This is a genomic window from Delftia sp. WSY_7 (assembly GCF_043104845.1).
GTDB classification, from domain to species: domain Bacteria; phylum Pseudomonadota; class Gammaproteobacteria; order Burkholderiales; family Burkholderiaceae_C; genus Comamonas; species Comamonas tsuruhatensis.
Map to the genome: position 1 here is coordinate 1 of NZ_JBICLB010000056.1, position 115,343 is coordinate 115,343.

Sequence of the window (115,343 nt, forward strand, 5' to 3'; positions counted from 1 at the left end):
TTGGTTCTGGTGACTGGGCGCACAGGCGCAGGGAAGAGCACAAGCATTGCAGCAATGCTCAATCAGATCAATAAGCAACGATCATCCAATATCGTCATCATCGAAGAGCCCATTGAGTTCATATACAAGGCGCGGATGTCGCGGTTTACCTACCGCGAGGTGGGGAACGATGTCGATAGTTACGCAAATGCGGTAGAACAAGCGCTCAGATATGTTCCGGACGTTCTGAGTATCGGTGAGATCCGCGACGCAGAGACTATGAAGGCTGCCGTGCGTGCAGGCGAATCAGGCCACCTGGTCTTTGGCACCATACACGCAGCCAATGCCATGGGCGCAATCAGAAAAGCCTTGGGATTTCTGGATACGCAAGGGGAAAAACTGGCTTTTGCGACAAACGTAGTAGGCGTACTGGCTCAGGCCTTGTTGCCAACTACTAACTCGCACGCTAAATCGTTAGCTTTTGAAATCATGGATTTCACAGCAAAACAAAATGGTGTCACCTTGCTGGCAGAAACAGTTGAGAAAATGCTGTCGCCTCAAAGTGATGGAACAGAGCTTCAAAGCTTTGAGAAAGACTTTCTTAGTCAGCAAAGACGCATAGGCGTCGGTAGCTCCCCATTTATTCAAAGCTTGAAATATCTTCTGAAACACAAGAAGATTGATCTAGCAAGTGCTCTTTCGCTTATTCACGATGCTTCAAGCATTAAGGAGCTGAGAGATATTGCAGCACACGCAGAATAATATCGTGAGGAAGCCTCGGCAGGATCAACCTGCCGGGCCTTATTGCGTAGTGAAATGCTAAAGCTCCGGTGGATCAACCTCTGGAAATACATAATGAAAAGTATCATCTCTGCATGTATTCAACAAAACAATTGGCTTATAGTTATAAAACCTAATAACAATAAATTTTATATTAGAATTTATCAGATTTGATCTGCGCAGATGATCCGCAATTCTATTTGTTGCGCTGTCCTTGCCAATACAAAATATGATTATTTCCGAGTATGCGCTTGAATAACCACTGATGAACGAAAAATGCATGCGCAAATCATCCAACGGATTTGGGTGTTCAATATTGAATATTGATGCCAAGATTAATTCATCTTTGCTCTTTAATTCATAACCCAGAAAACCCTTTTCAGCTGCAATTGCATTATAGTTATTTAAACTAGCTAAACTTAGAAGTTTATTAATTACAACATTATTGAGCCAAGGCAAACTATTAGTGACGTTGATTTCTTCAATCTCATTAGTAGCCATTTCTTGCACCAATAGCTTATCCGCACCCATCATTTTAAGCATAGAGGAAAGGGATTGAATTCCAAAATTGTGCCCCTCAGATGCTCGAAAATACTCTTCAACTAACTCGTATCTTGGAAAGAGCTTATGCTCTCCAGCCTTGTGAAACCAATCCGATTTATTCTCTTCAGTTACAAAAATCAAGTCCTGACGATGTTTTTTTCCAATCTTTAGAATAGTAGCCCAAATTAAAACATCGCCAACGCCACCATCATCCTTAGCAGCGTCCTTATTCCCAGGAGGGATGTTGGCTTCAAATCTCGATTTTCTTATACTCTGCATTTCTGGAATTTCAATATCGCAGTCAATGATAATATCATCCACGAATAATGGCCTATACGCTGACAATACAGGATCATCGTTCTGCCAAGAAGAAATTTCTGCTTCTAATTCTTCAATTTTCTGTCTAAATTTCTTCAATGCCGCCCTAGCCTCATTAAATATTTCTGAAGCTTCTTTAGATTTTGCAGTGGATGATAATATAGATAAGACCTCCCATTTTCCATTTATCGAAATAGTTTTTGCTTCACCAATTTGCTTATGTAGATTTGTTAAAACAGTCGATCTATTTTTTGCAAACTCTCGTGCAACTTGAGCTGGTATATAGAGTCTTGCTTGTTCTTTTAGTTCTTTATATGCACCGATAATAGCTTCCAATGCCTCTGTACTGGTGCGATATGGGGCCAAAAGCACGTTAGTGTCTAGTACAATAATTGCTGTTTTAAAATTTGGCTTGTCCTTAACCAGTCGAAAAACGTTGCCAGGATTAGCATCGTATGGTTTAAAATTTTTCATTGTATTAACTTAAGTTGTTAAATCAGAAAATAATAATTATTCTGATTAAAAATCTGGCATCACAATTTCATGAAAATTGTTGTTGAAAAAAGGCCCCGGCAGGATGCACCTGACGGGGCTTTTGTATTGTGCTCAGTGCACTGCTAGGCTGCAAGTAACTCTCTGGCTAAGGCCACTTCGATGCTCTCGCCCTCATTGTCGTTGAGCAAGTCCAGTCCACATTCCGACATGTCGCCGGAGGTGGACTGAGACACCGTGATCTTCTTGGCCATGAGCCGCAGGCAATCCATCTGGCTGGTGCCGGCGTAGCCCAGGAAGATCACGCGCACGTCAAGCTTTTGGCCGATACGCCATGAGCGCCTGGCCGCCTGCATCATCGTGTAGACATTGAAGCCTGACTGCATGAAGACGATTGTCGGGAACTCGAGGAGGTCCAGGCCTGTCTTTACGAGCTAGTAAGAATTAATACAAATCGCAAATTTTATGCAAAATGGAATGTTGGGAGTTATTTGCCACAACTCTAACTTCCGATTCAGATAGGACCATAAGAATAAAGCTAAAGCTATTGTGCATTTGACTTCTTGATATTATTTTAGTTAATGATGCAATTTCTTCATCTCGTCCTGCAAATATAAAAACCACTTCGTCATACTGCACTATATTATCAATTGCATTGCTTAAGTACGACCCCAAAATAGTTGCAGATGGCAGCACGCTTGCATCTATAATTACCAAAGCGATTCTGGAACCATCTACATATAAAATATAATCCACATTTTTATCATTCGAGGAACCTAGATCATAGTTTAAATTACCCATTTGACTAATCAATTTGCGATAAACAGGGAAGCGCAGTGGGTCTGCAAAATTTATTGTCAATCCGTCACCTGAGGGAATCAAAAACTCATCAGCAACCGCCTCATCAATTCCCATGTTTTTCAATAAAGATGAAAGATTGAATATATCAAAGCTGCAGCCACCAGAGGCCTCGCTATATTCCTCGATTAGCTCATATCTTGGAAATAATCGATGCTCTCCGAATCTGTGGAACCAATCTCCTTTGGTTTCTTCTGTGACAAATATCAAATCCTTTTTTTTACTTCTTCCCAAATCGAGAATTGTAGCCCAAATAATTAAATCCCCTATTCCTCCATCCTCTTTATTAGCATCTTTATTTCCCGGTGGTATTCCAGCATCAAAGCGAAGTTTTTTTGCATTCTGTATATTATTTCTTTCCTCCGCTTGCTCAATAACTACAGACGAATCAAACCAAGGCCTATAGGCCTGAAGCACTGGATCGTCATTTTTCCAAGAAGCAATTTTATCGGCTAAATCTTGTACTTTATTTTTGAAGTTCTTCAGAATCTTCTTAATTTCTTCTAAATTATTTGACGCCTCCTTATATTCATCTGTTGCTTCAAGAATAGGGAGATATTCAAATTTTCCATTTATTGAAATTGCACGTGCATCTTCGATTGATTTGTGAATTTGAGTCAGAACAGATGGTCTATTCTTAGCAAACTCTCTTGCGGCTTGTGCAGGAACGAATAACCGCTTTTGATCTCTTAGTTTTGCGTATGTTTTTATAATCGCCTCGAATCCCTCTGTACTTGAGCGGTATGGTGCAAGCAATACATTTGTATCAAGAACAATAATTGCATCTTTTACGTTGACTGCATCTTTGACTACTTGAAAAACGGCTTCAGCATTAGTGGCGTGTGGTTTGAAATCTTTCATGTTCTCTACGCTAAAAAGCAGACAGCTACAACAAGACGCAACAATAACAAAAAAGCCCCGGCAGGAAGGTCCTGTCGGTTTTTTTGTTTGTACTCAGTGCACTGCTAGGCTGCCGGCTACTCCCTGGCCAGAGCCACTTTGATGTTCTGGCCTTCATTGTCATCGAGCATTTCTAGGCCGCACTCGGGCATCTCGCCCTAGGCACCGTAATCTTCTTGCCCATGAGCCGCAGGCAATCCGTCTGGCTCATGCCGGCGTAGCCCATAAAGATCACGCCCACGTCGAGCTTTTGGTCAATGCGCTATAAGATGTACGGTCCCAGGAAGTCATGGTGCATTCTTCAGCCTGGAACAGGAGAAAGCACTATGGCAATCCGCCTGCATGGCAGCGCCCGCACGAAGCCGCGTATCCGCGCAGAGCTAGAGCTAGCGACCGGTTCCCATCGGTCCTTGGCCCAGCTCTACGGCATCAACCCCAAGACCGTGGCCAAGTGGCGTGTGCGCACCTCGGTGCTCGATGAGCCCATGGGTCCTCGGGGCAGAGCAAGTCAGCATCTTTCCCAAGAGCAAGAACACTTGGCGATTGCGTTGCGCAAGCAAGGGCATCTATCGCTGGACGATCTCATGGGGCAACTCCTGGAGACAGCACCCAAGCTCAGCCGCAGCGCCTTGCATCGATGCCTGCAGCGTCACGGAATCAGCCGACAAGCCGCAACGCACCTGCCACGAAGGCACGGAAAGTTTGAAGAAACGACGCTCGGCTTCGTGCACATCGACAGCGCCGAAATGAAGATCTCCAGCGGCAAACAACATATGTCACAAAATTCACGCATGTCGCGTTCTTTGACAGGGCCACGAAAGCCAATGCAACACAGTTCCTTCGGCAGGTGCTTGTGGCCTTCCCATACCGCATACATACCGTTCTGACGGACAACGGCACGACCTTTACGGGACAAGAACGCTTCAGAGGCGGCGTCACCGACACATGCATCGATCACATCTTCGAGCGCATCTGTAAGTTCAATAGCGTCGAGAAAAGGCATACCAAGCCGTACCACCCCTGGACGAACGGAATGGTCGAGCGCATGAACCGGACCATCAAGGAATCCACGATCAAGGCCTACGAGTACGAGGGGCTGGAGCAGCTACGGGAGCATGTCCAGGCCTTCGTTCAAAACTACAACTTCGGCAAGCACTTGAAGGCGCTCAGGTGGAAGACATCATTCCGGGCGATTTGCGAGGCATGTGAAAAAGATCCAAGCCGCTATAGAATTCGTCCGGATCATCTCACAGCGGGACTGGACACTCCAGCATCGTAAACTGGGTTTCGCTATGAAATTCCCGAGATGGTGATCTTTGACTAGATCTACTTGTGATCGAAAATCGTTGCACCTTAGCAATCGGGAAATGTAGACGATTTATTGTACTACTACGTTTATATTTTGGAAGGATTATTATTGCAATATAGGGGCGGACCTGACATCAAGGCATCTAACAGCCAATGTTAATTATTTAAATTATTAAAAATTTTAGAAAGAAATAATATTCACCATGGATAAAAAAAAATTGATACAGATAAAACATAAAATTGAAGAACACGATTACTACAATTTATTCAGCCAAATCGATACAAGAGCTCATTTCGACTATCAAACTTACACCTTGCATTTAGATAAAGTGAGCAAAAAGGATGGCGAAGCGGCAGCTAATTACTTATTGACAGAACCAGCATCAGAAATCAGTAACAAAGATTATTTTGATATTGAAGACGCTCTAAGCTTGTTTGTCCATGAATATACGCACTTCATCGATTTTAGCTCTACTATTTTCGGACTCGAGCACCTAAGCAAACTCGCTGCCGCTGCTGCTTGCCAAAAATCTGAGTTTATTGATGAGACGGATTTCTACCCCGCCAAAAAATATTCAGACTACCTGCGAACACTTCGTCCGTCGAAGTATTATGACCAAAAAGGGGATTTAGGGATACCTCGTGAAAAATGGGGGGCGTTTGCAAGTTCAGGGGTTGTCTTTAATTCTTCTGGAAAACCGTCAACCAAGCCCATTATTTTTATTAGATTTATGACTCCCGAACGGCGGCATATAGCACGTGCTCCTGTTAGTGCAATAGCTATACTCGAGGCTTCAGCCACCGCTCAAGAACTTTTAGCAGGAATAGAGCTTATTCAAAGATCAGAAGATCCAGAGATAAAATTAATAGATCTTACTAATAAAAATCTTTCTTTTCTTTACAACGCGGAACTCACAGATTATTCCGTCTGCTCACATCTTGTTGCAAATCAACTACGATGCAAAGATATACATCTGGTTGCTAGGATCGTCGCGACGCTCACTCGAATTGTTCTTAATACACCCCCTTCAGTATTTGATGATATTAACAGGAGCATTGAGAGAACTCCTTATTTCTTTACTATGGGGGATGGAGCTGAGGAAAAGCAGCTAAAGAAAAGGATGCGTAATGCTATGAAATTTCGCGATATCGGAGCATTATTTTTGCTTTTAACTCGCTGCATGCCGAAAGCACCCGAATCAGGTGAGCAGTTTAAAATCTTTATCTCTACAACCCTGGCTACTGCGGGGTATAAAAAGGACTGGGGCAAAAAATCACAAGAACATGCCAATCAACTTATGAGGATAATAGAAAGCCTCGATGTCCCTCATCTTACAAAAATTGCATTTTGCGGATATAATAATTTCACCACGCTAATGAATTCTGGGTACAAAATAAAATTTGCAAGCTTACACATCCCATCGTGCTATATCGAAAATAACACAGATATACTTACACCCTTCAAAAATAAAACAAATGAGCTCTCAGAAATAAATATCAAGGAATTGTATGAAATTGGCGTGTACACAGAGTCATGGATAAACAAGGTTGCATCTGCTTGCATTAACCTCTAAAGTCTATAGGTCAACAATAAAATCCTCGGCAGGAACTTCCTGCCGAGGATTTTATTGTTAGTGCACAGTGCACTAGGCTGCAAGCAACTCCCTGGCCAGGGCCACTTCGATACTCTCGCCCTCATTGTCGTTGAGCACGTCCAGGCCACACTCCGGCATGTCGCCCGAGGTGGACTGAGACACCGTGATCTTCTTGGCCATGAGCCGCAGGCAATCCATCTGGCTGGTGCCCGCGTAGCCCAGGAAGATCACGCGCACGTCAAGCTTTTGGCCGATGCGCCATGAGCGCCTGGCCGCCTGCATCATCGTGTAGACATTGAACCCGGACTGCATGAAGACGATGGTCGGGAACTCCAGGAGATCCAGGCCTGTCTTTACGAGCTCGGGATTGGTGATGACCACGTCGACGCCGCGATCAACCTGGTCAGCCACCCAGTCCTCTCGCTTTGATGCGTCCACGCTGGCGCGCAGCACAGCGACCTTGAAGCCCCGTGCTTCCAGGTGCATGCGCAGCCTGGCGGTGGTGTCGCGTGTGCCCGTGTAGATGGAATAGACCAGGACCTTGCGGCCCTGTGCTTTCTCCTCCAAACACAGCTCGATCAGCTTTTGCTCTTTGGGCGTGCACTCGGTTTCCGAGAAGACAGGTGCCTGCAGATGAAGTAGCGCCTTCGTCCTGGGATGCCTGACGGTCTCGGTCCTGAAGCAGCACTCTGGCCAGGCCAGCAGCACGTTCATGACCACGCCCAGCAGCGTGCTGTCTTTCATGGCCAGTGCTTGTTTGAGCATCTGCACGAGCTTGAGCGCCATGACCTGATAGGCCTCGGCCTGGTCCTCCTGCATCTGCACGTCGATGAAAGACTCGGCATAGGCCGGAAGCACCTTCTGCCCGATGTCGCGCAGCTTCAGGAAGACCGTGATGGGCAGCACATACCGCATGATGCCCACAGGGCCAAACCCCGGGGCCTTGGATGTGCGCACCGAGAGTTGCTTGCCCTTGGCCGTGCGGTGGGAGGTCGAGGCCGACTCCTTGTACACGTCCTTGAGCACGCCGTGCGTTCGCATGAAACCCATCGTCGCCGCAGCCATGGAGCCATTCTTGGACGGCTTGAATCCGTCCTCGATCAGCGCGGCCGGGTTGATCCGCCAAAGCAGATGGAAGAGGTCGTCTGCATAGCCGCCCATGAGCGTTCCCGTCAGCAGCAGCACCTTGGAGCACTGGCTGGCCAGCACACCCATGGCCTGACCCTGAGCAGAGCCCTCGTTCTTGTACTCATGGCCCTCATCGACCACCAGCAGCCCAAAGTAGTCCTTGGGCAGATAGCGCTTGATGAACTCGGTGGGCTGATAGCCCCCCTGCCCTATCGAGAACTCGAAGTTGGCCAGGCGCCGCTCCATGCGCTTTGCCTGTCGGTCGGAAAACACCAGCTCGCCGTTCTCGTCCATCAAGTTCACGAACTCGTAAACGTTGTCCTCCAGCATGGCCGCCAAGGTCTTCTCGCCGAAGGTTTTGAGCAGGCGCTTGGCTGCCACCGGCCCGATGGTCGGCAGCTGCTGCAGCGCGTCGAGCACCAGGTCGTACATGGACTGGATGGGCTTGCCGCTACGGATGAGCGTCCACAGCGTGGAGCTGCAGCTGTCGCACTTGCGCCGGCGTTCGCTCAGCAGCTGCTTGGCCAGAGGCGAAGACAGCGGCAGCGTCTCGCCCTCTTCCCCCTTGGATTCGAGCGGCCGCATGCAGTTGGGACAGCACGCGGCAGAGAACACCTGGCCCTCGATCAGCAGCTTGCGTTCGATGAATGCCGGCCGCCAATGGAATCCCATGCGCATGCGCACGCGACCCAGGACGAAGAACTCTGGCTGCGTGGTATCCAGGCCCAGGCGCGAACGCAGGGCCAGCAGCTTGCGCAGGGTGTCAGGGCCGTTGAGCACCCACACGCGCGCACCAGGCACGGTCTCCAGGATCTCGCGCCGCCACTTGTAGACCAGGTGGGGCGGCGAGATGATCAACGTGCGTGGATTGCGCTGCTGCAGGCGCTGCAGCAGCACGGCAGTGCAGATAGCCATCATGGTCTTGCCCGTGCCCATTTCGGCGTTCAGCACGGCCGCAGGCTCGCCCTGGTCGGCCAGCAGCTTGACGATGGCCTGGACAGCCTCCGACTGCGCGTCGAACGGCTTGCGTTTGAGCCCCTGCAGGATCTCCTGGCGATCCTTCCAAACGCTTGTTTGGCGTTCTCGCTCAGGCATGTACACGGGCGGATGCTGGGCACGCACCTGGTCCAGCAGGCCCTGGCCGAACTCGCGGATGAAATCTCCCAGAGGGATGGTTTCGCTGATCACATCGGCCAGGAAGTCCTCGCCCTCGATCTGGCCGAATTCGCCCGTGGCATCCGATGCTGCAACAGGTGCAACGGTAGTTGTGTCCTGCTCCAGGACGGCTGTGGTGGGTGTGGAAACTTCCATGATTTGCTCCAAAAAATAAGGGCGCACCGCTGAAGAACAGCGGCGCGCCCTGGTGGGTGGTTGAGAAGGTGAGCCCGAGGCCTGGCGCGCTGCCAGGCAGGACTCACGAGGATGGTTCAGGCGACGAGCAGACGCTCGCGGACGCCGGCACTGACGTGCCGGATGAAGTGGTCGGTGATGCTCACGCGCAGCGCTCGCAGTTCACCAATGCGGGGATAGAGACCTTGGCCGAGCTCGTGCACAGCGCCCTTGTCTTGACACCAGGCCAGCAGAGGCTGCTGCCAGGCGTCGAGCAAGGCGATGGGCGCCAGTTCCTTGACAAGGCTCCACACACGCGCCTCGATGTCACCAGTGGTGGCCAGCACCCAGCCGATGCGATTTGCCTTGTCCAGGGCACGCAGGCGTTTGTCGTAGAGCCACAGGTGGCTCAGCGGCCCGAACAGGTTTTGGCGTGGCAGCCGGCCGCTGAACTTGGCCAGGCGGTCGGTAGGCCCGAGGTCCACCAGCTGACGCTGGCCGCCGGCGCCGACCAGGCTGAAGCGGCTGATGCCGGCTTCAGCCTGGCTGCCGAGCTCGGCGGCCGCGATGAACTGCATGGCAGAAGCATCGCGGCCGTAGAACGACAGGAACATGAGCTCGCCTTCGTCGTTGCGCAGGCAGGCATCGACCCAGAGGTCGGCGTAGCCCTCGATGCGGTAAAGGCTGCGGTGTGGTTTCAAGAGATGCTCCAGAGAAGACGGAGCAGCCCCATGCGGGGCTGCGCCACATGGGTTGAAAGTTGGATCAGCGAGGGTTTGGCACCCACAGCCACGCCGCTACAAAGGTGCCCTCTTGCGAGGGCGCCACCAGTGGAAGCGTGTCAATCAGGCAGGTCTCGGAACAGTAGATCTCGCGCGCCCGGGCGATGGCCACTGCATAGTCCAAGCGCCATTGGTTCTGGTCCTGCAGCGAACAGTCCAGAGCACTGACGGCCTGGGCCAGGTTGCCCTGTTCCCAGGTGTTCACCACGCCGCGAGCAGCAACTTCAAGGTCATGCATGTGCAGGCTCCTTGCGTTCCTGAGCCGCATAGTGCATTTCCACGGCCAGCTTGATGGATTCGAGTTGGGCCACGATCAGCGTGTGCTGTTCCCGGGCCACCTTCTCGGTGACACGCTTGGGGCTGGTCGAAAGGAAGAGGCGATTGAAGTCGCCATCGCCGTTGAAACCAATCACGTGGCGGCGAGAGTTTCCGGAGCAAAGGTGGACCGAGGCACGGGACTCCAGTGCGCCTCCGAGTCCCTTGCGGGTGCTGATGTCGAGCTCGCGGGCGCCGCCCAGGTCGATGATGGTGACGAGTCTGTGGCCATCGCGTGTGGAGTGGCTGTAGTGAGTACGCATGAAATGCTCCTTCAAGGTGGATTGAGAGAGCGAGCGCCGCCCTTGCGGGACGATGCCCGCACGGGTGGTTGGAGAAATGCCTGGTCTTGCAACCGGCGCGCTCTCAAGGCTCAGCGCGCCTAAAACCGTTTTTGAGTGGTTCAAACGGTTTTCCGCAGCTCACTCCTTGGCAAGCTCCGGAAAACCGGCTGTGGCCGCTTTCAGGGGATAGATCGTCAATGCAGATCGTGTCAGCGTGGTGCGGCGTTGATGGGTCTGATGCAGTCAGCGCGCGTGAATCGGTATGATTAGCATGCCAAATTCAAAGGTGTGCTGACGCGGCGCATGACGCAGCGGGCAAGTGAAATCGAGTATCTGTGGCCATATCAGATGAAGCCGGCCTGAGTTATGCAAGGTGTGTTGGACGGACGTTTACGCGTCAACCCCAATGCATGCGGGAGATGACATGGAGCACCTTTACAACGCCTTGGACCCACTCCAGAACAACATCTATGCCGACCAGCTTCGCCGAGGCTTTCGTACTCTTCGCTTCGATGAATCCTTGGAGCAGGAGTACCTCAATTACCTTCACAAGGTACAAGCTCGCTACCAGCGGATGGCCAGCCTTTTAGCACTTGCGATATGGCTGACTTTCACTTTAATTGACGAACTACGACTCTCAATATGGGAACGTTTTCCCGCCTACGAACTTGAATTGTGGGCACTATTAGCCATACGTGTATCAATAGCTTTGATACTTGCGCTGCTGGTCGCTGAGCTTTTCCGGCCTCGGCGCGAACGCTACAGCGCAGTTGTCGTGGCAACAATGCTGTTAAGCATGGTTTTGAGCACTAACCTGGCGGTTCTACTCTACGACCGGATGGGCACTGCGATATCCAACAGTGTCCTACTGATCATGGCCATAGCACTATTCTTCCCACTCGGTCTTTCCTTGCGCACTAGCCTGCTGATCGCGGTGTTGAGCGTGCCATTGGTGTTGTGTCCAGGCATCTGGTTGTTGGAGGACATCGATGCTCATTTGCGATTGAGCCTCATGTACGTTTTGGCACTCATCGTCTGTGCACTGGGGGGCTGTATTCGCGATCATGCTCAGCGAGAACAGTTCCTCTTGCTACGACTGCTTCAATGGCAATCAGGCCATGACGCTCTCACCGGCCTGAACAATCGCCGAAGTTTCACCAAGCACCTGGAGCTCACTAGACTCCAGAGCAGACGCGAGCAGCGCAGTCTCGGTCTACTAATGCTGGATATCGACCACTTCAAAGCCTACAACGATCATTACGGACATCAATCAGGAGATGAAACGCTGCGTCAGGTGGGAGGCTTGCTGCAACGCTTCGTCAGACGCCCCATGGATATGGCGGTACGCCTGGGCGGTGAAGAGTTCGCAATATTGTTGTACGACTTGGAGAAGGATCAGCTAGCGAAGATCGGAGAACAGGTTCGGCGCGAAGTTTGCAAGTTACGCATTCCACATCTAGCTTCGACGACCGCTGAGCATTTAACTATAAGTATCGGCGGGCGCCTGGCCTATCCAAATGAAAGCAGCGAGGCCCTTTATCGAAGTGTCGATAGCCTGCTATATGAAGCCAAGAGATCCGGCCGCAACCGTTTGGTCACTAACTGACCTTATGTTGGGCCGTGATTCTGCACGTGGGATGCTTTTAAACTGCGGAGCGCGTGTCCCCAAAAGGACGTGTCGTCCGGCGATACAGATGGTGGAGAGAGTGGCTGACCTCCCCTCGTGAGGACAGTCCGACCGCTGTAGGTGCCTAGTCTTGCGACCTGCGCGCTTGCAAGGCTCAGCGCGCCTTAAACTTCTTTTTGAGTAGTTCAAACGGTTTTCCGCAGCTCACCCCTTGGCAAGCTCTGGAAAACCGGCTGTAGCCGGTTTTGGGTGAATTCAGCGATGCTGAAAGGTGGTTAAGACGACCGTGTGCGCTCGAAGGCGATCACGTCCGCAGTAGAGAAGACCTGCACGAGCTCAGCGCGCGCCAGGGCTTCGAGATCCGGTGCTGGATCTGTGTCGCCCCAGGCCTCGGGATCGCAGTCGGTTGCATCATCGAGTTCCTTGCCCTCCGCGACGTGCATCAGCTCGCCATCGATAATGAAGATCGCTCCACGCGCATCCTTGAGGCCCGTGCCTTTGGGATGTCCGACCAGCAACTCCATCACCGCGCATTCGTACTCCAGTGCACTCATGCGAGAGGTATCCACTGGCGCCGACAGTGCGAACCTGCTGCACGTCGATGGCTCTTCCTGCAGGTACGCCTCCAACTCTTCGGCGGTGAACCGCTGAATGAACTTTGGCGCAATCAGTGCCTTCAGATCAGCCTCCATCGAGGACCAGTCGCTGGCATCTCGCAAGCAAATGCCGTCGATGCTGGACTGGCTCTCGATACAGCTGAGCAGACCACCGACCAGGATGTAGTCGAGGTGTCCAGGCACTTGCAAGGCAGTGCCGGCAGGATGCCGAATGAGCACCGCACGAACGAGACGGGCGAAGTCTGTATAGGTTGGATCTCGATGTGGCTGCCGCTGCAGGAAGAAGTTGAGGATCTCCAGCTCATGCGACTCCACCTGTTCGGGAGTGCACCGCTGAAAGAGCTCTCGGGCATACAGAGCCCGCTTGCAAGACGCAGCGTTTTCTTCGTCCCAGGCCGATGAATCGCAGCTGCCGCCATCCCTTACATCGTCTCCTGTCTCAAGGTAAATAAGCTCCCCCATTACCAGCAGAATCGCACCGTGCTGACCCAGCTTCAGGGCACAGCCTTTGGGCTGCTTCACAAGAAGCTCGATCACGGCTGATTCCCATTGCTGGAACGACAAAACCGCTTCGGGAGCAGGCAGGTGTGTAGTTTGGTTCATGGCTATCTCCATAAGAAATGGGACAGCCTCCCCCGAGGGCTGCTGCCCCGGGTGGGTGATGAAAGGTGTCAGTGCAGCCTGCTGCCAGGCTGCCCCGAGAGGACCTGCAGGGACTGCAGGAGCTCGGTGGCCACAAGGTCGCGCGCACGAAGATCGGCGGCGGTCATGCGGTTGCCAAGATGGCAGAGGACGTTCTCCAACGATGCTTGCGCATCGCTGGCCAGGTCCAAGGTTTTCAGAATGTCCGGCACCAGGGCCGGGAGCGTTGCCAGCAGATCCAGCATCGATTCATCCAGGGCGGTAAGGCCATGGCGATCCAACGCTGCAATCTGCTTGAGAGTCTCGATCGCGGACAACATCAATACTCGTAGGGCAGCAACAAAGTGGTTGTCTGCCACCCTGCATCGGTGATGACCCAGATCGTGTGATCGCCCACCTTGTAGACGGACATCACCATGGCGCGATCGACCAGCGCGTGCTGGTTGAGCGCACGATCGAGCGTGTGGATCTCCCCCCAATCCCCGCTTTGGTGCCGGCGCAGCAGCTCGTGCGGATCGACTTCACCTTTGCAGATGAGATCGTCCACGTCGATCGTTGTGACACAGCGACTCGCGTGAAAAAAGGGTGTGGTCTGTGGGATGGTGGCGGCGGGCCGCACCAAGTCTTCAATTTCCATGGGTCATCTCCTGTGGTTCAGGGACGGCCCCACGATGGGGACTGTCCCCATCGGGTGAAAAATTTATCTACTTGCTTGCGCTTGCCGGGCACGTGGCCATGGAGCACCTGCTGCTCAGTCGGTAAGGGTCGTGGTCCGGTCCAATGCGCCGTACTTTTCGTCCATTTGTCTCACGACATCCTTCGCAATGTCCTGCCAAAACTGGCCAGACATGAAGTCGGAGTCGAACAATTCAGGATTCGGAAATTCGGCGATCTCGCGTGCTTTTGTTTCGATGCAATGAATCACGAAGGCCTGAACCATCGGACCGAAACGCGAGTACTCCATGAGCTCGGTGAGGAACTCCACATTGGTTTGATGTTGACGTGGCATGGCCACCTCCTTGGTTGTCGAGGCGGCCGGCCCGTGGGGCTCGGTGCCCCAGGGGGTTAAAAAATCAGGCGATCTTGACGATCTGCCCAAGGCGCGCATCGGGAGTGAGCTCGATGGCGTTGATGACAGGGACGAAACGGTCCAGCAGCACGGTGGACTGCGAGGCATTGCCCTTCTCGTCCACGTCGATGCTGACCTTGCGCTCCTTGCGCTTGTAGGTGTCGCCCTTGATCAGAAAGGTGCGGCCGTTGCCGGCTGTGATCTTTCCCGTGACCTGTCCAGCGGCCAAGGCCAAGGCCAGGTGCCAGGGTGTCAAGTCACGAAGCGGCGGCCGGCATGCGCCGGTCGCCTGAGCGAAGTGAGCCTGCAGGACCTCCCACAGCAGGCTGTGAGAGTACTTGGCCAGTTCATCGACCAGCTGCTCTTCATCGATCTGCACGGCATGAAAGTCGAGCTCCAGATCCCCCTGCAGCGCAGGTATCACATAGGGCTCCTGTTCCCACGAGTCCGGCATCAAGGGTGCGCCCTCCTCCGAGGCCTGCGCGTCCACCAGAGGCTGCAATGCGGCCTTGGTGGCATGCGTGGGCCGGCAGCGGGTGCCGATCACGATGCACTGCTTGAAGCGACGCTCCGGTGCCATGAACACGCGCAGGTCCTGGAAGTTGCGTACCAAGTAGCCGCGGATCTCGTCATCCAGCGCGTAGTGCGGAATGATGTAGACCAGCACCCCTCCGTAGGCCAGATAGGGCACCGTCTTGCGCAGGAACGTTCGTTCCAGTCGCTCAGCCTTTTCCGCGTCGTCAATCAGGGAACGCTGCGCGGCCTGGTCTGAGACACCGTAGCCGTATGGCGGGTTGAGAAACAGAAGACCCATGCTGCGCGGCCGCACGATGACATCGTTGACATCGGCTTGCAACACGCGATCGAGGATCTGCTTGGCGTGCCGCGCACGTTCGCGGTCCAGCTCGATGCCGAAGGCCTCGGCGCCGGCGGCCGCACCGCGTGCTACGGTCAGCAGTTGGCGCACATCGGCCAGGGCCGTTCCCTCGCCGCAGCAGGGGTCCAGCATTCGCACGTTCCCCTGATCGGGCATGCGCAGCAGATGGGCAATGCGGGCAATCGATTCTTCATCGGTCGGGAAGTACCCGGCCTTGATGTAGTTGCGCGCCAGGCGCGCGAAGATCAGGGCCATGGCCTGCTCTCCTCAAAGAAGAAAGCCAGCCCAGGGAGATCCCTGGTGCTGGCTGGTTGGAAGATGGCAAAGCAAGCTTTGCCTGGTAGATCACAGCTGGGTCCACATTCCGGAGTTCCAGGCCGAGATGGCCTGACGCTCGCTGGCCCACGACTCATCAGACTCCCGCGTGAATGGACCATGCTCAGACCTCGTACCGAGGTAGAAGTCTCCATTGCTGGACAGCACCTGCAGCTGCAGGAACTCTCCGCGTTGGGCTGCGAGCAGGCCGAAGGGCGCGATTGCAGACTGTGTGGACGTTGCGAATTGAACTTGCGACATGTCATTTCTCCTTGGGGGAAATGGACGAGCGCCCCCGGACGGGACGGCCCATCCGGGTTGAAGTTGAGTTGAGGTATTGAAAGTCCCAGCCACAGGAGGACCTGTGAACTGGGTGGGTGGTCAGAGATAGGTGCGCTGTGTCCAGCGCCCTTCATCCCATGCCTTCTTGGCCTTCTCACGGGTCGGCCAGTACTGGGTTGATTCGCGCGTGTACGGACCATCTTCGGAATAGGTCCCGAGGTAGAAGCCCGCAGCACTCCGCAGAATTTCCATCGGATACTCCTTTCCGCTAGCGCGGGCAAGAGCACCAACTTGAACGGTTTCATCTGCCTTGGCTGCGCTTGGGATTTCGGTTTGCGTCATGACATTTCTCCTTGAGAGGGGGGAAATGGACGAGCGCGCCCGGACGGGACACGGCCCATCCGGGTTGGGGGGGAAGGTTGAAATCGTGAGACACTTTTCGGATGACCGAAACGCGCCCCAGCTTGAGAGTGATTGAAGGAAGCCCCGTCGAAGAACTGGACCTGGTCCACCTCTTCGAGGAGCTCGATGCGCGTGATGCGCTTCCTATCCTGCGGCAGCGGATGCGACAGCAAAAGGCTGCGGCAAATTCCGTTCTCGCATCAGTTGAACCAGGCCGGACGGCAGACCCGCAAGCAGCTCCGGACGTGCGTAGCACGACTGGACCAGCTTGACGATCGAACAGACTTCGCCTGGCGCGACCTGCTCGCGCAGATCCATCAGCTTCTGATACTCCTGCTCCGTACAGGCCAGCAGCCAGCGATTGAACACTTGATGCGTGCGCGCGCGCTGCTCGGCCGTCCAGATTGGGAGAACTTGGGGGTTCGACATGGCTGTCTCCAAAGAAATGGGGACAACCGGCCCAAGGGGACGATGGTCCCCGAGGGTGGAAGAGAAGGTGAACTACAGAAGTTTGACCGCCGCGATGGCGAGCCCGACAACCGTAATTTGCGTAGTGATGATCCAGCGGAGCTGGTCATTGAGACGGGCATTGAGACGAGTCTCAGATGCCGAGATTTCAGTTCGCACATTGGCAATCTGAGATTTCAGCTCGGCGCCATCCGATTTGGTCATGAGCTGGTCGCGCATCTCTGCACGCACAGCATCCTGGCCGGTCTGGATGGCGTTTTCAAGCTCACGCTCCACGGCACGGGCCTTGTCTGGCGTGACGCCAGCTTCGGTCAGTGCTTCAAAGACGCTCAGTTTGATGGGCATGCCCATGAGTCTACTCCTCCCGAAAAAAGAGCGGGCACGCCTTCCCTGACGGGCTCTTGTGCCCGCGCAAGGGTGGTGATGATGGCAATGCCCAAGCAGCGAACTGCTTTGCACATTTGCAGGGCTCAATGTGCTCGAAACCATCTTAAAAATGGTTGGATGGTTTCCCTCAGCAGCCGCACCTGCAGCTGCTGAGGGAAACCATCGGGTTCCACAGATTTCACAATGCTCCTGGCCGCCAGCGGCAGGCCGGTCACCAGGTGGAGCTCAGATGACCAAGGAAAGGCGCGGTCACAGGCACGGCTTGGCTTTCACCGTGGCTGCACTATCGCAAAGCCGCTGCGCATCAGGTCGCAGCCACCCCAATTTGAAAGCCCCCTACCCTATTGGGTCCAGCAGGCTGTCTATTGAGCACCGCTCGATGCGCAAGAGACAACCCGCTACGCGGGCTGAAGTGTCAGATGGGATGCCAGGTCTGGCTCTGGATGTCTGCCATGCTGTAGCCTAGGTCTTTCAGTGCCGCCACTTGCTGACGCAAGCGAAGACGATCGACGGTCGGGTCGAGCTTCACAGCATCACGGCTATGCACTCGCGGCCAGAGCTCCCCGAAAAGCTCCTGCAGCTGCGCCTCTTGTGCGGACTGCGGATCTTCAGCAGGTACGCGGTCAGAAACCGTCATAGCTGTCTGCGCCTGGTCCCCTCTCGCCAGCCGCTTTTGGATGCGCTTTTTGAGCTCTTCCACATTCGCTCTGGACTGGGCCGGGCTCGAACCTGGTGGAGGCGTCGACGTGGTGCTGACGGGTGCCGCACGAGGTGGCAGTGGCGGTGGCGGAACGGCTCGCGGCTCTTCATCCGCTGGGTCAGCCTCGACGAGATGGGGTTCTGCAGGTCTCTCTTCCATGTCATCGATCTGAAGATCGTGCAGCACGGCGCGGATCTCAGTGATGGACTTGTTGAAGTGGATGTACTGCTTCAAGAAGATGCGCTCAACCCAAGCCGTGCCTCTGTAGACGCCGTCATCGAACTGGTCGAGCAGCTGGTCGAAGACTCGGAATTCACCGATGTCGGTGAACAACTCTCCGACGCAAAAGTCGCCGTTGCGGCCTCCGCGGATTTTCTTGACTCTCAGCGTGATGCCGGAGAGCTTGATCATGTGCTCATGCTCCAAAGGACGGAGCCTGAGCCCATGGGCAAGGCCCCATGGGTGAAAAAAAACACTCCACACGTCAAACGCATGGAGTGCTGGTTGGATGTTCCGGATGATTTCCAGTCAGCCGGCTGTGTGACCTCGCACACGTGCCGAAGGGTGTGCGTCAACGAGGTAGTGTGCCAGATCAAAGTGCTTCAACCCGAGGGCGCGCATGTCTCAGAAGCTCACATGCCTTGCCACAAAGTGGCCACAGGTTTGAGCGACACCTGCAAACGCTTGGAAGTCTTGAGCATAGCGTAAAAGCAGCGGTTGACGGTGAAATTTCGGGTACAAGAGAGCTACTAAGATGTACGGTCCCAGCAAGTCGTCGTGCATTCTTCAGCCTGGAAAAAGAGAAAGCTCAATGGCCATCTGCCTGCATGGTAGCGCCCACACGATGCCGCGTGTCCGCGCACAACTCCAGCTAGCGATCGGCTCCCATCGGTCCTTGGCCAAGCTCTACGGTATCAACCCCAAGACCGTGGCCAAGTGGCGGGCGCGGACCTCGGTGCTCGATGAGCCCATGGGTCCTCGGGGCAGAGCAAGCCAATATCTTTCTCAAGAGCAAGAACACTTGGCAATTTTGTTGCGCAAGCAAGGGCATCTGTCGCTGGACGATCTCATGGGGCAGCTCCTGGAGTTGGCACCCAAGCTCAGTTTGGACGCGATCATCCAGGGCGGCGGCCAGCATGAGCGCGGCGGCAAACTGTTCGATAAAGCTCACTCTTTATCGGACACAGCGGTCCCATTTAGTAAAGGACCAGGATCACCTGGGAGTGCCCGAAGATCTAAGACGCGAAGGGGCTCTGGGAATAATGCAGTCCTCGCTTAAAGTTCGACGACAAGCTTTGCGCCTCTCGGTCCACTTTTTGACACTGCACTTGCGTTCGCGCGATCTGCCATGAAAGATTGAGCCTGAATGGAAGAGAATACAACACTGAACGCCGATGCTCAGTTACCCCCGCTTGCTGGTGAAGCTGCTCGGCAGGCTATGGACTCCATGGCGGGCTATGACTACCAGATCCTCAGAACGGTTGAGGCATGGCTCCAGCTCGGCGGCGACGGGAAGATCTACATCGAGTGCGCGGAGGACTACGACGTGATGCGCCCCGACGGGGCCGTTACCACCCAGGTGAAGAACTCGCCTACCAACATTACTCTCAACTCGGCGGATGTGCGCGAGGCGATTCGGAATTTCTGGGAGCTTACCGAGCGCAACGCCGGGCGCGAGCGGATCGATATGCGCTTTTTGACCCGTGGAGCAGTCGGGAAGGAGCAGATGTCCGCGCTTGGAGAGTCAGGTATTTTGGTTTGGCGCAAGGCGGCGGCTGGAGACGACGTTGCGGCGATGCTTGTGCGGAATCATATTCTTGGCCAAGGTGGATCCGACACCTTCTTGAACTTTCTTCAGACTGCGGATGCAAAGCGGCTTCGCGAGGAACTTCTCAGCCGAATCGAGTGGGTGACAGGCGAGCCGTCTGCCGAGGCCGTACGCCTTGCCGTCAACAGGTTGGCGATTAACATGGGCCGGAGCGCGATGATTCCTCCAGGGATCTGCGTGAGCGCCGTGCCAGGCTTGCTCGATCACTGCCGGCAAGCGGCGATCAAGAAGGAGCCGGAACTCCGCAGTCTCACATTCGCCGATGCCCAGATTGTCTTCGAGCAATACACCAGCGTGCCGGTGTCGATTACCCAGACCCTTGCCAACTCCATGGGGATGGTTATGGCCGTCTCCACCGGAGGATCACAGACGCCCATCGCGTTCACCGCTGTTTTCGATTTAGAACTGCCGGAACTGCCTGTTGAATGCATGCCCCGTGCCCAATTCATCTCGAACTTGAGGTCGGAACTGCTCGCCAAAGGCGCCCTGCTCGTGGTCGGCACCGAAGGCGAGGGCAAGAGCACCGCAGCGAACCTGGTTGCACGGATGTTCTCCAGCCCGTTTTGGCTGGACCTCCGCGGTGGGGACGAGGTTATTGCCGCTGCGGCTATCGAAAATGCGATTGTGCACGCGCGAAGTGGAAAGTCGGTGCATTGCTTGGTTCTTGACGACGTACCGGCTGACCAAGGAGTTCCCGATGTTCTATGGGGGCGCCTGAAGATTCTCATCGATAGCTGCCGGCGCGCAGCCATTCCTTTGGTCATGACGTCGAAGGGCGTACCTGCTGATGCTGTCGATCCGCGCTTCCAGACCGCTGGCGCTCCGACGGTCCGCGTGCCGCGGATCTCGGAGCCTGAGCTTATCTCTTACTTGGAGCAGATCGGGTGTAGCGACCAGCGGTCTGAGGGGTGGGCTCGAATAACTCTGGCGCATACGGGCGGGCATCCGAAGCTCGTTCACTTGGCGGCACTGGAGTTGCGCGACCACGCGTGGACCGCCGCCAGCACGCCAGAGTTCTTCGCCGTGCCCTCGACGGTACAGGGAGCTCGCGTGGCGGCGCGCCAGCGCGCTTCGAAGAATGTGCCGCTCCCAGATCGTGAATTGCTGTTCGCCCTGGCCCTGACAACATCGCCGTTCAAGCGGGATGTTGCGTTGCAGCTCGCGACCAGATTACATATCGATGAGCCCGGCGCTGTCTTCGACCGTCTCGACGGTCGTTGGGTTGAGCGCATTGGCAAGACGCTCTACCGGGCGACGCCCCTTCTTGACGGCCAAACGCGGGAGGTCTGGGCGGTCGAGAAGGTGCGACAGACCCATGGCTTGTTCTACGACGCTTATATGGCGACGAAGACTATTTCGGTTCAGGACGCCATGACGCTCACCATGCACGCGTGGCAGTCGCATGACGGCAAGCGCCTCTCGGGATTCCTCGCGAGTCTCTCAATGAGCATTGAGAGCACCGAGGGCTTACCGGAAGCCCTCGAGCTGCTGGTTCACTTTGGTGCTGAGGACGGCGTGCGTGCAATCGATTTCGATCCACTGGCTTCATTGTTGGTGCGATCTCTTCAATTCCGTATTGCGCGCGCTCGCCGGCCGGAAATGCTACCCGATATGGCACGCCGCTGGCTCTGGGAGATCAACCAGGAAAGTAATCCGTTGGCTCAGAACCTCTTTCTTGGCATGCGCGGCATGTGCATTGCCTTGGCCATTGAGGGCGCGTTTTCCGCGAGCGTGGTGGTTGAGGGTTTGCAGCACGTCGCGCTTCTCGAACAATTACTCGAAGCCGGCGGCATGGGCGATCTTCGCAACGACGCGCTGGATGGCCAGGATCTGCTCGGCAGTTTGTTCCTGGTCGCGCAGTCAAACTTCCGCTCGCGCGAACAGGTCTCGGACATGTTGTCCACCTTGGAGAACGCTCCGCCTGGAATCAGGGCGCGGCTCTTAAAGGCATTTGAGATGTCGCTCCTTCGCGACGGAATGGGCATGTTCGACCGGGCGCTCGTGACCGAGTACCAGTCCCAGACGCCCGATTGGGCCGAATTCTCGAACGTGCTCATACGCGGGGTCGCTCTCGCGCAGCAATGGAAGGCTGATGCATGCGAGGAGTGCGCAGCCAGGGTGCTATCGATCGTCTATTCCGAGCATCTTGACGACGAAGAGTCCGCCCGGCGTGTACTCAAAGATACCGGTGGCGTGGAGCGGCTCATGCTCAAAGAGCAGGAGGCGAATCTGGCATATGGGCGCAAGGACTACGTAGAAGCGATCAGGATTTGGGATGGGTGCCTGTGGGGCTCGTCCCTTGGCGAGAAAGGCATTCGTAACCCGTTCGCGTTGAGAAAGGCTGGAATAGCCTGCGCGAAGCTCGGACGATACGCAGACGCGGCGCGCTGGTTCGAGCGTGCGGCCTTGCTCGTGGATGCCGGAGAAGCTGATGTGATGCCCTCAGCCTTGTTCCGAATAGATGCGAGCCAGTGCTGGTTCAGGGCCGGCGTACATGCCGACGCACTTAGAGAACTGGGCCTTGCATGGTGCAGCGTGAATCATCTCATTGACGCCCAGAAGGAGCCACAGCTCTATGCTGCCCAGAGATTTCTAGGCAACTTGGCGAGCTGGATGGCTAACACATTTGATCCGCGTGACCAAGCGCAAGCGGTCATGTGGATTGGTGGGGCCAGTCGTCCCGATTTGGACATCAACGCGGTGCAGGCCGAGCCTCCCACACAGCTCGACGTGCTCGCCTTCGCCTTGGTTCGAGTCTGCTCGCTGGCCGGCGTTGGCATGCCCGGATTGGCCGAAGCGATCGAGCTGGCCGAGATGTCCAAGGAGCCCATGCTCTCCGCTATGTGCCGAATGGCGCAGATTGGGATGCTGGTTCGCGAAGGCAAATTCGCTGAGGTGGGATCCCAAGTTCGCAGGCTGTTGGACGACGTTGCCCATCATCAAGTGCTAAGGGCAGACGGTGACGCAAGGTTGAGCGACCAGATGAAGCAGGTGGCGAGCTACGCCTTTGCCTGCTCGTTGTCGCTGGCGACGTTGGACGGCGGGGAGCCGTCAGCGCTCATGAACGCCTGGGAGGCGTCTTTATCCAGACCCAGCGGCAACCAACTTGCCCTGTCTCTGGCCAAAGAAGCGGCAGACAAATTTGACGTCTCCCCCGTGTCCGCGATGGATTTGGTTCGCACTGCGCCAGGTTGGCTCGACAGGATTGGTGCGGCGTCCGTCGCGATAGCCAGCGATGGTTTGTCGCCGCTTGAGGCCGCACAAGCTCAGTGGGTGTTGGCTTACCACCTGACCGACCTGGGGGGGCGTGCAATGCTGCATGTTGATCTTGGCAGGCTCGCCGATGAGTTTTCCCGGGACTGGCAGCGAAGACTCGCTTCGCCGGCGTTGTTGACTTCGCCACGCGTGTCTGTCCCATTGCTGAAGGCAGCGATCATGGAAAGCGGCGCTCCAGCCAAGCGTATCTTGGCGCTGGCTATGGCCTCTGCGCAAGCGTGTGGAAGCTCCGTGCCGGCACCCATGCTCACAGCGCTTCGCGCAGCAGCAGCAGCAGCTGACGAAGCCCAAATGCAGCTTCGCAGCGTAGGAGAAGTCTTGCCGACCTAGGTGTGATCTCTTAACAGAATGTTCATCCGTCTCAGATTTGGAAAGGTGTGGTTACAGACCAAGCAAGATAAGATGTTCGGCCCCCAAAACAGGTTGACGATGGCACCTTCAACCGCCCCTTTGATCGAGCCCATTGAAGACGACGACCTGTCAGGCTTGAGGCTGCGCTGCATAGCTAACAAGTTCAAGGCAGCGAACCAGGTTTGAGTTTGTTCACTGATTTTCTGAAGAGTTCGGGATAGCGTTCCTTGATGGTAGCGCTCGTCCTATTCGGCAGCTTGGCGGCCAACAGCGAGTTAATTTCTTCGTTCAGGAGACGTGCCTCCGTGAAATCATTCGCGACCGGCGTAGGTGCGAGTAGAGTCAGCATAGCGACAACAGAGGGTTTGCTGCCCCAACTGAGCATGGCAGCCAAAGTTGGCATATATTTTTGGAGTACCGCATCCAAAAGCAGACCCTCCGTGTCCAGGTACTTTCCGACGGTTTCGCCCCAAAGCTTTCCCATGAGTATTTCAAGGTTGTCTTGGTCGCTAGGAGTCCAAGTTTTCTGAGCATTGACTCTATACAAGGCGCCATACCTCGCAGCCCACTCGTTAGCGATCTCGATAGCAACTATTGGATCGCTTGTGCGCCTCATCGCATCCATAGCTCTACTGCCACACGATCGCCAAAGGTCGTTTTTGCTGCATACAGTATTCTCTGCCAAAGATAGAGGAGAAACACTTAGAACGACGCTTGCCGTCAGAATGAAACGACGCTGCATTTGGGGCCTTCCAAAATCTGTAAAAACGTATACTATGCGAATAATTTCTTGAAAGCAACGGAGCGTTTCCACATGACAGCTCGTCGAGACTTAATTGCAATTTCCTGTATAGCATTATTTTTTGCTTCAAGCCCAGCATATGCCATCTTAGGCATCAGTATTAAGATTGGCCCAGTTGTTGTAAACCCGTTACCAATGCCCTGGGAGCCGCCGATCGAGCCGGAAAACCAGCCCCTTAATATCACATCCCATTTAATCAAAGCTGGCGAAAAGGAAATTGGCCAGATTAGTGGGAACATCATTCGGGAAGCTGGAATTGGATACTCCAACATCGAGCGAGAAACAAGGGTGGGCGTGTCCAGTGTTGGCACGAACTTGCGCAAGGCAGCTGGCGATTTCGAGCGTAACCTCCGTGAAGCTGGTGGTGATGTTGGACGTGAACTGAAAGCAACTCAGCGCGAAGTCGAATCGGCCACGATCGCAGCATACAGGTTCACTGTGCGTCAGGCAGAGTCGACCTTCGCGTTGGTGCGTCAAGCAGAACAGCGTTTCCGAGAAGGCAAAGTGATTGATGCGATATGGCATCTGAGTACTCAGCAAATGCAAAGCACGAGTGACAACGCCGCAAGGGCCGCAGCCGAAAGCGCAATCGTTGCAACTGCGATGTCCGCAGCTGCTTCAGCATATGGCGGACCCGGAGGGGCATCTGCCTATTCTGCATGGTTGGCCTACTACCAGACAGGTGGTGATGTGAACGCAGCGCTACGCATAGGTTTGATCGCTGCGGTTAAAGCGTATGCGCCCGAAATCCCAGGCGCAGACTTGGCCAGCACGGGAATAAAGGAATCTCTGAAGAAGGCAGCCGTTTCGGGCGCAATGAATGGCCTTGCTGTGGCTGCTGCTGGCGGAAGTGCTCAGGATGTTCAAAAAGCTATGATGGCGACTGCTGGCACGATTCTTGTGCAAGATGGGTATCGCTCATTGTCCCAAAACGCTGCTGTCGCGGAGTTTTCGAAGGTAGCTAGGCAGGTGTACTGTATAAAGGGCCTTTCAGAGGGTTCGCAGGATGAATCATGCCCTTCAGTCAACGACTACCTAAGAGACACACAAGGTCGGTTCGCTATGTTGGACACCTCAAGCATTGTTCGGTACGTGGACATGGCAAAGGAAATCCCCGGCGCGGACTGGATTCTGCTAACTAAAGAGGAGGCTCTCGCAAAGTCCGCGGCCATTGCAGGAGTTGATTACGAAACCCTCAACGCCAAAATGAATGAAGCTCGACTGACGGCCAACAGAGTTGAAGAAGCCGCTAACCGAGTCAAAGGTGCCAACATCCTAGGCATGCTAGATGATCGTTGGGCACTCTCCTACCAAGCTGGGAAAACAGTGGATGGGATTAGGGCGGCGGTGGCGCCTTCGGTATTGCTCACTTACACGGGCATATCACCTGCGATCGTAGATAAAGCTGCCGCTGACCCAGCAAAGCTTTCAAGCATTCTGGACGCACCATTACCCAATCAGCCTCAGGAAATAGTCTCGTGTGTGCGTCCTGCCGAACCCAAAGCCAACATAAATATTCTCTGGGGAGCCGTCATCGAAATCCCAAGTAGACCCGAGCTAGCTGTTCGCCTCTGGGTCTCGAAGAAAAAACAACCAGGTGACTTGGAATGTGTTGTCGCCCAAGAGCGCGACGGCAAGATCCGAGCTGCTTGGTATGCAAAAATCGAAGGCGACTTCTGTCAACCCAAGATGCTCGAAATGACAAAGCAGTTGATAGCCGAAAATTTCAATTGTTCGGGTCGGTAAAATAGAAAATAGTAATATATGAGATTTGAAGTCTGGAGAAATTGCCATTTATCCACACCTCAATCAACTCCCGGCAAAATGTTAGTCAAAAAGTAAAAAGCCCCCGTACTGCATTGCAGTGCGGGGGCTTTTGGCTGAATCAGCTTATCGCTCACCAGCAGGCTCTCTATAACCAGCTCCGCTATGCGGTGCAGGTCGACGAGCATATGCCGACGGGCCATGGCCACGAGCAGCAGGTGCGGCTGCTTGGCGCGGCTGAGCGTAGCCTTGTGAGGCGGCGCCCGCCCGCTGGGCATCGGTGAGCAATCGGTGTCAACGAGGACCCAGAATTCACCTTGACGCCTTTCGAGGTTTCGCAGCAGTCCTTTCTGCTTTGGCGTTCGCCATCGCTTTTGCCGCTACGCTCCACTCCTGCGGGTCGAGTAGCTTATCACCTGGCACTAAAAACCACCCTCTAATGCAACTCAAATCGTGGACGGCAATTTGAATATGAGTGTCACTGCGCACTGAACTACCATCAGCAATTTGCACACCTTGTTCATAGGCCCCCCGAGAAGCTTGATATGGAGCAGAGGCTACAATGGCAGCGCTGTCACGCTCTTCAAGGGCCTTTTGGTGAGTCAATTCACGGTATTTGTGAACCATCTCACAGGCAGCCCTGTCAAATGCACGATGTATAAAGTCTTCGTCATCCGGAAATGCTTGCTTATTACGAGGCATCTCTCCACCCGCACTTCCAGCAACCAGAGCGCTTGCTGCCCGAGTGAAATCGAAAATACCGGTTTGCGTTGTTAAATCAAACCATCGGTCAATATCTAGAATCGCACCTACAACTGCGGGCGTTCCAATAGGCTGGCGAGTCAGTAACTGGAGATTCCGTTCATGAGAGTTCTGCGCAAGCTTCTTAGCTCGAAGAAAATCACCTTCAAAAAAGTAAAGCCCCTTCCCCAACCAATCGTACGGATTATTCGAAATTTTCGGTTCGATAACGCGGCGAACCAAGCCGTCACGGATAGTAATATCACAGCCGTGATAAGCTAAAACAATCTGGCCCATCAACCGTAGATTTTTTTAAGTTTTCCCGATGGGGTCAAAATTCCCGCTTCTTTCATGAGTGCGGCAGCCTGCTCATGAGTCAAGACTGGAAAGATGACATCGCCGCCAGCTTGGCCAACCTGTTTTATCGATGTACCGATGACAGGTTTTAGGGCCGCGTTGACGGAAGCAACATGCTTGCGCACGCCGGTCTTCGTAGATACGCGTGAGGGTCGAGTCATGAGACTAGTTTGCCACAAGCCAACCAGACCTGCACCTCAAAGTACGCCGAAGAGCTATGACCACGCGCTGCCGTTGCGGATACTTGACGCCGCTGAGCGTAGCCTGGGCAGGCTGCAGCCGACCGTTGGGCATCCGCAGGACAATTCTGCTGGTTGCTTTAACGCACCTCTTCCAGCGAGGACGGTCACGGCTCCGACGATGGGAAGCTTGGCGAGCAATCCATGATTGGAAAGAACGCCGGGATGGACACGGGACGCATCAACTCCGGTTGCTGGTCCTTCTCGTTGAAGATCCACGTATCGTTGGGGATCTTCTCTGCGAGAAGGACTCGGCGTTGTTCTGGGCCGATGAACAAGGCGGCAAACCTTTTGGAGTCGATGCCCCGGCAATTGAAGTTGCCCACGAAGTCGGATTTGTGCGCCACGCGATAGAGCTTCGCCTTAATCCCAACATCGCTGAGCTGTCCACAGATGAGAAGGCAAGCCAATCCGCTCGACACAAATGCCGCACACGCCCACACTCCAAGCACCACCTTTACAACATCTTCTTTGTCGTCTAGGACGGAGCCGAAAAACATGAACCCGATCACCAGTGCGGAGGTTACTACCACGACAACCATCGGCCAGAACATGTAGGTGGCGAACCGCATCACAGTGACTGCGATGGTCGTCAGCGGTAATGCACCCGCATCGATGTGGAACACCCCGTTGATGTCGTTGACGGCGTCCACTCTGGATATGTAGGCCACTAATGCTAAAGCCGACACGAACACCCACCGAAAGCTCACGAAGCCCAACAGTGGTTTTATCTTCGTTTCGAGAAGCCCCGCGATGGAGAATAGTCCAAAAGTGACTGACAGGCAGATCATCGAGATAAACAGCCCTTGGTACTTGTTATTCTCGCGGTTCACAGCTGCTATGACCAAGATCACGACTGAAACGACAGCCGCGGTGGGCAGCACAAAGTTGATCTTATTGGATTCTTCGGACATGTTCATTCTTTGGAGGCTTACGATAATTTTCTCAACGGTTCTTACACCCTTGTAGCCATCGAATTATTGCCGCGCATGTCAGGTCGTGGACCAATAACCTTGCGGATCGCTCACAATAGACAAAGAAAAAGCCCCCGCACTGCAATGCAGTACGGGGGCTTTTGACTGAATCAGCTTATCGCTTACCAGCAGGCTCTCTATAACCAGCTCCGCTGTGCGGTGCTGGTCGACGAGCATATGCCGAAGGGCCATGGCCACGAGCGGCCGGTGCGGCTGCTTGACGCGGCTGAGCGTAGCCTTGCGAGGCGGCGCCCGCCCGTTGGGCATCCGCAGGACGTTGCTGCTGAGCGCCCTGACGGACCTCTTGCTGCGACACATGCTGCGGAGCTTGACGCGGCTGCTCCTGCTGTTGCTGCTCTTCAGGCCAGGACTCGTCCTGGTAGAAGCCTTCGCCCTGTGGTGCATGCTCACGAGGAGAATTCTCACCTGCAGGTGCAGCAGCATCAGAATCAACGTTGCGCTTGTACACCGACTCCCCATCGACCGAAATCGAATAGACGAGAATCAGGCGTCCTTTGATGAGCGCGGCCATTTCCTTGTGCCCTGTGGGGCGTCCGGATTGCTGGTCGCGCACATCGCGCTCGTAGACATGAGGATAGGTGTCGGCGATGCGGAAGGTCACAGTGACCTTGCGACGTTCGTCAACACTTTGCTTCATGCTCTCGATCAAGCCGATCGCTTCTTCCCCGCTTACACGGAGGTCGAAGTATGTCGTGTCGGAAGAATCAGAGCTCCCACGCAACGCACTGATGGCGCATGCGAGGAAAGGCTCAGACTTGCGGCCACGGCCTTGCGGTGTAACCCAGCGGACACGGCTCAGATAGCCGACACCGCTGGTGTGCAGGTTGAAATACTCGCGTTGTGCGTTCGTTGCTTGCATGGTGATCTCCAAAGTTTCCAGAATGTGGAAAGGGAGCGCAGATGCACGCACCGGACCGCGAGGTCGGGATGGGGCAGCTGGCCCCCATCCGGGTTGCAAAAAATGCTCTACATGGTCCTTGGGGGACCCTGCTGTGACTACAAAGAGCTCAGTCACTGTGTGCCTTGCGGCGATTCACGGGAGGAAGACTAACAGACTGATTTCAGCAGGTCAAACGCGGTTGACTGTTTTCAGCCGCCGAGCTTCGTCCTGTTCCAGCTATTCGGTGACCCGCAAGATCAAGGATGCATGTTTCTGCTTAGACCCGCGCGAATTGCCGAAGCACGCGGAACAAGCAGCCCACCCAACCCGCGCGCAAGCCGACTGAGCCCCATGGGGCTGGCACGCCCCGCTCCTGCGCCAACACGCCCGCTGAACCCGGTGAAGTCGCCGCGCCAGCGTCCCGCCAGGCGCCGGCCGGGGTCACGCTGCGAGCGGTGCTTGAGGACATGATTGTCACGCTGTCTGGCCCGCGCGCGGCCTGGGCCGCTTGGCCCTGCGACGAGTGCCTGTTTATGCCGCTGAAATCCTTTGCCGCACGCCCGCTGCCATAGCTCCAGGCTGTGCGCGCGTTCGCCGACGCAGGCATGCACGCGGCCGGCGCGCTGCTGCAGCGGCGCCCTGGCGTCGCCGTGGAGACGGGCTTGCTGATCGCGCCAGCGCATGTGCCTGGGCTGGCCGCCTATGGCCTTTCTGCCCTGCTGCAATGGCTGCCCATACAGAGTTTCGCAATGGCTGTGCTGCTCATGGTCGGCTGCGTACTGTGCATCGTTCGATCCAAAACATTCACGCGCCACGATCCAGAGCGATTCGCGCGGCATGCCTCCTTGCTGGTCTTGCTGCTGTGTGCGAGCCTGCTTGCCCTCGTCCTGCCTGTGCCCTTGCCCAGCGGGATCGCAGCCCTGCCGCTCGCCGCGGCCGTGTTCACGAGCCGCAGGTAGGCCACTACCATCGCTCGGAGTAGAAATGGGGCGGAGGCGCACAGCCCGACGGGTCACTGCAGATGCCGCTCGATTTCCGTCACGAACCTGGAGGCCTCCCCGGCGGAGTGCATCAGATGCACCTCCCGCTTGGCGCGCGTCAGGCCAACATAGAACAAGCGGCGCGCCTCCTTGAGCCCGCGCTCACTCACATTACCACGCGGAAGCACCCCCTCGTTGAGGCCAAACAGAAACACCACCGAAAACTCCCTGCCCTTGGCACTATGCAGGGTGGACAGGGTCATGCGGTTCAAAAACCCCCCATCGCCCGCCATGTCCCGCAATGTCATCTGCTGACAGTCGCCATCCGGCGCGGTGCGCGCCTGGAAGGTAGCCAGGGTCTCGAAATCCTCACGCAGACCGGTGCATGCTTCTTTGCAAGCGCCCATCACCTGGTCCTCCATCCGCCGCAACCAGTCATGCAGCGGCATGCCGCCCTCGCGCAACGCCGAAAGACAGGTGATGAGGTCGCGATTGAAGCGCGTCGCCGCGTCGTCGCCAGGCAGCGCTTGGGCGAACAAGCCTCGGCCTTCCGCAGCCAGGCGCGAGAACCGGATGCGGCTGGAGCGCCAGCCGCCACTGCCCCATTGCGCGCACAGTTCCAGCCATTGCATCAGCCGGCTTGCGCGGGGGTACAAGGCCTTGGCATCGGTACGCACCAGCGGGATGCCTGCCTGCTGCGCCGCCCGCGCAACCGCATCGCCTATCCAGGCCGCTGGATAGATCACAGCGATGTCCCCGTGGCGCAGCTCGGCTTGTCGGGCCATGACCTCGGGCAGTAGCTTGCCAAAAAGATGTTGAGCCTGGGCGTCAAAGTTCCCCTTCAAGGGTTGAATGAACACCAGTCCTTGCGACGAGGATGGGATGGCCCGATAACCACGATCCTCCCCCAGCGCAACAGCCGCTGCGGCCACGATGTTCTTGCCACTACGGTAGTTCAGTGTCAGTCGCACCGTTTCAACATTCTGAACGTTAGACAATTCGATCAGCCGCTCAGGCCTGGCGCCGTTGAAACCGTAAATGGACTGATCCGGATCCCCCACGGCAAACAGTCGCATGCCGGTCTGAAAACAAAGCCCTTTCACCATGCGATGGAGCGCCACACCCAGGTCTTGATACTCGTCGACCACAAGAATCGGAAATTTCGCCAACAAGGACCGACGCAGCCAAACATGCGCTCTCAGGGCGCGGTAAGCCAGCAAAGGCATGTCATCGAAATCGATCAGGCCGCGACGCCGCAATTCGGCTTCATAGGCTTCAGCCAGCGCAGCCAACTCCGGATCCTTGGTCTGCCAATCTACGCCGTCTCGGATCAGGTACGAGCGTCGATAACTTCCCACCTCCGAGGCCAAATCCTGCGTGTCGCCGGCATAGTCCGTATCGCTCACCGCGACAGCCAAAGCCTCGGTTCTTTCGTTGCCCAAGGCGATTCCGAAGCCTGCCGGCAGACCCATCTTTGCCACCTGGGCATACGGCAGGATGATCTGCGTGAGCGAAAACGAATGGACGGTACCGATGAAGACCCGCTTGCCGGGCAGCACGCCCAGGTCCGCCAAACGGCTTTCAAGCTCCCGCGCGCACTCGTTGTTGTAGGTAATGCAGGCGATCCCTCGCGGCTCCGCCACATCCTCGGCCAGCATCCTGGCCATCTTGGTCACCAGGGTCTTGGTCTTGCCGCTCCCCGGACCGGCCAGCACCACGCAATTGCCGGTCGACTCATAGGCTGCCCATTGCCCAGTGTTGTCGCGTAGCGCTTCGGCTGCGCGCAGATAGGCCTTGCGGTCAGACACGCGACACCACGAATTCGATGGCGTCCGAAATATATCTCGGAGGTATCACGCCTTGTGCCCGCGCGACCAGGCGCTGTGCAAAGCGTCCCTTGCTGCATGCATCAATCAGCTTGAGATAATTCTCTGGATCCAATTTTTTTGGATCTTTCTCCCAATCATCAATCCAGCCATTTCTCTCCTCTGACCAGTCCTTCTCGCGCAACGTCTCAATGATCAAACTTGTGAAGTCATCATCGGTAAACAAATCGACTTCCAAAGTGTGATGGTTGGAAAAGATCCCATATTTTTCGCACGCACTGGCTAATTCGTCACCACTCATGACCTTGATGGCGTCTATCAACGCCTTCCTGCCCTTGGTTTCCTGCGCGGTAAGAATCGCCTCCACCAACTGCCACGAGCGATTGAATCCAAGAGGTTCCTTACCCTCACTACCAGGATCCCAATCCGTCACCACCGAAAAAGGGATACCGAGCATCGCCAGGAACTTTGCATAGGGCTTGAAATTCGTCCCGGCCACGGAACAAATCGTGATTCCCAAATGATCGAGATCATGACCCAGCGACGCGGCAAAAACCGGAAACAGGAATTTCTCGGCATCGCCTTCCACCAAGATGATTCCACGCGCAAACAGCATTTCGGCGCGCGTGACATCAAGGTAGCGCTGCAGGTCATCGATCTCACTGGGCGACAGCTTGATCTGGGCGGAGGATGCCGCCACGGTACGGCCCTCACGCGATTGCCGCAGCAGTACCAGGGAGCGCAACGGCGCCACGCTGGCGACATGCGGCGAGTGGGTCGTCAACCAGAGCGACAGCGCCTGATCCCCGCCAGCGAGATCCTGGAAAAGATGGCGGTAGACCGAGCGTTGCAAGTGGGGATGCAAATGCGACTCTGGCTCCTCAATGGCCAGCATGGAGTGGTCGCGTCGCTGTTCCTTCATCAGCTGACGCAGTTCCAGCGTTTTCAACGTCAAATACAGTACGTTGGCCGAGCCCAGGCTGGCCTCCGAGACCGAGCGGCGGCCCTCGTCGATCAGCATCTTCAGCGTCCGATAGAGTCGGGTCACCTGCGTGGCCCCGAAACCCAGACTGGGACTGAGATCCTGTTGCGGTCCGCTCATGTCCCGGTACAGATTGCGAATCGCGGTTTCCAGTTGCTTAACCGCCACGAAGTCCGTCAACCGCGTGGTGGCGGTTTGGATCGCGTCGCTGACCTTCGCCATGTCGGCATCCGACACCTTCGTCAACGCCCTTTCCAGCAAGGGACGCAGCGGGGAACGCCGCCAGATGGCCAGATCGCTCTCCGCGTCGCGCAGTGCGGGCAGCACATCCATGGCAAGGCGTCGCCGCAATTGATGACCAAACTCGTTGGTTCCAGACTCCCCGCCGTAGCAGATGAATTCGTAGTCCGCATCGGTCTCGGGATCTCGCTTGAGATCCGGGAGAGGACGGAATTCATAGCTGAGCCGCACCGTTTTTTCATCATCGTCCAAACGGTACTCGCCCAGTATCGCCAACTGGTTGGGACTCGTCTCGAAATCGGTCAGTTCAACGAACACCTTGATCGATGCGTTGCCCAGCGGGCGGGCCAGAGCATCGCAGAAATCCTCCCGACTCAACTGGCGGGCACTGTCCGGTAGAGAAGGATCGAACAGCAAGCGCAGTGCGTAAAGCAGGTTGCTCTTGCCAACGCCATTTTCCCCTACGATGACGCTGTTTCCATCCAGGGCGATATCCAGGCATTCTAAGTTACGGAAATTCTGAATGAAAAGGCGCGTCAGTTTCATAGACATCCTGTTTGCGGGTATGGGCAGTGCGATCCACCGCTACTGCGGCTTCAGCCGGACATCAACCCAAAGAAACATCATGATACAAGCAATGGAAGAGATTGAGTTCCGCAATGACCACATGAATTCTTCAGCGCTAAGCCTGGCACCCTTAGAGTGGCTAACACCACTTCGTCGCAGGCCCCCGCAGAGCAGTTATGCTCGCTGCCCTCATGGCAAGACGACCCGCTAGCAAAGAACTGTGGCGACAGCTACAACCCCTGATCCCAGCCTTCGTGCCTTCTGCCAAAGGCGGTGCGCGCAAGCTCGCAGTCAGCGATGAGGCCGCCCTCAACGGCATCTTGTTCGTGCTGCAAACAGGCATTCCATGGGAAGACCTTCCCCAATCCCTGGGCTACGGCAGCGGCATGACTTGCTGGCGGCGCCTGCGCGACTGGAACGCCGCCGGTGTCTGGGAGCAGTTGCACCAAGCCATGCTGACTCGCTTGCGTGAACATGACCAAATAGATTGGAGCCGGGCCAGCATTGATGGCTCCTCGGTACCAAGCCCCCGGGGGGCCAGGAAACGGGCCCAAACCCCACGGACAGAGGCAAGCTCGGATCCAAGCGGCACATCGTTGTAGATGCCAGAGGCATCCCGCTGGTGATCTTGGTCAGCGGTGCGAATCGGCACGACTCCAAGATGTTCGAGAGGCGTGCGGACGTGAATCCTGCGGTTGCAGGCTTGAGAGGACGCCCCCGCAAAAGACTATCGAAGTTGCAAACCGACAGGGCTATGACTACAAACGTTGCCGTGCGCATTTGAGACAACGGGCATCGCCAGCCGCACTGCCAGGCGAGGCGAGGCGTGGAGAGTAGCGAGCTACTGGGCAAGCATCGCTGGGTGGTGGAGCGGGCCCATGGACGGTTTGCAGGCTTTGACAAGTTACGAATCCGCTTTGGCTGGATATCCATGAAGCGCTGCTGAAACTGGCAGCGCGATCATCTGTGAACGCTTCGTGGATCGGTGGTATTAGCGACTCTTAAGGTGAGTGAGATTTACCTGAAATGTGCTCCAGGCTCTATCCCATTGCTCGGCAACTGTCTCAGAACTGTACGCAATTCTATCAACCATAGATTTCAGACTTTCTATGTGGCAATCAGGGTAAAAATACAAAATGCATATCCTGTCATCATTGAACCAGGCAATTTTATGGAAGTTTATAAGACTTAAAAATGCATCATGCTCGGCAACAGCATTCAACTTGGCGTAAACACTAGCGTTCACAGCTATCTCTACTCCTGCACGTCGCTTAGTTCTACGCTGTTCATCTTCAAGCCTGAGATTTACTCTATTTTTTCATGATTTAAGCGCCCTTTCCCAGTATAGAGATAGCCTCTACAATAGCAAGGAATTCTTTAGCATCCAATTCAAGCTAGCCATTCTTAAAATTTCGCAGCCTACCAATCAAATTCATGATGGAAGTTGTTTCCGCCTTCCGTGCGCTACCATTCTTTTATATCAGTCCTATGGCCAATTCCACAGCTTTGATCATTTTTTCTCCAAAGTTAAACAGAATCACACAAGCAAAAATCCCATCACCAAGCAAATGCTCGATGATGGGATTCGTTTGAAGCCAAAAGGCCTAGCGTTCAGTTCCAGTAGGATGTTGGATCATTGGTAGACAGATCACGTTATCGCCTTTCGGCTTGGCAGATGCAGGTTTAAATGCTTGCTTCGCATTTTGCTCAGCACGAGATTTTTGGATCTCTTCTCGCACCAGGCGAAAGAAATCGCGCAAAACTCTCACTGACCAGGTCACGCACATGGACAACTTGCGGCGCCGATCTGCGTACTTATGGCCGGCTTCATAAGCTCTTTCCCGGATCTGCTCTGCTCGACGCAGAGTTTCCCAGGCCTTGGTGTAGACACCCAGGTACTGCATCTTCAGATCGGGATGCTCTTCGAGCAACCCAATCAAAATATCAGCGACCAGGGGATCTTGAACCCGTGAAACCACATCTGCCAGATGCTTGGCATCCCACTGGGAGGCGCGGACAAAGGCGGATGCGGCTTGTTGGGGTTTGCGCGTGGAGGAGGACATGTCGTTGCTTTCAATTGAAGGACAACGACCCCCAGCTGGGACTCGTTGATCCCGGTGGGAAGATGAAGAGGTGTGCCCTGCCTGCAGCTGCAGGCGCGCGTCTCACAAGGGCTCAGACGCTTCGTGGTGCTCTAAGAGCGGTCACATAAGCATTCTAGCGGCGCTGAGGCTTCTTCGCTAGCTTGTAGTGGGGGATCAATCTAACACGTATTAACCACAATACACATTAATATCCACAGTACATCTGAAATGTTGTTATCATTAAGGCTTGTTTAATTTTGAAGGTGATCAACCGTGAGCAATTCATACAAAGAACTTCTCGCCCAGCGCGAGGCACTAGAAGCCCAAATTGAAGCCGCTCGCAAACAGGAAGTCAGCGATGTGATTGCGAAAATTCGGAGCCTTGCGTCTGACTACGGCCTCACTGCAGAAGATATTTTCACTGGAAAGCGCACATACAAGGTAACAACTGGCGAGCCAAAATTTCGTGATCCCGCCACTGGTAAGACTTGGACCGGACGAGGCAAGCCGCCAGATTGGATCAAGGACAAGGATCGCACACAGTTTGCTATCGCATAAAGAAAGGCTACTTCGGTAGCTTTTTTTAAAAGTTCTAAAGGTTTAGACAAAGGCTGCAGCAACTTTAATTCATCATCTTTCCTCTGAAATGTTGTTCACTGCCTGACGGATGCGTTGAGCCGCAGCCTTTGCGGAATCGCCAACAGCTGACCAGTCGTGATGCCACCATTCAATCATCGCTGCTGCCGCTTCTACAGGTGTGGCAGCGCAAACCCGGCGCACCTCACTGGCGACGTTTATCCACCACTCGTCACCCTCTGCATCACTTGCAGAGGCGTCGATAGCCGCTCGGTACACCCGCTTGGCCTCGTCCAGGATCAGTTCAGCCACCACTCTGTTTTCCTTCAAAAAATAATCGCTCTACCGCTAGCAGACCAGCATGGTGAACCTCCAGCCGAGACCGCAATGAGGCCCCGGCACAAGCTCTACCAAACCTCTCTCGTGCAGTCGAACACAGCGTTCTCATGCAAACTAAATGAGGCTTGTGCTGAGCCAGACCTTCTCAAACTGCCCTTCTGAATGCAACCCAGAGTGATGCAAAGGATCACGATGATCCCGCGTCCTAGATTCACCCGTGATGTCTCTTGAATATTACCTCAAGTTTTTCAGAGACAATTGAGTACGTCCTATTAGCAGTGCAAACCTCCTTAATAAGGAGTTCTGAAATCTCAGTAAGAGCTTGCATATTTTCATTAAGCAATCTGGCGGACAATTCCCCAGCTTCATTCACCAGTTCACGCCGATGATCTATCTCAGAATCCCTTGAAATCTTGCCTGCAAATCTAATACCACGAAGTATAAAAGACAACTCATTTAACTTCCCTTGATCATCGGCGGCGTGTGTCGCCCAAATCTTTTCTGAATCCCTCTTATCAACCAACATTTGAGCAGATACGCCCGCTATCAATACCGCCATACGCTTCAAAAGATAGTCATTGACATCTTCGATGGAAACAAGTGATGGCTCTGGATCAATGTGAGCACTTCCAACCCCGTTGAAATCGTAGATTTTCTTCTTTTTGTCAACCAAATTCCCATGGACGGTCAAAACAATCTCGCCAACTTTGAAACCCGCAGCTTTAGCAACTATCCAGTGCCCGGCTTCATGGTAGGCCAAATGACGCCTACAAACATCCATACTCCGTTGCCCGCTATCAACTGTGTTCATCAGAATCTATCTTTCAACTGCATTGTTGCACGCGAAAAATGGCTGCACCATTACTCCAGAAATGGAGAGCTTCATATTCTACTTTAAGATCAAACTTTTGAGCCACCCTGGCGCGTGACGCCGGGTGTCCATAGTGCATTCTTGACGGCAATCCCTCGGTTTGTCCGAGCTAACGCTTTGCCGGCCGCCTAGCAGACAGCGCCGAGGGCTCCAGGTTTCGCGTAGCGTATAGGCAGTGCGCGTGCCTGCCTCTTGGCAACGCGAGCACCAGCGCCACATCGGAGAAAATGGCGGAATGGATAAAAACCGGAGCTATACCAATGGCAAACGCTTTTGTCTGCGCACGCATCTCGACCCACTGCCTCTCCCTGCAGTTCTCCGCAGCTGCAGGAGTTGCAGCTGTCATCGCCGCGGCTGCGTTAATTTCCCTCACCCTGGTCTAGCCATCTTTACTGCTGGAAGTCGCCGCCCTCAAGGTGGTGGTGAAGAACGCGTCCACGCTGGCCGATCCCCGCAGCCAGCTGGACCTCGCCTCACGCCGCCAGCGCAGCCTCCTCATCGACCACTTCGGGTGGTACCTCTATCAGCATCGAGCGCTGAGCAGTTGGAAGCGCTGTCTTGGCAGCCTCGATGACCTCCTCTTCGGTCGTGCGCTTGTTCTCCTGCAGAGCGAGAACTCCTTCGTCGATGGTTCCGGGAATCACTGGCACCAGAACCAGGACATCCCTCTTCTGCCCCAGGCGGTACGCCCGATCTTCCGCTTGACGCATCAACGCTGGTGTCCAAGGCATAGAGGCAAAGGCCACGATGTTCGCGGCCGTCAGCGTGATGCCCACGCCGGCCGCCATGGTGGTGCCAATGAACAACTTGATCCCCGCATCGGTCTGGAAGGCATCCACAGCAGCCTGACGACGCTTCGCGCTGTCTGCGCCCACCAGGCTGACGCTGCGCATCCCCATCGCTTCCAGGGCCTGTTTCAGAGCTTCCACGGTGCTCATGTACTCGCAGAAGATGATGAGCTTGTCGTCCTCACCTAGCGCCTCTGCGGTTTCGATCAGGAACGGGATCTTGAGCGTCTCCAGCGCCTTGCGCAGCCGCACGATCTTGGGCATCGCCTGCAGGCTCATGTCCCCATAGATCTCTTTGTAGGTATCCAAGCCCTCGGCCGGCGACAGGTAGCGCATCTGCCGCTCCTTGCTGCCCAAGTCTTTAAGTACTGACTTGCTGCGGCGGATCATCCAGCCCTTGATGGCCTCGGCCAGGGCCGCACGCTTCTCAGGCGCACCGGCGAAGCGCTTTCGGAAGTCCGCCAACGTCAAGTGTCCCAGTTCGTGGCCAGTAATGCGCAGCAGCGTGTGCATCTCGACTTCCCGATTTAGAAGCGGCGTACCCGTAACCACATAGCAGCGCTCGATGCGAGCGCCGAGCAGGAAGACGTTGCGCGTGCGCCCGCTTTGGTACTCCTTGAGGTAGTGGGCCTCGTCAACAGCCATCACAGCGAAATCCAGCCCTGCTTCGCGCACCAGGCCGCCCATGCGCTCATAGTTGCCGATCACCCAGTCGCAGCCCTGCAGCGTGGCCAACCGATCCTCGCCCACCATGCCGATGCGAGCGTCCGGGTAGATCATGCGAATCTCGCGCTCCCAGTTCAATCGCAGCGATGCAGGGCACACGATCAGCACCCGGCCGTTGCCGGCGGCCATGCGCGAGGCAACCACGGTCTGGCGGCTCTTGCCCAGGCCCATGTCGTCGCACATGCACGCGCCCGACTGGCGCAACATGTGGACCACTCCCTCGGCCTGATAGTCGCGCAGCGTGCCGCACGCGACCATGCTGGCCAGGGCCACAGCGTCATAGGGCAGATCCGCCACATGGCCGCGCTCCGTCGAAAGAAAGCCACTCCCCTCCTCCTCCCCTGAACCAGGTCCACCACCAGAGGGTGGTGGCGCAGACGGCACGCTGATGGGAGAGCCTTGATTGCCAGTGCTTGCCAGCTCCTCTATGACAACAGGCTGCTCGTGCACAAACACGAACTCAGGCGCCACCCCAGCAATCGATTTCAGGCGCTCTTGGATCTCCTGCGGTGTGGCCCTGACCTGCCAGGCAGAGGCATGCTTGTGAAAGTAGCCACCCAGAGCGCGCATGGCACGCACACACAGCGGGTCGTATGTGAAGCTGACGGCGTACCGGCCTCGGCTGAGATCACCCTTCGCAAGCGGGAACACCTGCACGTCGAGCAGCTGCGTGAAGTAGTCCTGCTGAGGCGCTGCCGCGGCGGCCCGGAGCGTAACATCAATGCGCTCCAGGTCCACGAACTGACCGGCGAAGGCGTGCTGCAGGATCTGCTCGACGCGCGAGGGATCATTGACATCCAGCATCCACATGCGGCGTGATGCACACCACCAGGCATCGTAGGCTGCCAAGGGCCGTTTCAGGCCTGGCACGTGCGTGAGCTGCAAGCCAAACCTGCGCCCGTCGAAGGCAGCCTGCAACAGCAGGTCCGGGGGCGTGATGGTGACTGGGCCGATATGCACAGGTCTGCTCGGACGATCAATCATTAGGCCACCCACTCCACCTGGTCAATAGGGGTACGCTTTTCAATGGGGTACAGCCCCCGCCCCTGCAATTCATCTATTCGCATAAGCCTAATTTCAGCCTATTCATAACCCCAGTTTTTGGCTATTTTTATTGCCTGAGGATGTACTGAATAAGGAAGAAGCGCTATCGCGGAATCAAACGCTTCGCATGCCATCAATATAAATTGATCGAACGATGCGCCATATTCAATAATATTTCTCTCAAATATGGCATTGCAATAATCATCCCAATTTGATTCAACCAAACGACCATCTTGAACCAACGGTCTTCCATTGAAGTCGCTGCAGCAATTTAAATTCACCACCCACTCCTGTGACAGCTTATATATTGGCTGGCGGTCGCAAACGCGTCACTAGGAATTATTTATTATTGCGCAGGAAAATAGCTTGATTCGTGACGGCGGCGCCACATCAAAACGATGGCCTCAACACGGCTGTCAAAATCGCCAACATGAACCGAATCCGACTCGGAAACTTCATCGTATGTTACGGTGATTCGAGTATTCCAAGCGCCATCGAGCTCAAGTATCGCGCTGCCGACGCATGGATCTTTTCCACCTCTAGTCTGGTGCATCAGCAGAAAAGCAGAAGCGTCTTCTTCACGCTGACCCGCACTCTTGACGACTACGACATAGAAACGGCCATCGTCCAGGACGCATATCTCATCGCAGCTTGCCGGTTGACTCGTACTTTTCAAGGCTTTCTCCTTCAGTTGCTCCACACTCTTTAAAAGACCGCTCAAGCGGTGGGTGCCATTTCTTGCTCACCTTCGGGCTCTGGTGCTTGCCGTCGAGCCGTCTCGAATTCGATGTTCTTCACACGGGACAGTTGAAGAGCGATGTCTTCAGCGACGACCTTGATGACCTGCACCTCAGCGCCAGTTGCCCCATCCTTGGCCATGAAGTCCCGCTCTTCGCCGAAGACCAAGACGCGACTTCCCTTGCGCAGTAGGCGCGCTGCATCCCGCGCTTTCTGTCCATATATTTCCACTTCCCGCCAGAAGCCCCCAACTTGCTCGACGTCCCCCGTGGTTTTGTTGCGTGCATAGCGGCCAAACATGATGCGCATGCTCGCAACTTCAAAATCGCCATTGGCTCCGGTAATGACGCGCAGGTCGGGCGACTGGGCCAGGTTTCCCTTACCGATAAAAATATTCTGCATGTGTAGCTCCAATAGTGCGTTTTAGAGAATTGCCCGGCTGCACCACTGCCAGGCAAATCGATTAAGAAGAAAAACTGGAACGCGGGTAAAGATGGGGCTCAGAGACCTCCAAAGCCCTGCGCGCAATCTTGATCTTTGCGCGCAGTTGAAGGTGCTCTTCGTTGAGTAGCTGGGCCTCCCGGGATGCGCGAATACACCAAACGCGAAGATCACCAGGCAGATTTGCAGCAATCTCTTCGATTTCTTCCCAGTTCAGATGCCGGTTTGCGCCAAGCCGCTGACGCCAGCGCAGAAACACGGAACCGCGCGAACTTCGCTGGTGCACCACTAGATATGCGCCCACGCCCTTGACGGTTTTGGACTGCTCCGAGAGGAGCCGCATTTTGTCAGCCACCGCATCAAGACTGGCAACACCTTGGCGCAGGGCGGCGAGCCCGCCCCTACCCGTAAGGGCCTTTACGTCAACGTGATTTTGACAGTCTTGATTCACTGCGGTATGCCTTGCCCAAACCACATGATTGACGATACGTTCATCGCCGGCATGCTGGGATCGCCCTTTCAACACCTGCCCTTTCACACCATCCCCTTTCATACCAATACCCCCGATATTCAAATCACACAGTTTCTGTGCTGCTCGTTGGCTCTGCTGGAGCCTCAATAGGAGACTCAGTCTCGTCATGACGCTGAGCCTGTTCATTGGCCTCCAGCTGCGCGCCGACCTGCTGCAAGACTGCACGCTCAGCATCTGAGAGCGAATAGCGACGACGCGAATGCGATGGTGCAAGTTCGACCTTGTAAATCACTGCCGGCACAGGCCCGAAAACTTGCATAGCAAACTCAATGCGCTTACGTGCTTGCTCGTCAGCACCGACCCAGTCTGCGCGGTTGAGATCAGCCATCTCACTGCGAGACAACCACCGTGAAAAGCGTGCAGTGTCATAGAACACTTTCAGGATTGCCCGGGAGGCAATGCTCAGGGACTCTCGCATTTGCGAATCACTTTGCAGGCTCTTGCGGTTCAACGTCTTTTGCAAGCGGACGAAGTAGTCGTATTGAACGATGAGCGTCGAGATGTCGTAGCCATAAGGACTCTTGAAGCCGAGATTCACATTCACGGGATTCGATGAGGCGGCAACCGTGTAGATAAGACCCAACTTGCGCTGCTGATCCATGCGCTCTTCGCAGTGCTGGATTGCCCCGCGCAGGTGTTCTTGCACCTCCTGCAGACCTCGCTCGTACCGCACCAGCGCCCAGTCGGCATAAGGATTGTTGTTGGCCGTCAGAAGCCACAAATTTCGGAGAGAGGCAGCAATTCGCCGGCCACCGATGATGGGAGCCACTTTCGAGCCAGGCTCACGAGCACGGCCATAAAACATCCGCAGCGCTTCAATGGTATGGATCGTCATCTGGTCAACACCATCATCGATCAGCATTCCCAGATCATCTATGGCTTGCGCATCTGAGATAGGCACCAGCGGATCAGCCCCCCTGCGCTCGCGGTGCTCGGCTTTCATTTGAGACAAGCGTTCACGGCGGTCGAGGAGTTCGACATACCGATCGAAGCGAGGATCACTCTCAGAAGCGCCGGATTCGATGTAGTCCGCTAACGCCAATTCTTCACCACGAATGGAATACCCATCGGAGAAAGGCGATCCCGCTTCCTTCTCGAAATTCATCCTTGCGGGACCCAAAATGCTCTGTAGGTCTATGGCATCAATGCCACTACCGCGCCTTGTCTCTTGTTTACCTTGGTTTGTCGCCATCTTCTTCTCCCAGTCAGTGTTGATCTAAAAAATTGACCCCTCGGTCAGGGTAGCAAGTCCACATAAGCCATTAGTCCCTTGACGATCAGGAACTCCACAAGCAGTAGCGCAGCCAAACATAAGCACCAAAAAACCAATTCCACATACATCTTTGGCCTACGCTGCCTCGTCTGCTTTCCAAGCATCGAGAAAATCGAATTCCTTCTTACTAAAAGCGGGCAGTCTTTCAGGCAGGCTCTCTCGAAGCAAATCCAGAACCGCTTCGCGATTGACGGTTACAAGCGTTTTGGTGTTTTTATGAGTTCGCACCGAGATATACCCCGCCCCAGCAAGGCGCTCAATCGAGCGTTTAGCAGTCGCAATTGAAATAGTTCCACATAATTGTTGTTCCGCCATCTTGCCGGCAGTCATAGCATATTCTTTGATATCTGCCTCTTCTTTCAAAAGAACCCAAAGAACAGAAGCGTCTACATAGTTATGCAAGCGCTGCACCAATTGAAGGAACAAAGTATTTGCTTTCATAAGCATTCCAATTCTCGATTTCTAAAGTATGAACAAACCAAAACTGCTTTTACATAGGACGGCTGCTAAGCCATTAAGGCTTCCGCGATTACGGGGCAAGCCTTGCGCGGTGGCTCGTTTCGAGCTACACGGCAAGCCTTGCGCGGTGGCTCGTTTCGAGCTACACGGCAAGCCTTGCGCGGTGGCTCGTTTCGAGCTACACGGCAAGCCTTGCGCGGTGGCTCGTTTCGAGCTACACGGACAGATCGAGGAAATACCGAGTCAGTCTTTAGATCGTTGACTTGAATTGAAATCGAGTTCATCAAATCATTCCTCGGCTGGGAAAAGATCGTTGGTCCGCAAGGCCCGAACCAAAGGACCAGCGTTCATCACCACAAACCAGGCTTGCTGATCTGACCTTTTGACACGCAAAACATTGGTCGAGACGTCAATTTGTACGAGCGAACCCGTAGAACGAATGACGTAAACCACGCCCGGCGTCAGTTTGGAAAACACCTCGTTCATCTCGATGTTCTGCACAAACCGCTGATTCGGCTCAGCTGGCAGTCCAAGCCTTTCCCCAAATTCCTCAAATTTCTCGCGTGTCATGGTTTCCAGGCGAGCTTGCGCGACTTCGGCTGCATAGACCAGCGCAACGGGTTGCCCTTGGGCCTTCTTCGTGACGATTCCATGCAGCCATCCCGCCGGGCTGCGAATCTCTTTGCCGCGTGCCATTTGTCCGTGCAACTCATCCAGCAGTTCTTGCTGGTCAGGAAAGGCCAGTCCGCAAATGACGCTCTCAACAGCTTCGCGTTGGGAGGCCGACAGATCGATTGGGAAGACAAGCTGGGCTTTGTCCTCCTGCAGGCCAACTTCTCCTTCTTCCTGAGCTAATTCAAGACCACTACTACTACTTTCTAATTCTTTAGCAATCTTGGTTGTAGTAGTAGTTATTGAAATATCGTCTTGTATATAGGTTGCAGGAAACGGCAAATCGAGCCTGCAGGATTCGGCAGAATTTTGGAGAGGTTCGTTGCAGGAAACGGCAGATTCCGAGGACCCATGGATGCAGGAAACGGCATTTTTCTGACGTGGCGCCAGAGCCCGTTCAAGGGGGTCCGGAAGACCACGTAAGTCACTGTCACCATTGCGTTTTACGGCAGATTCCAGCGGCCTTTGGGAGCCATAGATCGCCTTGCCAACCTGTCGATTTCCGACAGGTGCAGGAAAACTGTCCTCCAGGAAGTGGAGAAGCAAATCGCGAGAACGCTTCGGCACCGGCGGGCGAGTCGCTGTCACGCCTTCCAGAGTTAGGGTGAGTTGCTGCAGCCCGATTCCTAGACCAGACAAGTCCAGGCCAGCCCCAGCCACAGCGGGACGCTCAGGCAACGCGATAGGGGCGACCTGTGACTCGCTGGCCGAGGCTGGGGCGTCACCAATTCCCAAGTCCGTGCTACGCGCCGATTTCTTCAGCGGCTTGATGGCTTGGCCACGCAAGCAGAGCAGGATGGCTTCAAAGTTGAGCCGTACAAGCGAGCCGCCTGCGCCGCACTCCTGGATGAGACCGGCTTTTTTCAGGCGGTCTCTGGCGTTTCGCTGCACCTTCGTTCCGAGTGCAAGGGATTCGCTGATGTCGAGTTGAGAGGCAGAGATACAGCCGTTGTCCAGCTGGCCAGCCCTCAACTGATCGCGATGGCATTGAAGAAGGTATGAGAGGTAGAGGCCTGCAGCGATGTTGCTGGCAATGTCGGCCAAGGGCTTGTAGTAGACCCGGCAGCTTCGCATCCAGGATGCGACCGCCTCCAGGCTGGGCTTTGATGGTCCGTGTTTTGTGGCACCCAGGGCCGCGGTGAGCGCCTTGACGTTGATGCGGTAGTTCATCACGCTGGGGCGGCCGATCAGTAGTTCTTCGAGAACCCCGGCCCCCATCAACTCTGTTCGCACAGTGGCTTGCTCAGTCCTGGTCAGACCGATTGCGGTTTGCCATTGGGCGATGGACATGTGAAACCATCCACCGCGCTGGGGATGGTTGCGCAGGCTATGGCGTGTCCAATACAAAGCCATGCCAACAAAGATGGCTGCCTTGTGACCAAACCGCTCCGACAGTGCGGGGTGGAAAGGTACGAAGCCGCGATCTTCAAGATGAAGGATGATCTGTTGGGCAATAGGCCCGGAGCTTTCGACTGCACCGGAGTCATTGCCACCCGCCACGGGTGCATGCTCAGCAAGCAGTGGTTGAAGACGCACTGAGTGACTCCTGCTCAGTCCGGGCTTGCAGGCCTATCGGCTGCCGCAAGCTCAATCCCCAGATCACCTTTGGCCATGGCGGCAGCGAGGGGCTGTGCCTGCTTCTGCAGCTGCTCCATGAGCCGATCCAGATGCACGCGATACATCAGCGTGCGGCCCTTGCCGCCCTCTTCGGTCAGCAGACCCATTGCGGCCAGGGTGCGGCGGCATGTCTGCTGCTGAGCACGCGTTATGCCCGTATCTTTTTCCACATCACTTGCGGAAAGCTCCAGGACAAAGGAGGGTCCATTGTCCCTATCCAACCCCTTCTCAACTGCATACGAGAGCCAGAGAGCAGCGAGAACATTCCCGGTCAGATCAACAAATGCACGATTAATAGTAATAGGCGCCTGACCGACCAGGTCAAGAAGCATTGCGGATTGGAGATAGTTTTCGTCCGTCATACCGAATCAGTGGTTACCTAGTGCTTTGGCGCTTGAATTGGAATCATCACCATAGAAGCTTTCATATTCCTTCACGCACGTATGAAGTGAATCTATAGAGTAGTCTGGGAATTTCTGATGAAGCGCGTAAAGCCAATCTCTCAAATTTTCAGTAGGGCCGGCATTTCGCCTTATTTCGTGCCAAACAATATGAATATGGTCAACAACATCGTGTTCTTTTGGGAGCTTTGTTCTCCCAACACTGGCACCACCGAGCAAATCGCGCAACCTCCGCACCTCGTCGGAGGAGCGCTTAAATAATCTTGTGACCAGCGATCTGGTTGCACCATTGCGAACAAAATACTCACACATCTCGTCATCACGGCGCTGACGATCAATTCCATCCAAATGTCCAGCAATCTCATTCACAGCTAAAGTTATACGAATACTTCGCATACGTGATGCCAGATCAATCAGATCGCGCGTTTGACGAGTCCGGAGCGTATCAATTAGCTCCGGAGTCAGTCCTAGCAGCAACAACTGATCGAGTCCAGCCTCTGTTTCAATCACGCGAATAACTTCCGTCAGAACAATAAAATTGAACTTCTCGTTATCACGAATATCAACAGGAACACTTCGACTTGTCATTGCAGTCACCAAAAATCAGGAAAACAAAGGTTTATAAGGAATCTGTGCTTTTGCTGGATAGGCCGCAAAAAAATCAGAAACCGTTCCGAGAAACTTTATAAATGGAGTACCGATAACGGGAGAACCCAGCAGTCGAGCAAAATGCAGAGAATGCGTATATAAAACACCCGATTTGAACGCGAGACCAGCGGCAGCGCATACCTCTCGCATTTCGGCTTCGTTCGTTTTCAATGCTTGGCTCCAGCGAGTATCTTTGGTGCACAGGCTAGCAAGCTCTTGATTGAATTGACCCGTAAACACTGCTAGGACTGACCAAAGCGCAGTGCGCAGGTCTTGCTTTTCCTCATCAAGTGCTTGACCGCCAACCATCTGAACATCACTGGGAAAATCTACAATGAATCCCAGAGGCATCAGGCTCTCTACGACGATCACATCAGAAATAGGCACTACGGCATTCAGGGCGAGAATATCGTCAGAGAGTCGCTTGGCGAAGTTGGCCAGTGCATCTGCGTCCGAATCGGCTGTCTTGGCCTGGCTGTTTTTGCGTGAAGCAGCAGGCTGTTGATTGGTGGCCCCGCTCCCCACAGCACCCAGCATTCCGCCCAACGGTGCTTGTTGCCCACTAGGTTTCGATTCGGGGGCAGCAGCTCTCACGCCGGCGAGCTCATCCGCTGTGATTTTTGGATTGGCCACGACTGCAGAAATAGCGGCAGGGAGATTATCAATCTCTATGCCAATGGCTTTCGCTCCAACGGTTTGCAGATCGAGAACCAGACTTTGCAAATCGACAACTACATCTTTACGTTCAGCCGGGTCCTGGGCCACATTTGATGCTTCCAGGCTTTCGAGATCTTGACCATGCATGAGGAAAATCTCCTCCAGTGCGGCCCTAACCTCTTTTGTCCTGTCAAATTTTTCCGCAATCTCACATATTCCGCTAAGCAGTGGCTTTAGCACGTTACTAACTTCATCGGTACGAAGCCAGGTTCCAATGAATTGCATATGCTCAACTGCAAAAGCGAAGTTCTGAATCATCCGCACCCCATAATTCAGCCCTTGTTTTTTTAATGCCTTGTTAAGCTCCGTCGAGGAAAGTGCACAACCATTCTCCTCCTCGTATTTTGCCTTGTATGAAGCAACGCCTTTGGCGCGCTCCCAGAAGGAAATATCGCCGCGATTGTCGTTCTCGCTGAGATGTGCGGAAATAACAGCGGCTTCACCGGGCCATTTACGTGTGATTACGGTCAGCTTGTCAAAGCGTGTATCGCCTTCACGCTTGAGTTCTTGAGCAATGGACACGCGCGTATTGCCGCCACCATAGGGAAAATACTTTTCCGCAGGAGAACGGCGCGTGACCATGATCGTATTTGTGATACGACCTTCGGCGATCATGCTCGCCTTGATTTCTTCTCTTTTCGGGTTGGGTCGAGTTCGTGGGTTGTGCTTGTAGATCTCGATCTCGTCGGGATCAAGGGTAGATACCGCACCATCCACTTCTGCAAGTGGGTCAACACCTGCCGTCGCGTTGCGGGGGGTGGCAGTCGGTGCAGCCAGAGCCTTGCGCGCAGCTTCGAGTTGCAGGGCTTGCTTATTCGGTTTTGTGGCGGAATCGTTCATGCTCTTTGAATTCACTTCTGGCTGTGCAGTCGGCAAATCGGTTTTTTTGCTGATGCCTGTTTCTGTCGAATTGTTTCGCTGCAGATCCGCAGCGCGCTGCGCTGCATTCAGCGTTACGGGTGTACGCATATAACCTCCTGGTTAATAAGGAGGATTAAGCAGCGTAATTTACGAAGCTCTTGTGATTTGGCGCGTACATTTCCGTGACGCTAGGAATGAGTTCCCACAGCAGTTCATGCATCGTTTCGGACGCTTTAATGCTGTCGATCCAGTGCACAGGCACTTGAGCCGTTGCAGCTTTTCTGTATGCCACCGTTGATGGCACAGCCGTATTAAGCATATTGACGCGGCCACGCATCGTGATGAAATTCTCGCGGATGATCTCCGTCATCATTCGGCAATCGTTCGTCTTCTCCGAACGACTGAGCACGGCTTTCATGGGTGGCATCTTCATGCCGAAGTTGGCCACGCATTCGTGGCGCTCAATCAGCGCAGCTGTTCCGTGGAGAAATTCACGTGCGGAGACCACATCTGGCGACACAGGAACAAGTAATAGGTCCGCAGCCATCACTGCAGCGTCTTGTAGATGCCCCACAGCGCCCTGTGTGTCGATGATCACCACATCATAGGTGTGGGTGACATCGGCATGCTGCAAAGGCCTGTTGAGCCTCAACAGCATGTCCATGGGGTTACGGGTGGCCATCCAGTCCTGGAGCACGCCATCCCTGGTGTCGGACTGCACAAGGTGCAACTTGGCGTTGGGGGCGGGGCTGATGACGGGCTTGCCGAGGTAGCCAGACGGGCTCAGCTTGCAGTGAGAGATGCAGTCGGTCGTGAGCACGCCCGACCTCACGAAATCGGTGAGGCCTTTTTCGGCCTGGTGGCTGAGCTCGTAGTAGCGAGAAAGCGACGGCTGGATGTCTGCGTCAATGAGTAGAACACTGAGGCCCAGGTCGTGAAGGAGGCCGCCCAGGTTGGCAGCAAGTGTGGTTTTACCGACTCCGCCCTTAGTGGAGACCACGGTGATTGTGAGCATAGATACCTTGTTGAATGGTTGAACCAAACAACAAGGAAGACTCTATAAATGCTCGCAAAATACGCCAACTATCATCATCAAGCTGCCAAAATTCGTAACAACTTGTTAGAGAATACACATCGTATCAATCAAAGCATCGCGGCCTCCATCAACCCCATCTCGGCGCTGCTCATGAGCGCTTCGATGTCGGTCAGAATCAGCATGCGTTCGACATCGCCGCTCTTGAAGCATCCCATACCCATGATGTAGCCGGCATCCACCGAGGCACTCATCCGGGGCGCCGGCTTGATGTTGTCCGCGCCCAGCGCCAGAACGTCCGACACCGAATCGACCACCACGCCGATGACCCGTCCGCGCACGTTCAGCACGATGACGACGGTGAAATCGGTGTACTCGGCCGACTCGCAACCGAGCTTCAGGCGCAGGTCGACGATGGGCACGATCACGCCACGCAGGTTGATCACTCCCTTGATGAAATGCGGTGCGTTCGCAATGCGGGTGGGTGCCTCGTAGCTGCGGATCTCCTGTACCCGCAGGATGTCGATGCCGTATTCCTCGCCACCCAGGCGGAAGCTGAGGAACTCGTTGGGCATGGCGGCCACTGCCTTGGCAGCCCGTGTTGATGAGGCGGCTGTCGTCTGCGCCGTAACCGGTGCTACCGTTGGGCGCTCTTCAATCATGGCGGTCATCTTCGACTCCTTGGAGATTGGGGGCGGGTTCTGGCGCGGCGAGCCGCGCTCAGAACGACGTCCAGTCGTCAGTGCCGGTCTTGGCAGGTGCGATAGCGAGCCGGCTCGACTCAGAGGTCGATGCTGGGGCTGCAGCAGCCTTCGCCTTGAATGCCGGCCGGGCGATGTTCTTGGCACGGTCCGGGCCGCGACGCTCGACGGCAGCAGCGTTGGCCGCTGGGGCCGCAGCGTGGGTCGAGCCTCCAAGTCCTTCATGCGACAGCTTGAACACCGCCACGGCCTGCACCAGTTTCTGGGCCTGGCCCTTCAGGCTCTCTGCGGCGGCAGCGCTCTCTTCCACAAGCGCCGCGTTCTGCTGCGTCACCTGGTCCATCTGGCTGACGGCCTCGCCGACCTGCCCGATGCCGGAGCTCTGCTCGACGCTGGCCGAGGTAATCTCGGCCACGATGTCACTCACGCGTTGGATCGAGGCGACGATCTCGCCCATGGTCTTGCCGGCCTCGTCCACCAGCACGGTGCCTTGCTCCACCTGCTCGACGCTACGGCCGATCAGGGCCTTGATTTCCTTGGCAGCCTCAGCGCTGCGCTGCGCGAGGCTGCGCACTTCAGACGCCACGACAGCGAAGCCGCGGCCCTGCTCACCTGCGCGGGCCGCCTCAACGGCTGCGTTGAGCGCCAGGATGTTGGTCTGGAAGGCGATGCCGTCGATCACGCCGATGATGTCGCCGATCTTGCGGCTGCTGTCGCTGATGCCTTGCATCGTGGTGACGACCTTGCCGACCACCTCGCCACCTTGCGCAGCGACGTCCGAGGCGCCCTGAGCGAGTTGATTGGCCTGCTTGGCGTTGTCGGCGTTGTTGCGGGTGGTGGTGCCCAGCTCCTCCATCGTGGCGGCCGTTTGTTGCAGGGCACTGGCTTGCTCTTCGGTGCGCTGGCTCAGGTCCTGGTTGCCCTGTGCAATCTCGGAGCTGGCTGTCGCCACGCTGTCGGCACCACTGCGAATGGCGCCCACCACGCTAGACAATTGCTGCTGCATGCTGCCCATAGTGCGCAGCAGGTCACCTTCTTCACCCCTCACTCCGAGATCGATCGACTGATCAAGCTCCCCTGCCGCAATGCCCGATGCCACACGACTGACGTCGCCAAGCACGGCGCTGGTGCGACGACGCAGATAAAGGAGCCCGGCGAGCAGGCTCACGATGAGCAATGCCGTCGAGGCCATGGCAAGTTTCGACCATTGCTGCCGCGCCGCCACGGCTGCGGCCAGCTGTGCTGACGTGCGCTCATCGAGAAGAATCAGGAACTCGTCCACGGGTTTCATGATCTTGGCTTTGTACTGGTGGTACGCCAAGTCGTGCATCATCCCCAGAGCCTTGGCCTTGTCGGGTTCAGCTTGGCGCGTGAACCCACCTTTGCCGTCGTCATAGAGGCCCTTCACCATATTCATGGCGATGGTTTCAGTGCGCACCAGATCATCTGAGTTGGCCTTGGCTTCGGCCAGCTTGGCGAGTTCGTTGTCTGCAAAGCCGGCCCGCTTCATCAGATCAAGCAGCGGCACCGTTTCGCCTGCGGGACGCACGTTTTGCGCATCGGCTGCCCGGAAGTCCCAATAGATCCGCTCGTAGGCCTGAGGCCGTGGCAGCTTGCCATTGCGAATATCCAGAATCTCGATGTATTGCTTCTCCCACTTGGCGTCACCCGTGGCCACGTAGGTGCGCGCCAATCGGGTGAGGTCGTCAGAGCTTTGCCGCAACTCATCGGCCAGCAGGTAGGACTGGTATCGCCTGGCGGCGGTTTCGTCGGCAAGAGCGCTGCTGCGGTTGCTCATGATGGCTGCGCCAATGGTGGCCGCGCCAAGAACCAGCAGGAGAGCGGCACCAAAACTGTAGGCTTGTCTGATCTGGAGTCTCATTGTTGTTCCTTCCACTGTGCTCTCGCCCTCGACCAGGACGATGGAGTTGAGTTCGCCATGCAGGCTTGACCTGGCTTGGCGCAGAGCATGGGGCTTGCGACTTTTCAGCCCCCCTGCCCTGCGCTGTCCCGCGTCACCCTGAACTGGCCGGATCGGCGCAGCCACATGCTGCCATTGAATGCCAAAATTGATCCGATGGCTGCATCATAGATATCAATTTAATCAAATATGAATTAAATTTTTCTATCAATTTGAGGAAATTGCTACTTATGTGCGTGAGCACATCTCCGGTCCACAACTCGGCATGTACGGATATCAAGGAATCCGCTGTCGGTGTCTGCGCGGAAATAGCCAAGCTGCAGCGCGTGCTCGGCAAGACAACCTTGGAGAACGAAATCCTCAAGGAAGCCGTGCGGTACGCCGCAGAAAAAAGTGGATTGCGCGCTCGCCTGTGCGCGACCTGCCTGGGCGCGGTGAAGGCTGGGCCGATGGCCGCAGCCATCGCACACCCGGCGACGACGCCGGGCTGCTCGCCGAACTGCGCCAGGAAATTGCCGACTTGCCCAGCTATGGCTACCGACGTGCCTGTGCCTTGGTGAACCGCCAGCGCACGGCACGGGGCGCGCCAAGGGTGAATGCCAAACGCGTCTATCGCCTCATGGCACAAGCCGCGCTGCTGCTGCCCAAGGCGCCTCGCCGGCGCCAGTCCGCACGCACGCATGAGGGCCGTGTTGCGGTCTCGCGCAGCGACCTTCGATGGTGCTCCGATGGAAGAGCTTGAATCGTTGCTTGTGGAGCGCCTGTCGCTTGCCCCGCCCTTCCCCGCCGCTACGGCTTGGCACTCACTCCGCTGCGATCATTGGGCGCCGGTGCGCGCCCTTTGTTTTTTTTCACGACAGTAGATGCCTCGCGCATGGCCTGCACGATGGCCTCGCTCTTGTGATGAAGATGGGTTTTCAGAATGCTTGCCATTGCCGCGCTGTCGCGGCGTTGCAGGGCGTTGAGCATGCCTTCGTGCTCGGCCATGGCGCGCGCCCAGATCTCTGGTGTCATAGGCGATCCGAAACGGATGCGGCGGATACGCGCGTTCAAGACGCTGTACTGCGCCTGCAAAACAGGGTTGCGCGTCGCTTGCACGATGGCCTCGTGTATCTGGCGATTGAGCAAGTAGTAAGGCGCAATGTCGCGTTGTTCATAAGCCTGACGCATTTGCGCATGTAGCGCGCCCAGCCTTTCGAGCTCCTCTGGCGAGATGCGCTGGCATGCCTGCTCTCCGGCGAGGGCCTCCAGGGCGCCCGCCACGGAAAACAAACCTTCTACCTCTTCCAAGGACAGTTCGCGCACGCGCGCTCCCCGGTTGGGAAGCAGTTCCACTTGGCCCTCGGCGGCCAGCACTTTCAATGCCTCTCGCAGCGGCGTACGCGATACACCGAAACGTTCGCACAACGCTGCCTCGGGCACTTTATGGCCTGGAGGCACTTCCCCGCGCACGAACACTTCGCGAAGGTCTTCAAGCAAGGTGGTGTGGACAAATTCTTTGGACATAAGGCAATTATGAATTCATTTTTGCAAGAAAAAACACTTTCAGGCCAGATCTTGGGATGAATTTGCACTTGATGAATGCAAAAAGCTTGACGCACCTGCACAACACCACTACACTGAATTGCATTCATTGTTGTGATGAATGACGTGTTTTTAGTAATATTAACCCCCAAAGGAGATGGAAATGAATGCATTTCAGCAAGGTGTACGTGAAATTGATGGTTCCACGCACGACCAGCAACGCTACGTGAACGCTCTTGGCCCGCGCGGTGTCATCGGTGTGATGACGCCTGGACCGAACGTGAATGTGGAGAACGAAATGATGGACATGCGTCCGCGCGGCGTGATCAACGCCATCGACCGTTACTACGTGCCCAATCAGAAGATCCAGCAGGATGAGGACTGGTCCATCATCATGCGCAACGTGGCAGCTAATCTTGACGATTCGGTGCGTCGCTTGAATGAGGCGCTGATCGATCACTTGGTGCTGGGCATGTCCTCACAGAGCTACATGGGTGGCGAAAAGGGCAGCTTTGCGCTGCTGGAGCATCTGCAAAAGACCTCCGGTGTGGACGTGACGATGGGTGCGCAGTCAGCTGAGCAGGCCTTCAAGCTGTGCGGAGCTAAACGCATCGCGTTGCTCACGCCCTATTACCCCGTCATCGAGACCAATGCTGTCAGCTATTTCACGTCGCGTGGTTTCGAGGTTGTGCACGTGGAAGGACTCAAGTGCAAGAGCATCATTCATGTGGCATCGCAGACCTACGAGCAATTGGCTGAGGCCACTGTGCGTTGCGAGGCCGCGAAGCCTGACGCCATCTTGCAGCTGGGCACGAACCTCGCTTATGCGCGCGTGGCCAACGACGCCGAGAAGTGGCTGAAAAAGCCGGTGTTTGCATCGGGCCCTGTCATTTACTGGTCCGCGCTGCGCAAGATGGGGATCAAGGATCAGTTCCCTGGATTCGGCAGCTTGACCGAGTTTCACTAAGTCCAAAGCGGCGCGGAGACAACACATGCGACTCAAACACCACAACTTCATCCCGCGCCGCGCCCTGGTGGCTGCGGCCATCCTGGCCACACTGGCTTCTTCGGCGACATCGCAAGAGAGATACCCTGCCAAACCGGTCACCCTGGTCGTCGGCTTTGCGCCCGGAGGGGGGACAGACCTCATTGCTCGAGTCATTGCGCCCCGGCTCTCAGAGTCGCTCAAGCAACCCGTGGTGGTGGAAAACCGGGCAGGGGCCAGTGGCACGATTGGCGCAGGTGCGGTCGCCAAGGCAAGGCCCGACGGCTACACATTGTTGCTGGGCCACGTTAGTTCCAACGCCATGGTTCCCGCCATCAGACCGCAGATGCCGTACGTTGCCAGCAAAGACTTCACTGCGATCTCGCTCATCGGTAGCGTTCCACAAGTGGTGGTCGTGCCAGCATCTTCACCCGCCAAGACGTTTGCCGATTTTGTTGAGATGGTCAAAGCCAGGAAGGGAGCGGTCAACTATGCATCATCCGGCCAGGGCACACAGCAGCACTTCGCTGCCGAGTTGTTCCAGCTGGCCACGGGCACCAGCATGACGCACGTGCCATACAAAGGCAGCGGCTCGGCCCTCACCGACCTGCTTTCAGGTCAAGTGGACGTGAATTTCGACACCGTGCCCACAGTGCTTCAATACATCAGGGGGGGCCAGCTGCGTGCGCTGGCGGTGACCACCCGCAGTCGTGTGGCCACGCTGCCCAACGTGCCCACTGTCGCAGAGTCGGGCGTACCCGGTTACGAGATCGGCGCCTGGTACATGCTGATGGCCCCTGCAGATTTGCCGAAAAGTGTGCGTGACATTTTGGCTAGCAACATGAGCAAGGTGCTGGCGACACCCGATGTGCGAGAGAAGCTTGCTGCGCTGGGAACCGAGATCTTAGGCAGCACACCGGAAGAGGCCCAAGCCTATCTCGGCACTGAAATCAGCAAATGGGCGCGCGTGGCGGCCGAGAAAAAGATCAACGCAGAGTAGATTGCGGCAGTGACGAAGACACCCCGCGTTGGCGCGACAATGCGCACCGCATCTGCCTGGGCTGTTGTATTGGCCCTCGGTTTCAGAACGCGTTGCGCAGGCCCAGCATCAGGCCGGTCTGCGATGCGCCCGCCAGCGGGCTGCCGCCGGCTGCGGCCGAGCTGACCGAGATGGCCAGGCGCTGTCCGTTGTCAATGCGCGCGGCCTGGGCATAGACCGCCGTGCGCTTGGAGAACCTGTAGGTGGCGCGCAGGGCCAGCAGGGTGGAGCGGTCGCCGCCCTGGGCGTAGCGCAGTTGCTGCAGCTGGCCATCGACCACGACGGCGGCGCTGGGGGACCAGGACAGGCCGCCCCATGCCAGGGTGCTGCGCGGCGTGGCGCCGTTGCTGGCCGATGCCGCCTGGGCCGCGTCGTTGTCGCGGCGCATGAGGCCGGCGCCCAGCTTGATGGTGGGTGACAGCGCGGCATAGCCGTTGAGCATGATGCGGCGGTCCTTCCGGTCCGAGCGCGTGAGCCCTGCAAATGCGCCGGCGCCGCCGCGCATCTCGTCCACGGCCAGTGCAAAGCCCCAGGGCGCGGTGTCGTACTTCAGCATGGCGGACCACTGGCGGCAGGCCTGCCTGTCCGTGGCCGATTCGCCGGCGCAGTTGGTGCCGGCCGGGCTGGGGCCGGCGTTGACGGCATCGCGTCCCAGGCTGTAGGCCGCACCCAGGCTCCAGGCGCCAAAGCGCCCCCGGTAGGCCAGGGAGTTGTCGGTGCGCGTGTTGGGGATGTAGCTGTCCAGGCTGCTCAGGCCGAAGGCGTTGGGGCCGAGCAGGTCGGCATCGAACAATGCCCAGTACAGCATGGTGTAGTTGCGCCCCAGCGAGACACTGCCCCAGCCTCCGGACAGCCCCACCCAGGCCTGGCGCCCGAAGCCCCGCCCGCCCTGGTTGAAGGTGCCGGCATCCGGGCCAAAGCCTGACTCCAGCGCAAAGACGGCGCTCAGGCCGCCGCCCAGATCCTCGCTGCCGCGCAGCCCCCAGCGCGACGGTGCCGTTCCCGTGAGGCCGGGCATGCGCGTCAGCGATCCGCCGCCTTGCACATTCGTCAGGTGCTCGATGCCGGTGTCCAGATGGCCGTACAGCGTCACCGATGAGGCGGTCTGGGCCTGGGCGCCGCCTGCTGCTGCCAGCATGGCGAGCGGGGCGAGGCGGCCCAGACAAGCCCGCAGTGGGCGCCTGGCTGGGGGTTGGGGAATGCTTTTGAGAGTGCGGTTCATGCTTGTGTCTCCTGTCGTTGTCGTTGCGGAATCGGCACGCCGCAACGCTGCGCCTTGGGAAAGGCGAGAGTGGCGGGCACGGGGAAATGGGAGAAAGCGGCTGGGCGCCCTGCGCTTCAGGCGCCCGGGAGGTCCCGGTACATGACGAAGCGCGCCACGCGGCGCGTGATCAGCCAATGGCCTTCAGGACTGCGGCCGAAGGTGTCATCGAACTCGCCTACGAGCTGGCGCGGTTGCGCCGGGCGGCCGTGCGGCGTGATGGCATCGGCCTCGTCGCAGGACCACAGCAGCACATGGCTGCGCGCGCTGGCGCGGTCCGGGCCTTGCAGTTCCACCAGCGTGTTGGTGACCAGATGCCGGGTCATGCGGCCCGCAGGACGCCGGGAGTACGCAGCGGCGATGGCCGTGCGCCCGCCCAGTACCTCGCCGCCGGGCCGTTGCAGCTGGCCGTCTGCCGCAAACAGCTGCGCCAGGGCCTGGGCATCACCGGCATCCGCAAAGGCAGCAGCGCGCAGCACCAGGTCCAGGCAGGCCTGGCGGGCCAGCAGCCGGTCGATTTCATGGTTCATGTTTCTTGTCTCCCCGGAATTCGCAGCCTGCGATGGGCTGTCTTGATCCAGGCCCCAAGCATTCCATGCCGGCACCGATCCGGCCAATGCCGGAGCAACGGCCATCAATGCGTTTTTCTTATGGGACAATCAAAACACGTTCTTCCAACGTACCGCGAAGCGCCTTTCAATGAACCATTCTCTTGCCCCCTGGGCCAGCAGCAATCCCTCGCGTTTTCCCGAGTTGGCAGGCCATTTGCGGGCCATGCGCGCCATGCTGGGCGTGGTGCGCCACGGCAGCACCACGCGGGCCGCCCAGGCTATGCATCTTTCTCAGCCGGCCGTGGCGCGCTCGGTGCTGCAACTGGAAGAGGCCTGTGGCCTGCCGCTGTTCATGCGGGGGGCGCGCGGCATGATGCCGACCCCGCTGGGCAGCCAGTTGGCCGCCCGCATCGAAGCCATGCTCCAGCACCTGGGCAGCGGCGCGGCCGACGCCCAGGCCGCCGCCACGCTGGCGGCCAGGCGCCCTCCCCTGCCCGAGCGTTTTGCCGAGACCGTGCCTGCGGGCCAGCTGCGCGCCCTCATGGCCATTGCCGACTGCGGCAGCGAATCCCTGGCCGCGCAGTGGCTGGGCCTGACGCAGCCCGCCGTGCATGCGGCGCTGCAGGGGCTGGAAACCAGTCTGGGCATGCAGCTGTTCTACAAGCTGGCCTTCGGCACGCGGCTGACGCCGTCCGGCGAAGCGCTGCTGCGCCGTGTCAAGCTGGCCCTGGCCGAGGTGCGCGGCATGGACAGCGATATTTCCGCCTGGCGCGGCGAGATCCGAGGGCGCGTGGTGGTCGGCGTGCTGCCGCTGTCGGTGGGAATCTTCCTGCCGCGCGCGGTCGACAGCCTGGCCGCCAGCCACCCGGACATCGAGGTCAGCATCGTGGACGGCACCTACGAGAGCCTGGTGCAGCACCTGCTGAGCGCCGACATCGACGCCATCGCCGGCGCCCTGCGCGCCGACATGCCCTCCGATGAGGTACGCCAGCTGCACCTGTTCGACGATGACCTGGTCGTGGTGGCTCCGGCCGGCCATGCCTGCCTGGGCTGCGGCCAGCTGGTTCTGGAGGACTTGCTGCAATGGCTCTGGGTGTCGCCCCTGCCCGGCACGCCGGCCGACCGCGCCATGGTCCAGCTGTTCCGCAGCCAGGGCCTGGAGCCGCCGCGCGCCAGCCTGCGCGCCAGCAGCCCGACCATGACGCTGGCCTTTGTGCTGCAGACGGGCCGGCTGGCCCTGGCCTCGCGCGGACAGGCCCTGCAGGATGACCACGGCGGGCAGTTGTCCATCGTGCCTGTGGACCTGCCTTCCACACGCAGGCGCATCGGGCTGGCCACGCGTGCGCTGAGCACGGCATCGCAGGACCTGGAGCTGTTCATGCAGGCCTGCCGGCGGGCCGTGGGCGATCCGCCGGCCTAGTCTGAGTGCAGCGCTCGCTCAGCGCCCCATCCAGTCGAGCAGTGCCCGCGACACCTGCTGCGGCTGCTCCATGGTGCTCATGTGGCCGCTGTCCTCGATCACCACCAGCTCGGCGCCCGGGCACAGGGCCTGCATGCGCTCATGGCGTGACAGCGGGCTCCAGGCATCCTGGCGACCGCAGGCCAGCAGGGTCGGGCAGCGCAGCTGCCTGAGCACATCGCCCGCATCGGGGCGGTTCAGCAAGGCATTGATCTGCGCGGCGAACACCTCGGGCGTGAAGCGCGCCACCATGTCGAGCACCTCACTGAACAGCGGCGTATCGAGCCGGTCCGGATGCACCATGCCGCGCGCCCATTGCAGGCCCATCTCGCGCATGCCGCTGTGCCGGGCGATCTGCAAGAGCGCCATGCGCTTGGCGCGTTCGCTCTCGCCGGCCTCGCCCGGGGCGATGGGGTCCATGCCGGTGTCCAGCAAGGCCAGCCGCTCCACACGCTGGGGCGCCATGCCGGCAATGGCCAGGGCCACGCGCCCGCCCATGGAATGGCCCGCCAGCGAAAACCGCTCGGCCGCCACGCCATCCAGCACCAGGCGCGCCATGTCTTCGATGGTGGCCGCCGCGCCATAGGACGGAACAATGCACTCGGCAACACCGGCAAAGGACAGGGCCGCATGCTGCTCGTGCCAGACCGTCTCGTCGCACAGCAGGCCCGGCAGAAGTACCACGCAAGGCCGGCTCATGCTGCGTTCTCCAGAATGAGGTGGCCGACGGCCGTGTTCGATGCCGGCACATGGTAGAAGCGGTGGTTGACCCTGGGCAGCGGCGCGGGGCCATCCACATCGGCCATGGCACCGCGCGCGATCAGCCACATCACCAGCTCGATGCCTTCGGAGCCGGCCTCGCGCACGTAGTCGATATGCGGCATCTTGGCCAAACCGGCAGGGTTCTCGATCAGCAGGTCCAGGAAGCGGTTGTCCCACTCCTTGTTGATCAGGCCCGCACGCGCGCCCTGCAGCTGGTGGCTCATGCCGCCCGTGCCCCAGATCTGCACGTTCAGGTCTTCGTCGAAGCTTTCCACGGCGCGGCGGATGGCGCGGCCCAGGTTGAAGCAGCGCTGGCCCGACGGCACGGGGTACTGCACCACGTTGACGGCAAACGGAATCACCGGGCAGGGCCAGGCGCCCGTGCGCACGTCCTGCTCGCCGCACATCAGCGACAGCGGCACGGTCAGGCCGTGGTCCACGTCCATCTTGTTGACGATGGTCAGGTCGAAGTCCTGCTGGATCACCGACTGCGCAATGTGGCTGGCCAGCTCCGGATGGCCGACGACCTTGGGCACGGGGCGCGGGCCCCAGCCTTCGTCGGCGGGCTGGTATTCAGCGGCCGTGCCGATGGCAAACGTCGGAATGAAGTCCAGGCTGAACGCGGTCGCGTGGTCGTTGTAGACCAGGAAGATCACGTCGGGCCTGTTGTCCTTGAGCCATTGGCGCGAGTGCCCGAAGCCCTTGAACAGCGGCTGCCAATAGGGGTCGCCCGCCTTGCCCAGGTCCATGGCCGCGCCGATGGCGGGCACATGCGAGGTGTAGACGGATGCGGTGATGCGCGCCATCAGATGCCTTTTTCCTGTCTTTCCTGCTCATGCAGGTAGCGGTTTCCATTGATGCTGCGTCCGCCGCCCAGCATCATCTGGCGGTAGTCCTCCTCGTTCATGCCACTCATGGTCGAGACCATGTTCTGCACGCTGACGCCGTCGGTGGCGCCGATCTTCACGAGGAAGTAGATGTTTCCGCCCAGCGCAATGCAGCGGTTCAGGTCGCGGTCCAGCACGGCCTGTCTTTGCTCGGCCGTCATGGCCCATTCGCCCAGATAGGCGCGCTCGTCAGCCCGAAAGCGCTCGCGGTTCTCGGCCTTCATCAGCGACATGCAGAACTGGTTGAGCCAGTAGCCCTGGCGGGATTGCTCGGCGTCGAAGACCGTGGTTCCCGGTACGTCGAGATAGGGTTTGTCCAATGCCATGGAAGTGTTTCTCCTGCGCTTGAGCGCTTGGGCGCTCGGGCGCTCGGGCGCGTGCTCACGGATAGGGGTTCAAGGATCAAGCACCAGGCGCTCGCAGCGCGCCACCCATCGGCGCCAGGGTGCGGCCGGCGCCAGTGGCCCACACGGCCAGCCCCGCGGCAATCAGCGGCAAGGCAAAGACGTAGTACAGCGAGGCAGGCTGCCAGCCACCGTCCAGCAGCAGGCCGGCCATGGTGGGCGCCACGATGGCGCCTATGCGCCCAATGCCTATGGCCCAGCCCATGCCGGTGGCGCGCACCTGGGCCGGATAGGTGGCCGGCACCAGCCCGTACAGCCCGGCCATGGAGGCGAACAGGAACACGCCCACGCCTACCGCTGCGGCGAACGCCCAGCCCAGGCTGGCCGAGGCCAGGCCGAACAGCGCAGTGAACAAGGCATTCAGCAGCAGGCTGCCCATGGCCAGATGCCGCAGCTTGGCCTTCACCGCCAGCAGGCCGAACAGGCTGCCGCCGGCAATGCCTCCCAGGTTGAGCAGCACGCCGCCCGTCACGCCCTGCTGTGCCGACAGGCCGGCCTGCACCAGCAGCTTGGGCGTCCAGCTCAGCGAAAAATAGACGCTGAACATCAGCAGGAAGAAGCCGGCCCAGAGCATCAGCGTGGGGCGCGCCAGGCCGTTCCTGAACAGGGCAGCCACGGTGTTGCCCTGCCGGAATTCGCCGCCGGCCTGTGCAGGCAGCTGCAGCAAGGCAGGATGGCCCATCAGCGCCATCAGCCGGTTGAGCTTTTCCAGCGCACGTGCCGGGCGGCGGCCCAACAGAAAGTCCACCGACTCCGGCAGCCGCCACAGCACGATGGGCACCATCAGCGCCGTGGCCAGGCCGCCGAACACAAAGACCGAGCGCCAGCCATGGTGTGCCAGCAGCCAGGCGGCCATGAGCCCGCCCAGCGTGGCGCCAATCGGATAACCCGTGGCCTGCAGCGCAATCGCCGTGCTGCGCCATTTGTTCGATGAATACTCCGAGGTGATCACCCCCACGCTGGCCAGCATGCCGCCAATGCCCACGCCCGTCATGGCGCGCAGGGCCGCCAGTTCCACATAGCTGCGCGCTGCGGCAGAAAGCAGCATGCCCACGGACACCACGACCAGGCACAGCACGATGACGGGTTGCCGGCCACGGCGGTCGGCCACGGGCGCCAGAAACAGCGAGCCTATGGCCATGCCGATCAGCCCGGCACTGAACAGCACGCCCAGCTGCGCCCCGTTGAGCTTCCACTCGGCAGCGACGGCCGAGGCGGTGAAGGCCATCACCAGCACATCGAAGCCGTCCAGCATGATGAGCAGGATGCAGATGGCCACGGCCAGCCACTGGAACGGCGCCATGGCGCCCTCGTCCATCGTCTTGCGGATATCTTTCATACAAGTCCTTGTCGGAGCAGGTTGTCTCTTTGCCCTGGCAGGCGCTTCGCGCCCAGGTCAGGTTCTGTTGTGGGGAAACCGGGGCGGCCTGTGTTCGGAGTGCACAGCGCCGACATTTCCCAGTGCAAAAAGTATCTCCACGCCAGCCTCTCCAGGCCAATGCCGACGGACGCGCAAGCTATGCGTTCTATTGATGGCCACATGCAAAAAGGCCGGCCACCCAGAGGTGACCGGCCTTCGCTCATCAAGAATCCAGGGCCTGAGCGGGCTGCCTCAGGTGCAGTGCCCTCTCATGCCAGCCTCCCCAGTCCTGCCAGCAGCTTGTCCAGCGTGATCGGGTAGTCGCGCACCCGCACGCCGGTGGCGTTGTGGATGGCGTTGGCAATGGCTGCGCTTACGCCGCAGATGCCCAGCTCGCCCACACCCTTGGCTTTCATGGGCGAGGCCATGGGATCGACCTCGTCCAGAAAGATCACTTCCTGGTGCGGGATGTCGGCATGCACGGGCACCTCATAGCCCGCCAGGTCGTGGTTGACGAACAAGCCCAGGCGCGTGTCCACGGCCAGCTCTTCCATCAGGGCCGCTCCCACGCCCATGGTCATGGCGCCGATGACCTGGCTGCGGGCAGTCTTGGGATTGAGGATGCGGCCGGCCGCGCAAACGGCCAGCATGCGCCGCACGCGGACCTCTGCAGTGAAGGCGTCCACGGCGACCTCCACGAAGTGCGCGCCAAAGGTGGACTGCTGCATCTTCTTGTCGAGCACGCCGAATTCGATGGCATCCTCGGCCGTCAGGTCGCCGTCGCCGGCAGCGCTGGCCAGAGCCCGGCGCTTGCCGCCCGCCTGCACATGCCCATCCGCGAATTCGGCCGTCCCCGGGTCCATGCCCAGCTTGCGCGCCACGGCCTCGCGCAGCTTCACGCAGGCGGCATAGACGCCGGAGGTGGCACTGGCCGCGCCCCATTGCCCGCCCGAGCCGGCAGACACGGGAAAGCCGGAGTCGCCCAGCCGCACGCGCACCTGCTGCAGCGGCAGGCCCAGCATCTCGGCCGCCGTCTGGGCAATGATGGTGTAGCTGCCCGTGCCGATGTCGGTCATGTCGGTTTCCACGGTGAGCATGCCCTGCCTGTCCAGGCGCACGCGGGCGGCGGACTTCATGACAGGCGCGCCACGGTAGGCGCCGGCCATGCCCAGGCCGATCAGCCAGCGCCCTTCGCGCCGTTGGGCCGGCTGGGGATTGCGCTGGCTCCATCCGAAGCGCTCGGCGCCCGTGCGCAGGCACTGCACGAACTCACGGCGGGAAAACGGCTTGTGCTCCTGGGCAGGGGTGCCCTCCTTCGCCTCGGGTTGCGGCTTCTTGCCGCTGTCCGGCACCACCTGGGTGTCGTTGCGGATGCGCAGCTCCACGGGATCGATGCCGAGCTTTTCCGCCAGCTCGTCCATGGCAACTTCCAGGGCCATGTGCCCCGTGGCTTCGCCGGGGGCGCGCATGGCATTGGCCTCGGGCAAGTCCAGCACGGCCAGGCGCGTGGCGGTCATGCGATGGGTGCCGGCATACATGCGGCGGGTCTGGTCCACGGCACCGTCCGCCGATCCTCCGGGCTGGTCGCCCGACCAGCTTTCGTGGCCGATGGCGGTGATTTTTCCGTCCTGCCCTGCCGCGATGCGCACACGCTGGATGGTGGCCGGGCGGTGCGTGGTGTTGTTGGCCATCAGCGGGCGCTGCAGTGCGACCTTGACGGGCCGGCCTGCCGCGCGCGCCCCCAGCGCGGCCAGCAGTGCATCGGCCCGCAGGAACAGCTTGCCGCCAAAACCGCCGCCAATGAATGGCGAGACCAGGCGCACCTTGTCCTTGGGAATGCCCAGCGTCCTTGCCAGCTCGCCCTGCCCCCAGGCAATCATCTGGTTCGAGGTCCATACCGTGAGCTGGTCGCCCTTCCATGCGGCCAGCGTGGCATGGGGCTCCATCATGGCGTGCGACTGGTCTGGCGTGGTGTATGTGGCGTCCACCTTCACGGGGGCCGAAGCGAAGGCGCCGTCGAAATCGCCAATGGCCGTGTCCGGCGCATCGCCATTGATGCTGTCGGGTGGCACGGCGGAGTCCCTGGCCTTGGCCAGGTCATAGGCGCCAGCCACGGGCTCGTAGTCCACACGGACCAATTGCGCGGCAGCGCGCGCCTGCTCGAAGGTTTCCGCCACCACCAGGGCCACGGCCTGGTGGTAGTGGGCCACCTGGGGGCCTGCCAGCAGCGGCGCGGTGTTCATCTTGCCCTGGCCCAGCTTGCCAGCGGTCTGTGCGGTGACGATGGCCAGCACGCCGGGCGCGCGGCTTGCCTGCGCCAGCCCGATGCTGCGGATGCGGCCCTTGGCAATGGCCGAGCCCACCACATAGCCATAGGCCGGGTGCTGGACCACGTCATGCCGCTCATAGGCATACGGCGCCGTGCCGGTGGTCTTGAGCAGGCCGTCGATGCGGTTCATCGGCTGGCCGATGATCTTGAGCTGGTCAATGGGGTTGACCGTTGCGGGGGTGTCGAATTTCATGGCGTCAGTTCCTGGCCTGGTCCAGCACGGAGGCAAGCGTGCGCTCGGCCAGCGTGAGTTTGAAGGCGTTGTCGTGCGTGGGCCGGGCGCCTGCCAGCAGGCGGTCGGTGACGGCCTTGGCGCCCTGCGGCATCAACGCTTCGGCAGCCTCCAGACGCCACGGCTTGTGCGCCACGCCGCCCAGGGCCACGCGCCCGCTGCCGTCGCGCTGCACGATGGCGGCCACCGACACCAGCGCAAACGCATAGGAAGCCCGGTCGCGTACCTTGTGATAGATGTGCGTGCCGCCCGGCGGCGGCGGCAGGGTGACGGAGGTGATCAGTTCGCCGGCCTGCAAGGCCGTCTCTACCTGCGGCGTGCTGCCGGGCAGCCGGTGGAAGTCGGCAATGGGGATGACGCGGGCCTTGCCGTCGGCCTGGACGGTTTCCACCGTGGCGTCCAGCGCGCGCAGCGCCACGGCCATGTCGCTGGGGTGGGTGGCAATGCAGGCCTCGCTGCCGCCGATCACCGCATGCTGGCGGCTCACGCCGGCAATGGCCGAACAGCCGCTGCCCGGCACACGCTTGTTGCACGGCATATTGGTGTCGTAGAAATACGGGCAGCGCGTGCGCTGCAGCAGATTGCCGCCCGTGGTCGCCATATTGCGCAATTGGCCAGAGGCGCCGGCCACCAGGGCGCGGGTCAGCACGCCGTAGTCACGCCGCACGCGCGCATGGGCGGCCAGGTCGCTGTTGCGCACCAGCGCGCCTATGCGCAGCCCGCCCTGCGCGGTGGGCTCCACGGTATCCATGCCGGTGCCGTTGACATCGACCAGATGCACGGGGGTTTCTATCTGCAGCTTCATCAGGTCCAGCAGATTCGTGCCCCCGGCGATGAAGCGGGCGCCCGGCCGGGCCGCCACGGCGGCGGCAGCCTGCGCGGGGGACTGGGCGCGTTCGTAGGTGAAGGCAATCATGTCCGCCCCTCCCCCGCCACTTCGGTGATGGCATCGACGATGTTGGAATACGCCCCGCAGCGGCACAGGTTGCCGCTCATGCGTTCACGCAGTTCATGGGCCGACACCAGGGGCTGGGCCACGATGTCTTCGCTGGCATGGCTGGGCATGCCTTGCCGGATCTCGTCGAGCATGCCCACGGCAGAGCAGATCTGCCCCGGCGTGCAGTAGCCGCACTGGAAACCGTCGTGCCGCACGAAGGCGGCCTGCATGGCGTGCGGGGATTGCGGCGTGCCCAGGCCTTCGATGGTGGTCACGGCGGCGCCCTGGTTCATCACGGCCAGGCTCAGGCAGGACACCACCCGCCGGCCATTGACCAGCACCGTGCAGGCCCCGCACTGGCCATGGTCGCAGCCTTTCTTGGTGCCGGTCAGGTGCAGGTGCTCGCGCAGGGCGTCGAGCAGCGTGGTGCGGGTGTCCAGGTCCAGGCGGTGTTCCTGGCCGTTCACCTGCAGGGTGACGGGCAGTTGGACCCCTTCGGGGATGGAGGGAGGCTGCACTTGCGCGCCGGCCGATCGAGGCACGGCCGTTGCCGCAGCCGTGGAGGCACCTGCAATCAGCAGGTCCCTGCGCGAAACGGAAAGCTGGGTGTTGTGTTCCATGGGGCGTCCATCGTGTTGGCTCTTCGTGGGGCGTGCACACTGCTGCGGACACGCCACTCCAAGCATCGGTTCGGGACGCGCCCCGGGTTGTAGGTGATGGTCCAACGTCCGGGACATCGGGTTGTCCGATGACGGATCAGCGCATGCAGACGTGCGAGGGCCCCCGGCCCATGCAAAGGCAGCGCCAGCAAGGCGCCCCAGCCTTTGCCGATGGGCCCTGCCCCGGCCCCGGCGCTGCGCCTAGGCCGCAGGCGGCACGTCGCCGCGCTGCATGCGCTCGAAGGCCTTGTCGATTTCCTCGGAGCGTATGGCGCCCGCAGCCGGCACGGGACGGCCCGCGCGCTGGGCGTCGATCTGCTCCTGCATGCGCGTGGCCACCTGCATCAGCACGCGGTGCAAGCCCAGCTGCTGTCGGCGGGCCTGGTCCAGGTGCGTGACCACGGGCTCCAGGGACTGGGCCAGCGACCGGGTCAGCAGTTGGCCCAGCATGTGAACCAGGGCCTGACGGTCCTGGGCGGCCTGCACCTCCGACGGGGTGCCGGCCTGGGTGCTGGCGGGCTCGCTGGCCGCCCTTTGCGCCATCAGCTCGCGTATGCCGTGCAGCGAGTCGCCTGCGGCGCTTTGCGTCTGCAGCAGCCGGGCCAGCAGTGCCTGCAGCGCTTGCAGGAGCTGGGACTGTTCGGCGGCGCCTTCCTGCATCGCCTGCTGCTGGGGCTGGGCCACCGACTGGGCCACCTCGCGCGTGGCGGCGACCAGATCGACCAGCTGCGCCGTCACGCGCGTGGCAGCGTCGGCATTGGCGCCGCCTGCGGCCTGGCGGCGCAGGAACTGCTGGCGTATCTGCTGCCAGCGGGCGCTGTCCTCGTCGCTCATCTGCCCGCGCAGCTCGGCGAGCTTGAGCAGGTTCTCCTCGGCGCCCGTGGTCAGCATCTGCGCTTCGCCCTGGTAGTGGTCGGCCAGCATCTGCTGCATTTCCTGGTCGTTCATCACCGGGGTGATTTTTTCGGCCAGCTTGTTCATGTTGCGGTAGCTGCCCTGCAGCCGGAAGGCCGGCTCGGTGCGGTAGCCGTCGTCCTGCGCGGCGCTCTGGATGTACTGCTGGTTGACCTTGAACACCAGCTCGCGCACCTGCACCATGCGGGCCAGCACGGCCTCGATCTCGCGCAGTTCGGCCGATGAATAGTCGTGCGACAGCGCGTTGCCCGAGACATCCCTGCCCTGCGCCTTGTCCAGCAGCAGGTACAGGTCCTGCAGGCTGCGCGTGGCCATCGGCGCCAGCACGGCGTTCGAGGTCATGCTGTTTTCGATATAGCTGAGCTTGAACACCTCCTGCATGCCGCCCAGCACATCGCCCAGGTTGTAGATGTCGGCACGGTTGGCCAGCATGTCGGGGATCTTGAAGACCTCGCCCGACTCGGTGTACGGATTGCCCGACATGACCACGCAAAAGCGCTTGCCGCGCATGTCGTGGGTGCGGGTCTGGCCCTTCCACACGCCCTCGATGCGGCGCGTGCCGTCCGACAGCGAGATGAATTTCTGCAGGAACTCGGGGTGCGTGTGCTGTATGTCGTCGATGTACAGCATCACGTTGTTGGCCATCTCCAGCGCCAGGTTGAGCTTTTCCAGCTCCTTGGCCGCCGTGGCGTCCGGCGCCTGGGCCGGGTCCAGCGAGCGCACGGAGTGGCCCAGCGCCGGGCCGTTGATCTTCATGAAGATCAGGCCCAGGCGGTTGGCCACGTACTCCATCAGCGTGGTCTTGCCGTAGCCGGGCGGCGAGATCATCATCAGCAGCCCCATCTGGTCGGTGCGCTTGTTCTCGCCAGCCACGCCGATCTGCTTGGCCAGGTTGTCGCCGATCACGGGCAGGTAGATCTCGTTGATGAGCCGGTTGCGCACAAAGGACGACAGCGGCCGGGCCTTGAATTCGTCCACCCGCACGCGCGAGCGCCAGTCCTGCAGCAGCTGCTGGCGCAGCGCCTGGTAGCGGCCGAATTCGGGGACAAAGCTGCGGAAATGGCGCGCGGCGCGCTGGCCCAGGTCGTCGATCTGCAGCCACATGCGGCCGTCCGCAATGCGCGGATGCTGGCCCAGCAGGCCCGGCACTTCATGGCGCAGGTCCACATTGCTGACCTTGCAGGGCAGTGGGCCGGCGCAGCACAGCCAGGCGGCGGCTTCGCCGCAATAGGCCAGCCAGGCCTGCCCTTGCCCGTCGTCCAGCGCGCGGCAGGCGGTCTGCAGCCAGTGCAGCGCGCTGCGCCAGCGCTGGTCCAGCGGCGCCAAAGGCTTGTCGTGCCGGTCCTCTCCCTGCCAGTAGGCCTGCATTTCCTCCCAGCGCTGCAACGGCTGGGCCTGCTGCTGCACGGCGGCCTGCAGTGCGGCAATGGCCGACTGGCTGTAGCTGGAGAAGGAAAAGCGCACGGCCTTTTGCGCCAGCTCGGCCTGCAGGTAGTCGGCGGCGCCGTGGATGAGGCTGTCGATATCGCTGTCTGCGGGCGCCGCCTGTCCTGGCAGCAGGTCGCGCAGCAGGCCCCGCTCGTCGGCATAGGCGCGCAGGCGCTCGGCAATGTCGGCGCGCAGGCTCAGCTGCTCGGCCTCGCTGCCGAACATCTGCTGCATGGCCTGGGCCTGCTGGGCGCGCAGCGGCCACTGCGCCATGGCGGCAGCCAGCTGCGGCTGCTGCACCTGGGCATGTGCGCTCCAGAACAGCAGGGCCAGCGCACGGGCGTGGGGCGCAAAGCGCAGCACGCCGGCGGCATCGCGCAGGGGCAGCAGCACCTGCAGGATGCGGGCCGCATCATGGTCGTGGATACCGCGCTCATAGCCTTCGCGGTAGCGCGGCGCGGAGAATTCGCGGATGGCCTGGGTCAGCGCCGCCTCGTCGGGCAGCAACTGGGCCAGCCGGGCCTCGCTCCAGCCGTCGCGGCGCTGGCGTGCGGCCTGCACCACTTCCAGGGCCAGGTATTCACCGCGATAGAAGTCTGCCGATTCGGCCGGCGTGGAGGCATCCCAGTAGGCCTGCAAAGCGGCCAGCTCGGGGTTGTCCACGGGCTCGAAATACTCGGTGCCGACCAGGTGCAGGAACAAAGCGCCGTTGCGCGGCAGCAGGGTCAGATCCAGTTCCTGGTTGCCCACGCTGAAGCGGTGGCGGCCCAGGCGGATGATGGCGCCGCCGCCTTCGTACAGCTCGCTGCGGTCCTGCAGCGCGCGAAACGCCTGGTCGCGCAGGTTCTTGACGCGGCCGTCGATATCGTCGGCCTTGACCGGGTCGTGCAGCTGCTCTCGCAGGCGCTGGGACAGCTCCTTGAGCTTGCCGATCAGCGGATCGCCTGCAAAGAACGCATGCAGCGCGTCGGCACTGGCCAGTTTCTCGGTGCGCTTGGGCAGGCTCTGCACGATGCGCAGGGCCGCGTCCAGCACGCCCTGCGCCTTGCGCTGGCGCTCGTCCTGCAGCGACTGGCGGCGCGCCTCGAAGCTCTCCAGCACCTCCTCGCGCTTGGCCATGATGTCGCCAAGGAACTGCTCGTGCTCGCCGAAGCGGCTTTCGATTTCCTCCAGCTGCACCATCAGACGCGCCAGCTGCTCGTCGCATTTCTCGGGCGTCTGCGCCAGGCCCAGGGCGCTGACGATGCTTTGCGAGAACAGCGCCAGCTGGGCCGCGAACTGGGCCACGTTCTCGGCGCCGCCCAGGCCCGACCTGCGCTGCTCGGCGCGTGCACGCACCTGGTTCAGGCGCGCGTAGACGGCCGAGATGCGGTCCACCACCTGGGTGCGCTGCGTGGCGTCGTCGATGGACAGGCTGCCCATCAGCTCGGACAGCATGTCCAGCGCGGCCGCCATGTCGGCCATGCGCGCCAGCGGCTCGTTGATCTGCGCCACCGTGGCTGCCGCCTGCGCAGCCTGGTCCAGCGCCTGCAGCTGATCGGCATAGGGCTGCATGGCCTCGTCGGTGGCGATAAAGGCGGCCGTGCGCTGGGAGACATCGGCCTGGGCCTCGTTGACGCCCTGCACCATGGTGTCGATGGCGGCCTGGTCCACATAGCGCAGGTCGCGCGTGGCCATGAGCTGGCCGCGCAGCTGGCCCAGCTGGGTGAGCGCATCCACGTATTCGCCAATGGCCTTCCAGTCCGCCAGGCGCAACTGCTTGAGCAACCGGCCATGGCGGCCGGACACCTCGCCCATGGCCTTGGCCGAGGCATTGCGGATGCTCTCGACCTTTTCGTACTCGTCGATGACCGCATCACCCGTGGCGACGATGCCCAGCAGGGTCTCGTGCACCCCCTTGAGCTGCGGCGCGCCCAGCCAGTGGTAGCGCTCGAACAGGCGGCGCGCGGCGTCGATCAGGCGCTCGTAGCGCGGCAGCGAGACCTCGGTGGCCGCGATTTCCTTGCGCACGCTGTACAGGTCCGAGATGCCGCTGACCAGCTCGGCATTGCCTATGCGGCCCAGGAAGCTGTCGCGCTGCGGCTGGCGCGCCGCGTAGTCGTCCGAGGCGAAGGGCGTGCGCCAGACCTGCATGGGGTGCACGCGCGAGGCTTCGTTGCTCTCGGCCGCGAAGATGACGATGCGCCCGTCGTCCATGCGCGCATGGCCGTGGCCGATGATGGGCGGCTGCAGGGCGCGCTCGATCAGGTTGTACTTGAACAGCGCCATGCGCCCGCTCTCGGGCTCGTAGAACACGTAGAGCACGTCCTCGCCGTTGGGCGATCGGATGCTGCGCCGGTAGCGCATGCCCTGCATGTTCTGCTCGAACGAGCGGTTCTCCCCGCTTTGCAGGTAGTAGCCGCCCGGGAAGATGATGCCGTGGTCCTGCGGCAGCTGGATGCAGGCCGCGCCGATGGCATCCATGCGCAGCACCTGGCGGGAGACGGTGTTGAAGATCAGGTAGCGCCACTGCTCTTCGCGGTAGGGCAGGATCTTCAGCAGGATCAGGCTGCCGACGGCGGCGTACTCGAACACGGCGTCGTCCAGCGACTGGTTCTTCTCCTGCACGGGCTCGCTGTAGATGCCCAGTCCGTCGTTGGTGTTGTTCTCGACCTTGATGGTCAGCGTGCCGCCCAGGGTCTCGACGAAGACCTTGTCCAGCACGTTGATGTGCGGGTGGCGCCCCTGCACCAGTTGCTCGCGCCCGGCGCGCTGCCATTCAAAGTCATGGGGCGCAGGCAGTTCGATGTCGCGCTCGCCGCGGTTGTCTATGTAGCGTATGGGCTGGCCGTCCACGGGCACGGACCAGCGGAACACGCGCACATCGGACAGGCGCTCGCCGATCTGGAAGCTCGCCAGCAGCTTGCCGTCGCGCACGGCCAGCTGCATCAGCCGCGTGTTCTTGTAGTAGGCGTACAGCTCCTGGAAGTCCTGCACGAAGCTCTGTATGCCCAGGAAACTGTCCTTGAGGTCCACTGGAGTGACCTCGTAGCCCTGCTCTCCCTCGTGCAGGCGATACAGGCCGAACACGTCTTCCACGCGCGTGGACTGCTTCAGGCCCATGAAGACGTTGTAGCCGAACAGCAGGTAGCCGCCGACCTGGGCGATGTCGCGGCCCAGGCAGTTGTTTTCGGTGCGCACGCGCATGCGCCCGATGACTTCCATCTGGCTGCGGCCGAATTCCTCCAGCCGCTCCTCGTTGAGCTGGCGCACCAGCGCCTCCAGCGCCTGCCCCTGGCCGTCCAGGCGCTTGGCCAGCACTTCGTAGGAGCCGCCGCTGGCGACTGCCTGGTCCACGGCCGAGGCGGCAGTGTCGGGAGAGAGGGGCGGTGAGGACGGTGTGGACGATGGGGACGGTTGGGACATGGGCGTCACGGGCTTTCGCGTGTCAGGGACCATTCACGCCTTTCCCCGCCGGCCGGCAGACGGGCGGGCAGGCAGGCGAAGACGAAGGCGGATGCGGGAGGCTGGGCAGCCGGCGGAGGGAGCGGCCGGGCGGCCGCCCCGTTCAGTCGGCCGTTGAATCGACCGTTCAGTCGACCCTCTGCGTGGGCGGCAGGCCCTTGCCGTCGCCCAGCGCGTTGAGCAGCGATGCGCCGCCCTTGCCGCTGAGGAACTTGCCGATCAGGTCCTGCACGATGGGGCTCTTGCCCGCCACGCCTTCCACGGCCTTGCCCACGGACAGCGCCTTGGCGAAGTTGTCGAAGAAGGCGCCCTCGCCCCCCACGATGTCGATGTTGGCCTTGCTGAGCGCGGCCGACAGCACCTCGGACTGGTCCTTGGCCACGCTCTTGTTGGCTTCGATGGCGGCCAGCGCCTGCTCGAAATTCTTTTCCAACTGCATGCGGAACTCCTCATGCGAGCGCGCCTGGTCGGACAGCGAGGCCAGCGCGGTGAACTTCTCGGTCAGGCCCTTGGCCTCGGCGAAGAGCTTGTCGCGCAGCACATCGGCCTCGGACGTGCCCACGTCGCGGGTGACCAAGGCCTTGGTCGCGCCCACCTGGGCCTCGCCGCGCGCCTGGGCCAGCAGGCGTTCTTCCAGCACCTTGGCATCGGCCAGGCCCTGCTTTTCGTTGGCGTCGGCCGTGGCCTCGATGACGCGCGCCTCGGCCAGGCCCTTTTCCTGCTGGCCCTTGGCCTCGGCCATCATCTTCTCGGCGATCACCCTGGCCTGCGCCAGGCCTTCCTTTTCCAGGGCGGCGGCCGTGACTTCGCGCACCTTGGCATCGGCCAGGCCGGGCGCGGCGCGCTCGACCTCGATGGCCTCGGCCAGCTTCTTCTTGGCCTCGGCGGTCTTGCTGGCCGCCTCCAGCTCGGCCTGGGCCATGGTCGTGACTTCCACGGCCTTGTGGCGCGAGGCGGCCTCTTCGGCCTCCGCCTTCTTGACCTGGCGCACCAGGTCTTCCTCGGCCTGGGCCTGGGCAGTCAGCACGGTGACCTGCTTCATGCGCTCGGCCTCGGAGACCACGCGCACTTCCTTGATGCGTTCCTCTTCCTGGGCCACGGACTTTTCCACCACCACGCGCTCGCGCACCACGTTGGCGATGTTGGCCTTCTCGACCTCGATGGCCTTTTCCTTCTCGATGCGCTGCAGCTCCACCTCGCGCTGGCGGGCCACGATCTCCAGCTCCTTGGCGCGCGTGACCTTCTCGACCTCGATCACCACCGCACGCTCACGGTTTTGCTGGGCCACGGCCACTTCGCGCTGGCGGTTTTCCTCGCGGATGTCCAGTTGCTCCTGGGTCTGGATGCGGGCCTGCTCGGCCTTCAGGCGCTCTTCTTCCTGCACCTTCTGGGTCTCGGCCTGCTCGCGGGCCTGGATGGTGGCGATCTCGCGCTTTTGGCGGGCCTCGGCGTCGGCCTGCTGGCGCTCCAGCGCCAGCATGGCTTCCTTGGTCTCCACGTTCTTCTTGGTGATGGCCAGGTCGGAGTTGCGCTCGAGCTCGTTGGTGACGATGTTCTGGTTGGCCGTCAGCTCGGTGATCTTGCGGATGCCTTCGGCATCCAGGATGTTGTTGGGGTCCAGCGAGGACTTGGGAGTCTGTTCCAGATAGTCGATGGCCACGTCCTCCAGCACATAGCCGTTGAGGTCGTTGCCGATGACATGGATGATCTGGTCGCGGAAATCCTGGCGGTTCTCGAACAGCTTCACGAACTCGATCTGCTTGCCCACGGTCTTGAGCGCCTCGGAGAACTTGGCGTTGAACAGGTCGTTGACGGCCGTCTTGTCCGAGGCCCGGTCCACGCCGATGGCCTTGGCCACCTTGAGCACGTCCTCGGCCGTTTCATTGACCCGCAGGTAGAAGGCCACGGTGATGTCGGCGCGCATGTTGTCGCGGCAGATCAGGCCTTCCTTGCCGCGCCGGTCGATCTCCAGCGTCAGCAACGAGATCTGCATGAATTCCTTCTTGTGGATCACCGGCAGCACCAGGCCGCCCGTGAACTTGACCTTGGGCTGCGAGGTGGTGTCGTTGATGATCAGCGCCGTGCCCTGCGGGACCTTGATGTAGAAGGCCTTGACCAGGGCGAACAGCCCGAGGATGACGACGAAGACGGAACCGATCACCACCCCGGCGACGATGTACCACTCCATATTGCTCATGTTCATGCGAATCTCCCCTGTGAATTGCTATCTGTGAAAACGCTGAAAAAACGGAAAGGCCGCGCCCGCCGAACGGACGCTCGGGCCTTGTGGGAATCCCGGAACTAGCGCGGCAGCTCGGTGCCGTCGAACTCGGCCTTGCTGACCACGCGCCAGGCGTTGTGCTCGGGCAGGTGCTCGATGAGCACGATCTCGGTGCCCCGGCCCAGTGCGCGCTCGGGCGAGCGCATCTGCACGTTCAGGCCGGCGCCGCCGTCCTCCACGCTGCCGTAGCCCTGCGTGCCGTCCACCACGGCGCTGCGCACCAGGCCGGTGCGGCCCAGCAGCACCTTGGGCTCCTCTGCAGGCGCCACCTTGTTGACGATGCCCCGCAGCGGGCGCAGCAGCAGCACCGTGGCGGCAAAGCCCAGCACGGCAGCCGCCACGGCCACCAAGGTGCCGGTCAGCAGGTTCACCAGGGTCCAGCCCTGGGGCATGGGCACGAAATGGCACAGCACATACGAGGCTAGCCAGGACAGCAGGAACAGCGCGGTGAGGATGACCGTGAGCGGAATGCCGCCCAGGCCCACCTTGAGCAGCAGCCCGGCCAGCGCGCTGGCCGAATGCTCCACACCGTGCGCATGGTCGCTGCCGTCGAACAGCACCCAGTGGTCCAGCGAGTCCACCTCCAGCAGGCCCAGCATGGCGATCAGCCAGTACAGCAGCATGAACAGCAGCAAGGCGCCGAAGATGAAGGTCGGAAAGCCGAACGCGTATTGCAGGAATGCAGACATGTTTTATCTCCTCCCTTCAAACCCGGCAGCCAGGACGGCGGGCACGACGCGGCCTGCCCGGACCACGGCCGCGCATCAAGCGCTTTTTCCGCCAGCGGCTGCGCGCTGCGCCTTCAGGCGTTCCAGCACCGATTGCGCATTGCCCGCCTGGGGCGTGATGCCGGCGGCACGCAGCTTGGCATCCAGCGCGTCTTCGCTGCTGTCGCGCGCCAGCTCGGCCGCGCTTTCCATGCGCGCACCGCGCTCGGCCTGCTTTTGCTTGATGCGTTCCAGCGAATCCAGCGCGCTTTGCACGCGCGTCTGCGATCCTGCATAGCGGCCGGCCACCGTGGCCTGGGCGCGCTGCACGCTTTCCGTGGCCTTGACGGTGTCGGCCTGCTGCTTGAGGCGCTTGATATGCGTTTGCGCCGTCTGTATGGCCACGCGCAGCTGCTCCACGCTTTGCGTGTAGGCATCCAGCTGGGATTGCTCCTCGTCGCGCTGCGTCTCCAGCACGGAGACCTTGCCGGCCACTTCCAGCGCCAGCGCCTCGTCACTGGTGTCCAGCGCCTTGACGGCATAGCCCTCGTACTCGGCAATGCGTTCCTGGGTCTGCTTGAGCTTGCCGGCCGCCAGCTTTTGCTTGGCCATGATGTCGGCCAGCGCTTCCTTGGACTTGTTCAGGTCGCTGTCGGCATCGCGGATTTCCTGGTCCAGGATGCGCAGGGCCTGGCTGTCTGTCACCGCCTCGCCGGCCTCGTGCGCTGCGCCGCGCAACGCGGTCACCAGCTTGTTCCAGATGGTCATGATGATCTCCTTGGGGCTCAGTGTCTTCAACGGGCAGGCTTCAGGCCTGCACTGGCGCGGGCACCGGCGCAGGGGTCAGATAGTGGGCCAGCGCCTCGGTGGCCTGGATGACGCTGTCGGCCAGGGTGAGGATTTCGGAAATGATGTCGCCCTCGCTGCTGCTGGCATGCAGGGCGGCGAACATCACATAGCCCTCGCCGCCATGGGCCTGGGGTTCCAGCGCCATGGTGGTGAAGGGAAACAGCTTTTGCAGGCGCAGCATCTGCTCGTTGAGGCCGGCGCGGTCGTGCACCTGGTCGGCGGGCCAGAGAAAGGCCTCCACCACGAGCTGGTCGCCCGACAGGGCCACGTGGACCGGCAGATCGCCGAATTCGGGCAGGCTGATGAGCAGACTGGCGTCCGCGCCTTCAAGCACCTCGATATGGAGCCGGCCGCCCTGCACCAGCGTTGATTGCTGCAGATCGCCCGCCAAGGCGTGAATATCCCGATATGCCTGTCTGCTGTTGTCCATGCTGCCCTCCTTGTGGATGAGAACCATTGAATCCGGTTGCAAGCCGGACACGCGCATTTGCTTTTCCAATTGCTGCAATGCAGCACCGTACTCTGGAAGAATCCAGACCTCCTTTTTCACCAGCCCCTGCTCGCGCAGCCGTTGCCGGTGCAGACGCTGGTAGTGGGCTGATGTCTTTTGTTCCATGCGGATACCATAGCGACCATTACATGTGATGTCTACATGTAATGAAGATCAATTTGTAAACGGATATGTAAAAGGAGTGCCGCACTGGAAGGCATTGCAGATGCACTGACCATGCTTTTGCGTTGCTGCAAATGACCGTTCAGTATTCATTTTTTCTACTGAAAATCATTTATCGACAATTTTTCCTATCACCCACGGGAGAGCTCCTGCACAGGGGCGACCGCTGCCCCGAAAGGCTGCCGAGGCACTGCACAATGGCCGCTGTCGCAGGCAGACCCGGCCCTTGGCTGCCCGGCGCACGCTACGGAAACCTCTGCATGCCCGCCTTTCGGCTCTCACTTCGCACGGCAGTCACGGCCCCCTTCATTGCGGTGTTTGTGGTCACGGCCGGGCTATTGGCGGCTTGGCAGCAGCGCCAGGTGGACCAGCTCATCAATCGCGAAAGCCTGCGGCTGCTCGACTCCCTGTCCACCACCACGCGCCGCCAATTGGCCGACTATCTGGAGACTCCGCTGCGCGTGCAGCAGGCCCTGGCCGAGACCGTGGCCCGGCAGGCGCTTTACACCCCCGGAGACCTGCGGCCCATCTATGGCTATCTGACACGCTCATTCACCGAGCTCTATGCCCAGCACCACCAGATCAGCCTGTTGAGCTTTGGAGGCGTGCAAGGCGAATACACGGGGGTGCGGCTGGAGCCCGATGGCCACTACCGCCTGATTCTTCAGGACCGCAGCACCCAGGGAACCTTGCAGATTTTCGAGGGACTGCAGCCGGGCCCGCCCATATCCAGCCTTGCCGGCTACGACCCCCGCGTGCGTCCCTGGTACCAGCCCGCCATTCGCGAAGACGGCCCGCACTGGTCGCCCATCTACACGGTGACGGGGGACCGGGGTGATGCCACGATTTCCGCAGCCACTGCGGTGCGTGTGTCCGGCCAGTTGGCCGGCGTGCTGGCCGCCGATGTGCGGCTGAGCAGCATGAACCGCTTTCTGCGCGACGAGCCCCTGCGCGGCAATGGCCATATCGCCGTGGTCGATGCGCAGGGCTACATGGTGGCGCACTCCTCCGAGCTGTCGGTGCTGAAACGCCGCGAAGGCCCCTACGACCCGCCCGTGCGCCTGCGCCTGTCCGAAAGCCCCGACCTGGCGCTGCGCTCGCTGGCAGCCCGGCTTCCCGAGCACCTGCCCGGGCATGCGCGCGAGGGCTCGACGCCAGCCCGGACAGGCCCTGACCGTGTCATCAACCTGAGCTTCACGGAGCAGGGCCAGATCTACCACGGGCAGGTCACCCCCTTCCACGATGTGCGCGGCATCGACTGGCGGATCCTGGTGCTGCAGCCCGAGTCCGATCTGGTCAGCAGCATGCGGGAGGACAGCCGCCAGACCCTTTTCCTGGCTGTCGGCCTGGCCTTGCTGGGGCTGGCGCTGGGCCTGTGGTGCCTGCGCAGGGCGCTGCGCCCCCTGGCCGTGGCGGCCGACGCGGCCAACCGCCTGGCCCAGGGTGACTGGAGCGCGGTGAAGGCGCTGCCGGACACGTCCGTGGTGGAAACCTCGTCCCTGGTCTCGGCATTCCACAACATGGCGCAGCGGCTGCAGGAATCCTTCGAGCACATGCGCACCCTGCTGCAGTACGACAGCCTGACGCAGCTGCTCACGCGTGCCGGCCTGATCGAGCGGGCCGACGCGGCCGCCAACGCCGGCGCGCCCGTCCCTGCCGCGCTGTGCCTGCTGGAGCTGCAGAACTTCCGCAGCGTGCGCGACGATGTGGGCCATGGCACGGGCGAGCAGTTGCTGCGGGCCGTGGCCGAGCGGCTGCTCAACCACCATCTGCAATTTCCGGCCCTGCTGGCACGCACGGCCAGCAATGAATTCGCCGTGCTGTGGCTGCACGAGTGCACGCCGCTGCAGGTACAGGACAAATGCCGCCACCTGCTGGAGATCTTCGACCAGCCATTTTCCGTGGGCAAGGACGACATCGTGCTGCGCGCCTGCGCGGGCGCCGTCAGCGGCGAGCTGCTGCCGGGCGCGCTGCCCGAGTGGCTGCGCAACGCCAGCATTGCGCTGGGTGAGGCGCAGCGCGGCTCGCACCCCTTCCTGCTGTTCGAGCCCAGCCTGGCGCAGAAAATGCTGGGCCGCACCCAATTGGCCATGGAATTGCGCCAGGCGCTGGAGCGCAACGAACTGCGCGTTTTCTACCAGCCCGTGGTGGATCTGGCCACGGGCCGCATGGTGGGTGCCGAGGCCCTGGTGCGCTGGGAAAGCCCGACGCGCGGCAGGGTGCCGCCGGGCGTGTTCATCCCGGTGGCCGAGGAGTCGGACCTGATCCTGAGCGTCGGCGAATGGGTGCTGCGCACGGCGGCGCACGATATTGCCCTGCACCTTGCACACCTGCCGGCCGACTTCGAGCTGCACGTCAACATGTCGGCACGCGAGCTGATCCAGTCCGACTTCGCCTGCACGCTGGAGCAGGCGCTGGCCACCAGCGGCCTGCCCGCCCGGGTGCTGACCCTGGAGCTGACGGAGTCCATGCTGCTGGACGACAGCGACGCCACGCTGCAGCGCATTGCCGCCATCCGCGCGCTGGGCGTGAAGATCGCCATCGACGACTTCGGCACCGGCTACTCGTCCCTGGCCTACCTGAGCCGCCTGCGCTTTGACTGCATCAAGATCGACCAGAGCTTTGTGGGCCAGCTGCCGGCTTCCGAGTCCGACAAGGCCATCGTGACCGCCGTGCTGCGCATTGCCCAGGGCTTTGGCGTCAAGGTGGTCGCCGAAGGTGTGGAAGAACAGGCCCAGGCGCAGCTGCTGCACGAGCTCGGCTGCGAGCATGCGCAGGGCTATCTGTTCGAGCGGCCCGTGCCGCTGGCGCAGATGCTGGACTACCGCGCCCCCTGGCGCGAGTGAACAGGTACAGTCAGCAGCCCGCAGACTGTCGGCTTTGGCTGACGCGCACCGCTTGCATGATCCGGTGCACCGGCAGGTGCCATCCACGGAACAATCGGCGCCTGTTCCAGCCCGCTTCCTTCCATGACGCCCTCATCTTGCGACAACCAGCCGCCCAGGCTTGATCCCGCCGGCCCCATCCACCTGATCGTGCCGCTGCGCCCCGGCGCCGACCTGGAGCAGCTGCGCGCCCGCCTGACCGGCGTGCCGGCGCTGCAGCAGCGCAGCGTGCATTGGCATGTGCCGGGCGCAAGGGCCGACATCGTGCAGTTGGCCGCCAGCGCCGTGGACAGTGCCCGCAGGGACGGCGGCCTGGTCGTGGCCGCCGGCGGTGACGGCACCATCAATGCCGTGGCCTCGGCCGCCTGGTCGCGTGGCGTGCCCATGGGCGTGGTGCCGCTGGGCACCTTCAACTACTTCGCCCGCGAGCAGGCGCTGTCACTGGAGCCGGCCCAGGCCGTGCAGGACATTCTCCAGGCGTTGCAGGCCGGCCAGATGCGGGCCGTGAACGTGGGCCTGGTCAACGAACGGCTTTTCCTGGTGAACGCCAGCCTGGGCCTGTACCCCCGCCTGCTCGACGAACGCGAACGCGCGTCCACCCGCTTCGGCCGCACCCGGCTGGTGGCCATTGCCGCCTCCATCTGGAGCATCCTGCGCGGCGGCAGCGTGCGCCGCTGGCGCGTGGCCCTGCGCCCCGACCGGGATGCGCCGTTGCAGCAGCAGGAGCACCTGGCCACCACCCTGTTCGTCGGCAACAACCCACTGCAGCTGGAGCGCGTGGGGATTGACGAGGCCCGCGCCGTGGCCGATGGCCGGCATCTGGCCGCCGTGCTGCTGCTGCCCCAGGCCAGCGAGGCCCCGGCGCGCGTGGTCTGGAATGCGGTGATGGGACGGCTGGCCCAGGACGATGCCGTCGCCAGCCTGGCCTGTACCGAGCTGGTGGCGGAACCAGCAGGACGGCGTCCTCGCCGCATGAAGGTAGCCTTCGATGGCGAACGCGAATGGATGGCGCCGCCCATCCGCTTTCGCCTGGGTGAGAAGCCGCTGTGGCTGGTGGTGCCTGCCCCGGCAGAGCCCGCCTCCTCCTGACCGCCGAGTGAGGAACAAGGAGCGCCCATGGCCTTGCTCATGCATTTGTCGGACCTGCATTTCGGCGCCCACGATCAGGCCGTGTGCGCCGCCGTGGCGAGACTGGCGGCCCGGCTGCCGGTAACGCTGCTGGTGGTCTCCGGGGACCTGACCCAGCGCGCCACGGCCGCGCAATTTGCCCAGGCGCGGGAGTTTCTCGACAGCCTTTCCGTGCCCCGGCGACTGGTGGTGCCCGGCAACCACGATCTGCCGCTGCTCGCCTGGTGGGAACGGCTGGGTGGCCACGCCCACGACCGCTATGTGCGCTGGATCGATTCCGAACTGCAGCCCTGGTGCGCCGTGCCAGGCTTTTGCGTGATCGGCGTGGACACCACACGCTGGTGGCGCCACCAGCGCGGCAGCCTGTCGGCTGGGCAGATCCTGCACGTGGCGCAGCGCCTGGAGCAGGCCAGCCCCGCCGACTGGCGCATCGTCGTCAGCCACCACCCGCTGGCTGCGGCCCACGAAGAGGACCGCAGCCACCGTCCTCACCGCGCCGCGCAGGCCCTGGCCCGCTGGCGCGATGCCGGAGCGCAACTGGTGCTCTCGGGCCATGGGCATGACCCCGGCCTGGTCCAGCCCCTGCCCGGGCTGTGGGCAGCGCAGGCGGGCACCGCGGTCTCGGTGCGGCTGCGCGCCCATGCGCCCAACAGCCTGTTCACCCTGGAGCATCGGGATGGCGCCACAGGCCAGGACTGGCGCCGGCAGCTCACGCGCTGGGACTATTCGCGGCAGGCCGGTGAATTCCTGCCCGTGCAAAGGCATGTGCTGGATCCCCTGCCCACTGCCCGGACTTGAGATCGCACAGGCCGTTCGTGGGACTTGCCTTTGTATTGCACAATCCATCGCCTGGCGCGCACAGAAGGCAACCGTCGACCAAGTTTGCATGCTGTCCTACGTGATGGAGGGCGGCGGGTGTGGATGATCAGCCCTCGTCCATGCTGCCTTTTTGATAGCAGCATGACGCACTGCAACAAAGAGATATGCGAATCCTGTACGTTGAAGACAATGCCGACCTGCGAGAAACCATTGGCCTGCTGATGGAGAGCGAATCCCGTTTCGTGACCAGTTGCGCCACTGCCGAGCAGGCCCTGGAACTGGATGCGGGCCAGCCTTTCGACGTGGTGGTCTCCGATGTCAGTCTGCCGGGCCTGTCCGGCACCGATCTGGCGCGGCAGCTGCTGCAGGCCGATGCGCAGCGCTGGATCATCCTGTGCTCCGGCTACGACCTGGGACCCTACCCGGCCGCCTGGGGTCCCCAGGTGCGGACCTTGCTCAAGCCCTTCGAGATCGAGGACCTGGAAACGCTGCTGGACTCCATACAGGAAGCGCTGCACACCAGGCCCGTCCACTGAGCCCATTTTCCCGAGACCGGCCTGCCGGTCCATCGGCTCCCGCCGTCACAGCACGGCCTTGGAGCCTCCCGCTGCCATCTCGCGCGGCAACTCCACCCTGAAGCTGGTCACGCCATCGGCGGAGTGCACATCGATGCGCCCGTTGTGCGAACGCACGATCTGGTGCGCGATGAAAAGCCCCAGGCCCAGGCCCTGGTGCTGGCCCGGCTTGCGCTCTCCTCCGCGAAACGGGTTGAACAGGGTGGGCATCAGCTCCGCAGGAATGGTGCCGCCGTTGCGCACCGTGATGACCACGCAATGGTCCTGCCTGCCATCGGCCGTCACCTGCACAGGCTGCGCCGGATCGCCATGGTGCATGGCGTTGCCCACCAGATTGGTGAGCACCTGGCACAGGCGTTCGCCATCCCAGGTGCCATCGAGATTGCCCAGCATCTCGCTGTCCAGGCGCCGCTGCGGAAAACCCGTCTCCACTTCCTGCAGCGTGCGCTGCAGCAGCGCTTGCAAGCTGGTAGGCCGCGGTGACAGCGGCAGGCCTTCCGCCTGGCGGATGCGGGTGACGTCCAGCAGGTCCTCGATCATGCGCGACATGCGCTGGCTGCTGCTGAGCATGCGCTCGGCCATGCTGGCCACCTTGCCCGTATCGGGCTGGCGCGTGAGCAACGTGGCGGCGGCCTTGATGGATTGCAGCGGCGTGCGCAGGTCGTGGCTGAGCACGGCCATGAACATCTCGTTGATGCGCAGCGCCTCGGTGCGTTCCTGCAGCTGATGGGCCAGTGCCTGCTTGCGCTGGTGCAGCTCGAAGAACACATTGGCCTTGGTGGTCAGCATGTGGGGATCGATGGGCTTGTACAGGAAGTCCACGGCGCCGCTCTCATAGCCACGGAACTGCCAGTTGTGCTCGCGCGAGCCGGCCGTCATGAAGATGAGCGGGATATGGCGCGTGCGCTCGCTGCCGCGGATCAGCTCGGCCAGCTCGAAACCGTTCATCTCGGGCATCTGCACATCCAGCAGGGCCAGGGCCACGTCGCTGTGGTTGAGCAGCAGCTCCAGCGCCTCGGGGCCGGACTGGGCCTTGAGGAATTCGATGCCGTCGCGTTGCAGCAGCGCCTCGATGGCGATCAGGTTCTCGGCGATGTCATCGACGATCAAGCATTTGACGCGATCTGTATGGGGCATGGATTCTCTCTCGGTATTTAGTCTTGTGGGGGCGTGCCGGCTGGACATTCAAAGCCTTCCCTGGCGGTGCAGCGATGCAATGAGGGAGGCAATGCCTTCGGGCGCCAGCGCCTGGGCCTGCGGCACGCGGGCCAGCGCCGCCAGCGGCATGGTGGGCATGCGGGCGCCGTCGGGCGCCTGCACCACGGCCAGGCCACCGGCGGCGTGCACGCTGGCCATGCCCTGCGCGCCGTCGTCATTGGCGCCGGACAGCAGCACCGCCAGCAGCCGCTCGCCATAGCAATCCGCAGCGGACTCGAACAGCACGTCGATGGAGGGCCGCGAAAAATGCCAGGGCGCATCCAGCGACAGCGCCAGCCGGGGGCCGCTGTCCACCAGCAGGTGATAGTCGGCCGGGGCGAAGTACAGGCACCCAGGCTCGATCCATTGCTGGTCCTGCACCTCGCGCACCGGCACGGCGCAGCGCGGGCCGAAGAGCTGGGCCAGCAGGCTGCGGCGATCGCGCGGCAGGTGCAGCACCACCAGCACCGAGGCGCGCAGGCTGGCCGGCAGCGCGGGCAGCACCACCGATAGCGCGTCGAGCGCGCCGGCCGAGCCGCCGATCACGATGGCCTCGTAGGCTGTGGCGGCGTCGGAGGCGGGTGTGTTCGTGGTCACGGGCATCACAGCCCGGCCTTCTTGCGGTAGATGCGGTCCTCGAGCACGAAGTCCTCGAAGGCCTCCGAATGCCCTGAAAACCGCAGCGACTCCTTGGAGCCCAGCCCCAGGAATCCGCGATGGCACAGCGCATCGCGGAACAGGCCCAGCGCCCGGTCCTGCAGCTCGCGCTCGAAATAGATCAGCACGTTGCGGCAGGACACCAGGTGCATTTCGGCGAACACGCTGTCGGTGGCCAGGCTGTGGTCGGAGAACACCATGTGCTCGCGCAGCCCCTTGTCGAAGACCACGCGGCCGTAGCGCGCCGTGTAGTAGTGCGACAGCGAGCTGTGCCCGCCCGAGCGCGCATGGTTGTCGGTGAAGGCCGCCACGCGCGACATGTCGAACACGCCCTGCTCGGCCGCGCGCAGCGCATGCGGATTGATGTCGGTGGCATAGATCAGGGTGCGGTCCAGCAGGCCCTCCTCCTCCAGCAGGATGGCCAGCGAATACACCTCCTCGCCCGCGCTGCAGCCGGCCACCCAGACCTTGAGCGAGGGATAGGTGCGCAGCAGCGGCACCACCTCGGTGCGCAGCGCCCGGAAATAGCTCGGGTCGCGGAACATGTCGCTGACCTGGACCGTGAGGTATTCCAGCAGCGCCGGGAACACGCTTGCATCATGCAATACGCGGTCCTGCAGCTGCGACAGCGTCTGGCAGCCGAACTGCACCAGGGCCGTCTGCAGGCGCCGCTTGAGCGAGGCCTGGGCATAGCCCCGGAAGTCGTAGTGGTAGCGGTGGTAGATGGCGTCGATCAGCAGGCGCTGCTCGATGTCGGCGGTGCGGGCTTTTTTCAGCTGAGGCATCGCGTCCTCCTTGCTACTTGGGCATCCACACCCGCACCAGCGACAGCAGCTTTTCCACGTCCAGCGGTTTGGCGATGTAGTCGTTGGCACCGGCGGCCAGGCATTTCTCCTGGTCGTCCTTCATGGCCTTGGCGGTCAGGGCGATGATGGGCAGGCGGCGCCATTGCGGCCGGTTGCGGATCTCGCGCATGGCGGTGTAGCCATCCATCTCGGGCATCATGATGTCCATCAGCACCAGGTCGATACCGGCCTGCGCCGCGCCGCGAGACTCCAGCGCCTCCAGCGCCTCGCGCCCGTTGCGCGCGATCTCCACGCGGATGCCCGTGGGCTCCAGGATGCTGGACAGCGCAAACACGTTGCGCACATCGTCTTCCACCACCAGCACCGTGCGCCCTTCCAGCGCAGACTCGCGGCTGCGCGCGACCTGCAGCATCTGGCGGTGCTCGGCCGACAGCTCCGACTCCACCTGGTGCAGGAACAGCGTGACCTCGTCGAGCAGGCGCTCGGGCGAGCGCGCGTCCTTGATGATGATGGACTTGGAAAAGCGCCGCAGCTGCTGCTCTTCATCGCGCGACAGCGCCCGGCCCGTGTAGACGATGACAGGCGGGAAGGAAACATCGTCCTGGTCCGTCATGCGCTGCAGCAGCTCGTAGCCGCTGATGTCAGGCAGGTTCAGGTCCATCACCATGCAGTCGAATGTGGAGCCGCGCAGATGATCCAGCGCGGCGGCCGCCGTGCCCGCGCAGACGATGTCCACATCGCTGCGGCTGAGCAGGTGGCGCACGCTCTCGCGCTGGCGCTCGTCATCCTCCACCACCAGCACGCGGCGCAGGTCCTGGGTGAACTTGGCCTCCAGCCGCTGCAGGGCGTGGACCAGTTCCTCGCGCTTGACGGGCTTGAGCGCGTAGCCGACGGCACCCCGCCCCATGGCTTCCTGCGAATAGTCCGCGACCGAGACCACGTGCACGGGAATGTGGCGCGTGGCCGGGTTGCGCTTGAGCTGGTCCAGCACGCCCAGGCCCGAGAAATCGGGCAGGTTGATATCGAGCACGATGGCGTTGGGCTGATTGTCGGCCGCCATGGACAGGCCGTCGGACGCCGTATTGGCCACGTCGCACTCGAAATCCATCTCGCGTGCCAGCTCCGACAGGATGTCCGCGAAGCGCAGGTCATCCTCGATCACGAGGATGCGGCGCCCGCTCTGACCCCTCTTGCGCAGGGCGTCCGTTGCCGCCGACGCGGCAGGTGCCATGGCAGGCGACATGGGCGGCGCGAACGCAGGTGCGGCGGGCGCAACGTTGGCCGTTGCGAGCACGGGCACGGACGACGCTGCCAAGGCCTCTCGCAGCCCCTGCGGCTGAGGCTGCGGTGCGGCAGTCGGGGCCGTGGCCGGGCCGGACTCGGCCGACTCCAGGCTCACGGGCACGGTCAGTGTGAAAACGCTGCCCTGGCCAGGCGTGCTGGAGACGGTCAGCGTGCCGCCCAGCAGCCCCGCCAGATCACGCGATATCGACAGGCCCAGGCCCGTGCCGCCGAACTTGCGGTGCGTGCTGCCATCGGCCTGGCGGAAGGCATCGAAGATGAATTGCTGCTGCTGCTCGGCAATGCCGATGCCGGTATCTCGCACCGCGAAAGACAGCATGCCCTGGGGCGCGCAGGACACCTGCAGGCCCACCGAGCCCTTGGCCGTGAACTTGAGCGCGTTGGACAACAGGTTCTTGAGCACCTGGGCCAGCCGCATGGGATCGGTCTGCATGGTGGCGGGCACGCCCGGGTCCACGGTCCAGGACAGCTCCAGGCCCTTTTCGCGGGCAATCGGGCGCAGCGGCTCCATCAGCGTCTGCAGCGCCGTGGCAATGGTCACGGGCTCGGCGACCACGGTGACCTGGCCGGCCTCGATCTTGGACAGGTCCAGGATGTCGTTGATCAGCGCCAGCAGGTCGCTGCCTGCGGCGTGGATGGTCTGCGCGTACTTGATCTGCTCGGCCTGCAGATTGCCCGGCCTGTTGTCGGCCAGCAGCTTGGCCAGGATCAGGGTGGAGTTCAGCGGCGTGCGCAGTTCGTGGCTCATATTGGCCAGGAACTCGCTCTTGTACTGGCTGGCCAGCTCCAGCTCGCGGGCCTTGTCGGTCAGCGCGCCCTGGGCGCGCAGCAACTGCTCGCGCTGGTACTCCAGCTGCTGGGTCTGCTCTTCCAGGTGGGCATTGGTCTGCTCCAGCTCGGTCTGCTGGTGCTCCATCTGGGTCTGCGACTCCTGCAGGATGCGGCTTTGCTGCTCCAGCTCCTCGTTGCTCACGCGCAGCTCTTCCTGCTGGGCTTGCAGCTCTTCCGACTGGCGGCGCGTTTCCTCCAGCAAGGTCTCCAGGCGCGAACGGTCCAGGCCCGAGCGAATGGCCACGGCCAGCGATTCGGAGGCGCGCTCCAGCAGGCTGCGCTCGGCTTCGCCCACGGGGCGCAGAAAGCCCAGTTCGATCACGGCGAACACTTCGCCGTTTTCCATGGCGGGCACCAGCATCAGCTGCAAGGGGCTGGACTGGCCGGTGCCCGAGGAAATCTGCAAATGCTGGGCAGGCACATCGCTGACATGCAGCAGCTTGCGCGACGCGGCCGCCTGGCCCGCCAGCCCCTCGCCGGGCAGCAGCTTTTGCTGCAGTCGCTCGCGCGGCAGGGCATAGCCGCCGAACAGGCGCAACCCGCCATCGGCGCAGTCCACCACATAGCCGGCGCCCACATCGGCACGCAAATAGTTGGCCAGGTACTCCAGCGCCTTCTGGCCCAGGTCTTCCAGCCGGTGGTCTCCCTGCAACTGCTGCCCCAGGCCGGAAAGACCGGACGTCACCCACGACTGGCGGGCCTTGACGCGGTACTCGCGCACCGTCAGCGCGGCCGATGCCAGGATCAGGCCCAGCAGGATGAGGGAGCCGCCCCAGGAATAGTAGGTCGAGGTGGTGGATGCCTCCACCCACAGCTGGCGACGCTGGGCCAGCTCCCGTGTCTGGTGCGTGTAGAGGTCGTCGATCAGCTCGCGCAGCCGGTCCATGGCGTTCTTGCCCACGTCCAGGCGCACCAGGGCCATGGCGGCGTCCAGATCGCCGGACTTGCGCAGGTCTATGGTCTCCTGCAGCTCGCGCAGCTTCTGGGCCGATATCTCCTCGATCTGCGCCAGCAGCCGGTGCTGGTCGGAGTCATTGGAAGTGCGCGCCTTGAGCGCCTCCAGCTGCTGCATCAGCACATCGCGTGCCTGCTGGTAGGGCTGCAGGTAGGCCGGGTCGCCCGTGAGCAGAAAACCGCGCTGCCCGGTCTCAGCGTCCTTGAGCGAAGCATTGAGCTGGCTGAGCTGGCGCATGGCCAGTGTCGTGCGGTCCATGGCCACCACGGCCTGGCCTCGCGTCTCAGACGCCCTGAAATTGACGAAGGCAATGACCAGGGTGGCCAGTGCCGCCGCGCCAAAGCCGGCAACAAGTGTCCATGGAATGGCAAAGCGCTGGGTGCTCTGATTGCGGGAGGATCGTGGCATGCAGTGGAGTTTCTGGCAGGAAGGGACGGGGAAATCCGCCAAGGACTGTAAACGTTTTGCGCAGCCCTCGGCAGCACTGTGGCGCAGCTTGCGCTGGTTTCGGCGGCGCGCGACGCCCGCAGGCGCCATTGCAGCCGTTAACATGGCCCGATACTCTCCTTCCGGCACCCCGCTGCGGGCGTCGGCCCACTTTCCAGGACCCATTGCATGAAAACCTTTGCCATCACCGTCGCATCGCTGGCCGCTGCCGCTTCGCTGGTGTCCACCAGCGCCAGCGCTGCGGCTTCGATCTTCCTCAACGACACCATCGCCGCGCGCATTCCCGCCAGGGACCTGCCCGATGCCAAGGCCGCCGTGGCCAAGGTGCTCAACGAGGCCGCCGACGGCTCCGTGACCGAATGGACCAGCGGCCCGAACCGAACCAACCAGCGCGTGACGTTGGCCTTGCAGCCGCAGCAGACCGTGCAGACCGGGACGGCCGGAAGCTGCCGCCTGCTGTCGGCCGATGTGCGCCTGAAAAAGACCTCGGAAAACTGGCGCTTCTGGTTCTGCAAGCAGCCCGACGGATCGTGGAAGGCCAGCGGCAGCCAGCCCTGAGCAAGGATTGCGGTGGTCGGCGACCGGGAATCCGGCATGGACCTACGCCACCAGCCCTGGGCGCGTGGGAGCATGTCGGCCGGAAGATAGACCACCGGAGAACAACCATGCCCCATGAATTTGTGCATACCACGACACTTGCCAGACGGCTGGCCCTGGGCGTCGCCGCAAGCTCTTTGCTGACGCTGGCCGCCTGCTCGGGCGAGACCTCGTCGCAGCGCGCGGGATTTCCCATGGCCGAAGTGCCGCGCTTCAACCAGCCGCCACCGGACAAGCCCCTGCTGGGCCAGCCCGTGATCACGGCCGAGCAGGTCATGCCCCATGCCAAGGGCGACCCGCATGAGCCGTTGCCGGCTGCCGCGCCGCTGCCCGCCCGGGCGTCTGAACCGGCAAGCGGGTCAGGTGCCACCAACAAGGAAGATGCAGGCGGCGTGAATCCGGCCGCCGGCCAGGCCGCCGCCATCACCGACGGCCAGGGAGAGGGCTCCAAGTACGAGCTGGGCGCCCCCAAGTAACCTGGCCGGGCTCAGAACGAGGTCCAGTCCCCATCGTCCTTGCCAGTGGCGGGCACGGACTGCCGGGAGGCCGGCAGCTTGGCGGCTGCAGGCTTGGCGGCGGGTGCGCCCGGGGACGCAGCAGCCGCAGGCGCGGCCAGCGGCCTGGCAGGAGCGCGCATCTGCGCTGCCGCAGGCTGTGCACGCCCGGCAGGGGCCGGGGCTGGGGCCACCGCCGGACGAGCGGACGCCACGCCCTCGATACGGAATACGCTCACTGCAGCGGCCAGCTGGTGCACCTGGGATTTGAGCGAGCCGGTTGCAGCGGCCGCCTCCTCGACCAGCGCCGCATTCTGCTGTGTCACCGTGTCCATCTGCGAAATCGCCTGGTGCACCTGGTTGATGCCGCTGCTCTGCTCCTGGCTGGCGGCGGTGATCTCGGCGACCAGGTCGCTGACCTGCTGCACGCTTTGCACGATGCCGTCCATGGTGCGTCCGGCCTCGGCCACCTGGCGCGTGCCCGCCTCCACCTTGGAGACCGAGTCGGCAATCAGGTCCTTGATGTCCTTGGCCGCCGAGGCGCTGCGCTGCGCCAGCGCGCGCACCTCACCGGCCACCACGGCAAAGCCGCGGCCCTGCTCGCCGGCGCGCGCCGCTTCCACGGCGGCGTTCAGCGCCAGGATGTTGGTCTGGAAGGCAATGGAGTCGATCACGCCGATGATGTCGGCAATCTTGCGGCTGGACTCGCTGATGCCGCCCATGGTGTCCACCACGCCCGCCACCACCTTGCCGCCCTGCACGGCTGTCTGCGACGCCGAAGCGGCCAGCTGATTGGCCTGGCGCGCGTTCTCTGCGTTCTGCTTGACCGTGCTGGTCAGCTCCTCCATGGCAGCGGCCGTCTGCTCCAGCGAGCTGGCCTGCTGCTCGGTGCGCGAGGACAGGTCCTGGTTGCCCGCGTCGATCTCGCCCGAAGCCGTGGCAATGCTGTCAGCACCCGAGCGCACCTGCCCCACGACCTGGGCCAGGTTGTCGTTCATCTGGCGCAGCGCCTGCAGCAACTGGCCCGTTTCATCGCGCGAATCGACGGTGATGCGGCTGGTCAGGTCGTTGTTGGCCACGGTGCGCGCCACGCGCAGGGCCTCGGCCAGCGGCCTGGTGATGCCGCGCGTGATCCACCAGGCGGCCAGCGCGCCCAGCACAAAGGCCAGCGAGACCACCGTGATGATGGCGGCTCGACTGGCCGAGAAGCGCACCAGCACATCGGCGGCGGAGCTGTCGATGGCCGCGCGCTGCATGTCCAGCAGGCGCTGGACCATGTCGATATAGCGCTGCGTGGCGGGCTGGTATTGCTGGGTGAACAGGCGCTCGGCGTCTTCGGCGCGGCCCTCGGCCTTGGCCTTGGTCACCACGTCGCGGCCCGCCAGATAGCCGGCGCGCGCCTTCTTGATCTCGACCCAGATGTCCTTTTCCTCCTGGGTCTGCAGCAGCGGCTCGATGCGGTCCTGCAGCTTGCTGGACTGGCGCGAGGACTCGGCTGCGTCTTCGGCGAAGAAGGTGGCCAGCGAGGGATCGCTGCTCTTGGCAATGGCCGTGGTGCGGCGCGAACCCGAGTGGATGTTGCGGAACCAGTCGCTGATCATCCGCTCCTTGGCCAGGGCCACCTCGGTGATTTCCGTGGTCGAGCGGGCCATGTGCCCCATGCTGACGATGCTGGTGACACTGATGAGCAGCATGATCAGCAAAAGAATGGTGAAACCGCCTCCGAGACGAAGGCCTATGCGCAGATTTTTCATGATGGGGAAACAGGATGCGGGACGGAAACGCGGCAAAAACTAGTTCTTGAGGTAGGCGTCCAGCACCATGCGATTCCAGTTGGCCGAGCCGACCAGGGAATCGCCGAGCTTCTCGGCCGTCGCCACCACGGCGCTTTGCTGCTGCTGCAGCGCCTTGACCCGGTCGCCCAGGCTTGCCATGGACGAACTCAGGCGGCTGCCCGTGGACAGTGCATCGTTGGCGCTGTTTTCCACCGCCTTGCCAATGCCGGCCAGGGCCGAGGTCACGCCTGCGGGATCTGTGGCCATGGACTTTTCCAGGGCCTTGGCGTCCACCGCCAGCGTGCCGTCCTGGCGCTGGATGATGCCGATCCTGGCCAGGCTGGGCGAAGTCGCGCTGCCCGTGACACTCATGATGGCCGCACGCAGCTCGCGCAGCGCGCGGGTGGCACCCACATCGGTGGTGGAGCCGGCTGCCGCGCTGGCATTGCCCTTGGCCGCGCTGGCGTTGTAGCGCGCCACCAGCTTTTCCAGCGCACCTTGGACCGACTGGGTGGTGCTGGTCGCCGTGAGGGCCGCCATCTCCTTGCCCGCCGTGGCCAGATCCACCAGGGACGACTTGAACTGCCCCAGCGCCGACAGCGAGGTAGAGCCCGCCTGGGCCTGGGCCGCAATGCGCTCGTGCGCCTTGGACAGCGAAGGCGCCAGCTTGCGGACTTTCTCCGCTTCGGTGGCCTCCGTCTTGGTGCTGTCCGTCTTCGTGGCGCCGGCCTGCGCATCGCTCTTCTTGATGACCGAGTCCGAAGCCGTCTGCGCCGTGGTGCTGCTGTTGAGCCTGGACTGGGCTCGGGCCAACAGGCTTTGCACATTCAGGTTGTCGGTTCTGATGCTCATGTTCTCTTCCCTGTAAGTTTGCGGATGGTGCGGGCGCAGGGCCCGTCCACGGTTTGGCAGGGAGACTACCGGGACGCCGCCGCCGCAATGCAGGGATAAGCGGGCCGCTTACCCGCGACTTGCAGCCTTTGCCGGGCCGGATGCACGCCCGCCTTCGCCCAGCGGCCCGTGCGCCCATGAAAAAGGGCCTCCGAAGAGGCCCGTTCCACACATCCCGACCATCAAGCCGTCTGCTGCAGGGCTCCGTAGCGCTCGCGCGCCGTCTGCAGCATGTAGAAGGTGATGCGCTTGACCTCGGCACGGCTGTCGGCGATGTGCTGCTTCAGGCAGGACTGGGCCAGCGCGGCATCGCCGGCCTCGATGGCGGCAAGAATGGCGGCATGGTCGTCATAGGTTGCCGAGACGCGCGGCAGCTTGATCACATCCAGGCGGCGGATGATGCGGATGCGCTCTGTAATGTCCAGGTGGATGCGCGCCATCTCCTGGTTGCCGGTCGCGGCCACCAGGCCGGTATGGAAGGCCTCGTCCAGCGAGGCCACGACGGCGGGGTCGGTCTCGCGCTGCTCCTCGGGCACGCACCAGACTTCGCGCAGCGGCTGCAATGACTGCAGCGATTCGCCCACCAGGCTGGCCACGGCGCTGGTCTCCATCAGGGTGCGCACCTCGTACAGATCCTCGAAGTACTTGAAGTCGAAGGCCTTGATCTGCCATCCGCTCTTGAAGTGCACATCCACATAGCCATCGCGCTGCAACCAGAACAGCGCCTGGCGCACGGGCGTGCGGCTGACCTGCATGCGCGTGGCGATCTCGCCTTCGCTGAAACGGTCGCCAGGCAGCAGACGGAAATCGAAGATGTCGTTCTTCAGGCAGGCGTAGATCTGCGCAGCCAGCGAATGCGCGCTGCTTGCAGGCCCCTGGCGCGTCTCGCACACCGGCGAGGAAACAACCGCGATGCTCATGCGACTGCCACGCCTGCTGGAGCACGCAGGCCTTGCCGCTGGCCGCCGCCAAGGCCTGGCAACGACATGCCCGGAGCCCTGAAGAAGGGCCAGGCCTTGCCTTCGACACCGGACTCGCGCATGGCCGAAGACAGGGTATACGCCGACCGCAGCAGCAATACCATTGCCTGATTTGCGATCAGGCAATGGGCAATGGTCCATTCACGCATTTAGTACTCTTTCTTGTACACAAGTTGGCAGTGGGATTTATTAAAGAAACGAATTGCGTTTTAATAATTGGACCTACAAGAATATCCTCGACAACGGCCGATCTTCGTGTATGCTCCGCGACTTGCCGCCGCAAAGGCCATACACACCATAGCGTTTGGCAGCCCCCGGCACCAGACATTCAAAGTGACTGGACCAACACCAACAGGAACCCACTCGCGGTAATCCTGCGCATATTTGCGCCAATCCATTTTTTTCCGAGAGTTTCTGCACACACCTGGTGCAACGAGCGCATCAATTCCCCATGCCTGCGGCCATGGGTTTGTGTATTTGTTAAATATTGCAAGATATTGAGGCATTCAGCCTCTGACAGGAATGGAAGGCAGCCTCCTGTCAAGGAACTGACATGTGAATCTGCTAGCAGCGGCCTTTGCGTGCAGAGACAAGGCACGTCCTGCCCGATATTCCATCCACCGCTCGATTCCAGCTTTCCATACTGGAAAGCCTCCATCGATGGATGGAGGCCATATTCCCGCGCATCCACGGCAAACCCACGCCGGATGCATCCGACGCGGGTTTGCCGCAGCAGCAAGCCTGCGCAAGAAGACTCAGGCTTCGCGGTTTTCCTTGATGTTGAAGCCCATCTGGCTCTCGGCGCCCTTGCCGCCCTGGTTGGTCTGTTCCCAGTACTGGGTCTTGACCTTGGCAGCCTGGAACGAGTAGTTGACAGTCACGGTGTCAGAGGAGTTGGCGCCGCTGACGGTCACGTTCGTCACCATGACGTCGGTCAGGGTGATCTTGGTGAACTCGATCTGCGAGCCACCGGCCTTGCACAGCGAGATGTCGACCTGGCCCAGGTGCTTGCCCGTGGCGCAGTGCTTGAGCACGGCGGGGTAGCACTTGTCCACCTTGGCGATGACGTTCAGGTCATGGAAGCTCACCTTGCCGGCGCCGGCACCGCCGCCGCTGGCCATGGTGTTGGGCTGGGTCGCGCCCCAGGTGAAGGAGTCGATGTCGGTCCAGCCCTTGTGGTTGGAATCCTGGGATTCGCCACTGGCGCCCTCGACCTTCATGAACATATCAACGGACATTGCACACCTCTCGAATTAATGGATTAAACGTTCGCATGCAACCCAATAGCCCGACTGCATCGGATGGTTCACACGCGAACAAAGGGGAAAACCACTCCCGGGCAGATCGCACGAAACCGATTCACTGAACATGTGATTCAGATCAGTGCGGCGCATACCCTGGATGGTCAAGGAATGTATTGACAATCGCCTGCAATCCTCACTGTCGTGAACCGCCCTCCTTTGTTGGAGCCGCGATGATAGTGGATAAGATCGGAAAAATACAAACAATTGGCCCGACTGAATTGTTACAGCCGATACATCTGAAAAAAAATGTATCCATCGCTTATCCATTCGATACGTGTCATGGCTTTTTGCAGAACTCAAGCTACACTCACGCCGCATTCGGAGTCCGATTGAAATACGATCTTGTATTCATGACGAGTCCATGACGTTCGTCTTTGGCCCCCGGCTTCAGACAATTGGCTGATCGAGGAAAACCAGCGGTTGCATAGACAGATTGCCGGTGCGATGCCGGCTTTGTGCTTGTCCAATGGCCTCGAACAGATTCGGCACCCTGGCACTGCGACAGACCTCGCCCGCCAGCGTGTGAAACAACATCTTGGGTGGGATTGCATGGATAGCGAAGCAGCATGTTCGACCAACTGCCTTCCGGCAGGTGTCCAGATTGGCGAATACCGCGTGCTCGATGTCATCGGCGAAGGCGGTTTCGGCATCGTCTACAAGGCCCGTGACCTCTCGCTGGACCGCGAGGTCGCGATCAAGGAGTACATGCCTTCGGCACTGGCCGGTCGGCAAAGCTCCCATCAGGTGCATGTGCGCTCGCAGCACCGTGGCGCCTTCGACGCCGGGCTGCGCAGCTTCATCAACGAGGCCCGCCTGCTGGCGCGCTTCTCCCACCCCACCCTGGTGCATGTCTACCGATTCTTCGAAGCCGGCGGCACGGCCTACATGGTGATGCGCCACTACGAGGGCCAGACGCTGGGCCAGGTGCTGAAGGCATCGTCCGGCCGCATGGATCAGGCCGGGCTCAGCGCGCTGCTGGTCCCCTTGCTGGACGTGCTGGAAGTGCTGCATGCGCAGGACTGCTTCCACCGCGACATCGCGCCGGACAACATCTTCGTGCAGCGCGATGGCAGCCCCGTGCTGCTGGATTTCGGCGCCGCGCGCCGCATCATCGGCGACATGACCCAGGCGCTGACCATGGTGCTCAAGCCCGGTTTTGCGCCCATCGAGCAATACGTGGACGACGGCGCCATGCCCCAAGGCGCGTGGACGGACATCTACCAGGTCGGCGCACTGATCCACCAGGCCGCCACGGGCCGCATCCCGGCCACCTCGGTCGCGCGCATGGTCACCGATCCCATGCAGCCGCTGACCTCCGAACAGGTCCCGGGCTACTCCGATGCTTTCCTGCAGGGCATGCAAAGGGCGCTGGCGGTGCGCCCCCAGGATCGCCCCCAGTCCATTGCCGAGCTGCGCAGCCTGCTGGGCCTGTCCACCGACGCCCGGGCAGCGCCTGCGCCGGGGGAGCCCAGCCCCATCTACATCCCGATCACGCCGCCTGCGTCCGTACAGGCCGCCATGGCCACCCAGTCGGCAGCCGTGCAGGCGCCGCGCTTCGTGCCGATCACGGAAATCTTCGTTCCTGCAGCAGCGCCGCAGGCAGCGCCCGCGACCACGGCCATGCCCGTGCCTGCGGTCCCGCCTGTTGCATCTGTTGCATCGGTCCCTCCTGTCGCCACGGTCGCACCGGTGCCGCCCGCTCCCACCACGCCTGGGGGTTTGGCAACAGGCGGCCCTGCCCAGCCATCTGCAGCCGCAGCCGCGCCCCAGATGACGCCTCAGGCATCTGCCGCCGATCCCATGAACCTGGACAACGGTCCGTACATCGACATCGACCAGGCACTGCCCCCCGCTCAGCCTGCGCAGCCCCCGGTTCAGGCGCAGGCGCCTGCATCCCAACAGCCCGCCTCAGCACCCGCCGTTCAGGGCGCGCCCGCAGGGGTGCAGCCTCCGGCCGCTGTCGTCCAGGCAGTGCCCAAGGCCAGGCGCAGCGGCATGGCCGTGCCGATGGCCATCGGCGCCCTGGTGCTGGCGGCCATCGCGGGCGGCGGCGTGCTGTGGTACGACCATTCCCAGGACCAGGCCCGTGCCAAGACCCTGGCAGCGCGCGACAGCCTGGCCTGGCAGCAGGCCCAAAGCCAGTCCAGCCTGGCCCGCCTGCAGGACTACCTGGACAGCTTCCCCGAAGGACAGCACCGCACCGAGGCCCAGGCGCTGCTCAAGCAATTGCTCAACGAGGCCTCGCTGGCCTCCACGGAGCAGGTGCAGCCGATGACACCGCCGGAGCAGGCCGCGCTGGCTGAACTCCCCCCTTCCCAGCCCGAGCAGGGCGCGCCCGTCGCCCCCGTCACGGTGGCCGCGGTGCCCGAGCCGTTGCCCACCGAGCCGCCCAAGACCGAAGCCCGCCCCGCCAAGCCCGCAGCGGCCACAGGCAAGGTGGTGTTCCGGGTCGTGCCCTGGGGCTATGTCTCCGTGAACCGCGCCCCGGCACGGACCAGCCCGCCGCTGACCCAGATGGAGTTGCCGGAGGGCGAGTACCGCATCGACATCAGCAACCCGGGTGCGGCCTCTACGGTGACCAAGACCATCACGGTCACCAAGGGCGAGTCGGTGACCGTGAACCATCTTTTCGAATGAGCGCGGCGCATGGCTCGACTGATGAACCACCGCTGGCGATGGATGCTGTGCACTGCAGTGCTCGGCCTGCCCTGCCTGGCGCATTCCCAGGCGGCATGCGAGGAGGCCGCGCCGGCCCAAACCGGCTCGGCAGGACGCCCGCAGCTGGCGCAGGGCATTGCGCTGTTCGAGGCGCGCGACCTGGCCCAGGCCGAGCGTGCGCTGCAGGCTGCGCTGTTTGGCGGGCTGGCGGATCCCATGGAGCGGGCCTCCGCCCACAAGTACCTGGCCTACACCTATTGCACGCACAAGGAATGGGCGCGCTGCGAGGCCGCCTTCGACGCCGCGTTCGCCGCCCACCCCGGCTTTGCGCTGCAGGCCTACGAGACCACGGGTACGCCGTGGCGGGACGCCTACAGCCGCACCCAGGAACGCTGGACCCAGCGCTGCCCTGCCGCGCAACGGCTGCGCGTGGCAACCGCAGCGCCCACGGCCGGCGGCTTTGCACTGAACAGCCGCGTGATCACATCGATCACCGCACTGACATCGGGCTCGGCCCCGGTGCGCTCCGCCGCACTGGCCGCACGGCCTGAGACGCCACGGACAGATCACAACCTGCGCCTGAGGGTCAGCCCCTGGGCCAACGTGCTGATCAACGGCAAGCCGTCCGGCGTCACCCCTCCCGTCGTGCTGCTCAAGCTGGCGCCAGGCTCCCACACGGTGGAACTGCGCAACCCCGGCTTCGAGAGCTATCGGCAGGTGATCCGCATCACCGACGGCCAGTCGGTGACCCTTTCCCATGACTTTGATGCCCGATGACCATGTCCATGCATATCCCTCACTCCCTCCAGCGCCTGACCCTTGCCCTTGCCGTTGCCTTCGGGCTGGCCGCCTGCGAAACCGCACCCAAGCCGGTGGAGCCCGAGCCAGCACCGCCCGTGGTGCAGGCGCCTGTCGAGCCCGTCAAGCCCGTGGACCCGGTGGTGATCAAGGAGCAGGAGCTGGTCGAGGCCATCCAGCTCTACGTGGATGGCCGCTACGAGGATGCCATCACGGCCCTGACGCCCCTGTCCACCGCGCAGGAGCTGCCGATGAGCAGCCAGGTCAAGGCGCTCAAGTACATCGCCTTCAGCCACTGCGTGGAAGGCCGCCGCAAGCCCTGCCGGCAGCACTTCGACATGGCCCTGGCCCTGGACCCCACCTTCCAGCTGACCGAGGCCGAAAAGGGCCATCCGACCTGGGGCCGGGAATTCAACAATGCCCGCGCCGCGCTGCGCAACAAGCGCCCGGCGCCCGCGCGCAAGGCCTCCTGAGGCCTGCCGAGGCCCCCGACGCTTCCTGAAAACTGCCTAGCCTAAGACTCCATGGACAAAATCGAACTCAGGGTCGTGGACCACGATGGCGTTGCGGTCGACCGCCACTGGCATGCCGTATTCGGCATGGCAGGCGGCACGATCGGACGCAGTGGCCAGAACAAGCTCATCATCTCGGATCCGGACGCTTCCGTGGCGCGCGTGCACGCCATGGTCAGGCTCGATTCCGAGGGAGCCTTTGTTGCGAACCTGAGCGAGCGTGATCCCATCTGGGTGGCAGACCAGCCCGTGCGCTCGGGCCAGGAAGTGGCCCTGACACTGGGCGCGCGCATCCGCATCGGCGCCTACACCCTGGCCGCCGTGGCGCCGGGCACCCCTTTCGAGGCACCGGCCTCGCCCGGTGCAGCCGTGCCGGCGCCTGCCAGCGCAGCATTTGCAGCGGCTGTGACGCCCTCAGCACCTTCTGCGCCCTCAGCACCCTCAACGCCATCGGTTCCCTCGCCGGTCACGGCAATCCCGCAGCCACCGATCCAGCAGCCCCTCGCAGTTGACAGCCCGCTGCAGCCGCAAGCAACGGGGCCGGCAGAAGCTGCGCCACTGGCAGACGTTCTGCCTCCAGCCGCCGCCGGCATCGCCGATCCCTGGGAAGGCCTGACGGCGCTGAGCCTGGATGACATCCAGACCCCGCCTGCGCCTTCTGCCGAGAGTGCAATCCCCCCCGAGCAAGCGGCCATGGCGATGCCGCAGCCGGCCAGGCCGCAGCATCGCCCGCTGCTGATTCCCAATGATTTCGACCCCTTTGCACCGCCGCCCGAGCAGGCTCGGCAGCAGGAAGAAGGCTGGGCCGGCCTGCCCTCGCAAGGCAAGGGCGAGCTGATTCAGCAGCGCCATGACGGCATGGTCCAAACGCTTCCCCTCAAGGGCCTGAGCACCGAGGCACTGCATGACGCCTCCCATACCGGCCTGCCTTCGTGCTTCGAGGCATCGCAAAAGCTCGATCCGCTCGCGCTGTTCGACCAGGGCGGCCTGCCCGGCGACGCAGCGCCGCTGCAACAGGCATCGGGCCGGGGCTCCGAGCTGGGCCAGGCCTTCAACCTGCCGCGCATGCAGCCGCCTGCGCAGCCTGCTGCACAGGGTGCAGCGGCGCCGGCCCAGCCGGCCGGCCTGGAGCCGTCATTGGCGCCTGCGGCGCAGACACAGCAACCTGTACAGGTACAGGCCGCACCAACTGCCGTACCAGTTGCCGTACCAGCTCCCTTACCTGCCGCTGCACCAGTTGCTGCACCGATGGCCACGGCCCCCGCTGCCGCGACGGCCCCCGAAATCCCCGCCGAGCCCGTCGTGCTCGACGGACTGCTGCCCACCAACGGGCTGGACCTGGACATCTTCCAGTCCGGCGCAGGCCAAGCTGCGCCAGCCATCGTTTCTGCCGCAAGCGCTGCCGCCGCTCCCGCCAACACCAGCTCCAGCTCCAGCTCCAGCTCCAGCTCCAGCGCCCACTTCAACGCAGCCTCCAGCATCCTCGGCCAGGGCGCCGCCGCCATTCCCGTCGGCACCCTGCCCTGCACCGCCGCGCCTGTCGATGCTCCGGTGCAGCCCCAGCCGGCCGCCAGCGCCGCCCACGCCGACCTGCAGGCCCTGGCCACGGCCTTCATGGAAGGCGCGGGCCTGAACCCGGCCAAGACCCATTTCGAGGTCACGCCCGAATTCATGCGCACCTTCGGCGAAGCCCTGCGCATTGCCGTGCAGGGCACCATCGACCTGCTGGCGGCGCGCTCCGAGATCAAGCGCGAGTTCCGTGCCGGCGTCACCATCATTGCCACGGGCGCCAACAATCCGCTCAAGTTCCTGCCCAATTCCGAGGGCGTGCTCATGCAGATGGTCCACCAGACCTTCCCGGGCTTCATGAAGCCGCTGCCCGCCATGCAGGACGCCTTCCAGGATCTGCACGTGCACCAGCTGGCCCTGATGGCCGGCATCCGCGCCGCCTATGCCGAGGCCCTGACCCGGTTCGATCCGACCGAGCTGGAGCGCCGCACCGAAACCAACCCCGGCCTGCTGGACAAGCTGCTGACCAATGGCCGCAAGGCTGCGCTGTGGGACGACTACAAGCACAACTTCGACGTGCTGCGCCGCCATGCCGAGGACGATCTGATGGCCTTCTCGGGCCGCACCTTCGTCGAGGCCTACGAAAACGCCGAGCAGTCCGTGAAAGGCCAGCCGTGATCGCCTACCTCGACGGAGACGGCCACCGCTACAGCATCCAGGTGGCCAGCGCATCCCACAGCGGCAGGCGTTCCAGCAACGAAGACGCCATGGGCCTGATGGACCTGGGCGCCGGCGGCCTGTGCTGCACCCTGGCCGATGGGGCTGGCGGGCACGGGCATGGCGAACTTGCCGCCCAGCTCACGGTCCAGGCCGTGCTGGAGGGCTTCCGGGAGAACCCGCTGTTCGCCCCTGCCAGCCTGGCCTCCCTGATTTCCCAGGCGGAGCACCGCGTCAGCGGCCAGCAGTCCACCTCGGCCTCGCGCATGCACATGAGCGCCACCGTGGTGGTGCTGTGCATCGACCCCGGGCAGGGCCGCGCCCTGTGGGCGCACTGGGGCGACTCGCGCCTGTACTGGTTCCGCGCGGGCCGCATGCACCTGCGCACCGAAGACCACAGCCTGGTGCAGCAGCTGCTGCACGCCGGCCTGTACGAAGAGAACGACCCGCGCCGCCTGCCCAACCGCAACGTCCTGGCCGGCGCCATCGGTGCCGAAGGCCAGGTGCCGCCCAGCATCCGCTCCGCCGCCGTGGCCCTGGAGCCCGGCGATGTCTTTTTGCTGTGCTCGGACGGCCTGTGGGAGGGCATGCACGAGTCGGAAATGGAGCAGCTGCTGGCCGCGAGCCAGCGCCCCGACGAATGGATACAGCGCATGGTCGGCCGCGTCGTATCCAGCGGCAATCCGCACCAGGACAACCTCAGCGCGCTGACGGTGTGGATCTGCCCGCGTGACACCAATGACTGATATCGAGACAGGAGAAGCCATGTGGAAATCGCATGCACCGCATGTACCGCAAGCGCGCCGTCAGGCGCTGCAAACGCTGGGCGCCTTGGGCCTGGGCACGGCAATGGCGACCGGCCTGGCCGGCTGCGGCTCCCTCAATCCCCTGAGCCGCGCGCCTGAAGTGGCGCCCACGGCCGTGCCCGCCGCCGTGTTCGAGGTGGTGGCCGACATGGACATCAACCCCGACCGCGAAGGCATCCCCAAGCCCGTGCTGCTGCGCATCTACGAGCTGCGCGCCTCCGCCGCCTTCGACCGCGCCGGCTTCTTCGACCTGCAGGACAAGGACGATGGCCAGCTGGGCAGCGACTTCGTGCGGCGCGAGGAATTCCTGATCGCGCCCGGCCAGCGCCAGGTGATTGAGCGCAAGGGCAACCCCGATGTGCGCGCCTTCGGCCTGTTCGCCGCCTACCGCGATCTGGAGCGCAGCACCTGGCGCGCCTCGGCCGCCGCGCCCAACTCCGTGGAGCTGCGCAGGCGGTGGTGGGGCATGGGCTCCACCGAAAAGCTGCAGCCCGTGCGCTACCAGGTGCACCTGACCCGCGAGGAGGTCACCGTGCGCATCCAACCCGCATCCCAATAAACGCACATCTATCCACCATGGTCTGGCAACGCAAAGTCATCTGGGCCGAAGGCATGTTCCTTCGGCCCCAGCACTTCCAGCAGCAGGAGCGCTTCCTGTTCCGGCAACTGCAGTCGCGCAGCCTGCCGGGACAGCCCTTTTTCTGGGGCTTCTCGGAACTGGAGCTGGACACCGATCTGCTGCGCATGGGCAAGCTGGGCATACGCTCGGCACACGGCGTGCTGCCCGACGGCACGCCGTTCCAGCTGCCGGGCGACGACGAGGCGCCCACCCCGCTGGACATCGGCAAGGACCTCAAGGACGTGGTGGTGCACCTGGCCCTGCCGCTGCGCCGCCTGTCGGGCAGCGAGGTCACCTTTGGCGAAGGCACGCAAAGCCCCGCGCGCTATCTCAGTGACGTGACCGAAGTGGCGGACAGCAACGACGTGGGCGCCCAGCCCGCCGAGGTGCAGCTGGGCCGGCTGCGCCTGAGCCTGCGCCCCGCCCACGAGCTGACCGAAGGCTGGGTCAGCCTGCCCGTGGCCCATGTGGTCGAGCGCCAGGCCAGCGGAGGCGTGCTGCTGGAGCCCGGCTTCATTCCCACCGTGGTCAACAACGGGCCCAGCTCGGTGCTCAATACCTTCTGCAAGGAAATCCACGGCCTGCTGCGCCAGCGCGGCGAGGTTCTGGCCCAGCGCATGATCCAGCCCGAGCGCGGCGGCATCGGCGAGGTCGGCGACTTCCTGCTGCTGCAGCTCATCAACCACTGGACGGGCGCCGCCCAGCACTGGGTGCGCACCGGCAGCATCCATCCCGAGCGCCTGTTCGAGGAACTGCTGCGTCTGGCCGCCGAGCTGACCACCTTCGACCACGAGCGCCGCCGCCCCGAGGTGCTGCCCGCCTACGACCACGACGACCTGCGGCGCAGCTTTCCGCCACTGATGCTGGAGCTGCGGCGCAGCCTGTCCTCGGTGCTGGAGCAAAACGCCATCCAGATCCCGCTGCACGACCGCCAGTACGGCGTGCGCGTGGCGCTGATCCCGTCCACCGAGCTGCTGACCACCTGCGACTTCGTGCTGGCCGCCCATGCCCAGACCACGCCGGAATTCCTGCGCACCCACTTCCCCACCCAGACCAAGCTGGGCCCCGTGGAGCGCATACGCGACCTGGTGAACCTGCACCTGCCCGGCGTCACGCTGCGGCCGCTGCCCATCGCCCCGCGCGAGATCCCCTACCACGCGGGCTACAACTATTTCGAGGTGGATACCACGCACGACCTGTGGAACCAGCTGCAAAGCTCCGGCGGCCTTGCCATGCACGTCTCCGGTGAATTCCCCGACCTGCAGCTGGAGTTCTGGGCCATCCGCCGCTGACGGCGCGACGCATCTTCCGACATGAACAGTTCCAACATCAGCCACCAAATGCCCTGGGGGAGAGACGGCGACGCGGGCCGAGCCGAAGGCGCAGCCAGCGGCGCAACCGCGCCTGCCGGCCAGGAGCCGCTGCGCTCCAACCTGCCCGACGTGGTCAGCGGCGGCAACCCGCTGGTGGCCGCCGCCAACCAGCTGCTGAACCTCATCCCCCAGATCCGCGCCATGGTCACCAACGAAGACCCGCGCGCGCTGCAGCAGCTGCTGCTCGAACACATACGCGAGTTCGAGCAGCGTGCCGGCGCCAGCGGCGTGCCCATGGAAACCATCATCGGCGCACGCTACTGCATCTGCACCGTGCTCGACGAAACCGCCGCCCAGACGCCCTGGGGAAGCGCAGGTATCTGGCCTCACTACAGCCTGCTCGTGGCCCTGCACAACGAAACCTGGGGCGGCGAGAAGTTCTTCCAGCTGCTGGCCCGGCTGGTGCAGACGCCGCACCAGCACATCGACCTCATCGAGCTGCTGTACTACTGCGTGATGCTGGGCTTCGAAGGCCGCTACCGCGTGATCGACAACGGCCGCGCCCAGCTGGAGACGCTCAAGGCGCGCCTGCTGCAGCTCATCGAATCGACGCGCGGCGACCGCAGCAGCCTGCTGTCCGTGCACTGGCGCGGCGTGCAGCGCCTGGCCTCGCCGCCCTGGGCCATGGTGCCGCTGTGGGTGGCGGCAGCCATCACGCTGCTGCTGGCGTTCTTCATCTACCTGTGGTTCAGCTACCGGCTGTCCAACAGCTCGGATGATCTGTTCGCCGCCATCAACGAGATCCGGTTCCCGCGCACCTCGGCGGCTGCCACCGTGGCCACCATCAAGCCGCGGCTGCGGCAATTCCTGGAGCCCGAAATCCGCGAAGGCCTGGTCAGCGTGCGCGACGAAGCCGACCGCAGCACCGTCATCCTGCGCGGCGACGGCCTGTTCGACCCGGCTGCCACCGTCGTCAAGCCCCGCTACGTGCAGGTCATCCACCGCGTGGCCGCGGCGCTGGACGAAGTACCGGGCAAGGTCATCGTCAATGGCTACACCGACAACCTGCCCATCCGCACGGCACGCTTCCCCTCCAACTGGAACCTGTCGCAGGAGCGCGCCCAGGCCGTGTCCCAGATGCTGGGCGGCTCGCTGCGCGACCGCCAGCGCCTGCATGCCGAGGGCCGTGCCGACAGCGACCCCGTCGCCCCCAACAACACGGCCGAAGGCCGGGCGCTGAACCGGCGGGTGGAAATCGTCCTGCTGGTCGCGCCCCAGCAGCGTGACCAGCAACTGCAGGCGCTGCCTGCCGCACCCGAGACCAGGAACTGACCCCCATGATCCGTCGCATCGCCTCATGGCTGTTCAACCGCTACATGCTGGAGCTTCTGGGCCTGGTGGCCCTGAGCCTGCTCATCTGGTTCGTCGGCCCCCTCGTCTTCATCCAGCCCTACCAGCCGCTGGGCAGCCCCACCGTGCGCTGGTGGTTGATCGCCGGCCTGTTCATCCTCTGGTTCCTGCGCCTGCTGCTGAAATGGTGGCGCGCACAGCGCATGAACGAGCACCTCATGACCGGCCTGGCCCGCCTGACCTCGCCGCGCGAGGCGGACGGCACGCCCGCTGCCGGCTCCGAGGAAGTGGCCGAGCTGGAGTCCCGCTTCAAGGAAGCCCTGGACACGCTGAGCAAGACCCGCTTCGGCCAGACCGAAGGCGGCCTGTTCGGGCGCTGGAACAAGCGCTACATCTACCAGCTGCCCTGGTACCTGATCATCGGCTCGCCGGGTTCGGGCAAGACCACGGCCCTGATCAACTCGGGGCTGGACTTCCCGCTGGCGGCCCAGTTCGGCAAGCGCGCCATCCCCGGCATGGGCGGCACGCGCAACTGCGACTGGTGGTTCACCGACCAAGCCGTGCTGCTGGACACGGCCGGCCGCTACACCACCCAGGAAAGCGATGCGGAGCAGGACAAGGCTGCCTGGAAGGGCTTCATGCAGCTGCTCAGGCGCTTTCGCGGACGCCAGCCGGTCAACGGCGTGATCGTCACGCTCAGCGTGCAGGAGCTGCTCAGCAGCAGCGATACCGAGCGTGCCCAACTGGCCCAGCTGATCGGCCTGCGCCTGAGCGAGCTGTGCGAGGAGCTGACCATCCGCTTTCCCGTCTACGTGCTGGTCACCAAGAGCGACCTGCTGGCGGGCTTCAACGAGTTCTTCGGGGCCATGAGCCGCGAGGAGCGCGCCCAGGTCTGGGGCTTCACCTATCCCTATGACGAAAAGACCCAGCGCTCGCCCGCGAGCGACCCGCAGGCGGCCAGCGCCCTGTACATGCAGGAGTTCGACGCCCTGGTCGCCCAGATCAACCGCCTGCTGCCCCAGCGGCTGATGACCGAGCCCGATCTTGCGCGCCGCAGCCTGCTCTACGCACTGCCCCAGCAGTTTGCCGGCCTCAAGGACGTGGTGCGCGACACGCTGGATGCTGCCTTCTCCGCCTCCCGCTTCAAGGAAAAGCCGCTGCTGCGCGGCGTCTACTTCACCAGCGGCACGCAGGAGGGCATGCCCTTCGACCGCGTGATGTCGGCCCTGTCGCGCCGCTTTGCGCTGCGCGGCCGCCTGCCGGCCGATGCCGTGCCCCAGCAGGGCCGCAGCTACTTCCTGGAGTCGCTGTTCAAGGACGTGATGTTCAACGAGTCCGGCCTGACCGGGCGCAACGCCAAGAAAGAGCGCCAGCTGCGCCTGCTGCAGGCCGCCGGCCTGTGCGCCCTGCTGCTGGCCCTGGGCGGCGCGGCCCTGGCCTGGACGCTGAGCTACGAGAACAACCAGCGCTACCTGAACGAAGTGGCCGACAACGCCGGCACGCTGCGCCAGGCCGTGGAGGAATCCAAGGCCACCGATCCCGACAACGTGGTCGCCCTGGTGCCCATGCTCAACCACGCGGCGCGCGTGGCGCAGAGCAGCCGCTTCGAGGAATCGGCCCCGCTGGGCTGGCGCTGGGGCCTGCTGCAGGTGCCCAAGGTGCAGACGGCCGCCCACGCCACCTACCTGCGGCTGCTGGAAGACGCCTGGCTGCCGCGCCTGAGCAGCCATGTCGCGCGCTCGCTGCGCCAGGTCAGCACCGGCAGCCCCGAGGCCAGCTACGAAACGCTCAAGGCCTATCTCATGCTCTACGAGCCCGACCACTTCGACGCCACCTTCGTCAAGGCCTGGCTGCGCAGCGATTGGGAAAACACCCTGCCCCAGCATCTGGTGCAGGCCGGCCTGGTGGACCAGCTGTCCGAGCATCTGGACCGCCTCATCGACGGCCGCGTGGTGGTCTCCGCCCAGCCCATCGACGCCAACCTGGTCGCCGAAGTGCGCCAGCGCCTGGCCCAGATGTCGCCCGCCCAGCGTGCCTACAGCCGCCTCAAGCAGCTGCTGAACACCGGCGACAAGCTGCCGCCCGACTTCAGCGTGGTGCGTGCCAGCGGACCCGAGGCGCCCCAGGTCTTTGCGCGTGCCAGCGGCAAGCCGCTCACCCAGGGCATCAGCGGCCTGTTCACCTATGACGGCTACCACGGCCTCTTCCTGCACGAGCTGCCCAAGGTCACCACCTTGCTGGCCAAAGAGGAAACCTGGGTGCTGGGCCAGGCCGAAGGCCGGCGCAGCGTGGCCCAGGAAGTGCTCACGGGCCAACTGGCCAACGAGGTCAAGCGCCTGTACCTGATGGAGTACGCGCGCCTGTGGGAAACCTTCCTGGCCGACATCCGCCCCATACGCACGGCCTCGCTGGAGCAGGCCGGCGAGCAGGCCCGCCTGTACTCGTCCGCCAACTCCAGCCTGGAGCAGTTCATCCGCGCCGTGGCCCGCGAGACCACGCTGGCCCGCCGCCCGGACCAGCAGGAAGGCGGCAGCTCGGGCAGCACCAGCAGCTGGCTGGGCGAGAAACTGCAGCGCATCCGCGAGGAACAGCACCAGCTCAGCCGCCTGACCGGCAAGCCGCTGAACGTGGGCGGCATGCTGGCCACGGGCACGCTGGAGGCCGACATCGTGGACTTCCGTTTCCGCGAATACCGGCGCCTTGCCACCAGCAACGGCTCGGGCCCGGCGCCCATCACCGCCAGCCTGCAGGTGCTCAACGAGGCGGCGGCCGTCATCGCCTCGGCGCGCCAGCAGGTGATCCAGGGCGGCGGCGTGCCTCCCTCGCTGAGCGGCACGCTGGAGAAGGTGCGCTCGGAAGCCAAGCGCGTGCCGCCTCCGCTCAACAGCATGTACGAGGCCCTGGCCACGTCCACCTCGTCCTTCGTGGGAAGCAGCGTGCGCAGCACGCTGGGCGGCAACCTCAACGCCACCATCGGCGACTTCTGCCGCCGTGCCATCCTGGGCCGCTACCCCTTCACGCGCAGCGCCACGCGCGACGTGACCACGGACGACTTCGCCCGCCTGTTCGCCACCGGCGGCACCATGGACGAGTTCTTCCGCACCCAGCTGCAGACCATGGTGGACATCTCCACCGTGCCCTGGACCTTCAAGCAAGGTGTGGACGGCACGCCGGTGGGAGGCTCTGCCTCGCTGGCCGCCTTCCAGCGCGCGGCCTCCATCCGCGACGTGTTCTTCCGCGCAGGCGGCAACACGCCCGGCATCCGGCTGGAGATCAAGCCGCTGGACATGGACGCCTCCATCTCCCAGATGGTGCTGGACGTGGACGGCGAAATCGTGCGCTACCAGCACGGCCCGCAAATCCCCAAGGCCGTCTCCTGGCCGGGCACGCGCGGCACCGGCCAGGCCCGGCTGCAGATCACGGCCGCCGGCGCCCAGAACACCGGCATCGTGACCGAAGGCCCCTGGGCGCTGCACCGCCTGTTCGACCGTGCCCAGATCCTGCCGGGCAACTCGCCCGAGCGTTTCACGGCCATCTTCACCATCGACGGACGCAAGCTGCGCATGGAAGTCACCACCAGCAGCGTCCTCAACCCATTCCGGCTCAAGGCCATGGAGGAATTCGAATGTCCGGACCGGCTGTGAACGCCATGACTGTCCAGCGGCCATGCGCCGCATGGTGGGGCAAGCTGCCCAGCCAGGGCGATTTCGTCGGCCGGCGCATGCCCCACGCACTGACCATGCGCTGGGACGAATGGCTGCGCAACGGCATGGACCAGCTGCGCAGCGATGCGGCCGACAACTGGTCCACGCGCTTCGTGCACTCGCCGCTGTGGTTCTTCCTGTGCCCTGCCTCCATCCTGGGCCAGTCCATGGTGGGCGTGATTGGCCCCAGCTCCGACCGCATCGGCCGGCTCTTTCCGCTGGCCATCATGGCCACGGTGGACGGCAGCTCCGGCATGCCGGCGTCGGACCAGGACATCGAACGCTTTCTGAGCGGCGCACGCGATGCGCTCATCGACGCGCGGCGCCTGCCCCTGTCGGCCCAGCAGCTCGACGAGCGGCTGGCCACCCTGCAATGGCCGTTCCAGCAGGAGCGCAGCGCGCCGGACAGCACCTCCATCCACAGCCTGCTGGCGGACCTTGACATGGGCGCCTCGCAAGGCAACGCCGCGCGCCTGCCGCGCATGGACTGGCGCGCCTGCATGCGCCCCGGTTCCACCACCTCCGTCTGGTGGATCTCGGCCACGCCGCGCCACGCCCCTGACGAAGTGGTCCAGCACGAAGTGCTGCACCGCCGCCTGTTCACCCGGCTGTTCAAGGGCGCCTGAACCCGCACAGAGCGCACGGCCCCTGCACACCAAACCCCAAGCCACATCGAATCCCGCCCATGGCCAATATCCAGGACCTGCTGACCGAGACCTCCGCCGAGCCCCCCTGCGGCCCGGACCTCACCTATGACAACGACTTCCAGTCCATGGAAAGCGCTGCGCAGGGCAAGGTCGAACAGCAGTTCGGCGACACCGTCATCCCCGCCGAGCCACCGGACTGGCGCGACGTGGAGCGCCAGGCCTCGGCCCTGATGCAGCGCACCAAGGACCTGCGCGTGGCCGTGCTGCTGTGCCGTGCCTGGACCATCCTGCACGGCCTGCCCGGCACGCTGCAGGGCCTGCAGCTGTGCGCCGCCCTGCTGGAGCGCCACTGGGAGCATGTCCACCCCCTGCCCGAGGACGGCGACGACTACTTCATGCGCATGAACGCCCTGGGCACCCTGTCGGACGTGACGGGCTTTGTGCGCGACCTGCGCAACGCCGACTTCCTGCGCGGCGCCCTGGGCCAGATCAGCGTGCGCGACGCCGAACTGATGGCCAGGGGCAACGTGCCCGAGGACCTGCCGCACCTGACCGCCGACGAGCTGCGCATGGCCTCGGCCCGCGCACATGCCGAGGGCCACGAAACCCTGCTGGCCGTCACCCCCGCGCTGCAGGAACTCGACCGGATCCGCGCCTGCTGCGAACAGCACCTGCCCAGCCACCAGCAGCCCGAGCTCGACGGCCTGCGCCAGCTGCTGCTGGCCCTCAAGCAATGGCAGCCCCAGTCCACAGGCGATGCCGACACGGCCGCCGACGCCGATCCGGCCGCACAAACCGGTACAGAGGGCGGCACGGTGGCCCACCCCGCGCCAGGCTCGGCACCCGCCCCGGCGCGCAACCGCGAACAGGCGATTGCCCAGTTGCTGGAAATCGCCGCCTTCGTGGAGCGCACCGAGCCCTCCAACCCCGCCCCCCTACTCATCCGCCGTGCCGCCCGCTTCATGCGCATGGGCTTCATGGACATCCTGCGCGAACTGTCGCCCGACAGCCTGGCCCAGGTGGAAGTGATCACGGGCGCCCACCTACAGGAGCAGCAGACATGAAGGCCAAATGCTGTTTCATGGCCCTGGGCGTGGGTCTCTCGACGCCAGCCTTCGCAGATGCCGGTGCACGGCATGCAAGCGCCATCGAGCGCATCACGACCCGCGACGGCACCGCCAAAAGCGAAGACCCCCGCATCCATTGCGATTCACTGCGCATTGACGAAAAGCGTGTGCGCTATTTCCTGCGCCACGCCAGGCCCAGCAGCCAGTTCAATTACGCGCGTGCCTATGAAACCGGTAGTTGCAGCGCCAGTGCTGTCGTGCGCTTCAAGGGTGGCCGCGAATTCCGGCTGGCCATCGATGACGGCACCGGCTGGGGAACCACAGAGAGCAAACGCTCCGTGTCCTACCTCTATTGCGAAGCGTGCACTGATCTGCTGGAGCCGGACTTCGACTTCAAGGAGCCAGCGTCCCCATGACATCTGCGCCTTTCCACGGCTTTGACCGTTTCCACACGGCCTCTTGCGCCCTCAGCCCTTCGGTCCGCCGCAAGGCGGGACTCCAGGCTTTTTACTTCTGCGACCCATTTTTTTCTTGAAAGGAACACCCGCATGTCGCTCACCAAAACCGGCAAGAGTGGTCAGAAATTCATCGCGCGCAACCGTGCGCCGCGCGTGCAGATCGAGTACGACGTCGAGATCTACGGTTCGGAAAAGAAGGTGCAGATCCCCTTCGTGATGGGCGTGCTGGCCGATCTGTCGGGCAAGCCCGTCGATCCGCTGCCCGAAATCGCCGACCGCAAGTTCCTGGAAATCGACATCGACAACTTCGATGCGCGCATGAAGTCCATCAAGCCCCGCGTCGCCTTCCAGGTGGACAACACGCTGACGGGCGAGGGCAAGCTCAACATCGACCTGAGCTTCGAGAGCATGGAGGACTTCTCCCCCGCCGCCATCGCGCGGCGCGTGGGCGCGCTCAACTCGCTGCTGGAGGCACGCACCCAGCTGCACAACCTGCTGTCCTACATGGACGGCAAGCAGGGCGCCGAGGAGCTGATCGGCAAGGTGCTCAAGGACCCTGCGCTGCTCAAGTCGCTGGCCGCCGCGCCCAATATCACTGCCCCGCAGGCCTCGGGCCATGCATCCGAGGCTTGAGGCAGCACATCAGGAAGGCAAGCACGTCATGAATACCGCAACCCAACTCGAACAATCGACCCAGGCACTGGCCGGCAGCGAATTCGGCAGCCTGCTGCAAAAGGAATTCAAGCCCAAGACCGAGCAGGCCCGCGAAGCCGTGGAAGCGGCCGTGCAGACGCTGGCCCAGCAGGCCCTGGGCTCGGCGATCACGCTGTCCAACGATGCCTACCAGACGGTGCAGGCCATCATTGCCGAGATCGACCGCAAGCTGTCCGAGCAGATCAACCGCATCATCCACCACGACGACTACCAGAAGCTCGAAGGCGCCTGGCGCGGCCTGCACCACCTGGTGACCAACACCGAGGTGGACGAGATGCTCAAGATCCGCGTCATGAACATCTCCAAGAAGGAGCTGCACCGCAACATGCGCCGCTTCAAGGGCGTGGGCTGGGACCAGAGCCCCGTCTTCAAGAAGGTGTACGAAGAGGAGTACGGCCAGTTCGGCGGCGAGCCCTTCGGCTGCCTGGTGGGCGACTATCACTTCGACCACAGCCCGCCGGACGTGGAGCTGCTCGGTGAAATGGCCAAGGTGGCCGCCGCGGCCCACTGCCCCTTCATCTCGGGCGCGGCGCCCGCCATCATGCAGATGGAATCCTGGCAGGAGCTGGCCAACCCGCGCGACCTGACCAAGATCTTCACCAACACCGAGTACGCCGCCTGGCGCAGCCTGCGCGAGTCCGACGACGCCAAGTACATCGGCCTGGCCATGCCCCGCTTCCTGGCACGCCTGCCCTACGGCGCGCGCACCAACCCGGTCGATGAATTCGATTTCGAGGAAGAAACCGACAGCGGCGACCACGGCAAGTACTGCTGGGCCAACTCGGCCTACGCCATGGCGGTCAACATCAACCGCTCGTTCAAGTACTACGGCTGGTGCACCTCCATCCGCGGCGTGGAATCGGGCGGCGCGGTGGACAACCTGCCGGCCCACACCTTCCCCACCGACGATGGCGGCGTGGACATGAAGTGCCCCACGGAAATCGCCATCAGCGACCGCCGCGAGGCCGAGCTCGCCAAGAACGGCTTCATGCCCCTGGTGCACCGCAAGAACTCGGACGTGGCCGCCTTCATCGGCGCCCAGTCGCTGGCCAAGCCCGCCGAGTACTACGACTCCGACGCCACGGCCAATGCCAACCTGTCGGCGCGCCTGCCCTACATGTTCGCCTGCTGCCGCTTCGCGCACTACCTCAAGTGCATCGTGCGCGACAAGATCGGCTCCTTCCGCGAGCGCACCGACATGGAGCGCTGGCTCAACGACTGGATCATGAACTACGTGGACGGCGACCCGGCCAACTCCTCGCAGGAGACCAAGGCCCGCAAGCCTCTGGCCGCCGCCGAGGTGCAGGTGCAGGAAGTCGAGGGCAACCCCGGCTACTACACCTCCAAGTTCTTCCTGCGCCCCCACTACCAGCTGGAAGGCCTGACGGTGTCGCTGCGCCTGGTGTCCAAGCTGCCTTCCGTGAAGCAGGGCGCGAAGTAAGACGATGTCGCCGGCCGGCTGCGGCGGGTCGGCGGCAGCGGTACCTGATTACAGGAAAGATGCATTTTGTTGTACGCCAGAAGCCATTCCATGCCCTAAGAAAATCATGAAAAGATTGCTGAAATATTTGGTCTGGGCATTTTTTGCGGTGATTGCCGTGAGTCTGGCATTGTGGGTTCCATATGGTCTGACCCCAAAACTGATTGGAACATCCATTAGTCCGCGGCAAGTCTATCGACTGGAGTACTACGATGCATCTCCTTTGCAACGACTTTTCCACATGGATATGAAACTACCTGGATTCGTTCGACTGTATCGAATCAATCCTGAGACATTGATGGAAGAGAGCAAAGTGGTTGATCTATGGATCAACGGACAGTTATATTGGTACCTCAATCCTCCCATCAGTACCATTCAGGTTGGCAGAGATGTGGTTTTTGAAGGTATTCCACCTGAATGCACGGACTGTCCTCCATTGACCGAAAAACAAATAATGCCTTGAAACTGCCATCTTTCGCAAAAATAGCAAACCTAACCTGAGATATTTTATATTTCTCAAAAATTAAAGGGGTAACATGGGGAGCATTCTTTCGATAGATACCGAATCATTTCAGCGTGACTTACAAAGTCACTTGGAATCATTGAACGCACCAAAATACCAGACTCCGGTATTCAAAATTCGGGATATACCGGCCGTGATGCGTACACGCATGGGGTGGCCTGTGGCAGCAAAACTAATGGAACGATGGTTCAATGGGGCGGCCTACAAAATGCCGACATTGGCAAAGAGAAGCCTGGATCCCTATCGCCTGAGTCAATTGCCATCAGTTCATCTGGATGAAACCAGTGTCACCATGAAATGGGCATTAGGATTCGAGCGAGTAAAAAATGCCCAAGAAACTTTAAAGAACAAATGGAACAGCCATGCCGGGATTGAGCAGCTGAAACGTCGAATTAAAAACCAGGAAACTGCACATTCAGGACAAAATATTTGGCGCTTTGGCAACCTGAACAATCACGCAAAAATCCTCGAAGACACCTGCCAGGTGAATTTCCTGGTATTTGGCAAGATGCTGGATCCCATGGACGATTTCTACGGTGCCATGGGCGAGTCTCAACTCAACCTGGCTGTATCTGGCTTGGTCACCACAGAGGAGCCGGGCAAGATGTCCGTGGAAATTGATGAACTTGGGTTCTACCTTCGTGATTGCTATGACTTCAATGACAGTGACTCATTAGTTTCGCAGCCTCTGGGCTGCTGGGGTTTCCAGGGTGTGGATTGCTGGGGTGGCGCACGTCCTGGCGTCAACATAGGCCAGGAGACGGCAAACGTACCTCCAGACGAGGCGCAAAGGCGCAAATACATAGTACAGAACAAGCATTTCCTGGAATGGAGGGATAAGAACGGCCATGGTGGGGACTTCATGGTTCTTTCGGATGTGCACCGCATGCGCCTGCCGGTTCCTCTGAAATTTTCATGGTGAAACGCGTGTCACCAACAAGGCTTTTCAGCAATATCTCCAAATCAAGAATCAAGAGAAATCAAAAGGATATTTTCATATGCCCTGGAATGTAGACAACGCCGTCGCCACCCTGCAGACCAATGCCCGCGCCAGTTCGGCCGGCTACTGCGCGCGCTATGTGCGCGATGCGATCGGCGCTGGCGGCATCGCACTGCAGCGCACGCGCGATGCCAAGGACTACGGCACCAGCCTGGTGGCCGCCGGCTTCACACGCTACGACGCCATGCCAGAAGGTGGCTACAAGAAAGGCGATGTGGCGGTGATGGAGGGCTTCACCTCATCGCCCGCCGGCCACATGCAGATGTTCGACGGAAGCGTCTGGATCTCGGACTTCAAGCAGAACGGTTTCTGGGCAGGGCCCGGCTACCGCACCCACAAGCCCGCTTTCAAGATCTACCGCCATCCCTGAAGCGCCTGATGCGCCCATTGAGCCACGCCATGAACGCCTGTTCCAAAGCTTTCTTCACCCTGCTGCTGGCCGGCACGGCCTGCGCCACGGTGCAGGCCGCCCCCGCCACGGCAGCGGACATCACCACCCTGTTCACCGACGCCCTGCATTGCCGCATCGAGTTTCCCGATGGCCGCGACGAAGCGCTGGCCCAGCGCCTGCGCGCGCAGGGCGTGACCGTGGTGGACCGCGCGCCCGGCGAAAGCCTGGACCTGCTCTACCTGTTTGCCACACCGCTGGAGATCGATGGCACGCAGGTGTCCTCCATCACCGTGCGCGGCGGCAGCGGCAGCATTGTCGCGGCGCGCGCCACGGGCAGCCTGCAGGCGCTGGTCCAGCGCACCAAGGCCCGGCCGCAGGCGCGCAGCAGCTGGAACCTGGAAGGTTTCGGCGAACTGCCCGCCCAGTACGCACGCGCCATGCCGCTCAGAAAGGGCCTGGACGAGACGCCACCGCGCATCGT

At 61.4% G+C, this 115,343-nt stretch carries 97 protein-coding genes and 4 pseudogenes (1 of these 101 running past the window's edge); 37 read left to right on the forward strand and 64 right to left on the reverse strand.

Features of this window, described 5'->3' with window-relative positions:
• Nucleotides 1–741, forward strand: a 741-nt coding sequence (locus tag ACF8ME_RS28815; protein WP_392419271.1) for an ATPase, T2SS/T4P/T4SS family, incomplete at its 5' end; no start/stop codon positions are given.
• 57 nt (nt 742–798) lie between these two features.
• On the opposite strand, the gene ACF8ME_RS28820 is transcribed toward ACF8ME_RS28815, so the two are convergent.
• The 3 genes and pseudogenes from ACF8ME_RS28820 to ACF8ME_RS28830 form a co-directional block, all read right to left on the reverse strand.
• On the reverse strand, nt 799–2,094 hold the full coding sequence (locus ACF8ME_RS28820) for a PIN domain-containing protein (protein WP_392419272.1): 1,296 nt from the start codon (nt 2,092–2,094) through the stop codon (nt 799–801).
• 143 nt (nt 2,095–2,237) lie between these two features.
• Nucleotides 2,238–2,546: pseudogene (locus ACF8ME_RS28825) on the reverse strand (helicase); the annotation flags it as partial.
• Between the two features lie 10 nt (nt 2,547–2,556).
• A complete protein-coding gene (locus ACF8ME_RS28830; protein WP_392419273.1) occupies nt 2,557–3,831 on the reverse strand; it encodes a PIN domain-containing protein in 1,275 nt (424 codons plus the stop codon).
• A gap of 365 nt (nt 3,832–4,196) precedes the next feature.
• On the opposite strand from ACF8ME_RS28830, the pseudogene ACF8ME_RS28835 reads away from it, so the two are divergent.
• Both ACF8ME_RS28835 and ACF8ME_RS28840 read left to right on the forward strand, forming a co-directional pair.
• Nucleotides 4,197–5,149 (forward strand): annotated as a pseudogene (locus ACF8ME_RS28835) (integrase core domain-containing protein).
• A 232-nt stretch (nt 5,150–5,381) separates the two neighbouring features.
• Complete coding sequence (locus tag ACF8ME_RS28840) at nt 5,382–6,752, forward strand: hypothetical protein (RefSeq protein WP_392419274.1); 1,371 nt, start codon at nt 5,382–5,384, stop codon at nt 6,750–6,752.
• Between the two features lie 72 nt (nt 6,753–6,824).
• Here ACF8ME_RS28840 and ACF8ME_RS28845 read toward each other — a convergent pair whose 3' ends face one another.
• From ACF8ME_RS28845 to ACF8ME_RS28860, 4 genes are all read right to left on the reverse strand, one after another.
• Entirely contained in the window at nt 6,825–9,212 is a 2,388-nt protein-coding gene (locus ACF8ME_RS28845; RefSeq protein ID WP_392419275.1) for an SNF2-related protein, read from the reverse strand.
• A 116-nt stretch (nt 9,213–9,328) separates the two neighbouring features.
• Complete coding sequence (locus ACF8ME_RS28850; RefSeq protein ID WP_392419276.1) at nt 9,329–9,931, reverse strand: hypothetical protein; 603 nt, start codon at nt 9,929–9,931, stop codon at nt 9,329–9,331.
• Nucleotides 9,932–9,995: 64 nt separating this feature from the next.
• A complete protein-coding gene (locus tag ACF8ME_RS28855) occupies nt 9,996–10,250 on the reverse strand; it encodes a hypothetical protein (protein ID WP_392419277.1) in 255 nt (84 codons plus the stop codon).
• Nucleotides 10,243–10,590: a hypothetical protein gene (locus ACF8ME_RS28860; protein ID WP_392419278.1), complete on the reverse strand. Its 348-nt coding sequence runs from the start codon at nt 10,588–10,590 to the stop codon at nt 10,243–10,245. Before ACF8ME_RS28860 ends, ACF8ME_RS28855 begins: the two co-directional genes overlap by 8 nt.
• 445 nt (nt 10,591–11,035) lie before the next feature.
• On the opposite strand from ACF8ME_RS28860, the gene ACF8ME_RS28865 reads away from it, so the two are divergent.
• Nucleotides 11,036–12,217 carry a diguanylate cyclase domain-containing protein gene (locus tag ACF8ME_RS28865; RefSeq protein WP_392419279.1) on the forward strand — a complete coding sequence of 394 codons (1,182 nt, stop codon included), beginning with the start codon at nt 11,036–11,038 and terminating at the stop codon, nt 12,215–12,217.
• Nucleotides 12,218–12,513: 296 nt separating this feature from the next.
• On the opposite strand, the gene ACF8ME_RS28870 is transcribed toward ACF8ME_RS28865, so the two are convergent.
• The 10 genes from ACF8ME_RS28870 to ACF8ME_RS28915 all read right to left on the reverse strand — a co-directional run bounded on the left by ACF8ME_RS28870 (nt 12,514) and on the right by ACF8ME_RS28915 (nt 18,408).
• On the reverse strand, nt 12,514–13,458 hold the full coding sequence (locus tag ACF8ME_RS28870; RefSeq protein WP_392419280.1) for a hypothetical protein: 945 nt from the start codon (nt 13,456–13,458) through the stop codon (nt 12,514–12,516).
• Between the two features lie 68 nt (nt 13,459–13,526).
• Complete coding sequence (locus tag ACF8ME_RS28875) at nt 13,527–13,817, reverse strand: hypothetical protein (RefSeq protein WP_392419281.1); 291 nt, start codon at nt 13,815–13,817, stop codon at nt 13,527–13,529.
• On the reverse strand, nt 13,817–14,134 hold the full coding sequence (locus ACF8ME_RS28880) for a type I restriction endonuclease subunit M (RefSeq protein ID WP_392419282.1): 318 nt from the start codon (nt 14,132–14,134) through the stop codon (nt 13,817–13,819). Before ACF8ME_RS28880 ends, ACF8ME_RS28875 begins: the two co-directional genes overlap by 1 nt.
• 114 nt (nt 14,135–14,248) lie before the next feature.
• The gene (locus ACF8ME_RS28885) at nt 14,249–14,506 is read right to left on the reverse strand and encodes a hypothetical protein (RefSeq protein WP_392419283.1); all 258 of its coding nucleotides are present in this window, start codon (nt 14,504–14,506) and stop codon (nt 14,249–14,251) included.
• A 64-nt stretch (nt 14,507–14,570) separates the two neighbouring features.
• Nucleotides 14,571–15,698, reverse strand: coding sequence for a DUF6094 domain-containing protein (locus ACF8ME_RS28890; protein WP_392419284.1), 1,128 nt, complete (start codon nt 15,696–15,698; stop codon nt 14,571–14,573).
• 90 nt (nt 15,699–15,788) lie between these two features.
• Complete coding sequence (locus ACF8ME_RS28895; protein ID WP_392419285.1) at nt 15,789–16,019, reverse strand: hypothetical protein; 231 nt, start codon at nt 16,017–16,019, stop codon at nt 15,789–15,791.
• Between the two features lie 120 nt (nt 16,020–16,139).
• Nucleotides 16,140–16,382: a hypothetical protein gene (locus tag ACF8ME_RS28900; RefSeq protein WP_141832070.1), complete on the reverse strand. Its 243-nt coding sequence runs from the start codon at nt 16,380–16,382 to the stop codon at nt 16,140–16,142.
• Nucleotides 16,383–16,586: 204 nt separating this feature from the next.
• Entirely contained in the window at nt 16,587–16,871 is a 285-nt protein-coding gene (locus tag ACF8ME_RS28905) for a hypothetical protein (protein ID WP_392419286.1), read from the reverse strand.
• Nucleotides 16,872–16,943: 72 nt separating this feature from the next.
• Nucleotides 16,944–17,261: a hypothetical protein gene (locus tag ACF8ME_RS28910; protein ID WP_160853633.1), complete on the reverse strand. Its 318-nt coding sequence runs from the start codon at nt 17,259–17,261 to the stop codon at nt 16,944–16,946.
• Between the two features lie 451 nt (nt 17,262–17,712).
• On the reverse strand, nt 17,713–18,408 hold the full coding sequence (locus tag ACF8ME_RS28915; protein WP_392419287.1) for a DUF3275 family protein: 696 nt from the start codon (nt 18,406–18,408) through the stop codon (nt 17,713–17,715).
• Between the two features lie 955 nt (nt 18,409–19,363).
• On the opposite strand from ACF8ME_RS28915, the gene ACF8ME_RS28920 reads away from it, so the two are divergent.
• Nucleotides 19,364–23,431 carry a hypothetical protein gene (locus ACF8ME_RS28920; RefSeq protein WP_392419288.1) on the forward strand — a complete coding sequence of 1,356 codons (4,068 nt, stop codon included), beginning with the start codon at nt 19,364–19,366 and terminating at the stop codon, nt 23,429–23,431.
• A gap of 184 nt (nt 23,432–23,615) precedes the next feature.
• Here ACF8ME_RS28920 and ACF8ME_RS28925 read toward each other — a convergent pair whose 3' ends face one another.
• The gene (locus ACF8ME_RS28925) at nt 23,616–23,936 is read right to left on the reverse strand and encodes a hypothetical protein (protein ID WP_392419289.1); all 321 of its coding nucleotides are present in this window, start codon (nt 23,934–23,936) and stop codon (nt 23,616–23,618) included.
• A 330-nt stretch (nt 23,937–24,266) separates the two neighbouring features.
• Between ACF8ME_RS28925 and ACF8ME_RS28930 the strand changes: the two genes are divergently transcribed.
• Nucleotides 24,267–26,000, forward strand: coding sequence for a hypothetical protein (locus ACF8ME_RS28930; protein WP_392419290.1), 1,734 nt, complete (start codon nt 24,267–24,269; stop codon nt 25,998–26,000).
• Between the two features lie 330 nt (nt 26,001–26,330).
• On the opposite strand, the gene ACF8ME_RS28935 is transcribed toward ACF8ME_RS28930, so the two are convergent.
• The 4 genes from ACF8ME_RS28935 to ACF8ME_RS28950 form a co-directional block, all read right to left on the reverse strand.
• The gene (locus tag ACF8ME_RS28935) at nt 26,331–27,056 is read right to left on the reverse strand and encodes a hypothetical protein (protein ID WP_392419291.1); all 726 of its coding nucleotides are present in this window, start codon (nt 27,054–27,056) and stop codon (nt 26,331–26,333) included.
• Nucleotides 27,056–27,241, reverse strand: coding sequence for a hypothetical protein (locus ACF8ME_RS28940; protein ID WP_392419292.1), 186 nt, complete (start codon nt 27,239–27,241; stop codon nt 27,056–27,058). The genes ACF8ME_RS28935 and ACF8ME_RS28940 overlap by 1 nt, the downstream gene beginning before the upstream one ends.
• 221 nt (nt 27,242–27,462) lie before the next feature.
• Nucleotides 27,463–28,269, reverse strand: coding sequence for a hypothetical protein (locus ACF8ME_RS28945; RefSeq protein ID WP_392419293.1), 807 nt, complete (start codon nt 28,267–28,269; stop codon nt 27,463–27,465).
• 175 nt (nt 28,270–28,444) lie between these two features.
• The gene (locus ACF8ME_RS28950; RefSeq protein WP_392419294.1) at nt 28,445–29,209 is read right to left on the reverse strand and encodes a DUF3577 domain-containing protein; all 765 of its coding nucleotides are present in this window, start codon (nt 29,207–29,209) and stop codon (nt 28,445–28,447) included.
• A gap of 683 nt (nt 29,210–29,892) precedes the next feature.
• Between ACF8ME_RS28950 and ACF8ME_RS28955 the strand changes: the two genes are divergently transcribed.
• Complete coding sequence (locus ACF8ME_RS28955; RefSeq protein ID WP_392419295.1) at nt 29,893–30,189, forward strand: hypothetical protein; 297 nt, start codon at nt 29,893–29,895, stop codon at nt 30,187–30,189.
• A gap of 53 nt (nt 30,190–30,242) precedes the next feature.
• Here ACF8ME_RS28955 and ACF8ME_RS28960 read toward each other — a convergent pair whose 3' ends face one another.
• Together ACF8ME_RS28960 and ACF8ME_RS28965 are read right to left on the reverse strand one after the other, a co-directional pair.
• Nucleotides 30,243–32,018, reverse strand: coding sequence for an ATP-dependent helicase (locus ACF8ME_RS28960; protein ID WP_392419296.1), 1,776 nt, complete (start codon nt 32,016–32,018; stop codon nt 30,243–30,245).
• Nucleotides 32,011–33,804 (reverse strand): ATP-dependent endonuclease, encoded by a 1,794-nt coding sequence (locus tag ACF8ME_RS28965; RefSeq protein WP_392419297.1) that lies wholly within the window; start codon nt 33,802–33,804, stop codon nt 32,011–32,013. Before ACF8ME_RS28965 ends, ACF8ME_RS28960 begins: the two co-directional genes overlap by 8 nt.
• A gap of 212 nt (nt 33,805–34,016) precedes the next feature.
• Between ACF8ME_RS28965 and ACF8ME_RS28970 the strand changes: the two are divergent.
• Nucleotides 34,017–34,820, forward strand: a pseudogene (locus ACF8ME_RS28970) (IS5 family transposase).
• 609 nt (nt 34,821–35,429) lie between these two features.
• Here ACF8ME_RS28970 and ACF8ME_RS28975 read toward each other — a convergent pair.
• Nucleotides 35,430–35,888, reverse strand: a complete 459-nt coding sequence (locus ACF8ME_RS28975) for a hypothetical protein (RefSeq protein WP_392419298.1) — start codon at nt 35,886–35,888, stop codon at nt 35,430–35,432.
• Between the two features lie 294 nt (nt 35,889–36,182).
• On the opposite strand from ACF8ME_RS28975, the gene ACF8ME_RS28980 reads away from it, so the two are divergent.
• Nucleotides 36,183–36,467, forward strand: a complete 285-nt coding sequence (locus ACF8ME_RS28980; protein ID WP_392419299.1) for an H-NS family nucleoid-associated regulatory protein — start codon at nt 36,183–36,185, stop codon at nt 36,465–36,467.
• A gap of 72 nt (nt 36,468–36,539) precedes the next feature.
• On the opposite strand, the gene ACF8ME_RS28985 is transcribed toward ACF8ME_RS28980, so the two are convergent.
• The 15 genes from ACF8ME_RS28985 to ACF8ME_RS29055 form a co-directional block, all read right to left on the reverse strand.
• Nucleotides 36,540–36,797: a hypothetical protein gene (locus ACF8ME_RS28985; protein ID WP_392419300.1), complete on the reverse strand. Its 258-nt coding sequence runs from the start codon at nt 36,795–36,797 to the stop codon at nt 36,540–36,542.
• Between the two features lie 238 nt (nt 36,798–37,035).
• Nucleotides 37,036–37,635 (reverse strand): hypothetical protein, encoded by a 600-nt coding sequence (locus ACF8ME_RS28990; RefSeq protein ID WP_392419301.1) that lies wholly within the window; start codon nt 37,633–37,635, stop codon nt 37,036–37,038.
• 533 nt (nt 37,636–38,168) lie between these two features.
• The gene (locus ACF8ME_RS28995; protein WP_392419302.1) at nt 38,169–40,193 is read right to left on the reverse strand and encodes a DEAD/DEAH box helicase; all 2,025 of its coding nucleotides are present in this window, start codon (nt 40,191–40,193) and stop codon (nt 38,169–38,171) included.
• A 406-nt stretch (nt 40,194–40,599) separates the two neighbouring features.
• Nucleotides 40,600–40,929 carry a hypothetical protein gene (locus tag ACF8ME_RS29000; protein WP_392419303.1) on the reverse strand — a complete coding sequence of 110 codons (330 nt, stop codon included), beginning with the start codon at nt 40,927–40,929 and terminating at the stop codon, nt 40,600–40,602.
• A 41-nt stretch (nt 40,930–40,970) separates the two neighbouring features.
• Nucleotides 40,971–41,393: a single-stranded DNA-binding protein gene (locus ACF8ME_RS29005; RefSeq protein WP_392419304.1), complete on the reverse strand. Its 423-nt coding sequence runs from the start codon at nt 41,391–41,393 to the stop codon at nt 40,971–40,973.
• A 61-nt stretch (nt 41,394–41,454) separates the two neighbouring features.
• Entirely contained in the window at nt 41,455–42,072 is a 618-nt protein-coding gene (locus ACF8ME_RS29010; protein ID WP_392419305.1) for a hypothetical protein, read from the reverse strand.
• The gene (locus ACF8ME_RS29015; protein WP_392419306.1) at nt 42,008–43,156 is read right to left on the reverse strand and encodes a PFL_4669 family integrating conjugative element protein; all 1,149 of its coding nucleotides are present in this window, start codon (nt 43,154–43,156) and stop codon (nt 42,008–42,010) included. Before ACF8ME_RS29015 ends, ACF8ME_RS29010 begins: the two co-directional genes overlap by 65 nt.
• A 156-nt stretch (nt 43,157–43,312) precedes the next feature.
• Complete coding sequence (locus ACF8ME_RS29020) at nt 43,313–43,678, reverse strand: hypothetical protein (protein ID WP_155524735.1); 366 nt, start codon at nt 43,676–43,678, stop codon at nt 43,313–43,315.
• Nucleotides 43,679–43,984: 306 nt separating this feature from the next.
• Nucleotides 43,985–45,904 carry a hypothetical protein gene (locus ACF8ME_RS29025; RefSeq protein ID WP_392419307.1) on the reverse strand — a complete coding sequence of 640 codons (1,920 nt, stop codon included), beginning with the start codon at nt 45,902–45,904 and terminating at the stop codon, nt 43,985–43,987.
• Nucleotides 45,905–45,918: 14 nt separating this feature from the next.
• The gene (locus tag ACF8ME_RS29030) at nt 45,919–46,347 is read right to left on the reverse strand and encodes a hypothetical protein (RefSeq protein ID WP_034393771.1); all 429 of its coding nucleotides are present in this window, start codon (nt 46,345–46,347) and stop codon (nt 45,919–45,921) included.
• 6 nt (nt 46,348–46,353) lie between these two features.
• Nucleotides 46,354–46,974: an STY4526/YPO1902 family pathogenicity island replication protein gene (locus ACF8ME_RS29035; RefSeq protein WP_082254807.1), complete on the reverse strand. Its 621-nt coding sequence runs from the start codon at nt 46,972–46,974 to the stop codon at nt 46,354–46,356.
• Between the two features lie 15 nt (nt 46,975–46,989).
• Entirely contained in the window at nt 46,990–48,720 is a 1,731-nt protein-coding gene (locus ACF8ME_RS29040) for a hypothetical protein (RefSeq protein WP_392419308.1), read from the reverse strand.
• A gap of 25 nt (nt 48,721–48,745) precedes the next feature.
• The gene (locus tag ACF8ME_RS29045) at nt 48,746–49,627 is read right to left on the reverse strand and encodes a ParA family protein (RefSeq protein WP_392419309.1); all 882 of its coding nucleotides are present in this window, start codon (nt 49,625–49,627) and stop codon (nt 48,746–48,748) included.
• Nucleotides 49,628–49,755: 128 nt separating this feature from the next.
• Complete coding sequence (locus tag ACF8ME_RS29050; RefSeq protein WP_151020530.1) at nt 49,756–50,316, reverse strand: chemotaxis protein CheW; 561 nt, start codon at nt 50,314–50,316, stop codon at nt 49,756–49,758.
• Nucleotides 50,317–50,365: 49 nt separating this feature from the next.
• Complete coding sequence (locus tag ACF8ME_RS29055; protein WP_392419310.1) at nt 50,366–52,228, reverse strand: methyl-accepting chemotaxis protein; 1,863 nt, start codon at nt 52,226–52,228, stop codon at nt 50,366–50,368.
• A gap of 341 nt (nt 52,229–52,569) precedes the next feature.
• On the opposite strand from ACF8ME_RS29055, the pseudogene ACF8ME_RS29060 reads away from it, so the two are divergent.
• Nucleotides 52,570–53,000: pseudogene (locus tag ACF8ME_RS29060) on the forward strand (IS3 family transposase); the annotation flags it as partial.
• Between the two features lie 56 nt (nt 53,001–53,056).
• Here ACF8ME_RS29060 and ACF8ME_RS29065 read toward each other — a convergent pair.
• Nucleotides 53,057–53,773 (reverse strand): GntR family transcriptional regulator, encoded by a 717-nt coding sequence (locus ACF8ME_RS29065; RefSeq protein WP_392419311.1) that lies wholly within the window; start codon nt 53,771–53,773, stop codon nt 53,057–53,059.
• A 181-nt stretch (nt 53,774–53,954) separates the two neighbouring features.
• Here ACF8ME_RS29065 and ACF8ME_RS29070 point away from each other — a divergent pair, with 181 nt between their 5' ends.
• Both ACF8ME_RS29070 and ACF8ME_RS29075 read left to right on the forward strand, forming a co-directional pair.
• A complete protein-coding gene (locus tag ACF8ME_RS29070; protein WP_392419312.1) occupies nt 53,955–54,758 on the forward strand; it encodes a hypothetical protein in 804 nt (267 codons plus the stop codon).
• 25 nt (nt 54,759–54,783) lie between these two features.
• Nucleotides 54,784–55,776 (forward strand): Bug family tripartite tricarboxylate transporter substrate binding protein, encoded by a 993-nt coding sequence (locus tag ACF8ME_RS29075; RefSeq protein ID WP_392419313.1) that lies wholly within the window; start codon nt 54,784–54,786, stop codon nt 55,774–55,776.
• Between the two features lie 82 nt (nt 55,777–55,858).
• Here the strand turns inward: ACF8ME_RS29075 and ACF8ME_RS29080 are convergent, their stop codons facing one another.
• Nucleotides 55,859–57,037, reverse strand: a complete 1,179-nt coding sequence (locus tag ACF8ME_RS29080) for a porin (RefSeq protein WP_392419314.1) — start codon at nt 57,035–57,037, stop codon at nt 55,859–55,861.
• Between the two features lie 116 nt (nt 57,038–57,153).
• A complete protein-coding gene (locus ACF8ME_RS29085; RefSeq protein WP_392419315.1) occupies nt 57,154–57,606 on the reverse strand; it encodes a nuclear transport factor 2 family protein in 453 nt (150 codons plus the stop codon).
• A gap of 169 nt (nt 57,607–57,775) precedes the next feature.
• Between ACF8ME_RS29085 and ACF8ME_RS29090 the strand changes: the two genes are divergently transcribed.
• Entirely contained in the window at nt 57,776–59,047 is a 1,272-nt protein-coding gene (locus ACF8ME_RS29090; RefSeq protein WP_392419316.1) for a LysR family transcriptional regulator, read from the forward strand.
• Nucleotides 59,048–59,065: 18 nt separating this feature from the next.
• Here ACF8ME_RS29090 and ACF8ME_RS29095 read toward each other — a convergent pair whose 3' ends face one another.
• The 12 genes from ACF8ME_RS29095 to ACF8ME_RS29150 all read right to left on the reverse strand — a co-directional run bounded on the left by ACF8ME_RS29095 (nt 59,066) and on the right by ACF8ME_RS29150 (nt 76,710).
• Nucleotides 59,066–59,785 (reverse strand): alpha/beta fold hydrolase, encoded by a 720-nt coding sequence (locus tag ACF8ME_RS29095; protein WP_016453402.1) that lies wholly within the window; start codon nt 59,783–59,785, stop codon nt 59,066–59,068.
• A complete protein-coding gene (locus ACF8ME_RS29100; protein ID WP_392419317.1) occupies nt 59,782–60,654 on the reverse strand; it encodes a class III extradiol dioxygenase subunit beta in 873 nt (290 codons plus the stop codon). Before ACF8ME_RS29100 ends, ACF8ME_RS29095 begins: the two co-directional genes overlap by 4 nt.
• Nucleotides 60,654–61,061, reverse strand: coding sequence for a protocatechuate 4,5-dioxygenase subunit alpha (gene ligA / locus ACF8ME_RS29105; protein WP_016453399.1), 408 nt, complete (start codon nt 61,059–61,061; stop codon nt 60,654–60,656). Before ligA ends, ACF8ME_RS29100 begins: the two co-directional genes overlap by 1 nt.
• 76 nt (nt 61,062–61,137) lie before the next feature.
• Entirely contained in the window at nt 61,138–62,478 is a 1,341-nt protein-coding gene (locus ACF8ME_RS29110) for an MFS transporter (protein WP_047328086.1), read from the reverse strand.
• Between the two features lie 290 nt (nt 62,479–62,768).
• A complete protein-coding gene (paoC, locus tag ACF8ME_RS29115) occupies nt 62,769–65,021 on the reverse strand; it encodes an aldehyde oxidoreductase molybdenum-binding subunit PaoC (protein ID WP_392419318.1) in 2,253 nt (750 codons plus the stop codon).
• 4 nt (nt 65,022–65,025) lie between these two features.
• Nucleotides 65,026–65,976, reverse strand: a complete 951-nt coding sequence (locus tag ACF8ME_RS29120) for an FAD binding domain-containing protein (protein WP_392419319.1) — start codon at nt 65,974–65,976, stop codon at nt 65,026–65,028.
• Nucleotides 65,973–66,617 (reverse strand): aldehyde dehydrogenase iron-sulfur subunit PaoA, encoded by a 645-nt coding sequence (gene paoA / locus ACF8ME_RS29125; RefSeq protein WP_123693362.1) that lies wholly within the window; start codon nt 66,615–66,617, stop codon nt 65,973–65,975. Before paoA ends, ACF8ME_RS29120 begins: the two co-directional genes overlap by 4 nt.
• 240 nt (nt 66,618–66,857) lie before the next feature.
• The gene (locus ACF8ME_RS29130) at nt 66,858–72,404 is read right to left on the reverse strand and encodes a DNA repair ATPase (RefSeq protein WP_392419320.1); all 5,547 of its coding nucleotides are present in this window, start codon (nt 72,402–72,404) and stop codon (nt 66,858–66,860) included.
• Between the two features lie 166 nt (nt 72,405–72,570).
• Nucleotides 72,571–74,646, reverse strand: coding sequence for a hypothetical protein (locus ACF8ME_RS29135; RefSeq protein WP_046240080.1), 2,076 nt, complete (start codon nt 74,644–74,646; stop codon nt 72,571–72,573).
• Nucleotides 74,647–74,744: 98 nt separating this feature from the next.
• Nucleotides 74,745–75,413, reverse strand: coding sequence for a ubiquinone biosynthesis protein UbiH (locus tag ACF8ME_RS29140; RefSeq protein ID WP_392419321.1), 669 nt, complete (start codon nt 75,411–75,413; stop codon nt 74,745–74,747).
• A 75-nt stretch (nt 75,414–75,488) separates the two neighbouring features.
• On the reverse strand, nt 75,489–76,199 hold the full coding sequence (locus tag ACF8ME_RS29145) for a PspA/IM30 family protein (protein WP_016446962.1): 711 nt from the start codon (nt 76,197–76,199) through the stop codon (nt 75,489–75,491).
• Nucleotides 76,200–76,239: 40 nt separating this feature from the next.
• Nucleotides 76,240–76,710: a YjfI family protein gene (locus ACF8ME_RS29150; protein WP_227469518.1), complete on the reverse strand. Its 471-nt coding sequence runs from the start codon at nt 76,708–76,710 to the stop codon at nt 76,240–76,242.
• Between the two features lie 440 nt (nt 76,711–77,150).
• Between ACF8ME_RS29150 and ACF8ME_RS29155 the strand changes: the two genes are divergently transcribed.
• From ACF8ME_RS29155 to ACF8ME_RS29170, 4 genes are all read left to right on the forward strand, one after another.
• Complete coding sequence (locus ACF8ME_RS29155) at nt 77,151–79,799, forward strand: EAL domain-containing protein (protein WP_392419322.1); 2,649 nt, start codon at nt 77,151–77,153, stop codon at nt 79,797–79,799.
• Between the two features lie 123 nt (nt 79,800–79,922).
• On the forward strand, nt 79,923–80,927 hold the full coding sequence (locus ACF8ME_RS29160) for a diacylglycerol kinase family protein (protein WP_016446965.1): 1,005 nt from the start codon (nt 79,923–79,925) through the stop codon (nt 80,925–80,927).
• 27 nt (nt 80,928–80,954) lie between these two features.
• Nucleotides 80,955–81,764, forward strand: a complete 810-nt coding sequence (locus ACF8ME_RS29165) for a metallophosphoesterase (protein ID WP_016453389.1) — start codon at nt 80,955–80,957, stop codon at nt 81,762–81,764.
• A 185-nt stretch (nt 81,765–81,949) separates the two neighbouring features.
• Nucleotides 81,950–82,321: a response regulator gene (locus ACF8ME_RS29170; RefSeq protein WP_016446967.1), complete on the forward strand. Its 372-nt coding sequence runs from the start codon at nt 81,950–81,952 to the stop codon at nt 82,319–82,321.
• A 45-nt stretch (nt 82,322–82,366) separates the two neighbouring features.
• Here ACF8ME_RS29170 and ACF8ME_RS29175 read toward each other — a convergent pair whose 3' ends face one another.
• The 4 genes from ACF8ME_RS29175 to ACF8ME_RS29190 are packed head-to-tail and all read right to left on the reverse strand — an operon-like array spanning nt 82,367 to nt 88,516.
• The gene (locus ACF8ME_RS29175; protein WP_016446968.1) at nt 82,367–83,497 is read right to left on the reverse strand and encodes a hybrid sensor histidine kinase/response regulator; all 1,131 of its coding nucleotides are present in this window, start codon (nt 83,495–83,497) and stop codon (nt 82,367–82,369) included.
• A 48-nt stretch (nt 83,498–83,545) separates the two neighbouring features.
• Nucleotides 83,546–84,160 carry a chemotaxis protein CheB gene (locus tag ACF8ME_RS29180; protein WP_016446969.1) on the reverse strand — a complete coding sequence of 205 codons (615 nt, stop codon included), beginning with the start codon at nt 84,158–84,160 and terminating at the stop codon, nt 83,546–83,548.
• Entirely contained in the window at nt 84,160–84,999 is an 840-nt protein-coding gene (locus tag ACF8ME_RS29185; protein WP_074923196.1) for a protein-glutamate O-methyltransferase CheR, read from the reverse strand. Before ACF8ME_RS29185 ends, ACF8ME_RS29180 begins: the two co-directional genes overlap by 1 nt.
• A gap of 13 nt (nt 85,000–85,012) precedes the next feature.
• The gene (locus ACF8ME_RS29190; protein ID WP_047472467.1) at nt 85,013–88,516 is read right to left on the reverse strand and encodes a response regulator; all 3,504 of its coding nucleotides are present in this window, start codon (nt 88,514–88,516) and stop codon (nt 85,013–85,015) included.
• Nucleotides 88,517–88,723: 207 nt separating this feature from the next.
• Between ACF8ME_RS29190 and ACF8ME_RS29195 the strand changes: the two genes are divergently transcribed.
• Complete coding sequence (locus ACF8ME_RS29195; RefSeq protein WP_016446972.1) at nt 88,724–89,113, forward strand: hypothetical protein; 390 nt, start codon at nt 88,724–88,726, stop codon at nt 89,111–89,113.
• Nucleotides 89,114–89,220: 107 nt separating this feature from the next.
• Nucleotides 89,221–89,628 carry a hypothetical protein gene (locus ACF8ME_RS29200; protein ID WP_016446973.1) on the forward strand — a complete coding sequence of 136 codons (408 nt, stop codon included), beginning with the start codon at nt 89,221–89,223 and terminating at the stop codon, nt 89,626–89,628.
• Between the two features lie 11 nt (nt 89,629–89,639).
• Here ACF8ME_RS29200 and ACF8ME_RS29205 read toward each other — a convergent pair whose 3' ends face one another.
• The 5 genes from ACF8ME_RS29205 to ACF8ME_RS29225 all read right to left on the reverse strand — a co-directional run bounded on the left by ACF8ME_RS29205 (nt 89,640) and on the right by ACF8ME_RS29225 (nt 94,530).
• A complete protein-coding gene (locus ACF8ME_RS29205; RefSeq protein ID WP_034367177.1) occupies nt 89,640–91,400 on the reverse strand; it encodes a methyl-accepting chemotaxis protein in 1,761 nt (586 codons plus the stop codon).
• Nucleotides 91,401–91,439: 39 nt separating this feature from the next.
• The gene (gene fliD, locus ACF8ME_RS29210; RefSeq protein ID WP_392419323.1) at nt 91,440–92,273 is read right to left on the reverse strand and encodes a flagellar filament capping protein FliD; all 834 of its coding nucleotides are present in this window, start codon (nt 92,271–92,273) and stop codon (nt 91,440–91,442) included.
• A gap of 221 nt (nt 92,274–92,494) precedes the next feature.
• The gene (locus ACF8ME_RS29215) at nt 92,495–93,232 is read right to left on the reverse strand and encodes a GntR family transcriptional regulator (RefSeq protein ID WP_016453385.1); all 738 of its coding nucleotides are present in this window, start codon (nt 93,230–93,232) and stop codon (nt 92,495–92,497) included.
• On the reverse strand, nt 93,229–93,441 hold the full coding sequence (locus ACF8ME_RS29220; RefSeq protein WP_277848419.1) for a hypothetical protein: 213 nt from the start codon (nt 93,439–93,441) through the stop codon (nt 93,229–93,231). The genes ACF8ME_RS29215 and ACF8ME_RS29220 overlap by 4 nt, the downstream gene beginning before the upstream one ends.
• 606 nt (nt 93,442–94,047) lie before the next feature.
• Complete coding sequence (locus ACF8ME_RS29225; protein ID WP_016446977.1) at nt 94,048–94,530, reverse strand: type VI secretion system tube protein Hcp; 483 nt, start codon at nt 94,528–94,530, stop codon at nt 94,048–94,050.
• Between the two features lie 615 nt (nt 94,531–95,145).
• Between ACF8ME_RS29225 and ACF8ME_RS29230 the strand changes: the two genes are divergently transcribed.
• From ACF8ME_RS29230 to ACF8ME_RS29315, 18 genes are all read left to right on the forward strand, one after another.
• Entirely contained in the window at nt 95,146–97,233 is a 2,088-nt protein-coding gene (locus ACF8ME_RS29230; RefSeq protein ID WP_392419324.1) for a protein kinase, read from the forward strand.
• A gap of 9 nt (nt 97,234–97,242) precedes the next feature.
• Nucleotides 97,243–98,031, forward strand: coding sequence for a PEGA domain-containing protein (locus ACF8ME_RS29235; protein WP_392419325.1), 789 nt, complete (start codon nt 97,243–97,245; stop codon nt 98,029–98,031).
• 8 nt (nt 98,032–98,039) lie between these two features.
• Nucleotides 98,040–98,525, forward strand: coding sequence for a TssQ family T6SS-associated lipoprotein (locus ACF8ME_RS29240; protein ID WP_223275220.1), 486 nt, complete (start codon nt 98,040–98,042; stop codon nt 98,523–98,525).
• Between the two features lie 51 nt (nt 98,526–98,576).
• Entirely contained in the window at nt 98,577–100,751 is a 2,175-nt protein-coding gene (tagH, locus tag ACF8ME_RS29245) for a type VI secretion system-associated FHA domain protein TagH (RefSeq protein ID WP_392419326.1), read from the forward strand.
• Nucleotides 100,748–101,536: a PP2C family serine/threonine-protein phosphatase gene (locus ACF8ME_RS29250; protein WP_046240040.1), complete on the forward strand. Its 789-nt coding sequence runs from the start codon at nt 100,748–100,750 to the stop codon at nt 101,534–101,536. Before tagH ends, ACF8ME_RS29250 begins: the two co-directional genes overlap by 4 nt.
• 19 nt (nt 101,537–101,555) lie before the next feature.
• Entirely contained in the window at nt 101,556–102,155 is a 600-nt protein-coding gene (tssJ, locus tag ACF8ME_RS29255; RefSeq protein ID WP_016446983.1) for a type VI secretion system lipoprotein TssJ, read from the forward strand.
• Between the two features lie 17 nt (nt 102,156–102,172).
• Nucleotides 102,173–103,507 carry a type VI secretion system baseplate subunit TssK gene (tssK, locus tag ACF8ME_RS29260; protein WP_016453380.1) on the forward strand — a complete coding sequence of 445 codons (1,335 nt, stop codon included), beginning with the start codon at nt 102,173–102,175 and terminating at the stop codon, nt 103,505–103,507.
• A 21-nt stretch (nt 103,508–103,528) separates the two neighbouring features.
• Nucleotides 103,529–104,860 carry a DotU family type VI secretion system protein gene (locus ACF8ME_RS29265; RefSeq protein ID WP_043790650.1) on the forward strand — a complete coding sequence of 444 codons (1,332 nt, stop codon included), beginning with the start codon at nt 103,529–103,531 and terminating at the stop codon, nt 104,858–104,860.
• A gap of 5 nt (nt 104,861–104,865) precedes the next feature.
• Nucleotides 104,866–108,522 carry a type VI secretion system membrane subunit TssM gene (gene tssM, locus ACF8ME_RS29270; RefSeq protein WP_392419327.1) on the forward strand — a complete coding sequence of 1,219 codons (3,657 nt, stop codon included), beginning with the start codon at nt 104,866–104,868 and terminating at the stop codon, nt 108,520–108,522.
• Complete coding sequence (tagF, locus tag ACF8ME_RS29275) at nt 108,504–109,208, forward strand: type VI secretion system-associated protein TagF (protein ID WP_392419328.1); 705 nt, start codon at nt 108,504–108,506, stop codon at nt 109,206–109,208. Before tssM ends, tagF begins: the two co-directional genes overlap by 19 nt.
• A 59-nt stretch (nt 109,209–109,267) precedes the next feature.
• Nucleotides 109,268–110,293, forward strand: coding sequence for a type VI secretion system protein TssA (tssA, locus tag ACF8ME_RS29280; protein WP_392419329.1), 1,026 nt, complete (start codon nt 109,268–109,270; stop codon nt 110,291–110,293).
• Nucleotides 110,290–110,712, forward strand: coding sequence for a hypothetical protein (locus ACF8ME_RS29285; RefSeq protein WP_046240104.1), 423 nt, complete (start codon nt 110,290–110,292; stop codon nt 110,710–110,712). Before tssA ends, ACF8ME_RS29285 begins: the two co-directional genes overlap by 4 nt.
• Nucleotides 110,713–110,844: 132 nt before the next feature.
• Complete coding sequence (gene tssB / locus ACF8ME_RS29290; RefSeq protein WP_133073820.1) at nt 110,845–111,387, forward strand: type VI secretion system contractile sheath small subunit; 543 nt, start codon at nt 110,845–110,847, stop codon at nt 111,385–111,387.
• 28 nt (nt 111,388–111,415) lie between these two features.
• The gene (tssC, locus tag ACF8ME_RS29295) at nt 111,416–112,909 is read left to right on the forward strand and encodes a type VI secretion system contractile sheath large subunit (protein ID WP_016446990.1); all 1,494 of its coding nucleotides are present in this window, start codon (nt 111,416–111,418) and stop codon (nt 112,907–112,909) included.
• 106 nt (nt 112,910–113,015) lie between these two features.
• The gene (locus ACF8ME_RS29300; protein ID WP_080518211.1) at nt 113,016–113,411 is read left to right on the forward strand and encodes a hypothetical protein; all 396 of its coding nucleotides are present in this window, start codon (nt 113,016–113,018) and stop codon (nt 113,409–113,411) included.
• 73 nt (nt 113,412–113,484) lie between these two features.
• Nucleotides 113,485–114,393 (forward strand): DUF6402 family protein, encoded by a 909-nt coding sequence (locus tag ACF8ME_RS29305; protein ID WP_392419330.1) that lies wholly within the window; start codon nt 113,485–113,487, stop codon nt 114,391–114,393.
• 76 nt (nt 114,394–114,469) lie between these two features.
• Nucleotides 114,470–114,841, forward strand: a complete 372-nt coding sequence (locus tag ACF8ME_RS29310; protein WP_012205679.1) for a hypothetical protein — start codon at nt 114,470–114,472, stop codon at nt 114,839–114,841.
• A 29-nt stretch (nt 114,842–114,870) separates the two neighbouring features.
• On the forward strand, nt 114,871–115,343 hold the 5' portion of the coding sequence (locus ACF8ME_RS29315) for a hypothetical protein (RefSeq protein WP_224986303.1). 67 nt of this gene lie beyond the right edge of the window; the window shows 473 of its 540 coding nt (coding positions 1–473); the start codon lies at nt 114,871–114,873; its stop codon lies beyond the right edge, outside the window.

Bases quoted from the DNA above. Each gene is read 5' to 3' on its own strand.
- ACF8ME_RS28820 (WP_392419272.1), bottom strand. From the start codon at position 2,094: ATGAAAAATTTTAAACCATACGATGCTAATCCTGGCAACGTTTTTCGA.
- ACF8ME_RS28830 (WP_392419273.1), bottom strand. From the start codon at position 3,831: ATGAAAGATTTCAAACCACACGCCACTAATGCTGAAGCCGTTTTTCAA.
- ACF8ME_RS28840 (WP_392419274.1), top strand. From the start codon at position 5,382: ATGGATAAAAAAAAATTGATACAGATAAAACATAAAATTGAAGAACAC.
- ACF8ME_RS28845 (WP_392419275.1), bottom strand. From the start codon at position 9,212: ATGGAAGTTTCCACACCCACCACAGCCGTCCTGGAGCAGGACACAACT.
- ACF8ME_RS28855 (WP_392419277.1), bottom strand. From the start codon at position 10,250: ATGCATGACCTTGAAGTTGCTGCTCGCGGCGTGGTGAACACCTGGGAA.
- ACF8ME_RS28860 (WP_392419278.1), bottom strand. From the start codon at position 10,590: ATGCGTACTCACTACAGCCACTCCACACGCGATGGCCACAGACTCGTC.
- ACF8ME_RS28865 (WP_392419279.1), top strand. From the start codon at position 11,036: ATGGAGCACCTTTACAACGCCTTGGACCCACTCCAGAACAACATCTAT.
- ACF8ME_RS28870 (WP_392419280.1), bottom strand. From the start codon at position 13,458: ATGAACCAAACTACACACCTGCCTGCTCCCGAAGCGGTTTTGTCGTTC.
- ACF8ME_RS28875 (WP_392419281.1), bottom strand. From the start codon at position 13,817: ATGTTGTCCGCGATCGAGACTCTCAAGCAGATTGCAGCGTTGGATCGC.
- ACF8ME_RS28880 (WP_392419282.1), bottom strand. From the start codon at position 14,134: ATGGAAATTGAAGACTTGGTGCGGCCCGCCGCCACCATCCCACAGACC.
- ACF8ME_RS28885 (WP_392419283.1), bottom strand. From the start codon at position 14,506: ATGCCACGTCAACATCAAACCAATGTGGAGTTCCTCACCGAGCTCATG.
- ACF8ME_RS28890 (WP_392419284.1), bottom strand. From the start codon at position 15,698: ATGGCCCTGATCTTCGCGCGCCTGGCGCGCAACTACATCAAGGCCGGG.
- ACF8ME_RS28895 (WP_392419285.1), bottom strand. From the start codon at position 16,019: ATGTCGCAAGTTCAATTCGCAACGTCCACACAGTCTGCAATCGCGCCC.
- ACF8ME_RS28900 (WP_141832070.1), bottom strand. From the start codon at position 16,382: ATGACGCAAACCGAAATCCCAAGCGCAGCCAAGGCAGATGAAACCGTT.
- ACF8ME_RS28905 (WP_392419286.1), bottom strand. From the start codon at position 16,871: ATGTCGAACCCCCAAGTTCTCCCAATCTGGACGGCCGAGCAGCGCGCG.
- ACF8ME_RS28910 (WP_160853633.1), bottom strand. From the start codon at position 17,261: ATGGGCATGCCCATCAAACTGAGCGTCTTTGAAGCACTGACCGAAGCT.
- ACF8ME_RS28915 (WP_392419287.1), bottom strand. From the start codon at position 18,408: ATGATCAAGCTCTCCGGCATCACGCTGAGAGTCAAGAAAATCCGCGGA.
- ACF8ME_RS28920 (WP_392419288.1), top strand. From the start codon at position 19,364: ATGGAAGAGAATACAACACTGAACGCCGATGCTCAGTTACCCCCGCTT.
- ACF8ME_RS28925 (WP_392419289.1), bottom strand. From the start codon at position 23,936: ATGGGAAAGCTTTGGGGCGAAACCGTCGGAAAGTACCTGGACACGGAG.
- ACF8ME_RS28930 (WP_392419290.1), top strand. From the start codon at position 24,267: ATGACAGCTCGTCGAGACTTAATTGCAATTTCCTGTATAGCATTATTT.
- ACF8ME_RS28935 (WP_392419291.1), bottom strand. From the start codon at position 27,056: ATGGGCCAGATTGTTTTAGCTTATCACGGCTGTGATATTACTATCCGT.
- ACF8ME_RS28945 (WP_392419293.1), bottom strand. From the start codon at position 28,269: ATGTCCGAAGAATCCAATAAGATCAACTTTGTGCTGCCCACCGCGGCT.
- ACF8ME_RS28950 (WP_392419294.1), bottom strand. From the start codon at position 29,209: ATGCAAGCAACGAACGCACAACGCGAGTATTTCAACCTGCACACCAGC.
- ACF8ME_RS28965 (WP_392419297.1), bottom strand. From the start codon at position 33,804: ATGAAACTGACGCGCCTTTTCATTCAGAATTTCCGTAACTTAGAATGC.
- ACF8ME_RS28975 (WP_392419298.1), bottom strand. From the start codon at position 35,888: ATGTCCTCCTCCACGCGCAAACCCCAACAAGCCGCATCCGCCTTTGTC.
- ACF8ME_RS28990 (WP_392419301.1), bottom strand. From the start codon at position 37,635: ATGAACACAGTTGATAGCGGGCAACGGAGTATGGATGTTTGTAGGCGT.
- ACF8ME_RS28995 (WP_392419302.1), bottom strand. From the start codon at position 40,193: ATGATTGATCGTCCGAGCAGACCTGTGCATATCGGCCCAGTCACCATC.
- ACF8ME_RS29005 (WP_392419304.1), bottom strand. From the start codon at position 41,393: ATGCAGAATATTTTTATCGGTAAGGGAAACCTGGCCCAGTCGCCCGAC.
- ACF8ME_RS29010 (WP_392419305.1), bottom strand. From the start codon at position 42,072: ATGACGAGACTGAGTCTCCTATTGAGGCTCCAGCAGAGCCAACGAGCA.
- ACF8ME_RS29015 (WP_392419306.1), bottom strand. From the start codon at position 43,156: ATGGCGACAAACCAAGGTAAACAAGAGACAAGGCGCGGTAGTGGCATT.
- ACF8ME_RS29020 (WP_155524735.1), bottom strand. From the start codon at position 43,678: ATGAAAGCAAATACTTTGTTCCTTCAATTGGTGCAGCGCTTGCATAAC.
- ACF8ME_RS29030 (WP_034393771.1), bottom strand. From the start codon at position 46,347: ATGACGGACGAAAACTATCTCCAATCCGCAATGCTTCTTGACCTGGTC.
- ACF8ME_RS29035 (WP_082254807.1), bottom strand. From the start codon at position 46,974: ATGACAAGTCGAAGTGTTCCTGTTGATATTCGTGATAACGAGAAGTTC.
- ACF8ME_RS29040 (WP_392419308.1), bottom strand. From the start codon at position 48,720: ATGCGTACACCCGTAACGCTGAATGCAGCGCAGCGCGCTGCGGATCTG.
- ACF8ME_RS29045 (WP_392419309.1), bottom strand. From the start codon at position 49,627: ATGCTCACAATCACCGTGGTCTCCACTAAGGGCGGAGTCGGTAAAACC.
- ACF8ME_RS29050 (WP_151020530.1), bottom strand. From the start codon at position 50,316: ATGACCGCCATGATTGAAGAGCGCCCAACGGTAGCACCGGTTACGGCG.
- ACF8ME_RS29055 (WP_392419310.1), bottom strand. From the start codon at position 52,228: ATGAGACTCCAGATCAGACAAGCCTACAGTTTTGGTGCCGCTCTCCTG.
- ACF8ME_RS29065 (WP_392419311.1), bottom strand. From the start codon at position 53,773: ATGTCCAAAGAATTTGTCCACACCACCTTGCTTGAAGACCTTCGCGAA.
- ACF8ME_RS29070 (WP_392419312.1), top strand. From the start codon at position 53,955: ATGAATGCATTTCAGCAAGGTGTACGTGAAATTGATGGTTCCACGCAC.
- ACF8ME_RS29075 (WP_392419313.1), top strand. From the start codon at position 54,784: ATGCGACTCAAACACCACAACTTCATCCCGCGCCGCGCCCTGGTGGCT.
- ACF8ME_RS29080 (WP_392419314.1), bottom strand. From the start codon at position 57,037: ATGAACCGCACTCTCAAAAGCATTCCCCAACCCCCAGCCAGGCGCCCA.
- ACF8ME_RS29085 (WP_392419315.1), bottom strand. From the start codon at position 57,606: ATGAACCATGAAATCGACCGGCTGCTGGCCCGCCAGGCCTGCCTGGAC.
- ACF8ME_RS29090 (WP_392419316.1), top strand. From the start codon at position 57,776: ATGAACCATTCTCTTGCCCCCTGGGCCAGCAGCAATCCCTCGCGTTTT.
- ACF8ME_RS29095 (WP_016453402.1), bottom strand. From the start codon at position 59,785: ATGAGCCGGCCTTGCGTGGTACTTCTGCCGGGCCTGCTGTGCGACGAG.
- ACF8ME_RS29100 (WP_392419317.1), bottom strand. From the start codon at position 60,654: ATGGCGCGCATCACCGCATCCGTCTACACCTCGCATGTGCCCGCCATC.
- ligA (WP_016453399.1), bottom strand. From the start codon at position 61,061: ATGGCATTGGACAAACCCTATCTCGACGTACCGGGAACCACGGTCTTC.
- ACF8ME_RS29110 (WP_047328086.1), bottom strand. From the start codon at position 62,478: ATGAAAGATATCCGCAAGACGATGGACGAGGGCGCCATGGCGCCGTTC.
- paoC (WP_392419318.1), bottom strand. From the start codon at position 65,021: ATGAAATTCGACACCCCCGCAACGGTCAACCCCATTGACCAGCTCAAG.
- ACF8ME_RS29120 (WP_392419319.1), bottom strand. From the start codon at position 65,976: ATGATTGCCTTCACCTACGAACGCGCCCAGTCCCCCGCGCAGGCTGCC.
- paoA (WP_123693362.1), bottom strand. From the start codon at position 66,617: ATGGAACACAACACCCAGCTTTCCGTTTCGCGCAGGGACCTGCTGATT.
- ACF8ME_RS29130 (WP_392419320.1), bottom strand. From the start codon at position 72,404: ATGTCCCAACCGTCCCCATCGTCCACACCGTCCTCACCGCCCCTCTCT.
- ACF8ME_RS29135 (WP_046240080.1), bottom strand. From the start codon at position 74,646: ATGAACATGAGCAATATGGAGTGGTACATCGTCGCCGGGGTGGTGATC.
- ACF8ME_RS29140 (WP_392419321.1), bottom strand. From the start codon at position 75,413: ATGTCTGCATTCCTGCAATACGCGTTCGGCTTTCCGACCTTCATCTTC.
- ACF8ME_RS29145 (WP_016446962.1), bottom strand. From the start codon at position 76,199: ATGACCATCTGGAACAAGCTGGTGACCGCGTTGCGCGGCGCAGCGCAC.
- ACF8ME_RS29150 (WP_227469518.1), bottom strand. From the start codon at position 76,710: ATGGACAACAGCAGACAGGCATATCGGGATATTCACGCCTTGGCGGGC.
- ACF8ME_RS29155 (WP_392419322.1), top strand. From the start codon at position 77,151: ATGGCCGCTGTCGCAGGCAGACCCGGCCCTTGGCTGCCCGGCGCACGC.
- ACF8ME_RS29160 (WP_016446965.1), top strand. From the start codon at position 79,923: ATGACGCCCTCATCTTGCGACAACCAGCCGCCCAGGCTTGATCCCGCC.
- ACF8ME_RS29165 (WP_016453389.1), top strand. From the start codon at position 80,955: ATGGCCTTGCTCATGCATTTGTCGGACCTGCATTTCGGCGCCCACGAT.
- ACF8ME_RS29170 (WP_016446967.1), top strand. From the start codon at position 81,950: ATGCGAATCCTGTACGTTGAAGACAATGCCGACCTGCGAGAAACCATT.
- ACF8ME_RS29175 (WP_016446968.1), bottom strand. From the start codon at position 83,497: ATGCCCCATACAGATCGCGTCAAATGCTTGATCGTCGATGACATCGCC.
- ACF8ME_RS29180 (WP_016446969.1), bottom strand. From the start codon at position 84,160: ATGCCCGTGACCACGAACACACCCGCCTCCGACGCCGCCACAGCCTAC.
- ACF8ME_RS29185 (WP_074923196.1), bottom strand. From the start codon at position 84,999: ATGCCTCAGCTGAAAAAAGCCCGCACCGCCGACATCGAGCAGCGCCTG.
- ACF8ME_RS29190 (WP_047472467.1), bottom strand. From the start codon at position 88,516: ATGCCACGATCCTCCCGCAATCAGAGCACCCAGCGCTTTGCCATTCCA.
- ACF8ME_RS29195 (WP_016446972.1), top strand. From the start codon at position 88,724: ATGAAAACCTTTGCCATCACCGTCGCATCGCTGGCCGCTGCCGCTTCG.
- ACF8ME_RS29200 (WP_016446973.1), top strand. From the start codon at position 89,221: ATGCCCCATGAATTTGTGCATACCACGACACTTGCCAGACGGCTGGCC.
- ACF8ME_RS29205 (WP_034367177.1), bottom strand. From the start codon at position 91,400: ATGAAAAATCTGCGCATAGGCCTTCGTCTCGGAGGCGGTTTCACCATT.
- fliD (WP_392419323.1), bottom strand. From the start codon at position 92,273: ATGAGCATCAGAACCGACAACCTGAATGTGCAAAGCCTGTTGGCCCGA.
- ACF8ME_RS29215 (WP_016453385.1), bottom strand. From the start codon at position 93,232: ATGAGCATCGCGGTTGTTTCCTCGCCGGTGTGCGAGACGCGCCAGGGG.
- ACF8ME_RS29220 (WP_277848419.1), bottom strand. From the start codon at position 93,441: ATGCGTGAATGGACCATTGCCCATTGCCTGATCGCAAATCAGGCAATG.
- ACF8ME_RS29225 (WP_016446977.1), bottom strand. From the start codon at position 94,530: ATGTCCGTTGATATGTTCATGAAGGTCGAGGGCGCCAGTGGCGAATCC.
- ACF8ME_RS29230 (WP_392419324.1), top strand. From the start codon at position 95,146: ATGGATAGCGAAGCAGCATGTTCGACCAACTGCCTTCCGGCAGGTGTC.
- ACF8ME_RS29235 (WP_392419325.1), top strand. From the start codon at position 97,243: ATGGCTCGACTGATGAACCACCGCTGGCGATGGATGCTGTGCACTGCA.
- ACF8ME_RS29240 (WP_223275220.1), top strand. From the start codon at position 98,040: ATGCATATCCCTCACTCCCTCCAGCGCCTGACCCTTGCCCTTGCCGTT.
- tagH (WP_392419326.1), top strand. From the start codon at position 98,577: ATGGACAAAATCGAACTCAGGGTCGTGGACCACGATGGCGTTGCGGTC.
- tssJ (WP_016446983.1), top strand. From the start codon at position 101,556: ATGTGGAAATCGCATGCACCGCATGTACCGCAAGCGCGCCGTCAGGCG.
- tssK (WP_016453380.1), top strand. From the start codon at position 102,173: ATGGTCTGGCAACGCAAAGTCATCTGGGCCGAAGGCATGTTCCTTCGG.
- ACF8ME_RS29265 (WP_043790650.1), top strand. From the start codon at position 103,529: ATGAACAGTTCCAACATCAGCCACCAAATGCCCTGGGGGAGAGACGGC.
- tssM (WP_392419327.1), top strand. From the start codon at position 104,866: ATGATCCGTCGCATCGCCTCATGGCTGTTCAACCGCTACATGCTGGAG.
- tagF (WP_392419328.1), top strand. From the start codon at position 108,504: ATGTCCGGACCGGCTGTGAACGCCATGACTGTCCAGCGGCCATGCGCC.
- tssA (WP_392419329.1), top strand. From the start codon at position 109,268: ATGGCCAATATCCAGGACCTGCTGACCGAGACCTCCGCCGAGCCCCCC.
- ACF8ME_RS29285 (WP_046240104.1), top strand. From the start codon at position 110,290: ATGAAGGCCAAATGCTGTTTCATGGCCCTGGGCGTGGGTCTCTCGACG.
- tssB (WP_133073820.1), top strand. From the start codon at position 110,845: ATGTCGCTCACCAAAACCGGCAAGAGTGGTCAGAAATTCATCGCGCGC.
- tssC (WP_016446990.1), top strand. From the start codon at position 111,416: ATGAATACCGCAACCCAACTCGAACAATCGACCCAGGCACTGGCCGGC.
- ACF8ME_RS29300 (WP_080518211.1), top strand. From the start codon at position 113,016: ATGAAAAGATTGCTGAAATATTTGGTCTGGGCATTTTTTGCGGTGATT.
- ACF8ME_RS29305 (WP_392419330.1), top strand. From the start codon at position 113,485: ATGGGGAGCATTCTTTCGATAGATACCGAATCATTTCAGCGTGACTTA.
- ACF8ME_RS29310 (WP_012205679.1), top strand. From the start codon at position 114,470: ATGCCCTGGAATGTAGACAACGCCGTCGCCACCCTGCAGACCAATGCC.